This is a genomic window from Pseudomonas sp. GW821-FHT02A08, from assembly GCF_059422045.1.
The window spans coordinates 1-107,447 of record NZ_JBWKWD010000022.1 but is presented as its reverse complement, the minus strand read 5'-3'; the positions used below and the strand labels follow the sequence as shown (position 1 = coordinate 107,447).

General features: G+C 60.4%; 102 protein-coding genes. 64 read left to right on the top strand and 38 right to left on the bottom strand.

The features are described 5' to 3' along the window. The first annotated feature begins 303 nt into the window (after positions 1 to 303). The 9 genes from AC07W4_RS17025 to AC07W4_RS16985 all read left to right on the top strand — a co-directional run bounded on the left by AC07W4_RS17025 (position 304) and on the right by AC07W4_RS16985 (position 9,828). A complete protein-coding gene (locus AC07W4_RS17025) occupies positions 304 to 1,614 on the top strand; it encodes an ABC transporter substrate-binding protein (protein ID WP_495033212.1) in 1,311 nt (436 codons plus the stop codon). Between the two features lie 182 nt (positions 1,615 to 1,796). Then, complete coding sequence (locus AC07W4_RS17020; RefSeq protein ID WP_495033211.1) at positions 1,797 to 2,696, top strand: carbohydrate ABC transporter permease; 900 nt, start codon at positions 1,797 to 1,799, stop codon at positions 2,694 to 2,696. An 8-nt stretch (positions 2,697 to 2,704) separates the two neighbouring features. Continuing rightward, positions 2,705 to 3,535, top strand: coding sequence for a carbohydrate ABC transporter permease (locus tag AC07W4_RS17015; protein WP_495033210.1), 831 nt, complete (start codon positions 2,705 to 2,707; stop codon positions 3,533 to 3,535). A 34-nt stretch (positions 3,536 to 3,569) separates the two neighbouring features. Then, a complete protein-coding gene (locus tag AC07W4_RS17010; protein WP_495033209.1) occupies positions 3,570 to 4,673 on the top strand; it encodes an ABC transporter ATP-binding protein in 1,104 nt (367 codons plus the stop codon). 16 nt (positions 4,674 to 4,689) lie between these two features. Further along, positions 4,690 to 6,162, top strand: a complete 1,473-nt coding sequence (locus AC07W4_RS17005; RefSeq protein ID WP_495033208.1) for a mannitol dehydrogenase family protein — start codon at positions 4,690 to 4,692, stop codon at positions 6,160 to 6,162. A 165-nt stretch (positions 6,163 to 6,327) separates the two neighbouring features. After that, positions 6,328 to 7,833 carry a xylulokinase gene (gene xylB, locus AC07W4_RS17000; protein ID WP_495033207.1) on the top strand — a complete coding sequence of 502 codons (1,506 nt, stop codon included), beginning with the start codon at positions 6,328 to 6,330 and terminating at the stop codon, positions 7,831 to 7,833. Between the two features lie 6 nt (positions 7,834 to 7,839). Next, positions 7,840 to 8,784 carry a carbohydrate kinase family protein gene (locus AC07W4_RS16995; RefSeq protein ID WP_495033206.1) on the top strand — a complete coding sequence of 315 codons (945 nt, stop codon included), beginning with the start codon at positions 7,840 to 7,842 and terminating at the stop codon, positions 8,782 to 8,784. 290 nt (positions 8,785 to 9,074) lie between these two features. Beyond that, positions 9,075 to 9,341 (top strand): DUF2790 domain-containing protein, encoded by a 267-nt coding sequence (locus tag AC07W4_RS16990; RefSeq protein ID WP_495033205.1) that lies wholly within the window; start codon positions 9,075 to 9,077, stop codon positions 9,339 to 9,341. 91 nt (positions 9,342 to 9,432) lie between these two features. Continuing rightward, positions 9,433 to 9,828 carry a hypothetical protein gene (locus AC07W4_RS16985; RefSeq protein ID WP_495033204.1) on the top strand — a complete coding sequence of 132 codons (396 nt, stop codon included), beginning with the start codon at positions 9,433 to 9,435 and terminating at the stop codon, positions 9,826 to 9,828. Here AC07W4_RS16985 and AC07W4_RS16980 read toward each other — a convergent pair. After that, positions 9,825 to 10,091 (bottom strand): DUF1652 domain-containing protein, encoded by a 267-nt coding sequence (locus AC07W4_RS16980; protein WP_057714758.1) that lies wholly within the window; start codon positions 10,089 to 10,091, stop codon positions 9,825 to 9,827. The genes AC07W4_RS16985 and AC07W4_RS16980 overlap by 4 nt on opposite strands. Before the next feature lie 277 nt (positions 10,092 to 10,368). Here AC07W4_RS16980 and eco point away from each other — a divergent pair, with 277 nt between their 5' ends. Beyond that, positions 10,369 to 10,851 (top strand): serine protease inhibitor ecotin, encoded by a 483-nt coding sequence (eco, locus tag AC07W4_RS16975; RefSeq protein ID WP_495033203.1) that lies wholly within the window; start codon positions 10,369 to 10,371, stop codon positions 10,849 to 10,851. A gap of 51 nt (positions 10,852 to 10,902) precedes the next feature. On the opposite strand, the gene ilvA is transcribed toward eco, so the two are convergent. Beyond that, the gene (gene ilvA / locus AC07W4_RS16970) at positions 10,903 to 11,916 is read right to left on the bottom strand and encodes a threonine ammonia-lyase, biosynthetic (RefSeq protein ID WP_495033202.1); all 1,014 of its coding nucleotides are present in this window, start codon (positions 11,914 to 11,916) and stop codon (positions 10,903 to 10,905) included. A gap of 263 nt (positions 11,917 to 12,179) precedes the next feature. Here ilvA and AC07W4_RS16965 point away from each other — a divergent pair, with 263 nt between their 5' ends. Beyond that, complete coding sequence (locus AC07W4_RS16965; RefSeq protein ID WP_495033201.1) at positions 12,180 to 12,515, top strand: DUF2834 domain-containing protein; 336 nt, start codon at positions 12,180 to 12,182, stop codon at positions 12,513 to 12,515. 137 nt (positions 12,516 to 12,652) lie between these two features. Here AC07W4_RS16965 and AC07W4_RS16960 read toward each other — a convergent pair whose 3' ends face one another. From AC07W4_RS16960 to lpxO, 3 genes are all read right to left on the bottom strand, one after another. Next, positions 12,653 to 13,804, bottom strand: coding sequence for a PQQ-dependent sugar dehydrogenase (locus AC07W4_RS16960; RefSeq protein ID WP_495033200.1), 1,152 nt, complete (start codon positions 13,802 to 13,804; stop codon positions 12,653 to 12,655). Between the two features lie 67 nt (positions 13,805 to 13,871). Next, positions 13,872 to 14,219, bottom strand: coding sequence for a hypothetical protein (locus tag AC07W4_RS16955; protein ID WP_495033199.1), 348 nt, complete (start codon positions 14,217 to 14,219; stop codon positions 13,872 to 13,874). Positions 14,220 to 14,358: 139 nt separating this feature from the next. Further along, a complete protein-coding gene (gene lpxO, locus AC07W4_RS16950; RefSeq protein ID WP_495033198.1) occupies positions 14,359 to 15,258 on the bottom strand; it encodes a lipid A hydroxylase LpxO in 900 nt (299 codons plus the stop codon). Between the two features lie 488 nt (positions 15,259 to 15,746). Here lpxO and AC07W4_RS16945 point away from each other — a divergent pair, with 488 nt between their 5' ends. Together AC07W4_RS16945 and AC07W4_RS16940 are read left to right on the top strand one after the other, a co-directional pair. After that, positions 15,747 to 17,333 carry an ABC-F family ATPase gene (locus AC07W4_RS16945; RefSeq protein ID WP_060542012.1) on the top strand — a complete coding sequence of 529 codons (1,587 nt, stop codon included), beginning with the start codon at positions 15,747 to 15,749 and terminating at the stop codon, positions 17,331 to 17,333. A 284-nt stretch (positions 17,334 to 17,617) separates the two neighbouring features. Beyond that, the gene (locus AC07W4_RS16940) at positions 17,618 to 18,805 is read left to right on the top strand and encodes an MFS transporter (RefSeq protein ID WP_495033197.1); all 1,188 of its coding nucleotides are present in this window, start codon (positions 17,618 to 17,620) and stop codon (positions 18,803 to 18,805) included. A gap of 103 nt (positions 18,806 to 18,908) precedes the next feature. On the opposite strand, the gene AC07W4_RS16935 is transcribed toward AC07W4_RS16940, so the two are convergent. Next, positions 18,909 to 19,946, bottom strand: coding sequence for an alpha/beta hydrolase family protein (locus AC07W4_RS16935; RefSeq protein ID WP_495033196.1), 1,038 nt, complete (start codon positions 19,944 to 19,946; stop codon positions 18,909 to 18,911). Positions 19,947 to 20,113: 167 nt separating this feature from the next. After that, complete coding sequence (locus AC07W4_RS16930; RefSeq protein ID WP_495033195.1) at positions 20,114 to 20,725, bottom strand: FMN-dependent NADH-azoreductase; 612 nt, start codon at positions 20,723 to 20,725, stop codon at positions 20,114 to 20,116. Between the two features lie 131 nt (positions 20,726 to 20,856). On the opposite strand from AC07W4_RS16930, the gene AC07W4_RS16925 reads away from it, so the two are divergent. Both AC07W4_RS16925 and AC07W4_RS16920 read left to right on the top strand, forming a co-directional pair. Further along, complete coding sequence (locus AC07W4_RS16925) at positions 20,857 to 21,765, top strand: LysR substrate-binding domain-containing protein (RefSeq protein WP_495033194.1); 909 nt, start codon at positions 20,857 to 20,859, stop codon at positions 21,763 to 21,765. Beyond that, entirely contained in the window at positions 21,762 to 22,121 is a 360-nt protein-coding gene (locus AC07W4_RS16920) for an MmcQ/YjbR family DNA-binding protein (protein WP_495033193.1), read from the top strand. The genes AC07W4_RS16925 and AC07W4_RS16920 overlap by 4 nt, the downstream gene beginning before the upstream one ends. A gap of 12 nt (positions 22,122 to 22,133) precedes the next feature. Here the strand turns inward: AC07W4_RS16920 and AC07W4_RS16915 are convergent, their stop codons facing one another. Beyond that, complete coding sequence (locus AC07W4_RS16915; protein WP_495033192.1) at positions 22,134 to 22,562, bottom strand: DUF1294 domain-containing protein; 429 nt, start codon at positions 22,560 to 22,562, stop codon at positions 22,134 to 22,136. Continuing rightward, positions 22,559 to 23,389, bottom strand: a complete 831-nt coding sequence (locus AC07W4_RS16910; protein WP_495033191.1) for an undecaprenyl-diphosphate phosphatase — start codon at positions 23,387 to 23,389, stop codon at positions 22,559 to 22,561. The genes AC07W4_RS16915 and AC07W4_RS16910 overlap by 4 nt, the downstream gene beginning before the upstream one ends. 295 nt (positions 23,390 to 23,684) lie before the next feature. Here AC07W4_RS16910 and pnuC point away from each other — a divergent pair, with 295 nt between their 5' ends. The 8 genes from pnuC to fapF all read left to right on the top strand — a co-directional run bounded on the left by pnuC (position 23,685) and on the right by fapF (position 29,898). Beyond that, positions 23,685 to 24,248, top strand: a complete 564-nt coding sequence (gene pnuC / locus AC07W4_RS16905; RefSeq protein ID WP_495033190.1) for a nicotinamide riboside transporter PnuC — start codon at positions 23,685 to 23,687, stop codon at positions 24,246 to 24,248. Continuing rightward, positions 24,245 to 24,769: an AAA family ATPase gene (locus tag AC07W4_RS16900; RefSeq protein ID WP_495033189.1), complete on the top strand. Its 525-nt coding sequence runs from the start codon at positions 24,245 to 24,247 to the stop codon at positions 24,767 to 24,769. Before pnuC ends, AC07W4_RS16900 begins: the two co-directional genes overlap by 4 nt. Before the next feature lie 354 nt (positions 24,770 to 25,123). Then, positions 25,124 to 25,561 carry a functional amyloid chaperone FapA gene (gene fapA / locus AC07W4_RS16895; RefSeq protein ID WP_495033188.1) on the top strand — a complete coding sequence of 146 codons (438 nt, stop codon included), beginning with the start codon at positions 25,124 to 25,126 and terminating at the stop codon, positions 25,559 to 25,561. A 1-nt stretch (position 25,562) separates the two neighbouring features. Continuing rightward, a complete protein-coding gene (fapB, locus tag AC07W4_RS16890; RefSeq protein WP_495033187.1) occupies positions 25,563 to 26,141 on the top strand; it encodes a fibril amyloid subunit FapB in 579 nt (192 codons plus the stop codon). A 65-nt stretch (positions 26,142 to 26,206) separates the two neighbouring features. Next, positions 26,207 to 27,049 carry an amyloid-like fimbrin subunit FapC gene (gene fapC / locus AC07W4_RS16885; RefSeq protein WP_495033186.1) on the top strand — a complete coding sequence of 281 codons (843 nt, stop codon included), beginning with the start codon at positions 26,207 to 26,209 and terminating at the stop codon, positions 27,047 to 27,049. A gap of 62 nt (positions 27,050 to 27,111) precedes the next feature. Further along, positions 27,112 to 27,792, top strand: coding sequence for a fibril amyloid maturation endopeptidase FapD (fapD, locus tag AC07W4_RS16880; protein WP_495033185.1), 681 nt, complete (start codon positions 27,112 to 27,114; stop codon positions 27,790 to 27,792). A 26-nt stretch (positions 27,793 to 27,818) separates the two neighbouring features. Next, positions 27,819 to 28,580 (top strand): fibril amyloid subunit FapE, encoded by a 762-nt coding sequence (gene fapE / locus AC07W4_RS16875; RefSeq protein WP_495033184.1) that lies wholly within the window; start codon positions 27,819 to 27,821, stop codon positions 28,578 to 28,580. Positions 28,581 to 28,626: 46 nt separating this feature from the next. Beyond that, a complete protein-coding gene (gene fapF, locus AC07W4_RS16870) occupies positions 28,627 to 29,898 on the top strand; it encodes a fibril amyloid transporter FapF (RefSeq protein WP_495033183.1) in 1,272 nt (423 codons plus the stop codon). A 54-nt stretch (positions 29,899 to 29,952) separates the two neighbouring features. Here fapF and AC07W4_RS16865 read toward each other — a convergent pair whose 3' ends face one another. After that, positions 29,953 to 31,278, bottom strand: coding sequence for a sigma-54 dependent transcriptional regulator (locus tag AC07W4_RS16865; protein ID WP_495033182.1), 1,326 nt, complete (start codon positions 31,276 to 31,278; stop codon positions 29,953 to 29,955). A 342-nt stretch (positions 31,279 to 31,620) separates the two neighbouring features. Here AC07W4_RS16865 and AC07W4_RS16860 point away from each other — a divergent pair, with 342 nt between their 5' ends. The 3 genes from AC07W4_RS16860 (at position 31,621) to nhaB (ending at position 35,044) form a co-directional block, all read left to right on the top strand. Further along, positions 31,621 to 31,887: a hypothetical protein gene (locus AC07W4_RS16860; protein ID WP_007970062.1), complete on the top strand. Its 267-nt coding sequence runs from the start codon at positions 31,621 to 31,623 to the stop codon at positions 31,885 to 31,887. A 286-nt stretch (positions 31,888 to 32,173) separates the two neighbouring features. Beyond that, entirely contained in the window at positions 32,174 to 33,463 is a 1,290-nt protein-coding gene (locus tag AC07W4_RS16855; RefSeq protein WP_495033181.1) for an NHL repeat-containing protein, read from the top strand. Between the two features lie 78 nt (positions 33,464 to 33,541). Continuing rightward, positions 33,542 to 35,044 (top strand): sodium/proton antiporter NhaB, encoded by a 1,503-nt coding sequence (gene nhaB / locus AC07W4_RS16850; RefSeq protein WP_495033180.1) that lies wholly within the window; start codon positions 33,542 to 33,544, stop codon positions 35,042 to 35,044. Positions 35,045 to 35,143: 99 nt separating this feature from the next. On the opposite strand, the gene zwf is transcribed toward nhaB, so the two are convergent. Together zwf and gnd are read right to left on the bottom strand one after the other, a co-directional pair. Beyond that, positions 35,144 to 36,667 (bottom strand): glucose-6-phosphate dehydrogenase, encoded by a 1,524-nt coding sequence (gene zwf, locus AC07W4_RS16845; protein WP_008053733.1) that lies wholly within the window; start codon positions 36,665 to 36,667, stop codon positions 35,144 to 35,146. Further along, positions 36,664 to 37,644: a phosphogluconate dehydrogenase (NAD(+)-dependent, decarboxylating) gene (gene gnd, locus AC07W4_RS16840; protein ID WP_495033179.1), complete on the bottom strand. Its 981-nt coding sequence runs from the start codon at positions 37,642 to 37,644 to the stop codon at positions 36,664 to 36,666. The genes zwf and gnd overlap by 4 nt, the downstream gene beginning before the upstream one ends. A gap of 272 nt (positions 37,645 to 37,916) precedes the next feature. Here gnd and AC07W4_RS16835 point away from each other — a divergent pair, with 272 nt between their 5' ends. The 3 genes from AC07W4_RS16835 to AC07W4_RS16825 all read left to right on the top strand — a co-directional run bounded on the left by AC07W4_RS16835 (position 37,917) and on the right by AC07W4_RS16825 (position 40,412). Beyond that, positions 37,917 to 38,099, top strand: coding sequence for a DUF6026 family protein (locus AC07W4_RS16835; RefSeq protein ID WP_495033178.1), 183 nt, complete (start codon positions 37,917 to 37,919; stop codon positions 38,097 to 38,099). Between the two features lie 198 nt (positions 38,100 to 38,297). Further along, positions 38,298 to 40,034, top strand: coding sequence for a phosphoethanolamine transferase CptA (locus AC07W4_RS16830; RefSeq protein WP_495033177.1), 1,737 nt, complete (start codon positions 38,298 to 38,300; stop codon positions 40,032 to 40,034). A gap of 168 nt (positions 40,035 to 40,202) precedes the next feature. Continuing rightward, entirely contained in the window at positions 40,203 to 40,412 is a 210-nt protein-coding gene (locus tag AC07W4_RS16825) for a hypothetical protein (RefSeq protein ID WP_008053741.1), read from the top strand. An 81-nt stretch (positions 40,413 to 40,493) separates the two neighbouring features. Here the strand turns inward: AC07W4_RS16825 and AC07W4_RS16820 are convergent, their stop codons facing one another. From AC07W4_RS16820 to zapE, 3 genes are all read right to left on the bottom strand, one after another. Further along, positions 40,494 to 40,985, bottom strand: a complete 492-nt coding sequence (locus tag AC07W4_RS16820) for a GNAT family N-acetyltransferase (protein WP_008053742.1) — start codon at positions 40,983 to 40,985, stop codon at positions 40,494 to 40,496. A gap of 118 nt (positions 40,986 to 41,103) precedes the next feature. Further along, positions 41,104 to 41,685 carry a DinB family protein gene (locus tag AC07W4_RS16815; protein WP_008053743.1) on the bottom strand — a complete coding sequence of 194 codons (582 nt, stop codon included), beginning with the start codon at positions 41,683 to 41,685 and terminating at the stop codon, positions 41,104 to 41,106. A gap of 15 nt (positions 41,686 to 41,700) precedes the next feature. Then, on the bottom strand, positions 41,701 to 42,819 hold the full coding sequence (gene zapE / locus AC07W4_RS16810) for a cell division protein ZapE (RefSeq protein WP_495033176.1): 1,119 nt from the start codon (positions 42,817 to 42,819) through the stop codon (positions 41,701 to 41,703). Between the two features lie 159 nt (positions 42,820 to 42,978). Here zapE and AC07W4_RS16805 point away from each other — a divergent pair, with 159 nt between their 5' ends. Then, positions 42,979 to 44,031 carry an aldo/keto reductase gene (locus AC07W4_RS16805; RefSeq protein ID WP_495033175.1) on the top strand — a complete coding sequence of 351 codons (1,053 nt, stop codon included), beginning with the start codon at positions 42,979 to 42,981 and terminating at the stop codon, positions 44,029 to 44,031. 115 nt (positions 44,032 to 44,146) lie between these two features. Here AC07W4_RS16805 and speB read toward each other — a convergent pair whose 3' ends face one another. Next, entirely contained in the window at positions 44,147 to 45,106 is a 960-nt protein-coding gene (gene speB / locus AC07W4_RS16800; RefSeq protein ID WP_495033174.1) for an agmatinase, read from the bottom strand. A 20-nt stretch (positions 45,107 to 45,126) separates the two neighbouring features. Next, on the bottom strand, positions 45,127 to 46,218 hold the full coding sequence (locus tag AC07W4_RS16795) for a polyamine ABC transporter substrate-binding protein (protein ID WP_495033173.1): 1,092 nt from the start codon (positions 46,216 to 46,218) through the stop codon (positions 45,127 to 45,129). A 101-nt stretch (positions 46,219 to 46,319) separates the two neighbouring features. Here AC07W4_RS16795 and AC07W4_RS16790 point away from each other — a divergent pair, with 101 nt between their 5' ends. From AC07W4_RS16790 to AC07W4_RS16780, 3 genes are all read left to right on the top strand, one after another. After that, on the top strand, positions 46,320 to 47,213 hold the full coding sequence (locus AC07W4_RS16790; RefSeq protein WP_008053752.1) for a LysR family transcriptional regulator: 894 nt from the start codon (positions 46,320 to 46,322) through the stop codon (positions 47,211 to 47,213). 164 nt (positions 47,214 to 47,377) lie between these two features. Then, positions 47,378 to 48,484 (top strand): enoyl-CoA hydratase/isomerase family protein, encoded by a 1,107-nt coding sequence (locus tag AC07W4_RS16785; protein WP_495033172.1) that lies wholly within the window; start codon positions 47,378 to 47,380, stop codon positions 48,482 to 48,484. 3 nt (positions 48,485 to 48,487) lie between these two features. Next, the gene (locus tag AC07W4_RS16780; RefSeq protein WP_008053756.1) at positions 48,488 to 49,639 is read left to right on the top strand and encodes an acyl-CoA dehydrogenase family protein; all 1,152 of its coding nucleotides are present in this window, start codon (positions 48,488 to 48,490) and stop codon (positions 49,637 to 49,639) included. Between the two features lie 116 nt (positions 49,640 to 49,755). Here the strand turns inward: AC07W4_RS16780 and AC07W4_RS16775 are convergent, their stop codons facing one another. The 6 genes from AC07W4_RS16775 to AC07W4_RS16750 all read right to left on the bottom strand — a co-directional run bounded on the left by AC07W4_RS16775 (position 49,756) and on the right by AC07W4_RS16750 (position 56,537). Then, a complete protein-coding gene (locus AC07W4_RS16775) occupies positions 49,756 to 50,544 on the bottom strand; it encodes an enoyl-CoA hydratase (RefSeq protein ID WP_495033171.1) in 789 nt (262 codons plus the stop codon). Positions 50,545 to 50,559: 15 nt separating this feature from the next. After that, on the bottom strand, positions 50,560 to 51,687 hold the full coding sequence (locus AC07W4_RS16770) for an acyl-CoA dehydrogenase (RefSeq protein WP_495033170.1): 1,128 nt from the start codon (positions 51,685 to 51,687) through the stop codon (positions 50,560 to 50,562). 141 nt (positions 51,688 to 51,828) lie between these two features. Beyond that, on the bottom strand, positions 51,829 to 53,022 hold the full coding sequence (locus AC07W4_RS16765) for an acetyl-CoA C-acyltransferase (protein ID WP_495033169.1): 1,194 nt from the start codon (positions 53,020 to 53,022) through the stop codon (positions 51,829 to 51,831). A gap of 12 nt (positions 53,023 to 53,034) precedes the next feature. After that, the gene (locus AC07W4_RS16760; protein WP_032829944.1) at positions 53,035 to 53,796 is read right to left on the bottom strand and encodes an SDR family NAD(P)-dependent oxidoreductase; all 762 of its coding nucleotides are present in this window, start codon (positions 53,794 to 53,796) and stop codon (positions 53,035 to 53,037) included. A gap of 16 nt (positions 53,797 to 53,812) precedes the next feature. Next, positions 53,813 to 55,477 (bottom strand): AMP-binding protein, encoded by a 1,665-nt coding sequence (locus AC07W4_RS16755; RefSeq protein WP_495033168.1) that lies wholly within the window; start codon positions 55,475 to 55,477, stop codon positions 53,813 to 53,815. 136 nt (positions 55,478 to 55,613) lie between these two features. Continuing rightward, on the bottom strand, positions 55,614 to 56,537 hold the full coding sequence (locus AC07W4_RS16750) for a carbon-nitrogen hydrolase family protein (RefSeq protein WP_495033167.1): 924 nt from the start codon (positions 56,535 to 56,537) through the stop codon (positions 55,614 to 55,616). 84 nt (positions 56,538 to 56,621) lie between these two features. Here AC07W4_RS16750 and AC07W4_RS16745 point away from each other — a divergent pair, with 84 nt between their 5' ends. Beyond that, a complete protein-coding gene (locus AC07W4_RS16745; RefSeq protein WP_495033166.1) occupies positions 56,622 to 57,530 on the top strand; it encodes a LysR family transcriptional regulator in 909 nt (302 codons plus the stop codon). Between the two features lie 107 nt (positions 57,531 to 57,637). Here AC07W4_RS16745 and AC07W4_RS16740 read toward each other — a convergent pair whose 3' ends face one another. Further along, a complete protein-coding gene (locus AC07W4_RS16740) occupies positions 57,638 to 57,889 on the bottom strand; it encodes a hypothetical protein (RefSeq protein WP_007983592.1) in 252 nt (83 codons plus the stop codon). A 163-nt stretch (positions 57,890 to 58,052) separates the two neighbouring features. Here AC07W4_RS16740 and AC07W4_RS16735 point away from each other — a divergent pair, with 163 nt between their 5' ends. After that, a complete protein-coding gene (locus AC07W4_RS16735; protein ID WP_495033165.1) occupies positions 58,053 to 58,370 on the top strand; it encodes an ElaB/YgaM/YqjD family protein in 318 nt (105 codons plus the stop codon). A gap of 135 nt (positions 58,371 to 58,505) precedes the next feature. On the opposite strand, the gene AC07W4_RS16730 is transcribed toward AC07W4_RS16735, so the two are convergent. Further along, complete coding sequence (locus AC07W4_RS16730) at positions 58,506 to 59,546, bottom strand: Ldh family oxidoreductase (protein WP_495033164.1); 1,041 nt, start codon at positions 59,544 to 59,546, stop codon at positions 58,506 to 58,508. 234 nt (positions 59,547 to 59,780) lie between these two features. Here AC07W4_RS16730 and AC07W4_RS16725 point away from each other — a divergent pair, with 234 nt between their 5' ends. Beyond that, on the top strand, positions 59,781 to 64,625 hold the full coding sequence (locus tag AC07W4_RS16725; RefSeq protein WP_495033163.1) for a dermonecrotic toxin domain-containing protein: 4,845 nt from the start codon (positions 59,781 to 59,783) through the stop codon (positions 64,623 to 64,625). Positions 64,626 to 64,840: 215 nt separating this feature from the next. Beyond that, positions 64,841 to 65,842, top strand: a complete 1,002-nt coding sequence (locus tag AC07W4_RS16720) for a FecR family protein (protein WP_495033162.1) — start codon at positions 64,841 to 64,843, stop codon at positions 65,840 to 65,842. A 56-nt stretch (positions 65,843 to 65,898) separates the two neighbouring features. Here AC07W4_RS16720 and pvdQ read toward each other — a convergent pair whose 3' ends face one another. After that, the gene (gene pvdQ / locus AC07W4_RS16715) at positions 65,899 to 68,247 is read right to left on the bottom strand and encodes a bifunctional acylase PvdQ (RefSeq protein ID WP_495033161.1); all 2,349 of its coding nucleotides are present in this window, start codon (positions 68,245 to 68,247) and stop codon (positions 65,899 to 65,901) included. 247 nt (positions 68,248 to 68,494) lie between these two features. On the opposite strand from pvdQ, the gene AC07W4_RS16710 reads away from it, so the two are divergent. Beyond that, positions 68,495 to 68,866, top strand: a complete 372-nt coding sequence (locus AC07W4_RS16710) for a fe2+ zn2+ uptake regulation protein (RefSeq protein ID WP_495033160.1) — start codon at positions 68,495 to 68,497, stop codon at positions 68,864 to 68,866. An 8-nt stretch (positions 68,867 to 68,874) separates the two neighbouring features. Here the strand turns inward: AC07W4_RS16710 and AC07W4_RS16705 are convergent, their stop codons facing one another. Then, the gene (locus AC07W4_RS16705; RefSeq protein WP_413425675.1) at positions 68,875 to 69,063 is read right to left on the bottom strand and encodes a hypothetical protein; all 189 of its coding nucleotides are present in this window, start codon (positions 69,061 to 69,063) and stop codon (positions 68,875 to 68,877) included. A 156-nt stretch (positions 69,064 to 69,219) separates the two neighbouring features. On the opposite strand from AC07W4_RS16705, the gene AC07W4_RS16700 reads away from it, so the two are divergent. Further along, positions 69,220 to 69,357, top strand: a complete 138-nt coding sequence (locus AC07W4_RS16700) for a hypothetical protein (protein WP_008054152.1) — start codon at positions 69,220 to 69,222, stop codon at positions 69,355 to 69,357. Between the two features lie 7 nt (positions 69,358 to 69,364). Here AC07W4_RS16700 and AC07W4_RS16695 read toward each other — a convergent pair whose 3' ends face one another. Then, positions 69,365 to 70,291, bottom strand: coding sequence for a LysR family transcriptional regulator (locus AC07W4_RS16695; protein WP_495033159.1), 927 nt, complete (start codon positions 70,289 to 70,291; stop codon positions 69,365 to 69,367). A 117-nt stretch (positions 70,292 to 70,408) separates the two neighbouring features. Between AC07W4_RS16695 and AC07W4_RS16690 the strand changes: the two genes are divergently transcribed. The 8 genes from AC07W4_RS16690 (at position 70,409) to AC07W4_RS16655 (ending at position 76,777) form a co-directional block, all read left to right on the top strand. Then, complete coding sequence (locus AC07W4_RS16690) at positions 70,409 to 71,404, top strand: aldo/keto reductase (RefSeq protein ID WP_495033158.1); 996 nt, start codon at positions 70,409 to 70,411, stop codon at positions 71,402 to 71,404. A 213-nt stretch (positions 71,405 to 71,617) separates the two neighbouring features. Continuing rightward, positions 71,618 to 72,064, top strand: a complete 447-nt coding sequence (locus AC07W4_RS16685; RefSeq protein WP_495033157.1) for a DUF411 domain-containing protein — start codon at positions 71,618 to 71,620, stop codon at positions 72,062 to 72,064. Then, positions 72,064 to 72,498, top strand: coding sequence for a YqaA family protein (locus AC07W4_RS16680; protein WP_495033156.1), 435 nt, complete (start codon positions 72,064 to 72,066; stop codon positions 72,496 to 72,498). The genes AC07W4_RS16685 and AC07W4_RS16680 overlap by 1 nt, the downstream gene beginning before the upstream one ends. Before the next feature lie 315 nt (positions 72,499 to 72,813). Continuing rightward, positions 72,814 to 73,839 carry an alpha/beta fold hydrolase gene (locus AC07W4_RS16675; RefSeq protein ID WP_495033155.1) on the top strand — a complete coding sequence of 342 codons (1,026 nt, stop codon included), beginning with the start codon at positions 72,814 to 72,816 and terminating at the stop codon, positions 73,837 to 73,839. 13 nt (positions 73,840 to 73,852) lie between these two features. After that, complete coding sequence (locus AC07W4_RS16670) at positions 73,853 to 74,806, top strand: D-2-hydroxyacid dehydrogenase family protein (protein ID WP_495033154.1); 954 nt, start codon at positions 73,853 to 73,855, stop codon at positions 74,804 to 74,806. Between the two features lie 118 nt (positions 74,807 to 74,924). After that, complete coding sequence (locus AC07W4_RS16665) at positions 74,925 to 75,467, top strand: tetratricopeptide repeat protein (RefSeq protein WP_495033153.1); 543 nt, start codon at positions 74,925 to 74,927, stop codon at positions 75,465 to 75,467. Between the two features lie 66 nt (positions 75,468 to 75,533). Beyond that, on the top strand, positions 75,534 to 76,016 hold the full coding sequence (locus tag AC07W4_RS16660) for an RNA polymerase sigma factor (RefSeq protein ID WP_495033214.1): 483 nt from the start codon (positions 75,534 to 75,536) through the stop codon (positions 76,014 to 76,016). Next, positions 76,016 to 76,777 carry an anti-sigma factor family protein gene (locus AC07W4_RS16655; RefSeq protein ID WP_495033152.1) on the top strand — a complete coding sequence of 254 codons (762 nt, stop codon included), beginning with the start codon at positions 76,016 to 76,018 and terminating at the stop codon, positions 76,775 to 76,777. Before AC07W4_RS16660 ends, AC07W4_RS16655 begins: the two co-directional genes overlap by 1 nt. Before the next feature lie 186 nt (positions 76,778 to 76,963). Here AC07W4_RS16655 and AC07W4_RS16650 read toward each other — a convergent pair whose 3' ends face one another. Both AC07W4_RS16650 and AC07W4_RS16645 read right to left on the bottom strand, forming a co-directional pair. Next, positions 76,964 to 78,265: an ATP-binding protein gene (locus tag AC07W4_RS16650; protein ID WP_495033151.1), complete on the bottom strand. Its 1,302-nt coding sequence runs from the start codon at positions 78,263 to 78,265 to the stop codon at positions 76,964 to 76,966. 4 nt (positions 78,266 to 78,269) lie between these two features. Then, positions 78,270 to 78,971, bottom strand: a complete 702-nt coding sequence (locus tag AC07W4_RS16645; RefSeq protein ID WP_007985461.1) for a response regulator — start codon at positions 78,969 to 78,971, stop codon at positions 78,270 to 78,272. A gap of 293 nt (positions 78,972 to 79,264) precedes the next feature. Here AC07W4_RS16645 and AC07W4_RS16640 point away from each other — a divergent pair, with 293 nt between their 5' ends. The 10 genes from AC07W4_RS16640 to AC07W4_RS16595 all read left to right on the top strand — a co-directional run bounded on the left by AC07W4_RS16640 (position 79,265) and on the right by AC07W4_RS16595 (position 91,428). Then, complete coding sequence (locus tag AC07W4_RS16640) at positions 79,265 to 80,422, top strand: efflux RND transporter periplasmic adaptor subunit (protein ID WP_495033150.1); 1,158 nt, start codon at positions 79,265 to 79,267, stop codon at positions 80,420 to 80,422. A 15-nt stretch (positions 80,423 to 80,437) separates the two neighbouring features. Beyond that, positions 80,438 to 83,536 (top strand): multidrug efflux RND transporter permease subunit, encoded by a 3,099-nt coding sequence (locus AC07W4_RS16635; protein ID WP_495033149.1) that lies wholly within the window; start codon positions 80,438 to 80,440, stop codon positions 83,534 to 83,536. Between the two features lie 178 nt (positions 83,537 to 83,714). Next, positions 83,715 to 84,356 carry a DUF1345 domain-containing protein gene (locus tag AC07W4_RS16630; RefSeq protein WP_007970966.1) on the top strand — a complete coding sequence of 214 codons (642 nt, stop codon included), beginning with the start codon at positions 83,715 to 83,717 and terminating at the stop codon, positions 84,354 to 84,356. Between the two features lie 76 nt (positions 84,357 to 84,432). Then, positions 84,433 to 85,272 (top strand): AraC family transcriptional regulator, encoded by an 840-nt coding sequence (locus tag AC07W4_RS16625; protein WP_495033148.1) that lies wholly within the window; start codon positions 84,433 to 84,435, stop codon positions 85,270 to 85,272. 53 nt (positions 85,273 to 85,325) lie between these two features. After that, a complete protein-coding gene (locus AC07W4_RS16620; RefSeq protein WP_495033147.1) occupies positions 85,326 to 85,931 on the top strand; it encodes a LysE family translocator in 606 nt (201 codons plus the stop codon). Between the two features lie 140 nt (positions 85,932 to 86,071). Continuing rightward, positions 86,072 to 87,097 carry a LacI family DNA-binding transcriptional regulator gene (locus AC07W4_RS16615; RefSeq protein WP_495033146.1) on the top strand — a complete coding sequence of 342 codons (1,026 nt, stop codon included), beginning with the start codon at positions 86,072 to 86,074 and terminating at the stop codon, positions 87,095 to 87,097. Between the two features lie 170 nt (positions 87,098 to 87,267). Then, positions 87,268 to 88,050, top strand: a complete 783-nt coding sequence (locus AC07W4_RS16610) for a sugar phosphate isomerase/epimerase family protein (protein WP_495033145.1) — start codon at positions 87,268 to 87,270, stop codon at positions 88,048 to 88,050. Next, positions 88,043 to 89,068 (top strand): sugar kinase, encoded by a 1,026-nt coding sequence (locus AC07W4_RS16605; RefSeq protein WP_495033144.1) that lies wholly within the window; start codon positions 88,043 to 88,045, stop codon positions 89,066 to 89,068. Before AC07W4_RS16610 ends, AC07W4_RS16605 begins: the two co-directional genes overlap by 8 nt. A gap of 62 nt (positions 89,069 to 89,130) precedes the next feature. Next, the gene (locus AC07W4_RS16600) at positions 89,131 to 90,429 is read left to right on the top strand and encodes an MFS transporter (protein ID WP_495033143.1); all 1,299 of its coding nucleotides are present in this window, start codon (positions 89,131 to 89,133) and stop codon (positions 90,427 to 90,429) included. A gap of 21 nt (positions 90,430 to 90,450) precedes the next feature. Beyond that, positions 90,451 to 91,428: a 2-hydroxyacid dehydrogenase gene (locus tag AC07W4_RS16595; protein ID WP_495033142.1), complete on the top strand. Its 978-nt coding sequence runs from the start codon at positions 90,451 to 90,453 to the stop codon at positions 91,426 to 91,428. A gap of 94 nt (positions 91,429 to 91,522) precedes the next feature. Here the strand turns inward: AC07W4_RS16595 and AC07W4_RS16590 are convergent, their stop codons facing one another. After that, complete coding sequence (locus tag AC07W4_RS16590) at positions 91,523 to 92,665, bottom strand: glycerate kinase (RefSeq protein WP_495033141.1); 1,143 nt, start codon at positions 92,663 to 92,665, stop codon at positions 91,523 to 91,525. A gap of 268 nt (positions 92,666 to 92,933) precedes the next feature. Beyond that, a complete protein-coding gene (locus AC07W4_RS16585; protein ID WP_008051738.1) occupies positions 92,934 to 94,055 on the bottom strand; it encodes a sugar diacid recognition domain-containing protein in 1,122 nt (373 codons plus the stop codon). Positions 94,056 to 94,225: 170 nt separating this feature from the next. Here AC07W4_RS16585 and AC07W4_RS16580 point away from each other — a divergent pair, with 170 nt between their 5' ends. The 3 genes from AC07W4_RS16580 (at position 94,226) to rarD (ending at position 97,814) form a co-directional block, all read left to right on the top strand. After that, entirely contained in the window at positions 94,226 to 95,536 is a 1,311-nt protein-coding gene (locus AC07W4_RS16580) for an MFS transporter (protein WP_495033140.1), read from the top strand. 184 nt (positions 95,537 to 95,720) lie between these two features. Next, positions 95,721 to 96,734, top strand: a complete 1,014-nt coding sequence (locus tag AC07W4_RS16575) for an aldo/keto reductase (RefSeq protein WP_495033139.1) — start codon at positions 95,721 to 95,723, stop codon at positions 96,732 to 96,734. Positions 96,735 to 96,932: 198 nt separating this feature from the next. After that, positions 96,933 to 97,814 (top strand): EamA family transporter RarD, encoded by an 882-nt coding sequence (rarD, locus tag AC07W4_RS16570; protein WP_495033138.1) that lies wholly within the window; start codon positions 96,933 to 96,935, stop codon positions 97,812 to 97,814. A gap of 140 nt (positions 97,815 to 97,954) precedes the next feature. Here rarD and hppD read toward each other — a convergent pair whose 3' ends face one another. Together hppD and AC07W4_RS16560 are read right to left on the bottom strand one after the other, a co-directional pair. Continuing rightward, positions 97,955 to 99,031, bottom strand: coding sequence for a 4-hydroxyphenylpyruvate dioxygenase (gene hppD, locus AC07W4_RS16565; protein ID WP_008051744.1), 1,077 nt, complete (start codon positions 99,029 to 99,031; stop codon positions 97,955 to 97,957). Positions 99,032 to 99,282: 251 nt separating this feature from the next. Continuing rightward, on the bottom strand, positions 99,283 to 100,227 hold the full coding sequence (locus tag AC07W4_RS16560) for a DMT family transporter (protein WP_495033137.1): 945 nt from the start codon (positions 100,225 to 100,227) through the stop codon (positions 99,283 to 99,285). Between the two features lie 77 nt (positions 100,228 to 100,304). On the opposite strand from AC07W4_RS16560, the gene AC07W4_RS16555 reads away from it, so the two are divergent. From AC07W4_RS16555 to AC07W4_RS16545, 3 genes are all read left to right on the top strand, one after another. After that, positions 100,305 to 101,177 (top strand): LysR family transcriptional regulator substrate-binding protein, encoded by an 873-nt coding sequence (locus AC07W4_RS16555; RefSeq protein WP_495033136.1) that lies wholly within the window; start codon positions 100,305 to 100,307, stop codon positions 101,175 to 101,177. Positions 101,178 to 101,289: 112 nt separating this feature from the next. Next, positions 101,290 to 102,822: an EAL domain-containing protein gene (locus tag AC07W4_RS16550; RefSeq protein WP_495033135.1), complete on the top strand. Its 1,533-nt coding sequence runs from the start codon at positions 101,290 to 101,292 to the stop codon at positions 102,820 to 102,822. 234 nt (positions 102,823 to 103,056) lie between these two features. Next, the gene (locus AC07W4_RS16545) at positions 103,057 to 103,422 is read left to right on the top strand and encodes a histone-like nucleoid-structuring protein, MvaT/MvaU family (protein ID WP_008051761.1); all 366 of its coding nucleotides are present in this window, start codon (positions 103,057 to 103,059) and stop codon (positions 103,420 to 103,422) included. A 161-nt stretch (positions 103,423 to 103,583) separates the two neighbouring features. Here the strand turns inward: AC07W4_RS16545 and AC07W4_RS16540 are convergent, their stop codons facing one another. Next, positions 103,584 to 104,102, bottom strand: coding sequence for a DUF4946 domain-containing protein (locus AC07W4_RS16540; RefSeq protein WP_495033213.1), 519 nt, complete (start codon positions 104,100 to 104,102; stop codon positions 103,584 to 103,586). 144 nt (positions 104,103 to 104,246) lie between these two features. On the opposite strand from AC07W4_RS16540, the gene gloA reads away from it, so the two are divergent. Continuing rightward, the gene (gloA, locus tag AC07W4_RS16535; protein ID WP_495033134.1) at positions 104,247 to 104,768 is read left to right on the top strand and encodes a lactoylglutathione lyase; all 522 of its coding nucleotides are present in this window, start codon (positions 104,247 to 104,249) and stop codon (positions 104,766 to 104,768) included. A 176-nt stretch (positions 104,769 to 104,944) separates the two neighbouring features. On the opposite strand, the gene ahpF is transcribed toward gloA, so the two are convergent. The 3 genes from ahpF to AC07W4_RS16520 all read right to left on the bottom strand — a co-directional run. After that, entirely contained in the window at positions 104,945 to 106,507 is a 1,563-nt protein-coding gene (ahpF, locus tag AC07W4_RS16530) for an alkyl hydroperoxide reductase subunit F (RefSeq protein ID WP_495033133.1), read from the bottom strand. A gap of 127 nt (positions 106,508 to 106,634) precedes the next feature. Beyond that, positions 106,635 to 107,198: an alkyl hydroperoxide reductase subunit C gene (gene ahpC, locus AC07W4_RS16525; protein WP_007975937.1), complete on the bottom strand. Its 564-nt coding sequence runs from the start codon at positions 107,196 to 107,198 to the stop codon at positions 106,635 to 106,637. A 20-nt stretch (positions 107,199 to 107,218) separates the two neighbouring features. Next, on the bottom strand, positions 107,219 to 107,447 hold a 229-nt coding region (locus AC07W4_RS16520), incomplete at its 5' end, for a hypothetical protein (protein WP_495033132.1).

Here is a 107,447-nt window from a genome sequence, read left to right as displayed (position 1 = left end):
AGCGGTGTGTCAGGCGATATTTCTCAACCTGACACACCGCTTTCGCGAGCAAGCCCGCTCCCACAGGTACAGCGCCAAGCCCTGAAACCTGTACAGTTTCAATACTGCCCCATCGCTGAAACCCCTTCCTTGCGTCTACCCCCCTAAAGTTCAGTGCAAAAAAGTATCGATCAAAGTGCGATGGATGATTTGTCTCGCCCACCATTGAAGGATGTAATCAGTGCACATTCTTCCTGTCATCGGAAGACACAAAAACAATAACTGTCCTTCTGTATCCCGCCGGGTGCAGAAAAGGAGTGCACGATGCAACCTTCGGTAAAAGCTCTGCTTGCCCTCACCTGCATGACCCTCAGCAGCGTCAGCCTTGGCGCACAGACGCTGACCATCGCCACCGTCAACAACAGCGACATGATCCGCATGCAAAAGCTCTCGAAAAGCTTCGAGGCCGAGCATCCGCAGATCAAGCTCAATTGGGTGGTGCTCGAAGAAAACGTCCTGCGCCAGCGCCTGACCACCGACATCGCCACCCAGGGCGGGCAGTTCGACGTGCTGACCATCGGCATGTACGAAGCCGCACTCTGGGGCGCCAAGGGCTGGCTTGAGCCGATGAAGGATCTGCCGGCCAGCTATGCCCTCGACGACGTGTTCCCGTCGGTGCGCGAAGGTCTGTCGGTCAAAGGCTCGCTGTACGCCCTGCCGTTCTATGCCGAAAGCTCGATCACCTACTACCGCACCGACCTGTTCAAGGACGCCGGCCTGACCATGCCCGAGCGCCCGACCTGGGAGCAGATCGGTGAATTCGCCGCCAAACTGAACAAACCCGAGCAGGAACAGTACGGCATCTGCCTGCGGGGCAAGGCTGGCTGGGGCGAGAACATGGCGTTGATCAGCACCGTGGCCAACGCCTATGGCGCGCGCTGGTTCGATGAGAAGTGGCAGCCGGAATTCAGCGGTCCCGAATGGAAAAACGCGCTGAACTTCTATGTCGACACCATGAAGAAATCCGGCCCGCCGGGGGCGTCGAGCAACGGCTTCAACGAAAACCTGGCGTTGTTCAACAGCGGCAAATGCGCGATCTGGGTCGATGCCAGCGTCGCCGGTTCATTCGTCACCGACAAGGCCCAGAGCAAGGTCGCCGATCACGTCGGTTTCACCTATGCGCCGCACCAGATCACCGACAAGGGCTCGGCCTGGTTGTACTCCTGGGCGCTGGCCATTCCGACCAGTTCCAAAGCCAAGGACGCAGCGAAAACCTTCAGTGCCTGGGCCACGTCCAAAGAATACGGCGCACTGGTCGCGGAAAAAGACGGCATCGCCAACGTGCCGCCGGGAACCCGGGCCTCGACCTACAGCGAGGCGTACTTGAGTGCGGCGCCGTTCGCCAGGGTCACGCTGGAATCGCTCAAGGCCGCGGACCCGAGCAATCCGGGCGCCAGGCCTGTGCCGTACATCGGCATCCAGTTGGTAACCATTCCCGAGTTCCAGGGCATTGGTACCCAGGTCGGTAAATCCTTCTCGGCGGCGCTGATCGGCCAGACCACGGTCGACCAGGCGCTGGCGGCGGCCCAGCAAACCACCGAACGCGAAATGAAGCGTGCGGGTTATCCCAAGTAACCCCCGCACGTCCCTGCTCTTGCCTTGTGTGGGAGCGGGCTTGCTCGCGAAGAGGCCGGCGCATCCGCCAAATATTCGTGACTGAACCATCGCCTTCGCGAGCAAGCCCGCTCCCACATTGGATCCTCATAGGTCTGAATGAATCGGTTTAAGCCATGAATACATCAACTGCAAAAGCTCACATGGACATTGTCCAACCGCAGCGCAAAAGCCGCGTGGCCAATCCCGGCTGGTTTCTGGTCAGCCCTTCGGTGGCCTTGCTGCTGTTGTGGATGATCGTACCGCTGGGTATGACTCTCTACTTCTCGATGATCCGCTACAACCTGCTCAACCCCGGCGAAAACGAATTTGTCGGCATCGAGAACTTCACCTACTTCCTGACGGACTCGGGCTTCCTGCCCGGCGCCACCAACACCCTGTTGCTGGTGGGCAGCGTGCTGCTGATCAGTGTGGTGTTCGGTGTGCTGATCAGTGCTTTGCTTGAGGCCAGTGAGTTTTTCGGTCGCGGCATCGTGCGGGTGATGCTGATCTCGCCGTTTTTCATCATGCCCACCGTCGGCGCGCTGATCTGGAAAAACCTGATTTTCCATCCGGTGTCGGGGATTCTCGCCTACGTCTGGAAGCTGTTCGGCGCGCAACCGGTGGACTGGCTGGCGCATTACCCGCTGCTGTCGATCATCATCATTGTCTCGTGGCAATGGCTGCCCTTCGCCATCCTGATCCTGATGACCGCCATGCAGTCCCTCGACCAGGAACAGAAAGAAGCCGCGCGCCTGGACGGCGCCGGGCCCATCGCGATTTTCTGGCACCTGACCCTGCCACACCTGGCACGGCCTATTGCAGTGGTGGTGATGATCGAAACCATCTTCCTGCTCTCGGTGTTCGCCGAAATCTTCACCACCACCAACGGCGGCCCCGGCTACGCCTCGACCAACCTTGCGTACCTGATCTACAACCAGGCGCTGGTGCAGTTCGACGTCGGCATGGCCTCGGCGGGCGGCCTTATCGCCGTGGTCATCGCCAACATCGCCGCGATCATCCTGATACGGATGATCGGCAAAAACCTGACCGACAAAGCCTGAGGCCTGCCATGACTCTTCAACAATCCCGTCGCCTGCAAAGCCTGCTGCTCGGTACGTTGGCCTGGGCCATCGCGATCGTGATCTTCTTTCCGATCTTCTGGATGGTCATGACCAGTTTCAAGACCGAAATCGATGCCTTCGCCACGCCGCCGCAATTCATCTTCATGCCCACGCTGGAGAACTACCTGCACATCAACGAGCGCAGCGACTATTTCAGCTTTGCCTGGAACTCGGTGGTGATTTCCTTCAGCGCCACGGCCCTGTGCCTGTTGATCGCGGTGCCGGCAGCCTACTCCATGGCGTTCTACGAAACCCAGCGCACCAGAGGCACCCTGCTGTGGATGCTCTCGACCAAAATGCTGCCACCGGTGGGCGTGCTGATGCCGATCTACCTGCTGGCCAAGAGTTTCGGCCTGCTCGATACGCGGATCGCGCTGATCGTGATCTACACGCTGATCAACCTGCCGATCGTGGTCTGGATGATTTACACCTACTTCAAGGACATCCCCAGGGACATTCTCGAAGCCGCGCGGCTGGACGGCGCGACGCTGGCCCAGGAGATGCTCCGGGTGTTGCTGCCCATCGCCAAGGGCGGCCTGGCATCCACGGTGCTGCTGTCGCTGATCCTGTGCTGGAACGAGGCCTTTTGGTCGCTGAACCTGACCTCGTCGAAAGCCGCACCACTGACCGCATTGATCGCTTCGTACTCAAGCCCCGAAGGGCTGTTCTGGGCCAAGTTGTCGGCCGTCTCGACCCTGGCCTGTGCGCCGATCCTGATCTTCGGCTGGATCAGCCAGAAACAACTGGTGCGCGGCCTGTCGTTCGGCGCCGTGAAATAGCCCCCAAAAGAATAAGCACAAAAGGACCGCCACCATGGCCAATCTGAAAATCAAGAATCTGCAAAAAGGCTTCGAAGGCTTTTCCATCATCAAGGGTATCGACCTTGAAGTGAACGACAAGGAGTTCGTGGTCTTCGTCGGCCCGTCGGGCTGCGGCAAATCCACGCTGCTGCGCCTGATCGCCGGGCTGGAGGAAGTCAGCGGCGGCACCATCGAACTCGACGGCCGCGACATCACCGAAGTCAGCCCGGCCAAGCGCGACCTGGCGATGGTGTTCCAGACCTACGCTCTGTACCCGCACATGAGCGTGCGCAAGAACATGTCGTTCGCCCTCGACCTGGCCGGCGTGGCGAAAGCCGAAGTGGAGAAGAAAGTCAGCGAAGCGGCGCGCATCCTCGAGCTGGGGCCGATGCTGGAGCGCAAGCCCAAGCAACTGTCCGGCGGCCAGCGCCAGCGCGTGGCGATTGGCCGGGCCATCGTGCGCAACCCGAAAATATTCCTGTTCGATGAGCCGTTGTCCAACCTCGATGCCGCCCTGCGGGTGCAGATGCGCCTGGAACTGTTGCGCCTGCACAAAGAACTGCAAGCCACGATGATCTACGTGACTCACGATCAAGTCGAAGCGATGACCATGGCCGACAAGGTGGTCGTACTCAATGGCGGCAAGATCGAGCAAGTCGGCTCGCCCCTGGATCTCTATCACCAACCGGCCAACCTTTTCGTCGCCGGTTTCCTGGGCACGCCGAAAATGGGCTTCCTCAAGGGCAAGGTCACTCGCGTCGACAACCAGGGCTGTGAAGTGCAGTTGGACGCCGGAACCCGCATCAACCTGCTCTTGAGCGGCAGGCATCTGAGCGTCGGGAGTGCGGTGACACTGGGCATTCGCCCGGAACACCTGGAACTGGCCAAACCGGGCGACTGCACCCTGCAGGTCACCGCCGATGTCAGCGAACGCCTGGGCAGCGACACTTTCTGCCACGTCCGGACGGCATCCGCAGAAGCCCTGACCCTGCGCGTTCGCGGCGATCTGGCCAGCCGCTACGGTGAAACCCTGAGCCTGCATCTGGATGCGCAACACTGCCATTTATTCGATGCCGACGGCGTGGCGTTGACCCGCCCGCTGCGCGTTGCTGCCTAATTTCAGAGAGCCTGCGATGAAACTGAACAAACACAACCTCAGCCGCCTCGCCCCTGAAGTGGTCCTGCCCGCCTACACCCTGGGCGAGACCCGCCAAGGCATCGCGCATATCGGCGTCGGCGGTTTCCACCGTGCCCATCAGGCGTACTACACCGACGCCTTGATGAATACTGGCGAAGGCCTGGACTGGGCCATCTGCGGTGTCGGCCTGCGCGCCGAAGACCGCCGTGCCCGTGACGATCTAAAGGATCAGGACTACTTGTTCACCCTGTTCGAACTCGGCGATAGCGACAACACCGAAGTCCGGGTGATCGGCGCCATTCGCGACATGCTGCTGGCCGAGGACGGTGCCCAGGCATTGATCGACAAACTGGCCAGCCCCGAGATCCGCATCGTCTCGCTGACCATCACCGAAGGCGGTTACTGCATCGACGACAGCACCGGTGAGTTCATGGCGCACTCGCCGCAGATCCAGCATGACCTGGCGCACCCTGGCGCCCCGAAAACCGTGTTCGGATTCCTCTGTGCCGCTCTGGCCAGGCGCCGCGCCGCTGGCACAGCGGCCTTCACCCTGATGTCCTGCGATAACCTGCCCCACAACGGCGACGTCACCCGCAAGGCCCTGCTGGCCTTCGCCGCCTTGCACGACAGCCAATTGCGCGACTGGATCGACGCCAACGTCAGTTTCCCCAACGCCATGGTCGACCGCATCACGCCGATGACCAGCACACGGCACCGTCTGCAACTGGCGGAACAACATGGCGTGGACGATACCTGGCCGGTGGTCTGCGAACCCTTCGCGCAATGGGTGCTGGAAGATCGGTTCGTCAACGGTCGACCGGCCTGGGAAAAGGTCGGCGTGCAATTCACCGACGACGTCACGCCCTACGAAGAAATGAAGATCAAGCTGCTCAACGGCAGTCATCTGGCGTTGACGTACCTGGGTTTCCTGAAGGGTTACCGCTTCGTCCACGAGACCATGAACGACCCGCTGTTCGTGCGCTACATGCGCGCCTACATGGACCTGGACGTGACACCGCAACTGCCGGCGGTGCCGGGAATCGACCTGACCGAATACAAGAACACCCTGCTGGCGCGGTTTTCCAATCAGGCGATTGCCGATCAGCTTGAACGGGTGTGCTCGGACGGTTCGTCAAAGTTTCCGAAATTCACCGTACCGACCATCAACCGTTTGATCGCCGATGGCCGCGAAACCAAGCGCACGGCGTTGGTGGTGGCGGCGTGGGCGCTGTACCTCAAGGGTGTGGATGAGCAAGGCGAGACCTACTCGATTGCGGATCCGCGGGCGGCGTTCTGCCAGGCACTGGTGGCCGACGACGTGCTGATTACCCAGCGCTTGCTGGCGGTCGAGGAGATTTTCGGTACGGCCATTGCGCGCTCGCCGGAGTTTGTCGCGGCGTTCGAGTGGTGCTGCAACAGTTTGCGCGAGGTTGGGGTGTCGCGGACTCTGGAACGAGTTTTGGAGTAAGTCCTGCGGTGGAGCTGCTGCCGTCTTCGCGAGCAAGCCCGCTCCCACACTGAAGCGCTGTCGAACACAAATACCGTGTTCACTACAGATCTACTGTGGGAGCGGGCTTGCTCGCGAAGGCGGCCTGACAGGCGACATTTATGTTGAATGATCCAAGGATCCACTATGCCAAACCAACAACTCTTCCTCGGAATCGACTGCGGCACCCAGGGCACCAAGGCCATCATCCTTGACGCAGTGAGTGGTGAAGTGCTCGGCCAGGGAGCAGCCAGCCACAGCCTGATCAGCGGCCCCAATGGCCGCCGCGAACAGGACACCCAGCAGTGGCTGGAAGCCTTCGCCACCGCCACCCGCCGCGCAATGCTCGCGGCCAAAGTCGATGGCCAGTCGATCCTGGGCATTGGCGTGTCCGGCCAACAACACGGCCTGGTGCTGCTCGACGATCGGGGCCAGGTGCTGCGTCCGGCCAAGCTCTGGTGCGACACCGAAACCACGCCGGAGAATGACCGTCTTCTGGCACACCTGGGCGGCGAAAAGGGTTCGCTGGAGCGCCTCGGCGTGGTCATCGCGCCGGGCTACACCGTCTCCAAGCTGTTATGGACCAAAGAACAGCATCCCGAGGTGTTCTCCCGGATCGCCCGCATCTTGCTGCCCCACGATTACCTCAACCATTGGCTGACCGGCCGCAGTTGCAGCGAATACGGCGATGCCTCCGGCACCGGGTTTTTCAACGTGCGTACGCGCCAGTGGGATTTGCAATTGCTGCGTGACATCGACCCCAGCGCACGCCTGCAAGCCGCGCTGCCCGAGTTGATCGATGCACACCAGCCGGTTGGCACGATTCTGCCGGGTATCGCCGAACACCTGGGCATTAACCCGAAGGCCCTGGTCTCCAGCGGTGGCGGCGACAATATGATGGGCGCCATCGGCACGGGCAACATCCAGCCTGGTGCAATCACCATGAGCCTCGGTTCGTCGGGCACGGTGTACGCCTACGCCGATCAGCCGCACGTCGCCGCAGATGCCGCGGTCGCCAACTTCTGTTCTTCCAGTGGCGGCTGGCTGCCATTGATCTGCACCATGAACCTGACCAATGCCACCGGCCTGATTCGCGACCTGCTGGAGCTCGATATCGATCAGTTCAACGCACTGGTTGCCAAAGCGCCCATCGGTGCTGAAGGCGTGAGCATGTTGCCGTTCTTCAACGGCGAGCGGGTGCCCGCCCTGCCCCATGCCAGCGGCAGCCTGTCGGGCCTGACCATGACCAACCTGACCCGGGCCAACCTGTGCCGCGCGGTGGTCGAAGGCACGACATTCGGTTTACGTTACGGACTGGACCTGCTGCGCCACAATGGCTTACAAAGCCGCAGCATTCGGCTGATCGGCGGCGGATCAAAAAGTGCGGTCTGGCGGCAGATTGTCGCCGACACCATGGATACACCGGTGATCTGCACCGAACAAAGCGAGGCCGCGGCCTTAGGGGCGGGGATTCAGGCAGCCTGGTGCGTATCCCGGGTGAACGGGCGCGAAGACAGCCTGGCGCAATTGTGCGAGCGCTGCGTAAAACTCGACCCGGCCAGTGAAACCCTGCCGGTCGCCGACAATGTACACGCCTGCCAACAGGCGTATGAACGCTATCGACAGCAAGTCGCAACCCTGATTAAAGAGTGATCAACTATGTACCTGGTGTGTGGCGAAGCGCTGTTCGATTTTTTCAGTGAAAACGACGCAAGCGGTCTGGCTTCCAAAGTGAATTTCAAAGCCATCGCCGGTGGTTCGCCGTTCAACGTGGCGGTGGGCTTGCGCCGGTTGGGCGTGGATGCGGCACTGTTGGCCGGGTTGTCCACCGACTATCTGGGCCGGCGCCTGCTGCAAGTGTTGCAAGATGAAGGCGTGTGCCAGGACTACCTGCTGGATTTCACCGCACCGACCACCCTGGCAATGGTCGCCGTGGGGGCCAATGGCTCGCCGCAGTACAGCTTCCGTGGCGAAGGCTGCGCGGATCGACAATTGCAACCGCAACACCTGCCGGCACTCGGGCCTGAAGTGCGCGGCCTGCATATCGGCTCGTTTTCCCTGGTGGTGCAGCCGATTGCCGACACGCTATTGGCATTGGTGCGCCGGGAAAGCGGCAGGCGCCTGATCAGCCTCGATCCGAACGTGCGCCTGAACCCGGAGCCGGACATCGACCTGTGGCGTAACCGGATCGCTACGCTGGTGGAGCTGGCCGACCTGATCAAGGTCAGCGACGAGGACCTGCATCTGTTGTACCCCGGCCAGGACCCGGCGCAGGTGATCGAAGGCTGGTTGCAGCACCGCTGTCAGCTGGTATTCCTGACCCGGGGTGGCGAAGGCGCGAGTGTGTTCAGCCGGGTTCACGGTTCGTGGTCGACTCCCGCCTGTGAGGTAAAAATCGCCGACACCGTAGGCGCGGGCGATACCTTCCAGGCGGCGCTGATTACCTGGTTGACCGAACAGCAGCTGGACTCAGTGGAGGGCGTGAAGCAACTTGGCCGCGAGCAGATCGACCGCATGCTGAAGTTCGCGGTGCAGGCGGCGGCACTGACGTGCAGCAAGACCGGGCCGGATTTGCCTTATCGCAAGCAACTGGATTTGCGCTGAGTTCGAGGGCCTCATCGCGAGCAAGTTCGCCCACACAGGGTTGCGGGTCGTTCACAGCATTTGTGTCCACCCTTGTTCGCGATGACTTTCCATCAGGCGCCCGATGGTCTTAACTGATACACAGGATCGCGCATCCGCGACAGGCGGTGTCCAGCCGGGTTAACCCTCGCTTAACCGTGCGATCCAACACTTCACTGGACCGCACGCCCTCAGACTCTTCTGACGCCCAGTGCGGCAAGTTCGACAAGCGACACATCGAACTGACATTCCGTCCGCACCGGAGATCGTTGATGAACACTCGCACCCTGCTGATTACCACCGCCCTCGCCTGCACCGCGTTTGCCGGCCTGGCTCAGGCCAATGACACCACTGACTCTCAAGCCACGCCCTATCACTACGGCATGCCATTGCATGTCAGCAAAGTGATTTCACTTTCCGAGCCGGACACCCTGGAGTGCAAAGTGGTGACGGCCGAGATGAAGTACATCGATGACTCGGGGAAACCCGCAGAAATTTCCTACCGTAAACTTTCCGACGCTTGCGAGAACCAGAGCTGACTGAAAAGTCTGATTTGGCACTTGGCAGTATTCCTTTGAGGGTTGCGGCGCTATGCTCTAGCGCCTCCCTCTCTGCCCGCAAGGATTGGCCATGCAGTTGTCGTTTCGCACGTTGTCGATGTTTATCGCCGCCATATGTCTGGTGCTGAGCCTGGTCTGGGGCCTGACACCGCAATGGTTATTGTCGTTCTGGGACATCGAGTTTTCATTCGCGGTGGGATTGGTCGCGCGACGCATCGCCGTGCTGTTTGGGGCGTTGAGCGTGTTCTCTTTTCTGGTTCGCAACGCGCCCCCTTGCGCAACCCGCAATGCCCTGAGCCTCGGCTTCGTCGTCGGCAGCTGGGGATTGGCCGTGCTGGGTTTTGCCGAATGGCTCAGTGGCCATGTCGGGCCGGGGATTTTGCTGGCGGTCGGGTTTGAAGTGGCGCTGGGCCTGGCGTTCTTCCAGACCCGGCGCGTGTCCCTGGAACCCGAAACAGCAGGCTAGAGTGCTTTGCCCAACATGGAGTGCGGCTCGACCTCGACGTGATGTTGTCTGGAACGCAGTTGGGCAATCAATTCGTTTATTTCCCGGCAACCATTGAGTCCGGAGGCATCGATGCCAGTGACCAATAGATCGAGCTGATCGGTTTGCCCGTCTGCATAGACCTTGACGGTCATCGACAGATCCGGTGACAGGGTGCACTGGCAGCGCTTGGGCAGAAAACTGCTTTCGATGATATTGCGAATTTCCAAGGCAGAAAGAAACATGGCGACTCCCTCCTTTATGAAACTGCCGACGATCAATGCTTGCTCATTTGAAATCCCGGCAAGCTTCAAGGACAGCTACAGCATAAAACATACCCTGAGTTTCGCGGTGCAACTCATCGGCAACTCAAGAATTTAGGCGAATCACCTGTAAAGCCTGCCATGCAGTTCGCAATAAGCGCCCCTGGCGACCCTGCAATTTGCAACCCGGGATCCCGGGTTTGCATTCACTGCACACGACAGTGAAAATGCCGCCCTTCACTTCAAGCAAGGAGGCATCATGAATTCTTTGACCATTAACACTTGCACAGCGCTGGTTGCACTGGGGCTTGCCGGCGTAGCGCACGCCGCAAAACTGGAAGACACCGCACCCTATCCGAAGGCAGAAAGCGGGTTTACCCGCCAGGTCATCCACCTTGCGCCACAGACCCGGGAAAACGACTTCCAGGTCGAGATTCTGGCCGGTAAGACGATGACCGTCGACTGCAATAACCCGCGTCTGGGCGGCATTCTCGAAGAGAAGAACCTCGAGGGTTGGGGTTATCCGTTCTATCGCCTGGAAAAAGTCATCGGGCCGATGAGCACGCTGATGGCTTGCCCGGCCGGCACGAGCAAACAGGGTTTTGTACCGGTGGTCGGTGACGGCTTCCTGCTGCGTTACAACAGCAAACTGCCGCTGGTGCTGTACGTGCCCAAGGACATCGAAGTGCGCTACCGGATCTGGTCGGCGTCTACCAAGGTCGAGAAAGCCGTTCAGGAATAACCCGGCCATTGGGCGGACCCTCGCGACGTCCGCTGTAGACCGGTCCAGGCGTCATGCCGGGGCGCCACTCAACGCGGCGCGCTCGGCCACATGCCCCAGGCTGTCGAAATTGATATTGGCACCCGAGTCGATCGCCACCAGTGTCTGCCCCAAGGCACCGGTCTGCGCGACATATTTCTTGATCCCGGCCACCGCCAGCGCACCGGATGGTTCGGTGATCGAGCGGGTATCGTCGTAGATATTCTTGATTGCCGTGCAAAGCTCATCGTTGCTGACCGTCATGACCTCATCGACGCAAAACCGGCAGACCTCAAAACCGTAAGCGCCGACCTGTGCCACCGCCACCCCATCGGCGAAGGTGCCGACACTCGGCAACACGACCCGTTCGCCGGCATGCATCGCCGCTTGCAGACACGCGCAATGCTCCGACTCCACGCCAATGATGCGAACTTCCGGCCGCAGGTATTTGACGTAGGCGGCGATGCCCGCGATCAGCCCGCCGCCGCCCACCGGTACGAAGATCGCATCCAGCGGCCCCTGATGCTGGCGCAGGATTTCCATGGCCACCGTGCCTTGACCCGCGATCACCTCCGGGTCGTCGAAGGGCGAAACGAAGGTGCGACCGGTTTTTCCGGCCAGATCCAGCGCATAGGCCAGGGCGAACGGAAAGCTTTCGCCGTGCAACACCGCATCGGCACCGCGACTGCGCACCCCGATGACCTTCAGTTGGGGCGTCGTGCAGGGCATGACGATGGTGGCGTTGATCCCCAGTTCCCGCGCCGCCAGTGCCACACCCTGCGCATGATTGCCGGCAGACGCCGTGACCACGCCGCGAGCCTTTTGCGCCTCGCTCAGTTGCACCAGCTTGTTGTAGGCGCCGCGGATCTTGAAGGAAAAGGTTGGTTGCAGGTCTTCGCGCTTGAGCAGGATCTGGTTGCCCAAGGCTTCGGACAAGGCTGGCGCCGGTTGCAATGGCGTGCGCACGGCCAGTTCATAGACCGGCGCGGCAAGGATTTTTTTGACGTAGTGTTCAAGCAGGCTTTGCTGGTCGGTCGTAAAACTCATGGTCGTCTCCTGACAGTGTTCGGGGCCCGGGAGACAGAAAGTAAAAACCCGCCTCCAGGGCGGGTTGGGTGCTGCAGTCGTGAGCTAGCCCGCCAAATGAGGAATGGCGGTAATAATGCTTGGCTGGCAGCGCAATACAGTGGAAGTCATGACTGGAAATTAGCCGGGCGTTGATGGCAAGTCAATGGCAAGTCAATGGCAAGTTTGCGGTGGTCGCTATGCTATAGGCTACCGGTTCTATTCATTGCCCAAGGAAGGAAAACATGAAAGCCATTGCCCTGCCCCTTATCGCCTTGATCGCTTTTGCCGGCTACACGGTTTCAGTGATGCTCCAGGCCGAACAATCATTGATCGACTTCGGCATCAGCCTGATGTCACGCCCCGATACTGCGCAAGTGGTGATCGACCTTTACCTGCTGGCAACGCTTGCGGGGCTCTGGATGTACCAGGATGCGCGAAAGCGCGGGCAGTCGGTGCTTTCGGTGGTGCCTTATCTGCTGATCACCGCAGTGTTTGTTTCGATTGGGCCATTGTTGTATCTGGTGGTACGCGGGTTTCAGGATCGCAAGAGATCAGTAGCCGCGACTGGGCAGATCTGACCCGCCCCCAGTGATGGGCTTGAAATTGCAATCGCGAGCAGGCTCGCTCCTACACTGGATATGCAAGACTGGAAAAACAGATTCCCTGAAATCTGCGGCCACTGACTATCGCGGCCGCAGAACTCGCCAACGGCAGGTTATTTCAAACCCACCTTGTACAACCCGCCGCTCTCCTCATCGGTCAAAACATACAAATAGCCGTCCGGCCCCTGCCGCACATCGCGGATGCGTTTTTTCAGATCCCCGAGCAAGCGCTCTTCGTGTATCACCTTGTCGCCATCGAACTCCAGGCGGATCAGTTCCTGGCTGATCAACGCACCGATAAACACATTGCGCTGCCAGACTTTGAAACGATCGGCCTCGTAGAACGCCATGCCACTCAGGCCCGGGGATTTTTCCCAGACGTGGTTCGGGGCGACGGTGCCTTCGACGGTCTCGCCCTTGGCTTCGGGTATCGGTTGACCGGAGTAGTTGATGCCATGGGTGGCCAGCGGCCAACCGTAATTCTTGCCGCGCTCGATGATGTTGACTTCATCGCCGCCCAGAGGTCCGTGTTCGTTTTCCCACAGCGTGCCGTTCCACGGGTTGAGCGCCGCGCCTTGCGGGTTACGCTGCCCGTAGGACCAGATCTCCGGGCGCACGTTGGCCTGGCCGACAAAGGGGTTGTCCTTGGGCACCGTGCCGTCCGGGTAGATTCGCACCACCTTGCCTTGCAGCTTGTCGAGGTCCTGGGCGGTCGGACGGTCGTTGTTTTCCCCCAGGGTCACGAACAGATAGCCGTCGCGATCGAACACCAGCCGCGAGCCAAAATGGTTGCCGACCGAGAGTTTGGGTTCCTGACGCAGGATCACCTGGAAATCCTTGAGCGCCGTCATATCGTCGGAGAGCCGGCCGCGGCCCACCGCAGTGCCGGCCTTGTCTCCTTTACCGTCACCTTCGGCATAGGACAGATAGACCATCCGGTCCTGTCTGAAATCCGGCGACAGCGCCACGTCGAGCAATCCACCCTGCCCTTTGGCCCAGACCCTGGGTACGCCATTGAGCGGTGCCGACAGTTTGCCGTCGGCGGTCACCAGCCGCAGATTGCCGGGCCGTTCGGTCACCAACATGTTTTTGCTGTCCGGCAAGAATGCCAGGGCCCAGGGGTGCTCCAGCCCCGTCACGATGGGAGTGACCTCAAGGGTGCCGTCTTCGCTTTTCATCGTCTGGGACTGCGCGGCAAGCACAGGGACAGTGGCGCTGATCAATACGCTGGCACAGAGAGTTGCCAAAAGGTTTTTACGCAACATGCAGGATTCCTTTTCCGATGAAAATGAGACTTGCTGAAAAGTAGCGGCCAGACGTCATGCCTGCCACTCAACGGTTGCTGGTACCGGTGTCTCTAGGGGGGGGATTGGGAATGAATTTCGGTGGGCCGGCGGGCGCTGTCCGGTCGGGGTAGCGATTACCGATGCCTCCGTTGTCCAGCGTCGGCGGGCGCGGGACCGGCACGGTATTGGGGCCGCGTATGGCCGGGGCACTGGGTTGAGTGCCTTGCATGCTGTTGGGATTGGCCCGGCGAATCGGACTGTTGTAAGGGTTGCTGTTGGTGCTGCCAGGCAGGTTCTGGGCCAATTGCAACGCAACAGAGACATCGGCCTGGACCAAGGGGCCCAGTACGCCGCTCAAGGCCAGCGCGATGGCGCCAAACACGTATCGGTTCATGGGGTGCCTCTCTGCGTCCGCGTGGATAAGGACTTCGATACCACGCTACGCCCGAGGTTCGGATTTGTTAACCAAAAACTCCCCGGCACGATGTAACAGGCTGAATGTTCCGGCCTCATCGCCGGAGCGAACACTCCTCTCAAATCAGGATGAAGACCGCCAGCACCCCGACAAAGATCGACCACTTCTGGAGGTAGTAAAGCTTGCGGTTGCGCTTTTTCAGTTCCTTGGCGCGCAGGCGAACCTTGTAGACTTTGCTGAACAGTCGGTTGAGCCCGCCGGTCCGGTCTCCGTCCTCGTTCGGTGCACCTGCCGCCGACATGACAGCGCGGCTGAACCAGCGATTGAATGCCGCTGCCCACCGGTACTTCATCGGCCGCTCGACGTCGCAGAACAAGATAATGCGATTGTGCGGCGTGGTGTTCTCTGCGTAATGAATGTAGGTCTCATCGAATATCACCGCTTCGCCATCACGCCAATGGTAGTTCTGGCCATCGACATTGATGTAGCAACCTTCAGCGTTGGGTGTGTCCAGTCCGAGGTGATAACGGTACGAACCGGCATACGGGTCGCGGTGGCGCACCAGTCTGGAGCCCGGTGGCAACTCGGCGAACATCGCTGCCTTGATTGAGTCAATGCCCTGCACCAGTTCGGTGGTGCGCGGGCAGAGCTTCATGGCCGACGGGTGGCTATCGCCGTACCACTTCAGATAAAAGCGCTTCCAGCCAGTTTTGAAGAACGAGTTGAAACCGACATCGTCGTACTGGTTCGAACGCTTGATCTCGCCGGCGTGAAGCAAGTTCTGGCCTTCGGCACGAATTTCTTCCCAATGCGCCTGCAGCGGGCTCAGGTCGGGAAAGTCAGCCGGCTCGAGATACGGTTTGTTGGGGATTTTCGAAAACAGATAAAGAAAGCAGTTGATCGGCGCCAGAAACGTCGAGTGATCACTCAACTGGCGCCCCAGCTTGTGGCGCACTCGGCCACGCAGGTGGACATACGCAATAGAGACAACGTAGATAACGGCAATGATCAGTTTCACGGAAATCGTCACAGGTCGGAATTAATCAAACTGCGCCCTTTACCGGCATGCCGGTCCCCGGGTCTTGTGCAGTGGCTGAATACGAAACAGCGGCCCCTTGGTGCCATCGAGCCACGCCGATGGACGGCCTTCAGCTGATAGATGGCATTTTAGCTACAGTTTGTAACCAATAGTTAACCTGCAACTGTGAAAATGTGTCCGCAAAAACCACCAAAACGTCGCAGAGACCTTATCGCCCTATCGTTTAAAGAGCCAGACCAGTACAATTGCCGCCAAACTTTACGCGCCCCCAGGTTGAGAGCGGGAAAATCCCCTTTCAGCGCACGTTGACTCGGGCCAGGCGCGCCACATGCTGCTGTCCACTTAATGCCAGATGGATCTTCCACTGCCGATCGGGATGAATGTCCCGGGGTCCGGACAGTGGAAACGGGTACTGAACCGGTACTGCCGCAACCCTAGCTACTCTGAATGCTTCGCAGGAAAAACCTTTGATTTCTACAGCTAACATCACGATGCAGTTCGGCGCCAAGCCGCTCTTCGAAAACGTTTCGGTCAAATTCAACGGCGGCAACCGTTATGGCTTGATCGGTGCCAACGGTTGCGGCAAGTCGACCTTCATGAAGATTCTGGGCGATGACCTCGAGCCTTCCGGTGGCCAGGTCATGCTGGAGCCGAACGTGCGTCTGGGTAAATTGCGCCAGGACCAGTTCGCCTACGAAGAATTCACCGTGATCGACACCGTGATCATGGGTCACGAAGAGCTGTGGAAGGTCAAGGCCGAACGCGACCGCATCTACTCGCTGCCGGAAATGAGCGAAGAAGACGGCATGGCCGTGGCCGAGCTGGAAACCGAGTTCGCTGAAATGGACGGCTACACCGCCGAATCCCGCGCCGGCGAACTGCTGCTGGGCCTGGGTATTCCCCTGGAACAGCATTTCGGCCCGATGTCCGAAGTAGCTCCAGGCTGGAAACTGCGGGTGTTGCTGGCCCAGGCACTGTTCTCCGATCCGGAAGTACTGTTGCTCGACGAACCGACCAACCACCTGGACATCAACACCATTCGCTGGCTGGAAACGATTCTCAAGGCGCGTAACAGCACCATGATCATCATTTCCCACGACCGTCACTTCCTCAACAGCGTCTGCACCCACATGGCTGACCTGGACTACGGCGAGCTGCGTCTGTTCCCGGGCAACTATGACGAGTACATGACCGCGGCCACCCAGTCCCGCGAGCAGTTGCTGTCGGACAACGCCAAGAAGAAAGCCCAGATCTCCGAACTGCAGACGTTCGTCAGCCGCTTCTCGGCCAACGCCTCGAAAGCCAAGCAGGCCACCTCCCGCGCCAAGCAGATCGACAAGATCCAGCTGGCCGAAGTCAAGCCATCGAGCCGCGTGAGCCCGTTCATCCGTTTCGAACAGACCAAGAAGCTGCACCGCCAGGCCGTGACCATCGAGCAGATGTCCAAGGGCTTCGACGGCAAGACCCTGTTCAAGAACTTCAGCTTCACCGTCGAAGCCGGCGAGCGCCTGGCGATCATCGGCCCGAACGGTATCGGCAAGACCACCCTGCTGCGCACCCTGATGGGCGAGCTGACCCCGGACGCCGGTTCCGTGAAATGGACCGAAAGCGCGGAGCTGGGCTACTACGCCCAGGACCACGCCCATGACTTCGAAGACGACGTCAGCCTGTTCGACTGGATGGGCCAGTGGACTCAGGGCGAGCAGGTCATCCGTGGCACCCTGGGCCGCATGCTGTTCTCCAACGACGAGATCCTCAAGTCGGTCAAGGTCATCTCCGGTGGTGAGCAAGGTCGCATGCTGTTCGGCAAGCTGATCCTGCAAAAGCCGAACGTACTGGTGATGGACGAACCGACCAACCACCTGGACATGGAATCGATCGAAGCGCTGAACCTGGCGCTGGAAAACTACCCGGGCACGCTGATCTTCGTCAGCCACGACCGTGAGTTCGTTTCGTCCCTGGCCACCCGCATCATCGAGTTGAGCCCGAACGGCGTGACCGACTTCAGCGGCACCTACGACGACTACCTGCGCAGCCAGGGTGTGGTGTTCTAAGGGCAGCTACAAGCCTTTAGCCACTGGCTTCAAGTTAAGAGCCCTGTCCTTTGTGACGGGGCTTTTTGCATTCCGGGCCAAGGTTTCTTGTTGGTGTATAAATCATCGCGAGCAAGCTCGCTCCCACAGGGGGAATGCATTCCAAAATGTGGGAGCGAGCTTGCTCGCGATGAGGCCGTGAGAAACAGCGATAATGTCACGGCAAAAGTAGTTAGCCTGCTTCCTTTTATCACTGTCCCGCGCCATGATGCAGTTCTCCCACCGCCGCCCGCGAACGAGCCCTCATGTCTGCGCAGCAAGTGCCACCGCAAAGCTCCATGGCGATCACCCTGCAGATCGTTTCCATCGTCTTCTATACCTTTATTGCTTTCCTCTGCATCGGACTGCCGATTGCGGTGTTGCCGGGTTATGTCCACGAACAACTCGGATTCAGCGCCATCGTCGCCGGGCTGACCATCGGCTCGCAATACCTCGCCACCTTGCTCAGCCGGCCCATGGCCGGGCGGATGTCGGACAACGTCGGCACCAAGCGCGCAATCATCTATGGCTTGTCGGGGATTGTGCTCAGTGGCGTGCTGACCTGGCTGTCGACCCTGTTGCAGGGCCTTCCCTTGCTCAGTCTGCTGATCCTGATCGCCGGGCGCCTGTTGCTGGGGATCGCCCAAGGGTTGATCGGCGTCGGCACCATCAGTTGGTGCATGGGCCAGGTCGGTGCCGAGCATACCGCGCGGTCGATTTCCTGGAACGGCATCGCGTCCTATGGGGCGATTGCCATTGGTGCACCGCTGGGCGTGGTGATGGTGCAACAACTCGGCTTCGCCAGTCTGGGCATCGCCCTGTCGCTGCTGGCCCTGGCCGCGCTGTTGCTGATTCGTAACAAGCCCTCGGTACCCGTGGTGCGCGGTGAGCGCCTGCCGTTTTGGTCAGTGTTCGGACGCATTGCGCCGTTTGGTGCGAGCCTGAGCCTGGCGTCCATTGGCTACGGCACCCTGACGACCTTTATCACCCTGTATTACGTCAATCGCGGCTGGACCGGCGCGGCCTACTGCCTGACCGTGTTTGGCGTGTGTTTCATCCTGTCGCGACTGCTGTTCATTTCCACCATCAGCCGTTTTGGCGGCTTCACCTCGGCCATCGCGTGCATGTGCATTGAGACAGTTGGCCTGGTGCTGCTGTGGCTGGCACCTTCAACCGGGTATGCGCTCATTGGCGCCGGCCTGACTGGATTCGGCCTGTCCCTGGTGTATCCGGCGCTGGGTGTCGAGGCCATCAAGCAGGTACCCAACTCCAGCCGGGGCGCGGGCCTGAGTGCTTATGCAGTGTTTTTCGACCTGGCGCTGGCCATCGCCGGCCCGTTGATGGGCGCCGTGGCGTTGAACCTGGGTTATGTGTGGATTTTCTTCAGTGCGGCGTTGTTGTCGGTAACGGGCCTGGGGCTGACCCTGCTGCTCAAGCGCCGGGCGATGGCTTAATGTGGGAGCGGGCTTGCTCGCGAAGGCGGTGTGTCAGGCAATACATATGCCTACTGTCACACCGCCTTCGCGAGCAAGCCCCACCACAGAGGGTCGAGGAAACTTACTGATCGGCGGTCTGCATCCCGGCCCGGGTCGCCCTGCCCAGGGTGCGCGAGAAGAATCTTCCGGCTTCAGAGATCAGATTGCGGTGAATGTCCTGCCGATCGACGCCATCGGCATCGGTGCACAGCGCGGGCATGATCACGATCTGCTCGTCATTGCACGGCGCCATGAAGACGAAGTGCCCTGCCCCGGCCAATAACTTGAAGTCAGGCGCCGTCGGCAGTTTGCGCGCCAGCGCCGCGGCGTTCTTGTCGACAGCCACCAGTTTGTCGCCATCACCGCTGTAAAGCAGCACCGGCACATGCACATCGGCCAGGGTATGGCGGCCGAACTTCAGGCTCAACGGCGCCATCAGCATCAAGGCGTGGACGCGAGAATCGGCCACCGGTTGCAGGTCGTCGCGGTCGACAATCAATTCGCCCTGGGTGTTGCAGGCATCGCGGTCATCCGGGCGCTCCTGGCAGTAGCGGCGCAGGCGATCCAGGTCCGGGGTCGCACCGGACAGAATCAATGCAGTCTCGCCACCGGCCGAGTAACCGATGACCCCTACCTGGTCGGCATTGACGAACGGCGACAGCATGGGGTCGCCCAAGGTCGCGGTAATGGCTTCGGAAATCTGGATCGGACGGCCGTACAGGTTACTCAAAGTACCGAGTCGGCTGTGGTCTCTGGAGTTGTCACCGGGGTGAATCACCGCCACCACCACAAAGCCTTTGCGCGCCAGGGACGTGGCAAGGTCGTGCAGGGCCAATGGGGTGCCGGTGTTTCCGTGGGACAGCATCAGCATCGGGAACCGGCCGATGGCGACCTTGGTGTCCTCCCCGGCTTCGACCGTGTAACCCTCGAGCTTGCTGGTGTGCTCCCGATCACTGGAAGGATAGAAGGCGATGGCGCGCATCGGCTGCAGGTCCAGCGGGTCGAGGAAAGTCATCTCATGGAAACCGACGCTCCAGTGAGGAGGCGGTGCAGGCGCGGCGTGCACTGTATTCAGGCTGCTGAGCAGGCAAATCAGTAAAGCTGCACAAAGACGCATCATGGATGCCCCACTTTGTTACCGGACTTGAGACGTACACCCTGGATAGCATAAGTCGGGCCACAATCTGAAACGACCAGAAACAAAAAACTCCGTACCTGGTACTTGCGTAACCAGAATACAGAGTTTTTTGGGCTTTACCTGAACGGTTGCCTACTTTTACGCAAGCCTTACGCAGCGGCGAACAACTGCTCGCTGATTTGCGCGTGAGCGTCGCTCATGGCTTTGTTGCGAACGTCGTCACCGTAAGCCAGGCCTTCGGCGCGGACGATTTCGATGTCGGTGACGCCGATGAAGCCGAACAGCAGCTTCAAATATTCTTCGTGGGCAACACCGGTGGCCTGACCGGCATGCATGCCGCCGGAAGTCGAGACGATCACGACTTTCTTGCCACCGCACAGGCCTTCAGGGCCGGCCTCGGTGTAACGGAAGGTCTGGCCGGCAACCGCGATGCGGTCGATCCAGGCTTTGAGTTGAGTCGGGATGGTGAAGTTGTACATCGGTGCGGCAATCACCACGGCATCGGCAGCCAGGAATTCGGCCAGGGTCGAGGCGCTCAGTTCGGCTTCGTGCTGTTGTGCGGCGTTGCGCAGTTCAGCGGTGGTGCCTGCGGCGAACAGGGTGGTGGCGGAGAAGTGGCTGATGGCGTCGGCGGCCAGGTCGCGGTAGGTCACCACGGCGGTTGGCTCGGCGGCTTGCCAGGCCTTGACGACTTCACCGCTCAGCTGACGGGAAGCCGAGTTGTCGCCCAGGATGCTCGAATCGATATGCAGCAGTTTCATGTGGGATCTCCAAGTGAGGATCGCCCACAAGGGCGATCTGATGGGACTAATCCTACAGACAAAACCAATAGCTGATTAGATGGTAACAATGCGATAGTTCGTCCCACAGATAGAACAATCGGATTCACATCATGCAAGACCTCAATGACCTGTATTACTTCGCAAAAGTCGTGGAAGCCGGTGGGTTCGCCGCGGCCGGGCGTTTGCTGGGCATTCCCAAATCCCGATTGTCACGGCGCATCGCCGAGCTGGAAGAGCGCCTTGGCGCAAGGCTGCTGCAACGCACCACCCGACAATTGAAGCTGACTGCCGTCGGTGAGCGTTACCTCCGGCACTGCCAGGCCATGCTGCTGGAGGCGGAAATGGCCGACGAGGCCGTGGCCAGCATGTCCAGCGAGCCCCGCGGGCGCTTGCGGGTGTCTTGCCCCGTAGGGTTGGCCCATGAAATATTGCCGGGGGTGATCAGCGACTTTCTGGAACGCTTTCCGCAAGTCCAGCTGGAGGTGATGTTGCTCAACCGGCGGGTCGATCTGGTGAACGAAGGCATCGACGTGGCCCTGCGCGTACGGGAACTGGGCGACGAAGATCCGCTGCTGGTCACTCGCCGCCTGCGTCAGGCGCAGATGCTGATGGTTGCCAGTCCCGGCTTCCTCATTGGCCGTGAGATCAACCATCCCGAGGATCTGAAAAGCCTGCCGGTGCTCGGCGCCCTGGAAGCCGACCGAATGGTGCACATCCGCTTGCTGAATCAAAAAGGCAAAAGTTGTGAACTGGCGCTCGAGGCCCGGCTGGGCATCGATGACTTTATCGTGCGCAAGGCCAGCACCCTCTCCGGCCTGGGCTTTACGATGCTGCCCATGATGTATTGCGAACAGGAACTGGAAAACGGCTCGTTGGTGCAGTTGTTGCCCGACTGGTCGCTGCCCGGTGGCTGGCTGCAAGCGGTCTATCCTCATCGACGCGGGGTCATGCCGGCGGTACGCGCCTGGATTGACCATCTGGTCGAGTCATTCAATGCCTGTGGGGAACGATTGTTATGAAAGCCGGACGGATGAGCGAAGAGGATGTCGCGAAATTCTGCCTTACCCTGCCCGGAGCGCGGGAAGACTATAAATGGGGAGGCGTACGGGTATTTTCGATTGCCGGGAACAAGATGTTCGCCTTGCAGGGCCTGCGGGGTAATTCCCTGGCCTTCAAGGTCGACAAGGATCTGTTTCTGGGTCATTGCGACCGCCCGGGAATTCATCCGGCGCCTTATCTGGCGCGCGCCCAGTGGATCATCATGGAAACGCCCTACCCGCTCGGTAGCGAAGAACTACAGGGATTGCTGCAGCGTTCCCACCAGTTGGTGGTGAGCAAACTGCCTAAGCGCACTCAAGTCGGCCTGTTGCTTTAGGGCGTTTTTTTATCAGATCAAGGCGAACAGGTGTGCACCGAGGAACAGGTGATCGATCCAGAACACCTGGTGCATTAGCACGATGATCCAGAACACCAACTGGTAGGAGACTTTGCGGGTTTTGTGCCGAAACGCTTGCTGAGCCAGCAAGGCACCGGGCCAGCCTCCGGCGAGTTCCAGCGCATGCAGGACATTCTCCGGCGTCCGCCATTGCTCGGCGCGGGCCTTGCGCTTGTCGCTCCAGTACAGGAAAAACGTCACGACGCTGACGATGCCGTAGGCCGCCAAGGGAATCAACGACACCCCGTGCAGCCATGACGACACCGAACCCGACAGCGGCAATGTGCACAAGATTGCGAACACCAGCCACTTCATCCGCGGATGGCGGATCTGTCCCCCGGGCTGGCGCCCGGGGTTATTGCGCGAGCTTGAGTCACTCACGGCTTGACCGCGCTCCAGTCGACCCAGCCGAACTGCCAGGTCGCCAGGATGATCAGGCCGAACACGATGCGATACCAGGCAAACGCCGCATAGCTGTGGTTGGCGATGAACTTGAGCAGCCCGCGGACCGCGATCATCGCGAAGATGAACGCCGTAACGAAGCCGACCGCGAACACCGGGAAATCAGACGGGACAAACAGGTGACGGTATTTATAGCCCGAGTACACAGCCGCGCCGACCATGGTCGGCATCGCCAGGAAAAATGAAAACTCGGTAGCGGTCTTGCGCGACAGGCCGAACAGCAACCCGCCAATGATCGTCGAGCCCGAACGGGAAGTGCCCGGAATCATGGCCAGGCATTGGGCGAAGCCAACTTTCAGGGCATCTTTCCAGGTGATGTCATCCACCGTTTCGGCGTGGACTTCGTGCTGACGGCGCTCGGCCCACAACATGATGAACCCGCCCACGACCAGCGCCGATGCCACGGTGATCGGATTGAACAGGTATTCGTGGATCAGGTCGGCGAAGATCACACCCAACACCACGGCCGGCAAGAACGCGATCAACAGGTTCGCGGTAAACCGCCGAGCGCCCGGCTGGGTCGGCAGGCCGATGACCACGTCGAAAATCTTGCGTCGAAACTCCCATACCACCGCCAGGATGGCACCCAACTGGATAATGATGTTGAACGCCATCGCCCGCTCGCCCCCGAAACCGAGCAGGTCGGCCACGATGATCTGGTGGCCGGTACTGGAAATGGGCAGGAATTCTGTCAGCCCTTCTACAACCCCAAGAATCAATGCCTGAAAGGCAGTCCAAAAATCCATCAATCCCCCAAAAGGCTATGCGCGCCGGCATGCCCCGTCAGTATTTTTCAAAGCTTTAAATGCAATCAGCGTAGCTGATTCCCCACGCATCAAGGATCACCACAGAACCGTCAAAATCCTGTGAAAAAAACAATCCTGATCCGGGCTTATCCGTGCGGGGCCGAAATCCTATCAGACAAGTCCGATTGGCGCTGCCGCGTTATCACACGCCACTGAAGCACACCCTGCGCCACGGGATTCCCGACGCCAATCCGGTTACAATCGGCGCCCTTTTCGATTTTCCCAAGGAGCCTCCATGTCCGGGCTTGAACTGTTTGCCGCCGCCCTCGGTGTCATTGCCGTCTGGCTGACAGTCAAACAGAACCCCTGGTGCTGGCCCATCGGCCTGGTCATGGTGCTGCTCTATAGCTGGATCTTTTTTGAGGTGAAACTTTACTCGGACATGTTGCTGCAAGTCGTCTATGCCGCCTTGCAGCTTTACGGCTGGTGGCAATGGACACGGGTGGGTGAAACGACCCATGGCCGCGAAGTCAGTCGGCTCGATAGCCCCTCCATGGCGTTGAGCCTGGCCATTGGCGCACTCGGCAGCCTGTTGCTGGGGGCGGCCATGGCCCACTGGACCGACGCCGCGCAACCCTGGCTCGATGCCGCGCTGACCGGGTTCAGCCTGGTGGCGCAGGTCTGGATGGCGCAAAAACGCCTCCAGTGCTGGCCGCTGTGGATCACCCTCGATGTGATTTTCGTCGGGTTGTTCCTCTATAAAGGCCTGTACCTGACCGCCACCCTGTACGGATTGTTCACCGTGATCGCCGTGCAGGGCTGGCGCGAATGGCGCGCCGACCCGGCGTTGCGCGCATGAAAGTCCTGGTACTCACAGGCCCGGAATCCAGCGGTAAAAGCTGGCTGGCGACCGAGTTGCAACAGCGTTTCGGCGGGGTTCTGGTCGACGAGTATGTGCGCTGGTTCATCGAGCAGAATCCGCGGGACACCACCTTGGCCGACATTCCGGACATCGCCCGCGGTCAATTGGCATGGGAGGACGAAGCACGGGCGCAACAACCGTCTTTGCTCATCCTCGACACGCACCTGCTGAGCAATATTCTCTGGAGCCAAACCCTGTTTGGCGACTGCCCCGCCTGGATCGAACAAGCGCTACTGGCCCGGCATTACGACTTGCACTTGCTGCTGTCGCCGGAACATGTCGAATGGACGGATGACGGCCAGCGTTGCCAGCCCCGATTGAGTGAGCGCCAGGCATTTTTCGACCAGACACTGGCCTGGCTCGAGCGCCACGCACAACCGGTTCAAGTACTGCACGGAGATTGGGCCGAGCGCCGAATCCAGGCACTGCACGCCGTGACCCGATTGCTCGGCGCCTGACGGGCGTTTGGGGCAATTTCCCCACCATCCCCCCTGTCCCGGGGGAAAGTGTCCGGTCCTGAAACACCCTCCCTGTCTCAAACAACCTGTTTCAGCGCCCTGCACCGCTTGATCATCGGATGTGTTAAGTCATTGATACAGCATCGCTGAAACCCTTGTTCCAGAGCGATTTATCTGCATTTGCGTGCTGCCTGCGCAGTTTTTTGTCTCAGCGTTGAAACATCTTCGACAAAGGGTATCCGGCCAACATCAATAAACCGTTGAATCAACACGACATTCAAAAAACGGCACAGCTTTCGCTCTCTCCTTCACACAGCCGACCAGAGCCAGCCCACATGAGAAGGAAAGAGCGTCGTGGGGATACTCGATAAAAGAGTCTTGACGTGCCTGCTGCTGATCGCAAGCAGTGCGGGCACGTTTTTCAGTTTCGCCGTTCAAGCCGAAGGCAACGGCGTCATCGTGCTTGATCGCACCATTCACTCAACCCCTATCGGTCGCAGCGGCGGCAGAGATCCGAACCCGAACACCGTCAATGCCAACCCGTCGACCCGCGTCACCGGCGAACTCAGCGACGCCGACATTGCCGGGGTCACCACCGGAACGGCCCTTCGCCACAACTACGGTCAAAGCCCGGGTGGCATGCAAGGCCTCAACGTCGTCACCAACCCCAACGGTTTGCCCGGCATGTCCGTCGGCCACGGCGGTGGCAGCGGCAGCGCGATTTCCGGAACCATCAACCGCGCCATGAGCAGCGGCCTCGGCTCACTGGGCAGAATGGCGGGAGGCCAATGAGATGAGTCGATCCCTGCTGCTACTTGCCCTGTTCGGTTGCACCTGCGTAATGGCGGATTCGGTCGTCAGTTCGGTGAACAACGCCACCCTTCAGGATTCCGGTACTCAATACCGGGGCAACTTCAACGTCAACCAGGCGGCTGGCGACCGACAGCAGCAGGCCAACGTCCGCGCGATCGCCATTGGTACCCAGGCGGGTGCGACCACCAGCGTCCAGCAGAACATCACCACGCCCGCCAATCCGTCCATGGATGCGACGGCCACTATCGGCGGCTCCTCTTTCAGTAATGGCAACGGTGTGCTGGGCGTCAACCAGGGCGTCGGGGCGAACAACCAGATGGCCAACGCCATGCGCGTCAGCATCAGCGCTGCACCGCAAGCCATTGACGATAGCGCGCTTTCTCAACAGAACGTGGCGTTGCTGCCGAACTCAGGAGCAACTGGCACCCCAAACGGCAGTCGCCAGGTCGTGACAAGCGACCAGGCCTTCACCGGCAGCCGGGGAGTGATCCAGGTGAACCAGAGTGCCGGGGTGGGGAACCGAATGGCTAACACCCTGAGCATCCGGGTCGCAGACTGACCCCCGATACAGTGCGCTCAGGGAAGTACCAACACTTGACAGACAAATGAGCACGGAGAAACACCATGAACCCGACAACGGCTCTCAAACCTCTGGCTTTCGCTCTGGCAGCCGTGATGGCATTCGCAGCACAAGCCGGCGGTCTTGATGATCACGAGCAGGGCAATGGACAAGATAACAACCATCAGCCCAAAGGCCCGACGCTGGAACAAATCATGCAGATAACAGCAGGTGCCGGGGCCGCCGTGCTGGACTCGCAGAAAAGCAGTGGCAACAGCGTATTGAATCGGGACACCACGAACGACGCTCGAATCGATGACTCCCTGAACAACTCCAACGGCAACATGGGCGCCAACGTTGCAGCCGGTAACGGCAACCAGCAAGACAACGCCGCCGCCCTTGCCACGGCTGACGAAAGCTTCATCTTCGGCACCGCGGTCGCCGTCTCCAGCGCGACTCAGAAGAGCACCGGCAACACCGCCAGGAACAACTCCAACACTAACAACACAACGCTCAATAACGCAGGCAACAGCGGTTCCGGCAACATCGGCATCAACGTGACCACCGGCGACTTCAACCAACAGAAAAACAACCTGGCGATTGCCGTTTCGGGCGGTCGTGTAGCAGTAGCTGCGGCGGCAGCCAACCAAAGCACGTCCGGGCTGAACGTCACCAACAACGCCCAGACGACTGATTTCGTAGCCGTAGGTGTACTGGGTCTGTCTGGCGTAACCACTCAACAAGTGATGACGCCGGAGGGCTGGAAACCCCCTGTCACCAACAATTCTTCGATAACGGGCTCGATGAACAACTTCTCCGGTAACGGCGGAGCCAACGTATCGTCTGGCGTGGGCAACCAGCAAAGCAACTCGCTGTCCATCGCCGCGGGCTGCAAGTCTTGTCAGTAATCGCGATGGCAACGCAAGCTCCGGCGACGGTTTTTTTTCCACAGTCCCAAGGCGTATCGATCATGCGTAAGACTGTCCTTTTCGCCCTGCTCTGCCTGTCTGGCCTGACCCAGGCCGCACAGATGCCGGTCGCCGCCCTGCCGGGTGGTGTGCTGGTGTACAAGCACGTACAGAGTTTGCGCGAGCGAAAGTTCAGCGACATCGTCGAACAAAAAACCGATTTCAGCTGCGGCGCCGCCGCGCTGGCAACGATACTGCGCCAGGCCTATTGGCTCGATGTCGACGAGGAGCACATCATCAAAGGCATGCTGGTCACCGCAGACCAGGACCTTGTGCGTACCCAGGGTTTTTCCATGCTGGACATGAAGCGCTACATAGAGCGCATCGGCATGCGCGCCCGGGGCTACAGGATCCCGCCGCAAAGGCTCGAAGCCGTGACGATTCCGGTGGTGGTACTGATGGAAATTCGCGGCTACAAGCATTTTGTGGTGCTACAGAGGGCGGACAAGAACTGGGTCTATATCGGCGACCCGGTACTCGGACACAAACGCTACGCCCATGATGACTTTGTCAAAGGCTGGAATGGCATTATTTTCGCTATCGTCGGTCCCGGTTACGACAAAACCAATGCGTTACGCAGTCCACCGGAACCGCTGACTGCCAAGAACAAGATGGATAACTTCAACCCGGTCAAAGATGCTGAATTGATGGATTTTGGTTTCATACAGAGCGACTTCTTTTAATCGCCAACAAGATGATAGGGGGCAGGATGCTCCGGGAGCAGCAAATGAAAACCTCGTATTGGGTGGTCGCTGCCTGTCTGGCAGCGAACACTTCAGGTTTTGCTGAAGAGTTCAGGCCCATCGAAATCAAGGACCAGGAACTGGCCGAGTTGCGTGGCCGGTATGTGATGCCGGGGCGGGTCATCAGCTTCGGTGTTGTCATGAGCAGTACCTGGCGCAATGCCAGTGGTGACCTGATCGGAGCGTCCACCTCGATGCAGCTTCAAGCCGCAACGGTCAAACCCGAGTTCTATGTTTCAACCATCAAGCAATCCGGCCATGGCGGTTCGTCCAGGTCGGGCAGCGGTCACGTGTCGGGGGGCGATGCGCTGAGCACTTCCCGGGGGATAACCCAGGTCACACGGGCTGCAGGCGATGACAACAGCGCAAACAACAACATCGCCATCAACGTCAAGGAGGCCAGCACGGCCCCTGCACTGGTGCCGAGCCAGGGCCAGGCGCTGATAGCCGGTCAAACCATTACCGGCAGCAATGCCGCAGGCAGTGTCGCCGTATCCGCGACCGGCGGCGGTGTTCAGATGTCCATTACCGCCAACAACAACCAGGGCACAAGCCTGCAACAGGTCGCCCAAGGCGGGTTGCTGCAAAACACCCGGTTGCTGGGCAGCAGCAATATTGTGGACAACATGACTCAACTCAACGTGGTGCTCAACAATAATGGCCCGAGTGCGGGTGTACTGGAGTGCAACCTCAACCAACTCGCTGCATTACGGACCATGGGGTATTGAACTACGCTGAGTCTGGACCATTGGGCACAAATGGACGGTTTATTTCATGTACCGATCAGTATCACTGCGTGCAGTTGCATGCTTGAGTGCTCTACTCCCGGCAGCGATATTGCAGGCAGCACCTGACCCGGAACTGGTGGCGCTCAAACAAGAGCTTCTGGAGTTGAAACAACGATACGAAGTCCAGCAAAAGGCCCTGGCGGTGCTCGAGCAGCGAGTTCGCCAGGTCGAAGAGCAGCCCGCTTCGCCCCCACCCAAACGCCTGGCCAAGTCGCCAGCGGATCTCAAAGGCAATCCAGGGGTCGCCGCCGGGGGCAGCGGCAGTTCTTATGGACAATCGCTGGTCAGTGACTCGCAACCGGCGCAAAGCGTTTCAAACCTGTATGACGAGGCCAGCGGGTTCTTCGGTGGAGGCAAGTTCAGCGTCGAAACCGGGATCACCTACTCCCGGTACGATACCCGCCAACTGATCCTCAACGGGTTTCTCGCCCTGGACTCGATCTTCCTGGGTGCCATCAACCTGGACCGGATCAAGGCCGACACCTGGACGCTTGACCTCACCGGCCGCTACAACTACAACAATCGCTGGCAGTTCGACCTTAACGTGCCTGTGGTCTACCGTGAGTCCACGTATCAGTCCGGTGGCGGCAATAGCGGCGCCGCAAACATCACGACCGAAGAAACCGTCAAGGAAGACCCGACCATAGGTGACGTCAACTTCGGTATCGCCTACAAATTCCTCGACGAATCGGCCAACACGCCGGATGCCGTGGTGACCTTGCGCGTCAAGGCACCTACCGGCAAAGACCCGTTCGGCATCAAGCTGGTCCGGGTGGCCGACAACTCAAACCTGGCCGTGCCTGAATCCTTGCCTACCGGTAATGGCGTCTGGTCGATCACGCCGGGGATCTCGCTGGTCAAGACGTTCGATCCGGCAGTGCTGTTCGGCAGCCTGTCCTACACGCACAACCTGGAAGAATCTTTCGACGACATCAGTTCCAACCCGGCGGTCAAGACACCGGGTAAAGTACGCATTGGCGACAGCTTCCAGATTGGCGCCGGTATCGCGTTCGCCCTGAACGAAAAGATGAGCATGTCGTTCTCGGTCTCTGACCTGGTGCAACGCAAAAGCAAGCTCAAGGAAGACGGCGGGGACTGGCAATCGGTGGTTTCCAGCGATGCCAACGCCGGTTACTACAACATCGGCATGACCATTGCCGCCACCGACAACCTGACCATCGTGCCCAACCTGTCCATCGGCATGACGGACGACGCCCCGGACTTCCAGTTCAGCCTGAAACTCCCTTACTACTTCTGACCCGAACAAAAAAACCGCTGCAATGGCAACGGTTTTTTGGTTTGCGGCCGGGGTTCAGCGAATCTGGTGCTTGTGCAACAACCGGTAGAAGGTTGGTCGCGACACACCCAAGACTTTGGCGGCGACACTCAGGTTATCGCTGTGGCGATTCAAAACATCGCACAACGCCTGGCGTTCGGCCCGGGACTTGTATTCTTCGAGGGTGCCCATCGGCGCGGCGATCGCATGCTGACTGATCAACCCCAGATCACGGGCCTCGATCTGCCGCCCTTCGGCCAACACCAGCCCGCGACGGACGCGGTTGGCCAACTCGCGAACATTGCCTGGCCAGTCGTGTTTGCCCATGGCAATCAACGCGTCGTCGCTGAAACTGCGTGGGCGACGCCCGGTTTCATGGCTGTAGAAATGGGAGAAGTGGTTGGCCAGCACCGCCAGGTCGCCATGACGCTCGCGCAGCGGAACGGTCGCCACTTGCAGTACGTTCAAACGGTAATACAGGTCTTCGCGAAAGCGTTTCTTCTCGATGGCGGCTTCCAGGTCAACGTTCGTCGCCGCCAAAACCCGAACATCCACCTCAATCGGCTGACTGCCGCCGACCCGCTCGATGTGTTTTTCCTGGAGGAAGCGCAACAGGTTGGCCTGCAATTCCAGTGGCAGGTCACCGATCTCATCGAGAAACAAAGTGCCACCGTTGGCGGCTTCTATCCGTCCGATCTTGCGTTGGTGTGCGCCGGTAAATGCGCCTTTCTCATGGCCAAACAACTCTGACTGGATCAAGTGTTCAGGGATCGCCCCACAATTGATCGCGATAAAGGGTTTGCTGTGACGGTGGGACAGACGATGCAGGGTTCGTGCGACCAGTTCCTTGCCAGTGCCGCTTTCACCGCGAATCAGTACTGGAGATTCGGTCGGGGCCAGTTTGCTCAAGAGCTTTCGCAGTTCACGGACAGGTTTGCTGTCGCCCAGCAATTCGTGCTCGGGCTGGTCAACATGGACCGTACCCTGCCCGCGCAACCGCGCCATGCCAAACGCCCGACCCAGTGTTACCTGAACCCGGTGCACGTCGAACGGCAAGGTATGAAAGTCAAAAAACCATTCACAGACAAAGTCACCGACATTTTGCAGTCGCAGTACTTCCTGATTGAGTACGGCTATCCACTCGGTACCGCTGCGGCTGATCAGTTCTTTGACTGCCTCCGGGTGCTCAAGGTGCGAGGGCTGCAAGCGTAGCAAGCCTACGTCACAGGCCCGGTCAACGGCGTTCTCCAACGTGCAGCTGTCAACGTCCCAACCAATATCGCGCAATCCAGGGAGCAGGCGATAGCAATCGTCACAGGGGTCAACCACTAACAAACGTCGTAAGGCAGGCACATCGCTCATGACTGTTCCTTGGCGCCAAATTTACGAAATTTTATTAAAAACAGTCATTTGGCAGACCCGACTGTAACATTAGCAAGAATTTGACAGGGCCTTGTACTGTTTGACTATAGGGGTGCTAGAAAAGCAGTTATAAGTTTCGAATATGTTAGTCACCTAACGACTCTTTCCTTTCATCCAGCTTTCAATGTCAGGCTCATTTTTGAGTCTGTGAAATAAAGTGGAAATTTCTTTTGATTGTGTGTGACCCGAACCCCGGTTGCGGGCATCAGTACAAGTAACCCGCCGAACGGTAAGCCCAACCCTCGGCACATCACTTGATTGGGCATACAGAGAGAAGACCCTATGAACGCCCCGTTGCGTATCAACGAAGCACTTCTGATTGCCGACCGCGCATTTAAACCATTCAAGTGCGTGGCCTGGGCTCCACAAGACGGTAATGGTGAGCTCAGCCTGACCGTTATCGACCGCACCAGCACCAGCATTGGCCGCAAGCAGATTCCAAGCAGCGCCTATTCCGATCCCGCGCAACTCGAATTGCTGCTGGAACAGGCTCGCGCCGAATTGAGCGAGGAAGGTTACACGCTGCAGTCGTGGTCGATGCCGCACTAATCGTTTTGCGGATTACTCCGGGGTAATCCGCGCCCTTCTCCAGTCTTTAGTTCACAGGTTATTCTGGCCGTGGGCACTACTTGACACTGTTTAATTCAAACTTTGCATGCGCCTGATACTTTGCAGGCTCGCCATTGGTTCGAAAAGACACTGTTGTGGCACACAACGACCCTCCGTCTGTTAGTTCTTGCAGTTGTGCATATTCCCATTCAGGGGTTGAATAATCTCCTTATCAAGTCGCCACCCAAACTTCTGGAGCATGACGACTCGCAAGGAGATGCGGTGCATGTCTATCCGGTCCGCTTTTGCCTACCCCGCCACCCGGCATAACGCCGGGGCCCTTGACTCGTCGTTTGCCGCCAACGGCAAAACCCAGGTCTATTTCGCCGACAGCCTTTTCAGCCTGGCCAATGACGTTGCGATCGATGCACAAGGTCGCTTGCTGGTAGCCGCAAAAGTTGGCATGGCCGATGGCAGCCGCTTTGGCGTGGCCCGCTTACTGGCGGATGGTTGCGCAGACCTGACGTTCGGTAAACAAGGCAGTGTCATCGGGCAATTCGAACCGGGGTTCGAAGCCATGGGCACCAAGGTCCTGATCCTGTCCGACGGCAATATCCTGTTGGCCGGCCTGCAATACGAAAACGCGCACCGCACACTCCCGGCCCTGGCTTTGCTGGATCAGGACGGCGGCCTGGTGCAAGGCTTTGGCGATAATGGCCGCCGTGTCGTGCGATTGCCTGGTGGTCTGTCCCTGGGCATGCGCGATGTCTGGCTGCCTCCCGGTGTGCCCGGCGCGGAAGCCTGCGATGTGGCCGTACAGCAAGACGGCCGAATCCTGATCCTGGCCAACCATCACTTCGAACTGGCCGATCACGTCGGCATGTTGATACGACTGGATGTCGAAGGCTCGCTGGACTGCTCGTTCAATGGCCGCGGCTTCGTGATGGTCAGGCACCTTTTGATGAATACCTGGCTCAGCAGTCTGACGGTACAACGTGATGGCCGAATCCTGGTCGGTGGATCGATCAACTTTCCCGAGGAAGGCTTGCTGGCACGCTATCACCCGGACGGGCGCCTCGACGACCGTTTTGCCGTGGACGGATTCATGACCTTCAAGGCGCAAGGGCATGGCGCCCGGGTCAGCCGGGTGGTCCAGCAAAACGAAGGCGAAATCCTGTGCTTTGGCAGCAGTCGCAAGCCGATGCACTGCCTGACATTCAAATTGCACAGCAACGGTCGAGCCGACAGCCATTGCAACGGAGGACACCCCCAGCGGCGGGAAATCGGTCACAACGGATGCCAGTGGACCGCCGCGCAGTTACAGCCCGATGGCAGTGTACTGACGGCGGGCGCCACCATCGGCGGCGTCGAAGCAGACTTCATTCTCGGGCGGTGCCTGCCCAATGGCCTTCCCGATCGCCGTTTTGGCAAAGGCAGCGGCTATACCCGTACCCGCCTCGGCCCCAGCCTGGATACCGCCACCTGTGTCGCCGCGCAAGCCGATGGAAACATTGTCGTGGGAGGCTTTTCGCTGCACGGAAACTACAAGGCGGTCATCGCTCGCTTCCAGGGTTAAACACCGGCTTTTTTACTGCGCTTGATCTTCTGGCGTGCTTACGGCAAGTTGCGCGCTTCTCAAGACAAGGAGCAGCCGATGTCCGGTTCAATGGCCCAGGCGTTCGCGCACAACTTTCTCGGGCACTCGCCCCGTTGGTACAAGGCCTGCATCGTCGGCTTTCTGATTCTCAATGCCCTGGTGCTGTGGACCGCAGGTCCGGTGGCTGCCGGCTGGCTCCTGGTGCTGGAGTTCATTTTCACCCTGGCCATGGCGCTCAAATGCTATCCGCTGATGCCCGGCGGCCTGCTGCTGATTGAAGCCCTGCTGCTGAAGATGACCACACCCCAGGCGCTGTACGACGAGTTGCTGCACAACTTCCCGGTGATCCTGCTGCTGATGTTCATGGTGGCCGGTATCTACTTCATGAAGGACCTGTTGCTGTACCTGTTCTCGCGCCTGTTGCTCGGGGTCCGCTCCAAGGCCCTGCTGGCCCTGATGTTCTGCTTTCTGTCGGCCTTTCTGTCGGCGTTCCTCGACGCTTTGACCGTAACCGCCGTAATCATCAGTGCCGCCGTAGGCTTTTACTCGGTGTATCACCGCGTCGCCTCGGGCAACGATCCGCGTCAGGACAGCGAGTACAGCGACGACAAACATCTGCCCACCCTGCATCAGGGCGATCTGGAACAGTTCCGCGCCTTTCTGCGCAGCCTGCTGATGCACGGTGCCGTGGGCACCGCACTGGGCGGTGTCTGTACGCTGGTCGGTGAACCGCAGAACCTGCTGATCGGCCATGAAATGGGCTGGCACTTTTCCGAGTTCTTTACCCGGGTTGCACCGGTATCCCTGCCGGTCCTGGTTGCCGGGCTGGTAACCTGCGTCCTGCTGGAAAAGCTGCGCTGGTTCGGCTACGGCACGCTGCTGCCGGATAACGTCCGTGCGGTGCTGGCCAACTACGCCGCCGAAGACAATGCCGAGCGCACCACGCGTCAAAGTGCAGCACTGCTGGTACAAGGCTTTGCCGCATTGATTCTGATTGCCGGGCTGGCGTTCCACATCGCTGAAGTGGGTTTGATCGGTCTGATGGTCATCGTGCTGATCACCGCCTTTACCGGCATCACCGACGAACACCGCCTGGGCACCGCGTTCAAGGACGCCATGCCGTTCACCTCATTGCTGGTGGTGTTTTTCGCCGTGGTCGCGGTTATCCACGACCAACAACTGTTCGCCCCGCTGATCCACTGGGTGCTGACGCTGCCGGCGGACCAGCAACCGGGCATGCTGTTCATTGCCAATGGCCTGTTGTCCGCCATCAGCGACAATGTGTTCGTGGCGACCATTTACATCACCGAAGTCAAACGCGCTTTCATGGCGGGTGAGATGACCCGTGAGCATTTCGAAACCCTGGCCATTGCGATCAACACCGGCACCAACCTGCCAAGCGTGGCGACGCCCAACGGGCAGGCGGCGTTCCTGTTCCTGCTGACTTCGGCGATTGCACCGCTGGTGCGCCTGTCTTATGGGCGAATGGTCTGGATGGCGTTTCCGTACACCGTGGTGATGGGCTTGCTCGGGTGGTATGCGGTGAGCTACTGGCTGTAACTCCCCAACCCTGTGGGAGCGAGCTTGCTCGCGATGGCGGCGGCACATTCACATCCAAGTGCCTGACAGACCGCTATCGCGAGCAAGCTCGCTCCCACATTATCCGAGGCGGTGCCAGACGCGACCGTCACGGGTGAGCAGTTCTTCGCCGGCCTTGGGGCCGTTTTCTCCGGCGGCATAGCGCTGCACGCTGGAATCCTGTTGCCAGGCATCCAGGAACGGCTGCACGGCGCGCCAGCCATTCTCGATGTTGTCGGCGCGCTGGAACAGCGTCTGGTCGCCCGTCAGGCAATCGTAGATCAGGGTTTCGTAGCCGGTGGACGGCTGCATCTCGAAGAAGTCCTTGTAGGCGAACCCCAGCTCGATGTTGTCCATTTTCAGGGCCTGACCCGGGCGCTTGGCCAGCAGGTCGAACCACATGCCTTCGTTCGGCTGGATCTGAATGCGCAGGTAGGTCGGCTGCAGCTCATCGACCTCGGTATCACGGAACTGCGCATAGGGCGCCGGCTTGAAGCAAATCACGATCTCGGTGTCACGCACGCTCATGCGCTTGCCGGTCCGCAGGTAAAACGGCACGCCGACCCAGCGCCAGTTATCGATCATGACCTTGAGGGCCACATAGGTTTCGGTATTGCTGTCGGGGGCGACGTTGTTTTCCTCGCGATAGCCCGGCAGTGCCTTGCCGTCGATCTCACCGGCGGCGTATTGGCCGCGCACCGAGTTGACGCGGGCCTCCTCCACCGTCCAGGGCCTGATCGCGCCAACGACCTTGGCTTTCTCGCCGCGCACCGCATCGGCGCCAAACGCCGCGGGTGGCTCCATCGCCACCATCGCCAGCAACTGGAACAGGTGATTGGGCACCATGTCCCGCAACGCACCGGTGTGCTCATAGAAACTGCCACGGGTTTCCACGCCAACGGTTTCGGCGGCGGTGATCTGCACGTGGTCGATGTAGTGATTGTTCCAGAACGCTTCGAACAGGCTGTTGGAGAACCGGCTGACCAGGATGTTCTGCACGGTCTCCTTGCCCAGGTAATGGTCGATGCGATAGATCTGCTTTTCCGTCATCACTTTGAGCAGGCAAGCGTTCAAGGCTTCGGCCGTTTGCAGGTCGGAGCCGAAGGGTTTTTCGATCACCACCCTTCTGAAGGCCTCGGGGGTTTCTTCCAGCAAGCCGGCCGAGCCGAGGCGGCGCACCACTTCGCTGAAGAAACGTGGCGCGGTGGCCAGGTAGAACACCGCATTGCCGGTACCGCTGTCGGCGATTTTCGCCGCCAGCGCTTGATAAGTGCTGTCGTCCAGGAAATCGCCCTGGACGTAGCTGATGCCTTTGGCGAGCTTGGTCCACAGTGCCGGGTCAAGGGCTTGATCGCCCTTGCCGGTCCTGGTGGCCACCTCGTTGCGAATGAAGTCTTCGAGCTTTTTCGCGAAGCCTTCATCGCTGATGGCGTTGTGGTCAACGCCGATGATCCGCAGTCCATTGCCGAGTAAACCATCACGACTGAGGTTGTACAGCGCCGGCATCAGCAGGCGCTTGACCAGATCGCCGTGGGCGCCGAACAGGAACAAAGTGGTCGGCGGTGCGGGTTCAGCCTTGGATTTTCTGCGGATCGTGTGGGTCATTTTTTCGAGGTCTCCACATGGCCACCAAAGCCGAAGCGCTGGGCCGAGAGAATCTTGTCGCCAAAGGTGCCTTGCCCGCGGGAACGGTAGCGGGAGAACAGCGAGTTCGACAGCACCGGCACCGGCACGGCTTGCTCCATGGCGGCTTCGATGGTCCATTGTCCTTCACCGCTGTCGGCCACGGACCCGGAGAAACCGTCGAGTTTCGGATCGCTGGCCAGGGCGTCGGCCGTCAGGTCCAGCAACCACGAGGACACCACGCTGCCACGGCGCCACACTTCGGCGATATCGGCGACGTTCAGGTCGAAACGCTGGTCTTGCGCCAGGTTCTCGCTGTTTTTGGTCTTGAGGATGTCGAAGCCTTCTGCAAACGCCTGCATCATTCCGTATTCGATGCCGTTGTGGATCATCTTCACGAAATGCCCGGCGCCGGCCGGACCTGCATGAATGTAGCCACGCTCGGCACGATCGTCGTCGGACTTGCGGTCCTTGGTGCGCGGGATGTCGCCCATGCCCGGGGCCAGGGTTGCAAACAGCGGATCGAGGCGCTTAACGGTCTCGGCATCGCCGCCGATCATCATGCAGTAACCGCGCTCCAGGCCCCAGACGCCGCCGGATGTTCCGACGTCGATGTAGTGCAGGCCTTTTTCCGACAGGGTCTTGGCCCGGCGGATATCGTCCTTATAGAAGGTGTTGCCGCCGTCGATGATGGTGTCGCCGGTTTCGAGCAAGGTGCTCAGGGTGTCGATGGTTTCTTCGGTCGGCGCGCCGGCCGGCAGCATGACCCAGACCGCACGCGGCCTGGCCAGGCCAGCGACCAGCGCCGACAGATCGGTGACGCCAGTGGAGCCCTCTGTGGCCAAGGCTTCGACAAAGGCGGTATTGCGATCGTAAACAACGGTGGTGTGCCCGTTGAGCATCAGGCGTCGCGCAATATTGCCGCCCATGCGGCCCAGTCCAATAATCCCGAGTTGCATGTGCTGATGCTCCCTACTACAAATTAAAGTGTGTCAAAGGTTATAGCCCAACGCGACTCATGAGGTTAGTCCAGAGCGTTGGCGTGAAGTTTCCGGGCATTGTGCCCGATCCTGATGGATAACGTCGGGAATCAAACCGAAGACACAACGACCATGAAAAATAAAAAAGTTCCCTTTGGGGGCAAAAGAAATCAAAATTGGCGCCGATAGTAGGTCAGCCCCGGATTTCGAGGCGCACCTACAGTTGAGACACGCCATTTGCGAGGTGAGCAATGGGCACAGTACATACCGCACTGCCAGCACAAACTCTTTACGTCACTATCCGTCGCGATGAATTGCGCCAGTTGAAAGACGAATGCGATCAATTGAAACAGGAACTGGCGCAACTGCGGCTGTTGCTGCAAGTCAGTCAAGTGCAGCCCCTGGCTGTGGTGCAACGCGCCCCACTCGCCTGATTCCCACCTTTGAAGCGGGAGCAGCCTGCACTGCTTCCGCACCGGCTCACGCCCTGCCACCCTTGGCAACTCACAAAATTTTCACAATTGTTACACGACAATTACACGTTTAGGTCGCCTGATTCCGCGCGGCCATCGTTCGTCGTCCGCGGTATCCAAGTCCCGGCGGTGGTAGTGAATTCTCGGCTGGAGCGCTGAATGTCTTTGTGTAAACGCAGCAAAACGACTGCGGCAGGTTTCGATTGGGCCGGATTTGTCTGGCTGTTTGTATTCTTCTGGTACTTTTCCGGCATCACCCAACTACTGATCCAGCTGACTGGCACCTCCGGCTTTACCGGGTTCCGCCAGGCCTTCGTCATGAGCGCCATCTGGCTGGCGCCGATGCTGCTGTTCCCCCGGCAAACCCGTGTCATGGCCGCCGTGATCGGCGTCGTGCTGTGGGCGTGCTCCATGGCGAGCCTGGGGTACTTCTTCATTTATCAGCAGGAATTCTCCCAGAGCGTCATCTTCATCATGTTCGAATCGAACGTGGCTGAAGCCGGCGAGTACATGACCCAGTACTTTGCCTGGTGGATGGTCCCGGCGTTCCTGGCCCATACCGCTTTTTCCTGGTTCCTGTGGACACGCCTGCGCCCGGTGTACCTGTCCCGTGGCAAGGCGCTGGTCGCGACAACAGCCCTTCTGTTCGCGGTGGTCGCCTATCCGCTGATCAAGCAGACCCAGCGCACCGGCAGTTTCGCCGCCGGCTTCGAGAAGTTCGAAACCCGCATCGAACCGGCGGTGCCATGGCAGATGGCCGTGGCCTATCACCGTTACCTCGACACCCTGGCCGGAATGCAGGACATGCTGGAAAGCGCCAGCAAGATTCCACCGCTGCACAATCTCAAGGACGCCATGGCCAACGCGCCTGCGACCCTGGTGCTGGTGATCGGCGAGTCCACGAACCGTCAGCGCATGAGCCTGTACGGCTATCCCCGGGCAACCACGCCGGAACTGGACAAGCTCAAGGATCAACTGGACGTTTTCGACAACGTCATCACCCCGCGCCCCTACACCATTGAGGCGCTGCAACAGGTCCTGACCTTCGCCGACGAAGAAAACCCGGACCTGTACCTGTCGACGCCATCGCTGGTCAGCATGATGAAACAAGCGGGCTACAAGACCTTCTGGATCACCAACCAGCAGACCATGACCAAGCGCAACACCATGCTCACGACCTTCTCCCAACAGGCCGACGAGCAGGTGTACCTGAACAACAACCGCAACCAGAACGCCGCCCAGTACGATGGCGACGTGATCGAGCCGTTCAACAAGGCCCTGGCCGACGGGGCACCGCGCAAACTCATCGTCGTGCATTTGCTCGGCACGCACATGAGCTACCAGTACCGCTACCCGTCGACCTTCGACAAGTTCCAGGACCGTGTCGGCGTGCCTGCCGGTATTCGCGATGACCAGTTGCCGACGTACAACAGCTATGACAATGCCGTTCTGTACAACGATTTCGTGGTGTCCAGCCTGATCAAGGACTACGCCAGGACCGAGCCGAACGGCTTCCTGCTGTACCTGTCCGACCATGGCGAAGACGTGTTCGATTCCGTGGGCCACAGCACCCTGGGGCGCAACGAGAACAAGCCGACAGCACCGATGTACACCATTCCGTTCATGGCCTGGGCTTCGCCGAAATGGCGCGCAACCCATGACTGGAACCTCGTCGGTGATCTGTCGCGTCCTTACAGCAGCTCGCACCTGATCCACACCTGGGCTGACCTGGCCGGCCTGAGTTTCGACGAACTCGATCGCAGCAAGAGCGTGGTCAGCGACAGCTTCAAGGCCCGGCCATTGATGATCGGCAATCCCTATGAGCGTGAGCAACGGGCCTTGATCGACTTCAGTTTGATGAAGCCCAGGACGCCACCGACGGTCGTCCAGCAGTAATCCTTTCAGGGGCCGGTTCCGGCCCCTTTTTCATGTCCTCGTTGCAGCCATGCAGGTCGTTGGTGAAGTTCATTCCCATTTAACCGAATCGGCGGATAATGCCATTTCGACACTGCTTCATTGATTCATGGACGAAAGGCATCCGACATCTGTAGTGGGAGGCAAACCATGAAACGCACTGCAATGATTCTCGCCGGCCTGATGGCCTTGGGCTCAACCAGCGCTTTTGCCGAAGGCGGAGCCGAACGCATGCGCTATTACTACGAAAGCCTGCGACTGGCCCAGCAAGAAGCCCTGGGCCACCCTATCCAAAGCACTGAGCTGCGGGTTCCGGACGATCAAACCGCACAAATGACTGAAACCTACAGACCGAAATGATCCATGGTCTTTTGACTGCGACGCCAGGGTCGCACAAGACTGTCGGGCGTCCTGATGGACGCCCTTTTTTTGCCTGTTGAATCAGAGGCTCTTGGTCCAGAACAGCATCCGCCCGTGAGCCGGGTCGAACATGCCGGCGGCGAAACCGGCTTTTTCATAGGAGCCCTGGGCCACGGCATTGCCTTCCAGCACTTCCAGCGTGAGCTTGCAGCAGCCACGCTGACGGGCGATGTCCTCGACCTTTTGCAGCATCTTCTGGCTCAAGCCCAGGCCGCGAAATTTTTTCACCACCGACACATCGTGCACATTGACCAGCGGCCGGCAGGCGAAGGTCGAGAACCCTTCGAAGCAATTGACCAGCCCGGCCGGCTCGCCACCGACAAAGGCCAGCACACTGAAGGCGTGGGGACGCCGGGCAAGCTCTGCCGGGAGTTGCTCCAGTACATTGGCCGGCAACGGCTGGCCGCCCCCCATCGGGTCCTCGGCGTAGTGGTTCAACACCAGACAAATAGCCTCGGCATGCACCGGATTGGTGTAACTGGCCTGAAGCACAAGAATTTCTGCGGAGTCCATTTCCATCCTCGATCACACATGAAGTAGCCCCCAGCATGTATTTCACGCTGAAGTGCGCGCTGACCATAGCGCGAGCACCGTGCCGACGACAATCGCAACCGAGGAAATCTTTTGGCGCTCAAGCGCCCCAGATCAAGGCTTCGGTCCATCCCAGCTCGGCAAAGTCCTCGGCGCGCAAGTGCGACTCACCGGCGCAGAAAAACTCGTCGAGTTGCGGTGGCTTGACCGACGTACCGCTGAGCATGGCGTGAACCTGGCCGCGGTGATGGATCTGGTGTTCAAACAAATGGGACAGCAGGCGCAAGCGACTGTCGTATTGCGGGGTGTCCCGGGCGATGGTCACGATTTTGCCGAGGTCGGCATCGCGCATCTGCTCACAGTAGGCGATCAGCCGGCGGTCGACGCGGGCCTGTTCGCCAATGAGATCCGTCGCTACGAGACAGGGCTCGTCTTCCTTGAAAAACACCCGGCAATCGGGATGCGGGTCGTCGCCACGCAGTTCGCGCTCCAGAGCATCCACATAGAACCAGTCACAGGTGAGGATGTGGTTGAGGGTGGCGCGGATCGTCGGGAAGAAACTGACCCGGGGTGCGCTCAGTTCCTGCGGGCTCAACTGACGCCAGGCCTTGGCCAGTCGGTGATTGGCCCAGGCGTTTTGATAGGCCATGGTCAGCAAATGGTGCGACAGGGGCTGATTCATCTTCGCTGCTCCCGATCAGACTTCGGCAAACCGCTGCAGTTGCATTTCCTGCAATCGACTGAGGGTGCGGCGGAACGGGAATTCCAGATAACCCTCGGTGTAAAGCGACGCCATGGGCACTTGCGCTTCAAGGTACAGCGGCACCTTGCGGTCGTAGCACTCGTCCACCAGGGCAATGAACCGTCGCACACCGTCGTCATGCACCGACAACTGCGGCAACTCGCGATCCCCCGCGTCCACCCGCTCGACACCGTCCTCGGTGCCGCGGGCAATGCGCCCGGCGCGTTTCTGTGCGCTGAGGTTGGGCACGTCACTCAACAGAATAGCGCCGTAGGTATCGCACAGGGCGATGAAATCCATGGCCGCGAAGGGTTGCTCGCACAGCGCGGCGTAACGGGTCCAGAGCACCGTCGGGCTGGCCTTGACCACCCCGAGGGAGCGGTGGCCGACCTGGATCGGGTCGCACGATATTGACTGGCCGACGCTCAACACCTGGAACACTTCATCCAGCGCGCCGGGCCTGCCGGGCTCGGCCACCCAGTAGCGTTGCAAGCCCGCCCCCGGATGCAGGCGATGGTCTTCCCCGCCATCCACCGCAATCACCTGCATATGCTGCTTGATCGCCGCGATGGCGGGCATGAAACGGTCGCGATTGAAGCCGTCGGCGTACAACTGGTCCGGCGGCAGATTGGACGTGCAGACCACCACCACGCCCTGTTCGAACATCACCTGGAACAGGCGCCCGAGAATGATCGCGTCGCCGATGTCATTGACGAACAGCTCATCGAAACACAGCACCCGCACTTCTTCGGCCAGTTCACGGGCCAGCGCCTTGAGCGGATCGGCGGTGCCGGTCAGTTGAAACGAGCGCTGGTGCACCCAGCCCATGAAGTGGTGAAAGTGCTGGCGCCGCGCCGGTACCCGCAGGCTTTGGTAGAACTGGTCCATCAACCAGGTCTTGCCCCGCCCCACCGGCCCCCACAGGTACACGCCGGAAATGGGCGCGCGGCCTTCGTACAGCGCCTCGTGGCACTTTTGCAGAGCCCACACGGCATGTTCCTGAGCCTCGTCCTGGACAAAGCCCTTTTGTTCGATGGCATGCTGCCAGGCGCTCAAGGGGGATTCGATAGTCATGGGCGGCAGTATGCCATTGCGTATCGATAGCGCGACCAGTGATCGGCGAATTAATGCAGGAAGGGAAAGCGCCTTGACGCATTAGATTATTACCATCATATTTAATAGATGTTTATTGAAATCTATTAAATCTTGTCGCCATCCCTCTGGAGCCATCCCATGCATTACAAAGTTTTCGGTCGTAAAACCGGCTTGCGTGTTTCCGAACTGGCGCTGGGCGCCGGTAATTTCGGTACCGGCTGGGGCCATGGCGCCGAGCGTGACGAAGCCAGGCGCATGTTTGATGGCTACCTGGAAGCCGGCGGCAACTTCATCGATACCGCCAATGGTTATCAGGGCGGGCAGTCCGAAGCCATGCTCAGCGAATTCATCGCCGCTGAACGGGATCGCCTGGTCATCGCCACCAAATACACCCTCGGGACTACACCGGCGGCCGGCATTTCCCACACTGGCAACAGCCGCAAGAACATGGTGCGCGCCGTCGAAGAGAGCCTTAAACGGCTGAAGACCGAGCATATCGACCTGTTCTGGGCCCATATGAGCGACGGCGTCACGCCTATGGAAGAGATCCTGCGCGGCTTCGACGATCTGGTCAGTGCCGGCAAGATTCATTACGCCGGGCTGTCGAACTTCCCCGCGTGGCGCATCGCCCGTGCCGACCTGCTGGCCGAGGTACGTGGTTTTGCACCGATTGCCGCGATCCAGGTCGAGTACAGCCTCGCCGAACGCACCGCTGAGCGTGAACAACTTCCGATGGCCCAAGCCCTGGGCCTGGCCGCGACCTTGTGGTCGCCGCTGGGTGGCGGCTTTCTCACCGGTAAGTATCGCAACAGTGAGGGTGACAATCGCGCGAACAAGCTCGGTGTGCTGATCCACGCCGAAAAAAGCGCCCGGGAAACCGCCCTGCTCGACACTTTGATCGATGTCGCCGCAGAACTGGACGCCAGCCCGACCCACGTGGCGATTGCCTGGCTGCGGGAAAAGGCCAAGCGTTCGTCCACGGCGCTGATTCCGATCCTCGGTTCCCGGACCCGGGAGCAACTGGACGCCACGTTGGGCGCGCTGAATGTGCAATTGAGCACCGAACAACTGGCACGACTGGACGGCGTCAGTGACGTGGCCAAAGGCGTGCCGCACGAATCCATTGCCGGTTCGGTCGCGCGGTTTAGCGGTGGCCGGATCCTCGACCTGCCGATCATTCCAGTGGCCTGACACCAATCAAACCTGTGGGAGCGGGCTTGCTCGCGAAGGCGTCTGGTCAGTCGACATTATTGTTGACTGACACACCGCTTTCGCGAGCAAGCCCGCTCCCACAGGGGTTCAGCGTTTACCGATCGACCTTATGTCTGGCCGCATACAGACACAGCATCTCCATCGCCAATGTCGCCGCCGCCAGTGACGTGATCTCCGCACTGTCATAGGCCGGAGCCACTTCCACCACGTCCATGCCCACCAGATTGATTCCGCGCAGCCCGCCGAGGATCTCCAGCGCCTGCACCGTGCTCAAGCCGCCGCACACCGGTGTTCCGGTGCCAGGAGCGAATGCCGGATCGAGGCAGTCGATGTCGAAGGTCAGGTACACCGGGTTATCGCCGACCCGCGCGCGAATCGCCTCGACAATCGCTTCGCAGCCACGGCGATGCACTTGCCGTGCGTCCAGCACTTGAAAGCCCTGATGATCGTCATTGGTGGTGCGCAAGCCGATTTGCACCGAGCGCGACGGATCCACCAGCCCTTCCCTGGCCGCGTGCCAGAACATGGTGCCGTGGTCGATGCGCTTGCCCTCTTCGTCCGGCCAGGTGTCGCTATGGGCGTCGAAGTGAATCAGCGACAACGCCCCGTGCTTGCGGGCATGGGCCTTGAGCAGTGGATAGGTGATGAAGTGATCGCCGCCGAACGTCAGCATCGCAGCGCCGGCATTGAGGATGCGCTCGGCGTGAGCCTCTATGCATTCCGGTGTCGACTGCGGCGAGCCGTAATCGAAGTCGCAATCGCCGTAGTCGATGACCGCCAGGTGATCGAACGGGTCAAACGTCCACGGCCAGTGCCGTTCCCAGGCGATCCCGGCCGAGGCGGCGCGAATGCCCCGTGGCCCGAAGCGTGCGCCGGGGCGGTTGCTGGTGGCGGTGTCGAACGGTACGCCACTGACAGCCACATCAACGCCTCGCAGGTCACGACTGTAACGGCGACGCATGAAACTGGTAATGCCGGCGTAGGTACTTTCGGCGGCCGTGCCGTACAGGCTGTCACGGGTAAGGGCTTGATCGTTCTGCATCGGGACGTCCATTGAAGGCTCCTTCTCTTTTCTTATTGGCGGCTACGGAAAGTGGTCCACAGGCGGGTGCGCTGGCGCATGTCCTTGAGGCCCATGCTGCGGTCGGCGTACAGCCGCTCCCGCACGTCAGCCAGAGGGTAGATGTCCGGATCTGTGCGCACCGCTTCATCCACCAGCGGCGTGGCGGCCTGGTTGGCGGTGGCGAAGAACAAGGTGTTGGTCAGTGCCGCCACGGACTCGGGGCGCAACATGAACTCGATAAAGGCACGGGCGGCTTCGGGGTGCGGCGCGTCCTTGGGAATCGCCAGGTTGTCCTGCCATACGAGGGTGCCTTCCTTGGGAATGCGGTAGGCAATTTCATAGGGTTTGTTGGCCTTGCGTGCCTGATCGGCGGCCATGCTCGCGTCGCCGTTGTAGGTCAGCGCCAGGCACACGCTGCCATTGGCCAGGTCGCTGATCTGCCGTCCGGTGGCGACGTACAGCACATTCGGCTGTAACTGATGCAGCAACGCCTCGGCGGCTGACAGATCGTTCTTGTCCGTGCTGTAGGGATCTTTACCCAGGTAGTGCAACGCCAGTCCGATTACCTCCTGGGGCGAGTCGAGAATGGCGATGCCGCAGTCCTTCAACTTGCTCGCGTACTCGGGCTTGAACAGCATATCCAGGCTGTTGAGCGGTGCATCCGGCAAGCGTTGCTTGATCGCCTCGACGTTCATGCCCAAACCCAGGGTGCCCCAGGTGTAAGGCACGCCGTAACGGTTGCCCGGATCGACGGCGGCGAGTTTTTCCAGCAAGTCCGGATCGAGGTTGGCGTAACCCTTGAGGCCTTCGTGGGGAATCGGTTTCAACGCCCCGGCCGCAAGACCCCGGGCCAGCACGCTGGAGGATGGCACCACCACGTCATAACCGCTGCCGCCCGTGAGCAACTTGGTCTCCAGCACTTCCGAAGAATCAAAGGTGTCATAGCGCACATGAATGCCGGTTTCCTGCTCGAACCGTTGCAGGGTTTCGGGGGCGACGTAATCGGCCCAACTGTACAGATTGACCACCTTGTCTTCGGCCTGGGCCGATGCGGCCATGGCTAGAAACAGCGCGGGTAAACACAGCTTGAACATGGGAGCCATGACGAACACCTGACCGGAGGAAGTGGTTGCAGGATGCGTCGTCGGATACATTGGTGAAATATCAAGTTAATTAACCTGACTTTATGACGGAGTAATGTTTGATGCTCGGCCAACTGCATGATCTGGATCTGCAATTGTTGCGTCTGTTTGTCAGCGTGGTGGAGTGCGGCGGCTTCAGTGCCGCCCAGGGCGATTTGGGGTTGAGCCAGTCAAGCATCAGCCAGCAAATGGCCAAGCTGGAAACGCGCCTTGGCTATCGCTTGTGCAGTCGCGGCAAGGGAGGGTTCAGGGTCACGCCCAAGGGCGAACAACTGCTCAGCGCCACCCGTGGATTGTTCCAGTCCATCGAAGCCTTCCGTCATCAATCCAACGGCGTGGCCGGGCGCCTGATCGGCGAAGTGCGCCTGGGTCTGTCCGAAGCCCTGGATCAATCGGTGCTGCAACGGGTAGCCGAGGCGATCCGGCGCTTCCGTGAGCGGGACGAGTCAGTGCGCATCGAACTGATCAGCGCCATGCCCGGTGAAATGGAGCGCTTGCTGCTGCAACAACGACTGGACCTGGCCATCGGCTATTTCTCGCAAGTGCAAAGCGCGTTTGACTACCGCCAATTGTTCATTGAAACCCAGCATCTGTATTGCGCCCCCGGCCATCCGCTGTTCACCAACCCGGCCCCCAACGATCAGGATCTGCAGGCCTGCGACCGGGTCGATCACCCCTACCGTTTCCTGCGCAGTGACGAACCTTTCCAGGGCAAGTTGTGTTCGGCGCGCTCCGAACAAGTCGAAGGCACCCTCGCCTTCATCCTTTCCGGCAAGCATGTCGGTTACTTGCCCAACCACTTCGCCCGTGGTTGGGAAGACAAGGGTTTACTCAGGGCCGTGCGCCGAGACGACATGAGTTTCGATGTCGCGTTTCATCTGGCCCGGCACCGGGCACAGGTGGCCGGCGATGCGCAGAACGCCTTCGAAGAGGATCTGCTCGCGGCGTTTGCCTGATTTCGCCTTGGTCTACGCTGTAACAATATCGGACATCAACATGCAAAAATGCGCAGATAACCTGCACTTATCCGGGTTGTACAAGGCAAATTTGCACTGTTACGATCCGCCATCGCTCGCGCGCGAGCATCTCGATAAAGAACAATAAAAGCAGGGAGTTAGTGATGACTGCTCAGGTTTCATCGAAGGGGGCGCTGTCCCTGGATGCCATGCAGAACGAAGTGCTGGCCGAGGTTCGCAACCACATCGGTCATCTGACCCTCAACCGCCCCGCGGGCCTCAATGCCCTCACCCTCGACATGGTGCGCAACCTGCACCGCCAGCTCGACGCCTGGTCCCAGGATCCGCAAGTCCATGCCGTGGTCCTGCGCGGTGCAGGCGAAAAAGCCTTCTGCGCCGGCGGCGACATTCGCTCGCTGCATGACAGCTTCAAAAGCGGCGACACCCTGCACGAAGATTTCTTCGTCGAGGAATACGCCCTGGATCTTGCGATCCACCACTACCGCAAACCGGTGCTGGCCCTGATGGACGGTTTTGTCCTCGGCGGCGGCATGGGCCTGGTGCAAGGCGCGGACCTGCGGGTGGTCACCGAGAAAAGCCGCCTGGCCATGCCGGAAGTCGGTATCGGCTATTTCCCGGACGTCGGCGGCAGTTACTTCCTGCCGCGCATCCCCGGTGAACTGGGGATTTACCTCGGCGTCAGCGGCGTACAGATTCGCGCCGCCGATGCGCTGTATTGCGGCCTGGCCGACTGGTACCTCGAAAGCGACAAGCTGGGCACGCTGGACGAAAAACTCGACCAGCTCCAATGGCACGACACACCACTCAAGGATCTGCAAAGCCTGCTGGCAAAACTCGGCGTGCAGCAACTGCCTGATGCGCCACTGGCGACTTTGCGCCCGGCCATCGACCACTTCTTCGCCCAACCCGACGTGCCGAGTATTGTGGAGCAACTACGCCAGGTAACGGTCGCCGACAGCCATGAGTGGGCCGTCACCACCGCCGACCTGCTGGAAACCCGCTCGCCGCTGGCCATGGCCGTGACCCTGGAAATGCTCCGTCGCGGACGCGAGTTGCCGCTGGAACAATGTTTCGCCCTAGAGCTGCACCTGGACCGCCAGTGGTTCGAGCGCGGCGACCTGATCGAAGGCGTGCGCGCCTTGCTGATCGACAAAGACAAGACACCGCGCTGGAACCCGCCCACCCTTCAGGCGCTGGACGCCGAACACGTGGCGAGCTTCTTCAGCGAGTTTGACCAGAGCGAGAGCTGAGCCATGCACGATATCGAATTGAGCGAAGAACAAGTCATGATCCGCGACATGGCCCGGGATTTTGCCCGCGGCGAAATCGCGCCCCATGCCCAGGCTTGGGAAAAGGCCGGCTGGATCGATGACGGTCTGGTGGCGAAGATGGGCGAACTGGGCTTGCTGGGCATGGTGGTCCCCGAGGAATGGGGCGGTACCTATGTCGACTACGTGGCCTACGCCCTGGCGGTGGAAGAGATTTCCGCCGGCGACGGTGCTACCGGCGCCTTCATGAGCATCCACAACTCCGTCGGCTGCGGGCCTGTGCTGAACTACGGCAGCGAAGAGCAGAAACAGACCTGGCTGGCGGACCTTGCCAGCGGCCAGGTCATCGGCTGCTTCTGCCTGACCGAGCCCCAGGCCGGTTCCGAGGCGCACAACCTGCGCACCCGCGCCGAACTGCGCGACGGCCAGTGGGTGATCAACGGTGCCAAACAATTCGTCAGCAATGGCAAGCGAGCGAAGCTGGCGATCGTGTTTGCCGTGACCGATCCGGACTTGGGCAAACGTGGCATCTCGGCGTTCCTGGTGCCGACCGACACTGCCGGTTTTATCGTCGACCGCACCGAACACAAGATGGGCATCCGTGCTTCCGATACCTGCGCCGTCACCCTGAACAACTGCAGCATCCCCGAGGCCAATTTGCTCGGCGAACGCGGCAAGGGCCTGGCCATCGCCTTGTCCAACCTCGAAGGCGGCCGCATCGGCATCGCCGCCCAGGCGCTGGGCATCGCCCGCGCGGCATTCGAAGCGGCACTGGCCTATTCCCGTGATCGTGTGCAGTTTGGCAAAACGATCAATGAACACCAGAGCATCGCCAATTTGCTGGCCGACATGCACATGCAGTTGAACGCCGCGCGGTTGCTGATCCTGCACGCCGCGCGCCTGCGCACGGCCGGCAAGCCCTGCCTGTCGGAGGCTTCACAGGCCAAGCTGTTTGCTTCTGAAATGGCGGAAAAGGTCTGCTCGTCCGCGATTCAGATTCATGGCGGCTATGGCTACCTGGAAGACTATCCGGTGGAGAAGTACTACCGCGATGCGCGGATCACGCAGATCTACGAAGGGTCGAGCGAGATTCAGCGGATGGTGATTGCCCGTGAACTGAAGAATTACCTGGTTTGACTCGGTAAAAATCAAAAGCTTCGCGAGCAAGCCCGCTCCCACATTGGATCCCGGCGTTTATGAGATCCCTTTGTGGGAGCGGGCTTGCTCGCGAAGGCGTCAGCAAAGACGCCGCATTACTTGCCTTGGAACTCAGCCTCACGCTTGGCAATAAACGCCGCCATCCCTTCCTTCTGATCCTGTGTCGCAAACGCCGCATGGAACACCCGGCGCTCAAAGCGCACGCCTTCGGCCAGGCTCACTTCGAAGGCACGGTTGACGCTTTCCTTGACCATCATTGCAATCGGCAACGATTTTTTGGCGATCAATGCCGCGACTTTCAGCGCTTCATCCAGCAGTTCATCGCTCGGCACGATACGCGCGACAATCCCGCAACGCTCTGCTTCCACGGCATCGATCAGGCGCCCGCTCAGGCACATTTCCATGGCCTTGGCCTTGCCCACGGCACGGGTCAGGCGCTGGGTGCCGCCCATGCCCGGCAGCACGCCGAGATTGATTTCCGGCTGGCCGAATCGGGCGTTGTCGCCGGCCAGAATGAAGTCGCACATCAGCGCCAGTTCGCAGCCACCGCCCAAAGCGAAACCGTTGACCGCCGCGATGATCGGCTTGCGGCGGTTGGCCACGCGATCGCTATCGTTGAACAGATCGTCGATGTAGATCTGCGGATAGGTCAGCTCGGCCATTTCCTTGATGTCGGCACCGGCGGCGAAGGCTTTTTTCGAACCGGTCAGGACGATGCAGCCGATGTTCGAGTCAGCCTCGAAGCCATCGAGGGCCTGGTTCAGCTCACTGACGATCTGCGCGTTCAACGCATTCAGCGCTTGTGGACGGTTGAGGGTGATCAGGCCAACGCGGCCGTGGGTTTCCTGCAAAATCGTTTCGTAGTTCTGCTCTTTGTCGCTCACAGGGCGGACTCCTTCTTATAAATTGCGTGAAATGACCATGCGTTGAATATCGCTGGTGCCTTCGTAGATCTGGCAGACCCGCACATCGCGGTAGATCCGTTCCAGCGGGAAATCGTTGAGGTAACCGTAACCGCCCAGGGTTTGCAGCGCCGAGGAGCATACCTTCTCGGCCATTTCCGAGGCGAACAGTTTGGCCATCGACGCCTCGACCAGCGCCGGCTTGCCACTGTCACGAAGGGCGGCGGCGTAGTGCACCATTTGCCGCGCCACGGCGATCTGGGTGGCCATGTCCGCCAGACGGAAGGCCACGGCCTGGTGCTCGATGATCGGCTTGCCGAAGCTCTGGCGCTCACGAGCGTAATCGCGCGCCGCTTCGAACGCGGCGCGGGCCATGCCCACCGATTGCGAAGCGATGCCGACACGACCGCCTTCAAGGTTGGCCAGGGCAATCCTGTACCCTTCGCCCTCCTCGCCCAAACGGTTGGCCACCGGGACTTTCACGTCTTCGAAGAGAATCTGGCAGGTGTCGGACGCATGCTGGCCGAGCTTGTCTTCGACCCTTGCGACGGTGTAGCCCGGCGAATCGGTCGGCACGATAAACGCGCTGATGCCCCGCTTGCCGGCGTTCGGATCGGTCACCGCAAACACGATCACCACACCGGCATTCTGCCCGGACGTGATGAACTGCTTGCAACCGTTGAGCACGTAATGATCACCTTCCAGGCGGGCACGGGTTTTCAGGCCGCTGGCGTCGGAACCGGCCTGGGGTTCGGTCAGGGCGAAAGCGCCGAGCATCGCGCCGCTGGCCAGCGGTTTGAGGAAGCGCTCCTTCTGCTCATCGGTGCCGTAGTTGAGGATCGGCACACAGCCCACGGAGTTGTGCACGCTCATGATGGTCGAGCAGGCGCCATCGCCGGCGGCGATTTCTTCGAGCGCCATGGCGTAGGCCAGGTAACCGGTGTCGCAACCGCCCCACTGCTCCGGCACCAGCATGCCGAAGAAGCCCAGCCCGGCCATCTCGCCGATGGCTTCCTTGGGGAAGCGGTGCTCGCGGTCCCACTCGGCGGCGAACGGCTTCAGCCGTTCCTGGGCAAAGTCCCGGGCCATGTCGCGGATTTGTTGTTGGTCGTCATTGGGGATCATGGTGAATCCTTGAATCAATCTAAATGCGAGTCCCTGTGGGAGCGGGCTTGCTCGCGAAAGGGGTGTGTCATTCAACAAAGATGTCGACTGACACGGTCTCTTCGCGAGCAAGCCCGCTCCCACATGGGATTGGCGTCAGTTTCAGTAGAGGCATTCCACGGCCATGGCCGTCGCTTCACCGCCGCCGATACAAATCGCTGCAACGCCACGCTTCAAGCCTTTCTGGCGCAGGGCCGAGAGCAAAGTCACCAGAATCCGCGCGCCGGACGCGCCGATCGGGTGACCGAGGGCGCAAGCACCGCCGTGCACGTTGAGCTTCTCGTGGGGGATTTCCAGATGAGTCATCGCGGCCATGCCGACCACGGCGAAGGCTTCGTTGACTTCCACCAGATCGACGTCATTGAGCGACCAGCCGGTTTTTTTCATCAATTTCTTGATTGCACCGATTGGCGCCACCGGGAACAGGCCCGGGGTGTCGGCGAACGCCGCGTGACCATGGATCACCGCCAAGGGTTTCAGGCCTTGCTTCTGTGCCTGGGACTGGCGCATCAGCACCAGCGCGGCGGCACCGTCGGAGATCGAACTGGAGTTGGCCGCCGTCACGCTGCCACCCTCGCGGAACGCCGGCTTCAACGAAGCGATCTTGTCCAGCCTGGCTTTTGGTGGCTGCTCGTCATTGCTGATCACCACCTGCTCTTTGCCGACCGTCACGGTCAGCGGGACGATTTCGTCCTTGAAGCTACCGTCCTTGATCGCCTGCTGCGCGCGGGTGGTCGAGGCGATGGCGAACGCATCCTGGGCTTCACGGCTGAAGCCGTTGGTTTCGGCGCAGTCTTCGGCGAAGGTACCCATCAGGCGGCCCTTGTCGTAGGCGTCTTCGAGGCCGTCAAGGAACATCGAGTCCTGCACCCGGCCATGGCCCATGCGGTAGCCGGCGCGGGCGCGGTCCAGCAGGTAAGGCGCGTTGGACATGCTTTCCATGCCACCGGCGACCACCACGTCGGCACTGCCGGCCACCAGCATGTCGTGGGCCAGAATCGCCGCCTCCATGCCCGAACCGCACATCTTGTTCAGGGTGGTGCAGCGGGTCGATTTATCCAGCCCGGCACCCAGCGCCGCCTGACGCGCAGGGGCCTGGCCGAGGCCAGCCGGCAGTACGCAGCCAAACAGCACTTCATCGACGCTTTCACTGGCAACACCGGCACGTTCAACCGCGGCCTTGATGGCGGCAGCACCGAGTTGCGGCGCGGTCAGGCTTTTCAGTTCGCCCTGGAAGCCGCCCATCGGGGTGCGGACGGCGCTGACGATAACAATTGGATCGTTGGACATTGTCATGACAAATCCTCCTTACTTGGCGGCCATGCGCAAGGCACCGTCGAGACGGATCACCTCGCCATTGAGCATGCTGTTTTCAATGATATGCCTGACCAGCCCGGCGTACTCGGCCGGTTTGCCCAGACGTGGCGGGAACGGCACGCCGGCGGCCAGGGAATCGCGGACTTCCTGGGTCATGCCGGCCATCATCGGCGTTTCGAAAATACCCGGGGCGATGGTCATCACACGGATGCCGAAACGCGCCAGCTCACGAGCCGCCGGCAAGGTCAGGCTGACAATCGCACCCTTGGACGCCGAGTAAGCCGCCTGGCCGATCTGACCGTCGTAAGCCGCGGCAGATGCGGTGTTGATAATCACGCCACGCTCGCCATCGGCGTCCGCTTCGGTCTCGGCAATCGCCGCTGCCGCAAGGCGCAGCATGTTGAAGCTGCCGATCAGATTGACGTTGATCACCTGGCTGAAACTGGCCAGCAAGTGCGGACCGTTCTTGCCGAGAATCTTCTCGCCACGCACGATGCCGGCGCAATTGACCAGACCGTTGAGGCCACCGAAAGCCTTGACCGTCGCCTGAACGGCCGCTTCGGCCGCCGCTTCGTCGCTGATGTCCGCCACCACGCTTTGCGCGCCAAGGCGCTGGGCCTGAGCTGCAACGGCTTCAGCGTTCATGTCCACCAGCATCACTTTCGCGCCAGCGGCAACGAGCACCTCGGCAGTCGCGGCACCGAGGCCGGAAGCGCCGCCGGTGACGATAAAAATCTTGTTCTGGATCTGCATCATTGTTTCCCTGGATTCAAGCTGGAACGTTCTTCGCCGCGGCCTCTTGAGCCTTGGCGATCTCCTGGTTGCGCAAGATAAAGCGCTGCAATTTGCCGCTGGGGGTTTTCGGCAATTCGCTGACAAATTCGACTTCACGGGGGTACGAGTGCGCCGCCAGACGCTTGCGCACGTGCTGGCGCAGCTCTTCGGCCAACTCAGGGGCAGCGCGGTATTGCGGGCTGAGCACGACGAACGCCTTCACCAGCTCTGTGCGCTCCGGATCGGGCTTGCCGACCACGGCGGCCTCGACCACCGCCGGGTGTTCGATCAGCGCACTTTCCACGTCGAAGGGACCGACCCTGTAGCCGGAGGTGGTGATCACGTCATCGCTGCGACCGACGAAGCTGATGCTGCCGTCCGGGTTCCACTCCACGGTGTCGCCACTCAGATAGTAGTTGCCGACAAAGGCCTTGGTCGGCCCGCCCTCGTAGCCGGCGAACCAGCACATCGGCGATTGGCTGCGGTCGATGGCGAGGATGCCGGGCTGGCCGACACCCAGCTCTTCATAGTCGTCATCCAGCACCACGATGCGGTGGCCCGGCGAGGCGAAACCGGCGGCGCCCATATGAATCGGGTGTTCCAGGCCGTGGTGGTTGCACAGCACCATGCCCAGCTCGGTCTGACCGTAATGGTCGTGGATGACCACACCGAGGTTGTCGGCAAACCAGCGGATCACTTCCGGGTTCAGCGGCTCGCCGGCGCTGCTGACGATACGCAGCTTGCCCTTGATCGATCTGGCGAATTCATCACCACCGGCAATCAGCAAACGGTAGGCCGTCGGCGAACCGGTGAGGTTGGTGATCCCGTACTTGTTGATCACCCGGCAGGTGCTTTCGAGGGTGAACGGGCCATCGTAAAAGGTGATCGGATGACCCATGGCCATCGGCCCCGTGACACCGAAATAAATACCGTAGGCCCAACCCGGGTCGGCGACGTTCCAGAAGGCGTCTTCCGGGCGCAGATCCACCGCATCGCGGGTGTAGCCCTGGAACGCAACGATGGCCTTGAGCGGCACCGACAGCGCTTTCGACGGGCCGGTGGTGCCCGAGGTGAACATCAGCAGGAACGGGTCTTCGCCGGTCAGCAGCACCGGTTCACAGTCGGCGGAATAATTGGCCAGTTCGGCCCAGAAACTGAAATCGCCACGCACCAGGCCCTGCCCTTTGGCACCGGTGACGGTCACCGTGGTCGGACAATCGGCGACTTCGGCGAGTTTCGGCCGGTTCACGGCATCGGTCACCACAACCTTGGCGCCAGAGCTGCCCAAGCGGTGCTCGATGGCTTTGGGGCCGAACGCGGTAAACAGCGGTTGATACACCGCGCCGATGCGCCAAGTGGCGAACACGGTGATCAAGAGTTCGATATTGCGTGGCAACAGGCCGGCGACCTTGTCGCCTTTTTTCACGCCCTGGGCCAGCAGGTAGTTGGCGAAACGCGCGGCCTTGTCCTGCAAGTCGGTGAAGGTGTACGTCGCACTGGTGCCGTCGCGTCCTTCCCAGAACAGCGCGATGCGGCCCGGCAAGGCATGTCGGTCACAGCATTCGACACAGGCGTTGACGGCCGTCAGGTTGCCCGCGAGCGCGGCATCGACGGTGTGCTGATAGTTGAACTGAGAAGTAGCAGACAAGTAATCGCGCATTGCCAGAATCCCTCTGTGTTTCTTATTAGGTTGGGGGAACCGTAATCAACAGGGAAATACTCGCTCTGCGCGGGGTGTCGGGCAATGGTCAAAGTTATCAAGTTGTCTGACTGCTTTGGCCAAAGCCCGCAGGACATCAGGAGGTGAAGCGCACCCCGGGTTTGGCGCGCTCGTCCACGGTCAGCTCGAACACATCCGGCCGGGCATAGTGGCCGACCACGTCATAGTCGTAGCGGGCGCGTACCAGGTCGTCCGTGTCGATTTGCGCGGTAAGCAGCCCGGCGCTGTCGCGCAACGGCCCGGCAAGGATGTCGCCCATGGGTCCTACGATCACGCTGCCGCCGGCAATCAACGGCCGCTGCGCCGGCCAGTTGGCGATGTCCAGCCCCAAGTCCTGGGGCGATGCCTGGACCTGACAGGCGCTGACCACAAAGCAACGCCCTTCATGGGCGATGTGGCGCATGCTGACCTGCCACATTTCCCGCTCGTCCACGGTCGGCGCGCACCACACCTGCACGCCCTTGGCGTACATCGCCGTGCGCAGCAGCGGCATCATGTTTTCCCAGCACACCACCGCACCGATGCGCCCGACCTGGCTGTCGATCACCGGCAAGGTCGAGCCATCGCCCTTGCCCCAGATCAGCCGTTCGGTGCCGGTGGGCATCAGTTTGCGGTGTTTGGCCACCAGCCCCGCCTGCGGATCGAAGTACAGCGCGGTGCAGTACAAAGTGCTGCCGAAGCGCTCGATCACACCGATCACCAGATTGGCTCCAGTGCGTGCGCACAGCCCCGCCAGCGCCTCGGTTTCCGCGCCGGGTACGTCGATGGCATTGGCAAAATAGCGGGCAAAGGCTTCGCGCCCTTGTGGCAAGCGATAACCCAATTGAGTGCCAAAGCCCTCGCCTTTGGGATAACCACCCAGCAGCGCTTCCGGCATCACCACCAACCCGGCGCCGGATTCGATGATCGCGTTTTCATAGGACAGGATCTGTTCCAGGGTTTCAGCCTTGCCACCTGGCAAGGCGCCGATCTGCAGGGCCGCAACGATTGATTTGGCCATCTTGGAAACTCCATTCGCGTCAGGTGTTGCTCATTCTCCGGCGTCACGCGATCATCAATAAAGACCGATTCACTGCTGAATGATATGAGCCAAATGAATATCACCGACGTCGACCTCAACCTGCTCAAAGTCTTCGAAGCGCTGCACGAAGAGTCCAGCGCCAGCCGTGCCGCATTGCGCCTGGGCGTGACGCAATCGGCCGTCAGCGCGGCCTTGCGTCGGTTGCGCGAGCTGTATGGCGATCAGTTGTTCGTGCGCACCGGACGTGGCCTGGCCCCCTCGCTCAAGGCCAACCAGCTCAAACCGGTGGTCAGCGATGCGCTGAATAAATGCCGGCAGAGCCTGGCGATGGTCGATCCGGCTGCGCAACAGTACGAAGGCCGCTCGGTCACCGTAGGAATGTCGGATGATTTCGAAATTGCCTACGGCCGGCGGTTGATCGAAGAAATTGCCCGAAGCGCGCCGAAGCTGCGGCTGATTTTCCGCCAGACCCACAGCCAGATCGTCGCCCAGGCGCTAATGGAACGAAGCATTGACCTGGCGATTGCCGCGGGCGGGTTTGCCGAGCGGTTGCTCAGCCGTCAGGTGCTGGGGGAAGGTGGCTATCTGTGCCTGGCGGACCCGTTGAGCCTGGTGGAGGGCCAGCAGAACATCAGTCTTGAGGAGTTTGTGGCCCGCGAACACATTCTGGTGTCGTCCGGCGGTTTTATCGGCATTACCGATGAGGGATTGGCGGCGCTGGGGCTGAGTCGACGGGTGTGCGCCTCGACCACGCATTTTGCCGCGTTGCCCCATTTGCTCAAAGGCAGCCGGGCGGTGGCGACCATTCCGGCCCATGCCGCCCAAAGCATCGCAACGCTCAGCGGGCTGGCGCTGCTGCCCTGCCCCCTGGCCTTGCCGCGCTACCCGATCGAACTGGGCTGGCGGACCAGCACCCAGCTTGACCCGGTATTGTTGAAAGTGCGCGAGGCGATTGTCGCCGCTTTCTCGTAGGAGCTGCCGCAGGCTGCGATCTTTTGCTGTTTGCTGTTTGCTGTTTTCTTTTCGGCGGCGGCTGGGCAACAAGATCAAGATCAAAAGTTCGCAGCCTTCGGCAGCTCCTACTTGGCCGCCATCAGGCGATTGACTTCACTGCGCACCATGTTGGCGAATTCCGGGGGCGACATGCCGTCCAGTTCGGCGCGCACCCATTCTGCCCACTTGCCTTTGCGCTTGGCCCGTTCGCCGAACAACCGCGCGGCCTCGCCCTTGGCTTTGCCCAGGTTGTTTTGCCAGAGTTCGAACAGACGGGATTTCTCGTCTTCAAGCGCAGCGCGCTCGGCAAGGGGTTTGTCGGCCAGATTGAAGCTCATGGGAATTTCCTGCTGCGTAAAATTGGCGACATCTTACACTGTAGGACGAAAGGTCCTGCGCCGGTTTTCAGCAACATGACCTCCTCGGGCAAAATAGCTGCAACTTTTCCGACGACAGCAGACTCCATTGGTCACTGTCCACTTACCTGCAAGGAGTACTTCAATGGCCCGCAAAACCGCCGCGCAAGCCACCGAAGATCAAATCAAGGATCAAGTCTTCAGCGAACTTCAGTCGCTGATCGAAGAGTCGGAAAAACTGCTGAAAAGCAGTGCCTCGCTGGTCGGGGAAGAAGCGGAAACCCTTCACGGACAAATCGCCCTGAAACTCCAGCAGGCCAGGGATTCGGTGAGCAGCGTGCGCGACCGGACCTTGCCTGCGGTCGAGGCCACTGAAACCTATATCGGCGGGCATCCATGGCAAACCGTGGCGATTTCCGCCGGGTTTGGCCTGGTGGTGGGATTGTTGCTGGGCCGTCGCTGAGCACTGGCAAACACTGAACCTTGTGGGAGCGGGCTTGCTCGCGAAGGCGGTGTGTCAGCAACTTGGATATTGGCTGACACGACGCTTTCGCGAGCAAGCCCGCTCCCACAGGTTCTATCGCACCTGCCGAGAGGATCAGTCCCCCGCCAGCTCCCGCAGGTTCGCCAGCGTCTTGGCATCCAGCTCAATGCCATTGGCCTGTGACTTCGCGCGCTGATGATGACGCCGGTCACCCGGCAAACGCTTCAAGCCAACACCGTGCATTTGCCGCACCAGTTCCTGGCTGCGCTCGGCAAAACTTTGCCCCGCCGCTTTGGCCGGATCGATCACGATCAGCAACTGGCCAGTCCAGGGGGTCTTGGCGCCAGGGTGGTTCTTCCAGTCGAACTCGAAGGAAAAATTGCCGCCAGTCAGTGCCGCCGCGAGCAACTCGACCATCATCGACAACGCCGAGCCCTTGTGTCCGCCGAAAGGCAGCAACGCACCACCTTCGAGAATCGCCTTCGGGTCCGTGGTCGGCTGACCGAGGCTGTCCACGCCCATCCCTTCCGGCAAGCGCTTGCCTTCGCGAGCGGCAATTTGCACGTCGCCATGGGCAATGGCACTGGTGGCCAGGTCGAAGACAATCGGCCCGCCATCGGCCCGTGGCGCAGCGAAGGCAATCGGGTTGGTGCCGAACAACGGCCGGTCGGCACCGTGGGGCACCACGCAGGTCATGCTGTTGACCACGCTTAATGCCACGAGGCCTTCATCGGCGAAGGGTTCGACATCCGGCCACAAGGCCGCGAAATGGTGTGAGTTACGGATCGCCAGCACCGCGATGCCGGCACTTCGGGCCTTTTGCACCAGTAGTTCGCGTGCCGCCGCCAGGGCCGGTTGCGCAAAACCGTTGTTGGCGTCGACCCGCACAAAACCTGAAGCCACATCTTCGACCACCGGAACCGCCTGGCCATTGACCCAGCCGCTTTGCAGCGTCGAAACATAACCCGGAATGCGAAACACCCCGTGACTGTGCGCGCCGTCGCGCTCGGCACCGGCGCAGTTTGGCGCCAGCACCCGGGCAACCTCGGCCGACGTGCCGTGACGCAGAAAAATCTTCTCCAGCAAAGCGCTCAGCGCTTCGAATGACAGGTGTGACGAGACCGCAGTAGAGGCGTGATCGTGTGGCGCAGACATCTGAAGCTCCAGAATGATTATTGGAGGGAACAACAGCGTACAAAGACCCGCCGATTAACAACGCGCGGCGAGTGACCTGTCAACCTTTCGCTCAGGGTCGATGATGTATATCCGTGTCACGAATGCCCACTACCCGTGCGTTATCTATTTACCACCTGCGTCAACGCACCGGCTTTTAGTCTCGATGCTCAACCCACAGGCGCCTTTGAGTGGCACCTTGAACGAGACTCGACGATGTCTACACCTGTACCTGTACCCGTAACTCCGCTGTTTTTCCCTGAGGCGCTGACGTTGCGCGGCCTCTGGAGAGAACTGGGCAAAACCCACGGGCTGACGCTAAAGGACTTCGAATGGTTCAGCCAAATCGAACTGGCCAGCCAGGCACTGCGCGATCAGCAGAAGCCGCCCATGCTCGCGAAAAGAATCCTGCTGAAAATCCCTGGCCAGGAACCTGTAGTGCTGGCCGGCAGTTTTTTGCTGACCGCGACGCCCGATGACAATGGCCTGATTCTCTATACCCCCTACACGGGAATAAAAAAGTTCGCTGACCGTTCGGCCCTGACCCTACACCTTGTGACTCAACTCAAGGCGGCCAGCGAAGAAGACGATCTGCTGGCCTTCATGGCGTTATCTTCACGCAAGGCCGTGGCGGACGCCGCCGACATCGGGCTGGACTTTCAAACCATCGATGGTGACGTGTTCGAGGACCAGCGCAATACCCTCTCCACCCAACAGCAGATCAACAACCAGGCCCTGCTCGACGAACTCAAAGCACTGCCGTCCCTGAAGTCGCTGCTCGATGCATGGCTGGGTAAACAGCTGGCTTTGTCTTTCCCCGGTCTGGATCAGCGCCAGACCCGGGTGAATTTCTATCAGGCAACAACGCAAGAGGACGACGATGAAAGCCGTCCGACGCGGCGCTGGGTCAACTCTTTGTCCCTGAGTGACGCCGTACTCCTGCACTATCGCCATCAGTGTTGGCCGTCCGGGCAGTCCCATGAATTTTCCCATCCGAAAAAGTCCCCGGCAAACGCCGACCAGCCACACTGGGAAGCCGCGGTCACGACGCTCTCGCGCACACTGATCAGCCTGTTGGTCGGGCAGCTCGATGGTTTCTGGGCGACGGCGAGTGCCGATGGCGCATCGCGTCGCGAGTACTTCGGCCGCGCCATCGCCGCTCAGGCGCAAGTGCAACTGCTGCTCAAGCGCGAAGCCGGGATCATCACCCCGGAGCAAAGCCAGGACTTGCACGTGTTGATCTCGCCAACCAGCCGAACGAACCAGTCAATGGCGGTCGAAACCGTGCGTCTGTGGGAGTACCAGGCCAACTATGTCGAGTTGGCCGGTTCCCTGATGGTCAGCGCCAGTGATGCGTTTCTCTACACGCCCACCGAAGGCCTGCAGGTGCTCAAGGACTATCAGGACTTGTGCGATACCGTGCTGAGCAAGTTCAGCGCGGCCGGTCACGAGGATGAGCTCTATGGCCTGCTGAGCCTGGACGAACGCCAACGCTTCATCGGTTTTGATCGGCCGAATGTGAGCGGGGAAGTGATTTCCGGCGCGATCTTCAACAAGCTCTTCGACGCGATCGTCACCAAGCAACTGCAGAACATCGAATATGCCCTGCAGGTGTTCCGTCACAGTGACGGCGCCGTGGACATCCACGCCCTGTTCGACAAGGCGCTGGATATCCGCTCGATGATCGGCGAACGCTTGCTGACGCTGGATGCCGACGGACGCTGGAGCACCCGGCCAGTACTGTCCGGCGATCAGCTTCCCTCCATGGTGCTGGCCGATACGGCGGCAGCTTTCGTCAAGACCTTCAGCGACATCGAAACACTGATCAAGGCAGACTTTGCAGCACAACCGCTCGCTTCGCTGGCCTTGCAGCGGGTTTATCTGGAAAACATGAAACCCCGCCTGGCCCATGCGCTTTCCGTCGGCATACGTGGCGAAGCCAGTGTTCGCGGGCTTGGCGCGACACTGCGGGACGCGGATCGGGCCATTGTTGAAACCGTTTTCAACCCGGATCAGGCCGGCCGACAAAATCGTCGGTCACTCAAGGGTTTCCGTCCTGATGTCTACTCGTTGACCCTGGCGTGCTCCGGTCAGAGGGATGTCCTGCCCCTGGCCCATTGTTTGATCTTGACTGAGCGTGGCGGGCTCGATCCCTCGCATTCCGGGCGGACGATCCTGTGGACACCCGCCGAGGGCCTGGAAGTGTTTGACACCATCAGTCGTGCACGGCTGGAACTGAACCGCCGCCTGCTCGACCCACGACATCGCCTGGCGCTGCTGGAAAACCTCACCCCGGCCCAGCGCGTCTTTCACCAACGCTACTCACTGGGTCCGCTGCGGCTGATCGAAGGGTCTGTACTGGAGCACGTCGCGCAATCGTCCATCGAGCATTTTCTGGCTCGCTGCGAACACGTGCGCACCTTCGAACTGAACGACACGAAGCAGAAAAAAGCCCTGAAAGCCCTGACCACGACGGTCTTCAACACCAACCTGCAAAGAGCCACCTCGATTTCCCGGGCAATCAGCCGGCAGCAGGCCCTGCCCGCCTGGCTTGGCATGGCACCGCTGGAAGACCAGCGACTGCACCTTGAACTGCTGGAGCAATACCGCAACAACGTTGATGAGGACAAAGACTACTTGCACGGGATCAAACCCCTTAAATCGTACGTGCATGAAACGCTGACGTCGTTGCTCGGCAGCCGCTTCCCCGCGAAAGCGCTGGACCCCGACGACATCGAAATCACCCCCGACCTGACCCTGGCTGGCCCCGCCCGGAGCCTCACTGAGTTCGCCTTGAACCATGTCAACGTTGCGCAAGGCACAGGGTTCAACGTCAGCTCGGCAACCTCTCAAGCCTTGCCCGCGGGGTTGGACCAGGCGGCGGTCCGTCAACTGTTACTGTCACTGGGCATTGCGCAGAACTACGCCAAACAGGTCACGGACAGCTTGTCGAATCAAACGGCTGGCGTCGAAAGCCGAATGTTGCGCTTCGTCAAACAACTGCCCTGGCAACTGCTGCAACACGCCCACCAACTGAAGCTGCAGCAACGGCTGTCCGACGGAGCTTTCGATTTGCTTGGGCAGGTGCTGGACATGCCGGACGCCATCGCCCGGGCGGCCGTGCAGGGTGCGCACGCGATTGCCCGGCCACTGGAGCTGATCAAGACAACCGGTGCCGCTGCCGTCAAGGCGCTGGGTCTGTACCTGATTGGCCCCGGCAGTGGCAAGACAGGCCCGCAAATCCTCTACGCCCCTTACCACCCCGGCGGCTCACCGTTTGTCGAGTTCGACAATGAGGCGAGCGTTGTCGCGGCGCTCAACACGCCGGGGCCATTGCAGGACATGTTGATTCGTCGCCTGCCGGACCGTGAGCAAACAGTGTTTCGTAACCTGTTCGGGTCCACCGTCGGCCAGTCGAGCGAAATCACCCTCGCGTCCAGCCCCATCGACGGCAACCTGCTCACCCGCTTTTTCCATGACAACACCCAACTGCTGGCGCAGTTGCTCGCCAGCCAGTCACACGCTGCCGGTCAGTCGGACTGGGAGGCTGTCAAACACCTGTTCGGCTCGGGCATTGATCGCATTTCAGCCCTGCTGCCGGGCAAACTCGCGTATGGGCAATTTCTTTGGCAGGCCTTCAAGGACGCCCGAAATTCGGCCGAAGCCCTTCAGGACCATCACTGGGGTACGGCATTACGGAACTTTATTGCCGGTGCCGCGCAACTCGTGTCATTGGGCCGGTTATCGTTTGAAGGATGGACCGACACCGCCCAGGCAACCGGTGAAGCGGTTGCTCAACCGGTTGCCACCCCCGCGATTGCGCAACCCTGGTCGCAGGTTCGGTCGACAGCCGCGCTGCGTACGCGGCTGCAACCGTTCGAAACCACGGTCGAACTGAAAGATCTGACGAAAAGCCGCACTGACGGCACCTACCTCGAAGCGGCCAGCCAGAAGACCTTCGCCGCCATTGCCGGCAAGGTGTACGGCGTGAACAAGACCGGGGCGGTTTGGCGAATGGTCAAGGGCGCAGAAGAAGGCCCCGTGTTACGGGCAGCATCTGACAAGCAACTGCTGATCGACCCGGATACCCACACTGTCCACTTCGGCAAATCCCTTTCGAAAATGCACAATCAGTTTGCCAACGCCCTTGTTGCCAGGGATGTGCTGACCATCGAGGCCCGGGGGATGGAAGAAATCCGCGCAAAACATCCCGAAAAAGCCCGGATGATTGTGCAGGCCATCGACATGGCTCGCTATTACGCGTTCAACAGCCTCCACAATATGGTGCAGCTACGCAAATTTCTCCCGGGTACACGGCTGGATACGTTCCTTAAAGGTTTTTTTGGCGTTGGGCGGATCGACCAAGGGCTGCTCGACAAAATCAAACAGGCCATCGTTCCCATCTGCAACGCGCTGGTCGATCCCGATGAAGACTGGATGAACTCGCAACGCTTTATCGTGGGCTCAAGCCGGAACCCGAATGACAATCTCATCGCGTTTGTCCTGGACAAGGATCAACAGCGCAATGTGCACTTCACGGAACGATTCTTCGATCAGCAACTCGACTGGTACAAATCCTGTTTAACCCAGCCCTTCAACGTCGACGGCCATAGCCAGGCCGCTACGCTGATACACGAGTTCGCTCATTTGTTTTCCGGGGCCGTGGACATTGCAACCCTTGAGGCCAGGCGACCGTTCAGCGATCTGGTAGCGCCGATCACCGCCTATGGCGCCGCTATGAAACAGTCACAGCTGGACTTCCAGCGAGAAGCCTTGTCGATGGAAACGCCGCAGGAGGAACTGTTCGCACGCTGGAACAGTGCTCTGCAAACGTGGGTCAGCCTGGATTCGATTCCGGGTTCTTATCACGTCGGCAAGGCCATCCTGAAACTAACGGGCAGCAAGACCATGGATAAGGCACGGGAAGCTTTTTTAAACGTGCAGGATCCGAAGTTCCGAACCGATGTCATTTTGCACAATGCCGACTCTATCGCGTTTCTGATCTGCGAAATGGGCCGGCAACTGGACCCGGTGCCCGTCACTTCGCCCCCTGAAACCTGATCCCGACGTAACACCGCGCAGATCAGCGGATCTGCGCGGTACAGCGGCGCGTATTTTGATCTTTTTTTCACTCGTCCTATGGATACTGCTACCCGACAACAAGTGTTCCAGAGGCAAGTCGTTGAAAAAGAACTGCACATTGATAGTTAAATGCCATGGCTGATGTTCTCGCAGACTTCCCCCAAGGTTAGAATGCACGAAATCAGGATGAGCCAATGACCGAACACACGCTCTCGGAAGCCGAATACGACGCCGTCACCGATGCCGCTGCGCATTGGTGCATGCGCCTGCACGCCAGTGATTGCACCGAGCAAGAGCGCCAGGCGTTCGAGCAGTGGCGTGATGCGCACCCGCTCCATGCCTTCGAGTACGAAGCGATGCTGGAGATCTGGGAAGTCGCCGGCGACCTGCCCCATCCCGCGCCCGTCGTGCCGCTGGTTCGTACTCAACCGCAAAACCCGTGGCGACGCCTGGGTATCGCCGCGGCGATATGTGCCCTGGCACTGCCCTTGGCCGGATATGGCGGCTGGCACCTGGGCTGGGTACCGAACGCATACCAACATTTCGAAGCGACCGACAATGTTCGAACGGTCACCTTGAAAGACGGCAGCCAGGTGGAACTGAACCTGGGCAGCGAACTGACCTACAGCAACTACAAGGATCATCGGCAAGTCACGCTGAAAAAAGGCGAAGCCTTCTTCAGTGTCAGCCATGACACTCGCCACCCCTTCGTGGTCAAGGCCGCTGAAGGCCGGATTCGCGTGACCGGCACCCAATTCAACGTCTGGATGTATGAAGACCAGGTCAAGGTCAACCTGATCGAGGGTTCGGTACTGGTGAGCAGCAACGCCGACCTGCAAGGCGACGGCTTGCGCCTTGACCCGGCGATGCAGGCCAGTTATCGCCACGGCGACTTCATCCCCCGCATCAGCCAGACCTATGACAATGACAGCTCGCTGGCCTGGCGCCAGGGCAAACTGGTGCTCGACGATCTGGCGCTCAGCGATGCGCTGCCGCTGATCAACCGTTACCTGGACAAACCCTTGATGGTGGCCGACAACAGCACCGGCTCGATCCATATCGGCGGCATCTACAACATCAAGGAGATCAACGGCCTGGTGAAATCCTTGCCGCGGGTCCTGCCGGTCTACCTGACCCGCAACCAGAACGGCAATCTGGTGGTCAACGCGATTCCACAGAAGAACCCGAAAAGCTAAAAGGCCGTCACCCTTGCGAGGTGCGGCCTTCAGCGTTCATGCAAAACCCCGCTACATTAATGCGTGGCCACCTTTTCATCCTGCTGGCGAATCGTCTGCGCCTGATAGTCCGGATCGGACAGGATCTGTTGCTCGGTGAAAGGCAGCACGCTCCATTGCTTCCTGGAAAAGGCCAGCGTCTGGTCCCGTGAATACTTCGAGGCCGGGTCGCTGGACAACGAGAACGCCAGAAGCCCTTTGGCCTGCGGTCCATTTTCGTCAAAGGTCACCACTTGCAGGTAACTCGTGCCACTGACCACTTCGCGCTTGCCATCGCTGCGCGGCACGCTCTGGATGGCGTTGTAGACCCCCAGGGTCCCCGGGCCGCCGTGGATCGGTGTCTGTTGTCCGCCGCTGCTGACCACCTGGATATCACCCCAGCGACTGTCCGGCTTGAGGCCTGCCGCCTTGACCTGTTCTACCGAAGCCAGCATCGCTGCCCGTAGAGCCTTCGCCACCTGCGGGTGATCGACTGCGATTCCACGCGGGGTATGTTGCGGATCCTGCGGATCGAATGCCACACGCCATACGTCCGGCACTGCCTCCAATGTCTCCATGACATTCTGCAAATGCACAAAACCCAGACCGCTGCCGAGGTTGGCCTTGCGGTCCCAGGCCTTGAGGCTGGCGCACAGTGGCGCAAGCGTTTTGGCATCGACACCGAGATCCGCCACGCAGAATTGCAGCAGGTCCGGCATCACTTGATCCGCCTGATACACCTGATCGTCCATGACCATGCGTTGCAAGTCCGCTGCCCCGACCTTGCCGGCTTTGGTCAATGAACTCAAACGATCCAGGGCAAAGCGCGAGCGTAGCCCCAGTGGCTGGCTGTCCTGGCTGATCAACGGCGAATAGCCGGTCAATGGTTGCGTCGGATTGACCATCCATGCCGAATCATTGGCGTGCTGGACAAAATCCTTGCGCAGCAATTGCGGCAACTTGTCGGACGCATAGATACCTTGTTGTGGCGCCTGCGGATCGATGTCCCAGGCACAGGCGCTGTTGGAGCCGTCAAGAACGATCATCTGCAAGCCCGCTCGCGGATCGCTGCATTGCGCCAGCTTGTCAACGCTGACGTTGGGCACCACCGAGAGGTTCATGTACAGCGTCTGCCCCTGGTCGTCCGCCGCCAGCGTGTTGACCCACGGGATGCCCAGGATCCTGTGCACCGAGGCCTGGAAATCCTTGAGGTTTTCCGCGCGGTTCATCGCGTACCACTGCAGCAGAACGCGGTCGTTATCCAGATTGGCGTCACGCAGGCTGTAGGCGTACTGATGATCCCAATCCAGTTTTCCCGGCCATTGCACCACCGGACCGAATTTCGAACTGTAGACCCCGTGGGAAATCGCCCGGAGCTGCCCGTTCGCCTGCCTGACGTTGACGGTCACGGTCTGCTTGTCCATCGGCAATGACTGGCCGTCGAGCAGGTACCGGGTCGAATCCCTGGGGTCGAGTTGCAGGCGATACAGCGTGAAATGCCTCGACGAATCCACGGTATGGGACCAGGCCAGATGCTGATTGAATCCGATGTTGATCACCGGCAGGCCGGGCAACGCCGCGCCCATCACGTCCAGTTTGCCGGGAATGGTCAGGTGCATCTGGTAAAAACGCATGCCGCCCACCCACGGAAAATGCGGATTGGCCAGCAACATGCCGCGTCCGTTGAAGGAGCGCTCGCTGCCGACCGCGACGGCATTGCTGCCCCGGTCCAGGGCAAAACGCTGCATCCGCGTAGCCGCCACCTGGAAATCCGCCTGTGCGCTCCTCGCCCGGGCCACTGCGTTGGGTGGCGTAGCACCGGCCAGGGCTTCGGCAAACTGGCCAACGCCACCTTCGACCAACAGGCGCCGAGTCAGTTTGACCAGATCCGACGGGGTGATGTCGCGCACCCAATCGCCCTGGCACTGCGGCGGCAAACCCTGGGCGCGACGCTCGCTCAAGGCACGGTTGTACCCCGTCACATAGCCTTCGATCAGCTCACGGACCTCCGGAGTCTGGGCCTGCCAGAACCCGGCAACGGCCTGCGGGGTGTTCAGCCAGGTGAAGAACAGATCGCTGACCAAGTTCTCACGCTCCTCGACGGTGAACTGATCAGGTCCGAAATAGCGCGAACGCTCGCCGTTGACCGTAGTGATCTCGTTGGCCAGCAAGCACAGGTTGTCCTGGGCGTAGGCATAGCCGATGCCGTAGCCGAGCCCGCGCTCGTTGTCGGCGCGGATGTGCGGCACGCCGAAACCGGTTCGACGAATGTCGGCACTCGTTTGCGCGGGCGTACCGCTCGCGCTCGCGGCAAGGCTCAGCCCCAGGCTCAAACCCAGAGTCACACCCGCCAGGCTCAACCTGGTTAACTGGCTGGAAATAATCACGCTCGCTCCTGATCGAAAAAACGATGGCCACGGCTGCGCCTATCCACGCACGCCGGGCCTCCCTGTAGGGACGAAGCTCACCACAAAAATTTAGGGATTTACTGTGCAAAGAACCACGGGCTGACAGGTTGATCACGCGATGGCGACAAATTTTCTACATTCGAGCCTTCATGATTCGGGCTGCTCATACGTCTAGTCCTGTAAGAGCGCCCATTTTTCCTGATCAGGCTCTGAAAGGAGTTTTGCAATGTACAACTCGCAACTGCCAACGGACGGTAGCAACGCGCCAAAGGGTACTTCCTTGGGAGTCGGCGTATTCGAGCCGCGTACCGATCGCCACGGCAACGAGCGGATCCGGATCCTGCTCAAAAGCTTTGGCCTTCGAACCAGTCTGATCCGCCTGAAAGTCATCGATGCCTTGCTGATGGCCGCCGAAAACGACCGCAGCCTTGGCGTGCGCGGCGTGCACAGCCAATTGCTGGACCTGGATGTTCCCCTGTCATTTCTCAGCGTGCGTGAAGTACTCAAGCGCTTGTGCAGCGAAGGCGTGATTGTCCTCAACCCCGACAAAAGCTACAGCCTGCATCCCCAGGCTGCTGCCATCCTGCGCAACCGATAATCGAATGATCAGGGCTTGACCTTGCGGCGCATCACGCCATTGATGACCACCACGACCACCGCCACGCCAATGGCGATGTACTGGAACATTTTTTCGCTGATGACGCCGGTGTTCTGCAACCAGGAAAGGCCAAACATGATCCCCAGCACCACCAGGGAGATCAGAATCGAGTATTTCAAACGTTGCGACTGAGTCATTGCGGGTTCCTGAATCTGAAAATGTATCCGGTTTGTATCGACACGCATGCCAAGCGCTTACCCTGTTTCGGGGATAAGCGGCTACAAGCGGGGTCTCATGTTACAGCCGATGAAGAGTTTTAGCTTCATTGCGGCGATAACCATGAGGACTTTCAAATGTTGCGTCGAATCACACTGCTGATTCCCCTGCTTGCCATCCTGACCCTGAGCGGATGCATTGTTTTCCCCCACGGGGGCTGGCACCACGACCACTATGACAACCATGGCGGACCGGGTTACTACCAGCATCGTTAACCGCGGTTCAACGGCCTGAATCCTTGCGGTAGAAGTCATTGCCCGGCTGGGAACACAGTTCCACCAGCCAATCGACGAACACACGCACCCGCCGGGACAACTGGCGGTGCGGCGGATAAAGCGCCGTCATCGGCATGCCCGGTGGCGACACCTCCCTCAGCACTTCACACAAACGTCCCTCTTCCAGTTGCCGCGCCACGTGATAGTACGGCGTCTGCACCAGGCCATATCCGGCCTCGCACGCGGCCAGATAGCCATCGGCACTGTTGACCGCCACCTGCTTGGGCAGGTCGACCGACCGTACCTGGCCATCCACGACAAACTCCAGCCCATAGCGTTTGCCACTGTTGCTGGCGACATACTCGACCATCCGGTGCCCGCGCAAGTCATCCAGCGTTTGGGGGGCTGCGTGCCGCCGCAAGTAGTCGGGGCTGGCACAGGTCACCTGATCCATCACCACCAGCGGCCGCGCCACCAGCGAATCGTCCAGCGGCGATCCACCGCGCAAGACACAATCGACACCCTCGCGAATCAGGTCCACCGGGCGGTCATTCAGGCCGATTTCCAGTTCGATCAACGGATAGCGGGCGGTGAATTGCGGCAGTGCCGGAATCACAATCAGGCGCCCCACGCCCGCCGGCATGTCCACTCGCAATAATCCCTTGGGATTGTGGCGCGCGGCACTGAACACCGCTTCGGTCTCTTCCAGGTCTGCCAGCAAGCGCACGCAACGCGGGTAATAGGCCGCGCCGTCGAGCGTCAGGCTGATCTGCCGGGTGGTGCGTTGCAGCAGTTGCACCCCCAGGTGCGCCTCCAGTTGCTTGATCAGGATGGTGACCGAGGCCCGGGGCAATTGCAGGCTGTCGGCGGCCCTGGCAAAGCCGCCCAACTCGACGATTCGGGTAAAGACGCGCATGGCGTTGAAACGGTCCATTACTGGCTCCACCGGCTGATTATTTAGATTTAACGAATAGTGATAGTCGTTTTAGCCGGTTTATCTTGTTTCTGTCGAGGCGAACAATGGTGATTCACTTCACAGGGAGCTGATTTCATGCACACACGTCAATTGGGAAAAAACGGCCCACTGGTGTCGGCCATCGGCTTGGGTTGTATGGGCATGACCGACTTCTACACCACCGGCACCGACACCCGCGAAGCCACGGCCACCCTGCACCGCGCGCTGGAACTGGGCGTCAACCTGCTCGACACAGCCGATATGTACGGCCCGCACACCAATGAAGAACTGATCGGCAAGGCCATTGCCGGCAAGCGCGACCAGGTGTTCCTGGCCAGCAAGTTCGGGATCGTCCGCGATCCGGCCAACCCCACCGCCCGCGGCGTCAACGGTCGGCCGCAATACATTCGCCAGTCCATCGACGGCAGCTTGAAGCGCCTGGGCGTGGACACCCTCGACCTGTATTACCAACACCGAATCGACCCGCAGGTGGCCATTGAAGAAACCGTCGGCGCCATGGCTGAACTGGTCAGTGCCGGCAAGGTGCGTTATCTGGGATTGAGCGAGGCCTCGGCGGCGACCCTGGAACGGGCGCACAAGGTTCACCCGATCAGTGCGCTGCAAAGCGAGTATTCGCTATGGAGTCGCGATCAGGAGGCAAACGGGTGCCTGGCGGCCTGCCAGCGCCTGGGCGTCGCCTTTGTGCCTTATAGCCCGTTGGGCCGGGGGTTTCTGACCGGCGCGTTGAAAAGCCCGGATGATTTCGCGGCTGACGATTACCGCCGCTTCAGCCCGCGCTTCCAGGGCGAAAACTTCGCGAAAAACCTGCTGCTGGTGCAACAGGTACAAGCACTGGCGGCAGAGAAAGGCGTGACGGCGGGCCAACTGGCGCTGGCATGGGTGCTGGCCCAGGGTGATTACCTGATTCCGATTCCGGGCACCAAGCAACGCAAGTACCTGGAAGAAAACGTGGCCGCTCTGGAGGTGACGCTGGGCGCCGAAGAACTGCACGCGCTGGAAGCGATCTTTGCGGCGGATGCCACCGCTGGCCTGCGGTATCCGGAAGAAGTCATGAAACTGCTCGACCGGTAAGGTTTGCCGGCCCGTTCGATAAGCGCAACGGGCCGCCTCCCCGCCGGGTCCCATCCTGACGATTTTGTAATGTGCCCCTCATCTACCTGTCAGCATTGATCTACCATCATCGAGCGGCGGATCTTTGTAGTAATTCGAAACACTCCTTGAATACCTGACCGGAAAAAATGGTCAGAATGCGTATTTTTTTGCCCGTTAGCCGAGACGAACCCCATGCGAAACCCTCTGCGCCTGGTAGCCCTGAGCGCCTTGTTCATGTCCTCCCTGACCCAGGCCGCCGACCTCATTCCGATCGAGGTTCATCGCGACGCCAATTGTGGTTGCTGCAAAAAATGGATCACCCACCTGGAGGCCAACGGCTTCAAGGTCGAAGACCATGTCGAGGCCAACATGAGCGAGTTCAAACAACAGCACGGCGTGCCGCCACGCCTGGCGTCGTGCCACACCGCGTTGATCAACGGCAAATTCGTAGAAGGTCATGTCCCGGCCGACCAGGTCCTGGCCTTGAGCAAGCGCGACGATCTGCAGGGTGTTGCGGCCCCCGGCATGCCCATGGGTTCGCCCGGCATGGAAATGGACGGCATGAGCGATGCCTATCAGGTCATCGGCCTGAAAAAGGACGGCACTGACGTGGTGGTTGCGGACTATCCCGCCCATTGATGTCCGGCGCCTGCTTCGCGCTTTTTTTCGCGGCATTCGGTGCCGCCACGCTGCTGCCGTTGCAATCCGAAGCCGTGCTGGTCGGCCTGTTGCTCAGCGACCGCTACTGGCTCTGGGCGCTGCTGGCGGTGGCGACGTTCGGCAACGTTCTGGGCTCGTTGCTTAATTGGTGGCTGGGGCGCGGGATCGAGCGGTTCCGCGACCGTCGCTGGTTTCCGGTGAGCCCCCGACATCTGGAAAAAGCCCGGCTGCATTACCAACGCTACGGTCATTGGTCATTACTGCTCAGTTGGCTGCCGGTGATCGGCGATCCGCTGACACTGGTCGCCGGGGTCATGCGCGAGCCATTGGGGCGCTTCCTGCTGATCGTCACCCTGGCCAAAGGCGCGCGCTATGGCGTACTGGCCGTGGCGACGCTGGGCTGGATGGGTTGAACCACCGAAGGCGGTGATTGCCTAATGCCAGTCAGTTAAGCGGTGATGCGATCTGTAGCAGCTGCCGAGCCCGCGAGGCTGCGTTCGGCTGCGAAGCAGTCGTAAAATCAGTCATTGCGGTACGTCAGGCAGACCGCGTCAGCTGGACTCACGACTGCTATGCAGCCGAACGCAGCCTCGCGGGCTCGGCAGCTGCTACAAAGGGTGTCGCGGCTGAAATTGCTTAACCGACTGGCATTAGCGGCGATTGCCTGTGTTTAACGTCGCCCTAATCGACTCGATCCAGCATCGGCGGACTTTCTATGGAGTTCTCCCATGTCACGCACTTTCCCCCGCTGGTTGCCCGGCCTGTTGTTGACCGCCGCCCTGCCCGTCATCGCCCACGCCGAAGGACCGGCGTACGGCCCTGAACTGCAAGGATTCGACTATCCCTACACGCTCAAGCACTTCGCCTTCGAATCCCAGGGCCAATCCCTGCAAATGGGTTACATGGACGTCGCTGCCCACGGCAAGGCCAATGGCCGCAGCGTGGTGCTGATGCACGGCAAGAATTTCTGCGGTGCCACCTGGGACAGCTCGATCAAAGCCCTCAGCGACGCCGGTTACCGGGTCATCGCCCCGGACCAGATCGGCTTCTGCACCTCCAGCAAACCGGCGCACTACCAGTACACATTCCAGCAACTGGCGACGAACACCCAGCAATTGCTCAAGACTTTGGGCATCCAGAAAGCCACCCTGCTGGGGCACTCCACCGGCGGCATGCTCGCCACTCGCTATGCCTTGCAATACCCCGAACAGGTCGAGCAACTGGCACTGGTCAACCCCATCGGCCTGGAAGACTGGAAAGCCCTCGGTGTGCCCTATCGCACGGTTGATCAATGGTATGAACGAGAACTCAAACTCAGCGCCGACGGTATCCGCAACTATGAACGCACCACCTACTACGGTGGCCGCTGGAAACCCGAGTTCGATCGCTGGGTCGACATGCTCGCCGGCCTGAACAAAGGCCCGGGGCATACGCAAGTCGCGTGGAACTCGGCGCTGATCTACGACATGATCTTCACTCAACCGGTGTACTACGAATTCAAGGATCTGCAAGTACCGACCCTGCTGTTGATCGGGACATCCGACACCACCGCCATCGGCAGTGACATCGCCCCGCCCGAGGTCAAGGCGAAGATCGGGCACTACGACGTCCTCGGCAAACAGGTAGCCAGGCTGATTCCCCAGTCCACGCTGGTCGAGTTCCCGGGCATGGGTCACGCGCCACAGATGGAAGAACCGGCACAATTCCACCAGGCCCTGCTCGCCTGGCTGAACAAGACCAACCCCGTGCGTTGAAGAGGAAAGGCTGATGCCTGTGCAGATTGCAGTGATCGATGATTGGCAGGATGTGGCGCGGGACGTGGTGGTCTGGTCGGCGCTGGACAGCGTCGGTCAGGTGAGTTTTGTCCATGACTACCCCGCCGACAACCAGACCCTGGCTGAGCGCCTTGCCGGGTTCGAGGTGATCTGCGTGATGCGCGAGCGCACCCGCTTCGATGAAGACCTGCTGCGGCGCCTGCCGAAACTCAAGCTGCTGGTGACCGGCGGCATGCGCAATGCGGCCCTGGACCTCAAAGCCGCCGCTGCGCTGGGCATTTCGGTCAGCGGAACCGACAGCTACAAACACGCCGCGCCGGAACTGACCTGGGCGCTGATCATGGCCGCGACCCGCAACCTGGTGGCCGAGGCCAATGCCTTACGCGCCGGCCGGTGGCAACAAAGCCTGGGCGGCGACCTGCATGGCAAGACGTTGGCGATCCTCGGCCTGGGTAGTATCGGCCAGCGCGTCGCGCAATTCGGCCAGGTGTTCGGCATGCGCGTCATCGCCTGGAGCGAAAACCTCACCGCCGAACGTGCGGCGCAGGCCGGTGTGACCTGTGTCAGCAAGCAGGAACTGTTCGAACAGGCCGACGTGCTGTCGGTGCACCTGGTGCTCAGCGAACGCAGTCGGGGCCTGGTGGATGCACAAGCACTGGGCTGGATGAAGCCCACGGCGCTGTTGGTGAACACCGCTCGCGGCCCCATTGTCGATGAAGCGGCGCTGATCAAGGCGCTGCAGAAACAACGGCTGGCCGGTGCCGCCCTGGACGTCTTCGAGCAGGAGCCACTGCCCGCCCACCATCCGTTCCGGACCCTGGACAATGTGCTGGCGACGCCCCATGTCGGGTACGTGAGCCGGCAGAACTACCAGCTGTTTTTCTCGCAAATGATCGAGGACATCCAGGCCTGGGCGGCGGGTGCACCGATTCGTCTGCTGGGTTGAACGAAAATCCCACAACGAATAATTGTTCATGCTGCGGTGTTCTCATCACATCAACCTTGCACTGCGCCTGGCCGGGCGCGACCTGATCTGAAACCCATGAACCTGTGGAGCAAAGCCCATGAATAGTCGTTTTGCAGTTCTGATGACCCCGTTGTTGCTGACCGTTGCGTTGTCCGGTTCCCTCGCCCTGGCCAACGGCGGTGGCGGTGATGACGAGCCGCCCGTCAAACCCAAATGCCCGAAAGGACAGGTACTCGATACCCGATCCCAGCGGTGCGTCCGCCAGACCAGCAGCCTGGTGCCGGACGAAGACCGCACCAACTATGCCTATCAACTGGCCAAGGACGGGCGTTACGAAGAAGCCCTGGCCCTGCTCGACACGCTGAAACAGCCAAATACTGCAAAAGCATTGAACTATCGCGGCTACGCCACGCGTAAACTGGGACGTACCGACGAAGGCATCGGCTATTACCTGCAATCGGTGAAACTCGACCCGCAGTACGCGCAGGTCCGCGAATACCTCGGCGAGGCCTATGTGGTCAAAGGCCGGCTGGACCTTGCACAAGAACAGCTGCAGCAGATCGAATCCATCTGTGGCAGCACTCAATGCGAGGAGTACCAGGACCTGGCCGAAGCCATCAACGGGTCATCGAAAACCTGACAACTCGAGCGGACGGAGGTCGCCATCGCCAGCGATCAGGCAATACGAACGGAACTGAACAAGCATCTGGCGCGTTTATGGCGCTATGGCCTGCTGCTGTCCCGGCAACGGCACGTTGCCGATGACCTGGTGCAAGCCACTTGCGTGCGGGCGCTGGAACGGGCCGCGCAATACGTGCAGGGGACGCGCATGGACCATTGGCTGCTGAGCATTCTGCATTCGATCTGGCTCAACGAAGTCCGCGCCCGGCGGGTGCGCCAGGGTCAGGGCCAGGTAGACGCCGATCAGGCCTTGTCGTTCGACGGTGAATCCGTGGCCCAGACCCACGTGCTGGCGGCACAGGTCATCCGCCGAGTCGATGCCCTGCCCGAGGCCCAGCGCGAAACGGTGTTTCTGGCCTATGTCGAAGGTTTGTCCTACCGCGAAGTCGCCGAGGTGCTGCAAGTGCCCATCGGCACGGTCATGAGCCGCCTGGCCACGGCCCGGGCGAAACTGGCCGAGTATCCACCGCTGCACACGGTGCCCACCCCTAACCGAGGAGAACATTGATGAACGCGAGACCCTCGGACGAACAACTGGTGGCTTACCTCGATAACCATCTCGATGCCGAGCAGCGCTCGCGCGTCGACGCGGCCATCAGCGCCGACCCGATGCTCGGTCTGCGCCTGCAATGGCTCGATCGCAGCAGCCTGCCGTTCAAGGACGCCTACGATGAACTGGCCCGGCAGGCGCCGGTGGATCGCCTGCAAGCCATGCTCGCCACACTGCCCTCACCCGCCCGCCCCGGGCTCAGTCGACGCTGGTTCCTGGCCGCCGCGGCCGGGCTGTTGGCCGGCGGCGTGTTGGCGGACCGTTTGTTCCTCGGCTGGCAAGCGAGCCGGCAGACACACAACTGGCGCGGGCTGGTGGCTGACTACATGGCGCTCTACGTGCCGGAAACCCTGGATCACTTGCCCGGCGATGAAGCCACCCAACGGGCACAACTGCGCACCATCGATACGCGCCTGGGCCTCAACCTCGCGCCGGCCAAACTGAACCTGCCCCGTGCCGAGTTCAAGCGCGCGCAAATCCTCGAGTACGACGGTGCGCCTATCGCCCAGATCACCTACCTCGACCCGACGCACGGCCCCATGGCGCTGTGCGTCACCCGCTCCAACAGCGGCAGCCGCCATTTCGCCCGGGAACAGCGGCGTGAGCTGAACATCGTGTATTGGGCTGACATGGAGCACGCCTGGATGCTGATCGGGCATCAGCCAATGGCGGATCTGGAGGAGATGGCCAAGCTGCTGCGCACACGCTTGAGTGTCTGATTCTGTGTAGCAGCTGCCGAGCCTGCGAGGCTGCGTTCGAGGACGCAGTCCTCGCAGCCCGTTGACCTGACTCTACGACTGCTGCGCAGCCGAACGCCGCCTCGCAGGCTCGACAGCTGCTACAGATTTGAGTTGCCAGGCACGGGGTCATCGAAGCGCTGAAGTACGTGAGAGATAACCGCAGATTCAAACCAACGCCGGCAACCACAACCGAAACCGCGCCCCACCCAGCGGCGAGGCTTCCACCGTCAGCGTGCCGCCCTGGGCTTCCAACGCCCGGCGGCTGATCGCCAGTCCCAGCCCGAAGCCACCCGTGGCGCGGTCACGGCTGCGGTCGAGGCGGTAGAAGGGTTCGAAAATCCGCTCGCGCTCGTCGTCCGGAATGCCGATGCCATCATCGTCGACCCAGATCTCACAGCCGCCGGTATTAACCTGAACCCCAATCTGAATACGCTTCTCGCAGTAGCGCATGGCGTTGCGCAGCAGGTTCTGCAAGGCGCGGGCGGTCAGGCGCGGGTCCAGGCTGAAGTGTTCGAACTGGCCATGCAGCAGCACGTCGATGACGATTTCCGGGGATTCCTGTTCTTCGTCGACGCTGCCGAGAATGCTGTCAATGAACTCATCCAGCGACACCTCGACCTGCTCCGGCAGCCGCGCCGGGTTTTGCAGGCGGCTGTAGGACAGCAGCTCCAGCACCAATTCATCGAGTTCCCGAATGTGCGCCACCAGGCTCTGCAGGCGCTCGCGGCTGGCCGCCGGCAAGTCGTCGGACAGGGCCAGTGCCAGGCCGAAATCCAGGCGCGTCAGCGGCGTGCGCAATTCGTGGGACACCGCATTGAGCAAGTCCCGCTGCTGGTTGAGCAGGTTCTCGATGTCACCGGCCATGGTGTCAAACACACTGGCCAGGCTGCCGATGTTGGAACTCGGGGAGATTTGCGTGCGCTCGCCCAGGTGGCCCTTGCCAAAGCGTTCGGCGGCCCCCTTGAGACGCTCCAGGTCACGCCAGTGCGGACGCAGCCACAGCAACAGGCAGGCGAGCATGGTCGCACCGATCAGGACGTTGATGCTCCAGTACAACAGGTTGACGTCCAGCGGATCCGGTGGCACGACCATTTGCACCACGGTGCGCTCATTCAGCGGCGCGACGGCCAGCGTGCGCCAACCCCAGTCGCCCACGCGCACCACATTCTCGCCGCGTTGCAAGCGCTTCTGTTCATCCGGCGTCAGGCTGCTGTCGTCATTGCTGCTGAGCACGATGTGCAGAGGAGAGAAGTCCTTGTCCATTTCAGCGGCCAGGGTGGGCCACTGTTCGGCCGGGATCCCGTGGAACTGTTTGACGATCAGCGTTTGCAGCCCACGGGAATAATCCAGGTTGTAGGTGACAAAGCGCTCGTGGAACACCTTGACCACCAGATCCGGCACCAGGTAAATCGCGGCGCTGAACGAGACGATGGTCACCAGGTACAAACGAAAGAGGATTCTGAACATCGGCTCAGCATTCCCACTCGGAACGGCTGAACAGGTAACCCTTGCCCCACACGGTCTTGATCTTGCGCGCCTCGCCGGCGTGGTCGTCAAACTTGCGTCGCAGCTTGGAAATCGCCACGTCCACCGAGCGGTCGGTGCCGTTGAATTCGATGCCGCGCAGGCGTTGCAGGATCTGGTCGCGGCTCAACACTTCGCCGGCATGCCGGGCCAGTACCACCAGCAGGTTGTACTCGCCGCTGGACAGCTCCACCAATTGCTCGCGCCAGGTCACGGTGCGCTCGGACAAGTCGATGCACAGGTTGCCCATCAGAATGCGGTCGTTGGCGGTCTGTGGCTCGCTGAGGCTGCTGCGGCGCAGCAAGGTCCGCACCCGGGCCAGCAGCACCCGCGGCTCGCAGGGTTTGGTGACGTAGTCGTCGGCCCCCATTTCCAGGCCCAGGACCTGGTCATGGCTGTCGTCGCGGGCGGTGAGCATCAGGATCGGCAAGGTCGCCGAATCGGCGCGCAGCAGGCGACAGACCTGCAAGCCGTCGAGGCCGGGCAGCATCAGGTCGAGGATCACCAGGTCCGGCGGATTGAGCCGCGCACGTTCGCGCACATGGTCGCCGCGACCGATCACGCTGACGGAATAACCGTTGCGTTCCAGGTAGCTGGCAATCAGTTCGGCCAGGGCGGTGTCGTCTTCGACCAGGAGGATGTTGGGCATGGGGTGTTTCCAGAAAGAGCTGTGGCGTCTGATCCGGCCTCTTCGCGGGCAAGCCCGCTCCCACAGGGATTTGAGGTGAACACAAATGATATGAACACCACCGACCACTGTGGGAGCGGGCTTGCCCGCGAAAGCGATCTCTCAGGCGCAATAAAATTCAAGGACTGAAGGATATACGCCCTCACTCGTCTCTGAGTAAAACCCTTACACAATTTCACACAGCACCAACAAAGCTTCACCGCTATCCTCGCCTGCGCCCAGTAGGATGCTGGGAGTTTTTATTGGGGTATTACATGTCGAAGAATCTGCTTGCCAGGCTCAGTCTGATTGCACTGGCGTTGACACTGGCTGCGTGCGACAAGGCCTCGAACGCCGAGGAGCAGGCGCCGCTGGCCACGGTTCGCATCGAAACCATCGAAGCGCGGCCACTGACCATCAGCAGCGAATTGAGCGGGCGGATTGCCGCACCGCGCATGGCCGAAGTCCGTGCCCGCGTGGCGGGCGTGGTCTTGCAGCGCACCTTCCGTGAAGGCAGCGACGTGAAACAGGGCGATGTGTTGTTCCGCATCGACCCGGCGCCATTCAAGGCAGACCTGGACAGCGCCGAAGCGGCATTGCGCAAGGCCGAAGCCAACGCGTTCCAGGCCCGTTTGCAGGAACAGCGCTACGCCCGCTTGATCGACGACAAGGCCATCAGCGGCCAGGACTACGACAACGCCCGGGCCAACGCACGGCAGACCGCCGCCGACGTCGCCGGCAACAAGGCCGCGGTGGAGCGCGCCCGGTTGAACCTCGGTTACGCCACCGTTACCGCGCCGATTTCCGGGCGTATCGGTCGCGCACTGGTCACCGAAGGCGCGCTGGTGGGGCAGAGCGAAACCACGGCGCTGGCGCTGATTCAGCAACTGAACCCGATTCATGCCGACCTGACCCAGTCCACCCGCGAGCTCAACGAACTGCGCCGTGCCTTCCGTTCCGGTCAGCTGCAGCAGGTCGGCCAGGACCAGGCCAAGGCCACGCTGATCCAGGATGACGGCAGCCTCTACCCGCTGCCGGGCAAGATGCTGTTCAGCGACATCACCGTCGATCCGGGCACCGGCCAGATCATCCTGCGCAGTGAGTTCCCCAACCCCGACCTCGACTTGCTGCCCGGCAGTTTCGTACGCGTACGCCTGGAACAAGCGGTCAACCAGCAGGGTATCAGCGTGCCGCAACGGGCCATCCAGCGCGACAGCGCAGGTATCGCCCAGGTGCTACTGCTCGACGCCGAACAGCGGGTCGGGCAGCAACCGGTCGAACTGGGCGCCGTGCAGAACGATCGCTGGATCGTCACCGGCGGCCTGAAGGCAGGCGACCGCATCGTCATCGAGGGCCTGCAGCACGCCCGGCCCGGCGAGAAAGTGCAGATCGACGACACCCCTCTTCCCCTTGCCCAGGCGACTGGTCAGTAAGCAGGACGCTTTTTTATGCCGCAGTTCTTTATCGACCGTCCGGTGTTCGCCTGGGTGGTGGCCCTGTTCATCCTGCTGGCCGGTGCGTTGGCCATTCCGCAACTGCCAGTGGCGCAATACCCGGATGTTGCGCCGCCACAAATCGAAATCTACGCCGTGTACCCGGGCGCTTCGGCGCAGACCGTGGACGAGAGCGTGGTCAGCCTTATCGAGGAAGAGCTCAACGGCGCCGATCACCTATTGTATTTCGAATCCCAGAGCAGCCTGGGCAGCGCCACCATCAAGGCCACTTTCCAGCCGGGCACCAACCCGGAACTGGCCCAGGTGGATGTGCAGAACCGCCTGAAAGCCGTGGAGTCACGGCTGCCGCAAGCAGTCATCCAGCAAGGTTTGCAGGTGGAGAAAGTCTCCTCCGGCTTCCTGCTGCTGATCACCCTGACGTCCAGCGACGGCAAGCTCGATGACGTGGCGCTCAGCGATTACCTGGCGCGCAACGTGATGAACGAGGTCAAGCGTCTGGACGGCGTCGGCAAGGCGCAGCTGTACGGCGCCGAACGGGCGATGCGGATCTGGATCGACCCGCAGAAACTGCTCGCCTTCAACCTGACCCCGGCGGACGTCAACACCGCCATCGTCGCGCAAAACGCCCAGGTGTCGGCGGGCAGCATCGGCGATCTGCCGACCCGCACCACCCAGGAAATCACCGCGACCATTCTGGTCAAGGGCCAGCTCTCGACCCCCGAAGAGTTTGCCGACATTGTCCTCAAGGCCAATCCGGATGGCTCGACCGTGCGCATCCGCGATGTGGCGCGCGTCGAGATCGGCAGCCAGGAATACCAGTTTTCCACGCGCCTGAACGGCAAGCCGTCCACCGCCGTCGCCGTGCAATTGTCGCCCGGCGCCAACGCCCTGAACACCGCGACCCTGGTGCGGGCGAAGATGGACGAACTCAAGCGCTATTTCCCGGCGAACGTCGAGTACTCGATCCCCTACGACACCTCGCCTTTCGTCAAGGTCTCGATCACCAAGGTGGTCTACACCCTCTTTGAGGCGATGCTGCTAGTGTTCGCGGTGATGTTCCTGTTCCTGCAGAACATCCGCTACACGCTGATTCCGACCCTGGTGGTGCCGGTGGCATTGATGGGCACCTTCGCGACGATGCTGGCGCTGGGGTTTTCGATCAACGTGCTGACGATGTTCGGCATGGTGCTGGCTATCGGCATTCTGGTGGACGACGCCATCGTGGTGGTGGAAAACGTCGAGCGGATCATGGCCACTGAGGGCCTGTCGCCCAAGGAAGCCACGCGCAAGGCCATGGGGCAGATCACCGGGGCCATCATCGGCATCACCCTGGTGCTGGTCGCGGTGTTCATTCCGATGGCGTTCATGCAGGGCTCGGTCGGGGTGATTTACCAGCAGTTCTCGCTGTCGATGGCCACCTCGATCCTGTTTTCGGCCTTCCTCGCCCTGACCTTGACCCCGGCCCTGTGCGCGACGTTGCTCAAGCCGATTGCCAAAGGCGAGCACCATGAAAAGACCGGGTTCTTCGGCTGGTTCAACCGCCGCTTCGAACAACTGACCGAGCGCTATCAGGGTTGGGTTGCCTACGCGTTGAAACGCACAGGGCGCTACCTGCTGATCTACGGCGTGTTGCTGATCGGTCTGGGCTTGGCCTTCAGTCGCCTGCCCTCCTCGTTCCTGCCGGTGGAAGACCAGGGCTACACCATCACCGACATCCAGTTGCCGCCGGGTGCGAGCAAGAACCGCACCGTGCAGGTGGCTGAGCAGGTTGAAGCGCACAACGCAACCGAGCCGGGTATTCGGGACAGTGTGGTGATCCTGGGTTTCAGCTTCTCCGGCAGTGGCCAGAACGCAGCGCTCGCCTTCAGCACACTCAAAGACTGGTCCGAGCGCGGCAGCGACGACTCGGCGACTTCGATTGCCGACCGGGCCAACGTCGCCCTCAGCCAGATCAAGGATGCGGTGACCTTTGCCGTGCTGCCGCCACCCGTGGATGGCCTGGGTACGTCCAGCGGATTCGAGTTCCGCCTGCAGGATCGCGGTGGTCTCGGTCATGAGAGGTTGATGGAGGCCCGCACCGGGCTACTCGCGGCGGCGGAAAAAAGCCCGATCCTGATGAACGTGCGCGAAAGCGCCCTGGCCGAAGCGCCGCAGGTGCAACTGGTGGTCGACCGCAAGCAGGCCAACGCACTGGGGGTGTCCTTTGCCGACGTCGGCAACGTGCTGTCCACGGCCGTGGGTTCGGCCTACATCAACGACTTCCCCAACCAGGGGCGGATGCAACGCGTGGTGGTGCAGGCAGAGGGCGATCAGCGCAGCCAGGTGGAAGACCTGCTGAAGATCCACGTGCGCAACACCCACGGAAAAATGGTGCCCTTGTCGGCCTTCGTGCAGGCCAAATGGACCCAGGGGCCGGCGCAGTTGACCCGCTACAACGGCTACCCGGCGATCAGCATTTCCGGTGAACCGACCCCGGGCCACAGCACCGGCGAGGCCATGGCCGAGATCGAGCGCCTGGTGGCGCAAGGCCCGGCGGGCCTGGGCCAGGAATGGACCGGGTTGTCGTTGCAGGAGCGGTTATCCGGCAGCCAGGCACCGATCCTGCTGGGGCTGTCGCTGTTGATCGTGTTCCTGTGCCTGGCGGCGTTGTACGAGAGCTGGTCGATCCCGACCTCGGTGCTGCTGGTGGTGCCGCTGGGTGTGCTCGGCGCGGTGCTGGCCGTGACCTTGCGCGCAATGCCCAACGATGTGTTCTTCAAGGTCGGACTGATCACCATCATCGGCCTGTCGGCGAAGAACGCGATCCTGATCATCGAGTTCGCCAAGAGCCTGTACGACGAAGGCCACGACCTGATCGACGCCACCCTGCAAGCGGCACGCCTGCGGTTGCGGCCGATTGTCATGACCTCCCTGGCGTTCATCCTGGGCGTGGTGCCGCTGGCGATCGCGACCGGCGCCAGTTCGGCGAGCCAGCAGGCCATCGGCACCGGGGTGATCGGCGGGATGATCACGGCGACCCTGGCCGTGGTGTTCGTGCCGGTGTTTTTTGTGGTGGTGATGAAACTGGTGCGCAAACGCCATAAAAGCACCTGACAAAACACCGGTCCCTGTGGGAGCGGGCTTGCTCGCGAAGGCGGCGTGTCAGTCAACAGGGATGTTGAATGTGATGGCCTCTTCGCGAGCAAGCCCGCTCCCACAGGGATCTCAGTGGTTTCAAGACTGGGGGCAACTGGGCTAAGGTGATTGCATCGCCCCAACCCGTCGAGCCTCCATGCCCTACCTCACCCACACCCACCCTCGCCTGTCCGCCGCCACGACGCTCGGTATCGCGGCGGGCATCCTGGTTCCGGCCGATTCGGTCATCAGCAAAATCCTCATCGGCTGGAATGCCGGGGTCTGGACTTACCTGATCCTGATGTCCTGGCTCACCGTGCGCTCGAAAGCGACCGACGTGAAACGCATCGCCGAAATCGAAGACGAAAACGCCGGCCTGGTGCTGTTGGTGGTGTGCATCGCGGCATTGGCCAGCCTGGCGACCATCACCTTCGAACTGGCCGGCAGCAAAGACCTGGAAACCACGCGCAGACTCCTGCACTACGGCTTCACCGCGCTGACGGTGATCGGTTCGTGGCTGCTGATCGGGGTAATTTTCAGCGTGCACTACGCGCGCCTGTTTTACACCTGGGAAGGCAAAGAGCCGGCGCTGCGCTTTGCTGAAGGCCTGACGACGCCCAATTACTGGGACTTCCTGTACTTCTCGTTCACCGTCGGCGTGGCAGTGCAGACCTCGGATGTCGGCGTAGCGACCCGTGATTTGCGCAAGATCGTGCTCGCGCAGTCGTTGATCGGTTTTCTGTTCAACACAGCCATCCTTGGGTTCTCAATCAATATTGCGGCGGGCCTGTTCAACTGATGCCTGCACAAACGTTCTAGTCATCGCCCTTCCAGCAGGCGTTAAATAGCTCGGCAGTCCGCCCCGCAGGTGCAACATGAACGCTCACAACTGGATCGATCTGTCCCAGGACGCCGACACCGGCATTGAGACCCTGCGCGCGCATTTCGAAGGTCACGCCTACGACCCGCACTGGCACGACAGTTATCTGGTGGGCGTCACCGAGCAAGGGGTTCAGCAATTCAATTGCCGACGGGCGAGGCACCAGAGCACGCCGGGCAAGGTGTTTTTGCTTGAGCCCGGTGACATCCATGACGGTGACGCACCGACCGCCGACGGTTTTACCTACCGCATGCTGTACCTCGATCCGCAGTGGTTACAGCGCGAACTCAGCGCTGTGTTCGATCATGCCCCCGACCACAGCCAACTGAGTTTCGCCGCCACCCTGGCCAGCGATGCGCGCCTGGCCCAGGCCACCAGCCTGGCGTTTGAAACCCTGCATCGCGGTGAGCTGAAGATCGTCCGCCAGACCGCCCTCGACGCGTTGCTCGAGCGCCTGACCAGCCACTTGCATTGGCGCGCACGCGATGGCCAGGACCCGCGACTGCCGCGCGTGGCGCAGAAGGCCCGGGAATACCTGCATGCCAACGCCCAATACGACATCGGCCTGGATCAACTGGCCACCGTCACCGGCGTCGACCGCTTTCGCCTGACCCGCGCGTTCAAGGCTGCCTATGGTATGGCGCCCCACGCGTATCTGGTGCAATTGCGTCTGGCCACCGCGCGGCGGATGCTGGCCCGTGGCGAACAACCGGCGGCGGTGGCGATGGCGCTGGGCTTTGCCGATCAGAGCCATCTGGGGCGCTGGTTCATGCGCGCCTACGGCCTGACGCCGGCGCTGTACCGCAAGCGCTGCTCAAATCTTCCAGACAGATAAGCCCGGGGATTGTGAAGATCGACTTCACTGATCTTCACCGGAGCTTGCCCACGATGCTGTCCTCTTTCCCGACGTTATTGCCGTTCCTGTTGTTTGCCTTTGTCGCCTCCATCACCCCCGGCCCGACCAACATCCTGGTGCTGAGCAACAGCGCTCGATACGGATTGGGCGCGGCTGTACCGATCATACTCAGTGCCTGTGCCAGTGCCGCGACGCTGGTGTTGCTGGTGGGCACGGGCGTTGGCTCTTCACTGACGGGCTGGCCCGCATTGCAAAGCGTCATGCAATGGGTCGGGGTAGCGTGGCTGAGTTATCTGGCCTGGCAGATTTTCCGCGCCCCGGCCGAAGCCATCAGCATGAAAACCGAGGATCGACTGGGATGGATGGGCGCCGCCAGCCTGCAATGGATCAACCCGAAAACCTGGATGATGGCGCTGGCGGTGGTCAGCGTATTCGCCGCAGGTGGCGAGCATCGCGCCGTGCAGGTGGCGTATTTGTCGCTGGTGTTTTTTCTGGTTTCCCTGCCATGTCTCGCGGCCTGGGCATTGCTCGGTGCCGGTTCAAGCCGCTGGTTGCGCTCACCCCATGCCATGCAATGCTTCAATCGCTGCATGGGCCTGCTGTTGCTGGGTTCTGCGTGGTTAAGCGTGTTGGCCTGAGCGCCACTTGTCGCTCATTGTTCGACAATCAGCCATCCGGAGCTTGACGGCGAAATGGCTTTTGGTGTCTCCTGAAACCGGTTTCAGTGTTATCCCGCGATGCACGCGACCGTATAAATCCAATAAGAAGGTTTCAGACCGTGAATGACTTCTCCGCCGCCCAGCGCAGCCGCGTGACCATGCTCGACGTGGCCGAACACGCCAAGGTCTCCAAGGCCAGCGTTTCGCGGTTCATTGGTGATGATCGTGCCCTGCTCTCCGATGCCATTGCCCAACGCATCGAACAGGCAATCGCCGAACTCGGCTATCGCCCGAACCAGATGGCCCGAGGCCTGAAACGCGGACGCACTCGCCTGATCGGCATGCTGGTGGCAGATATCCGTAACCCTTATTCAATTGCCGTGATGCACGGGGTGGAAACCGCCTGCCGTCAACACGGCTATAGCCTGGTGGTGTGCAACACCGACCGCGACGATGAGCAAGAGCGCCAGCACCTGGCCCTGCTGCGCTCGTACAACATCGAAGGCTTGATCGTGAATACCCTCGGTCATCACCGTGACGAGTTGCACGAACTGCACCGGGAAATGCCCTTGGTGCTGATGGATCGCAAGGTGCAGCACCTTGAAAGCGATATGGTCGGGCTGAACAACCCACAGGCCATCGACATGGGCCTCAACCACCTTGAAGAACGCGGTTACCGCGATGTGTTGCTGGTGACCGAGCCGCTTGATGGCACCAGTTCGCGGATCGAGCGGGTCGCCAGCTTCAAGGCGCAAATCGAGCAACGCCCGGCACTTCGCGGCACGCACATCGAAACCGGCAGCGAACTGACCGCACAATTGAAAGCCTTCCTCGACACGCCTGCTCCCGGCCCGAAAGCGCTGTTTTGCGCGAACGGAATTGCCGCGCTAGCCAGCACCCATGCGTTGCGTGAACTCAAGTGCAACCTGTTCGATGACGTGGGCTTGATCGCCCTCGATGACCTGGATTGGTATCCGTTGGTGGGTAGCGGGATAACGGCGCTGGCCCAGCCGACCACCGAGATGGGCGCCAGCGCGTTTGAGTGTTTGCTCAAGCGGCTGCGGGGGGATGACGGGGAGGTGCGGACGCTGGATTTTTCGGCGCGGTTGATTGTTAGAGGATCGACCCTTGGAAATTCTCGGTGAATGTTCCGGCCTCTTCGCGGGCAAGCCCGCTCCCACAGTGATTTGTGTCGTTCACAAATGTTGTGTACCCCAGAGATCCTGTGGGAGCGGGCTTGCTCGCGAAGAGGCCATCAAGAACACCCACTATTTTTTTGAACAAAAATGAAACCGGTTTCAGAGGTACAAAAACAATGAACAAACCAGCCGTTTCCATCAGCCTCTCCAGCTATGGCGCCGACCTCGTGCGTCAACGCGGCCAGGGCAGCTTCATCGAGATTCTCGCCGCCGCCGGTGCCACGCGCATTGAATGGCGCGAAGAACTGCTGACCATGGAGGACCCCGCTCAACTGGCCGATGCCACTCAAGCAGAGGGCCTGGAGAGCGTGTATTCGTCGCCCATGGAGCTCTGGCTGGCCGGGCAATCCAGACCCAATCCTGAACTGATCACGGCCCTGCAGCGCGCCCGGGCGTTCGGCGCCAAATGGCTGAAGGTGTCACTGGGCTATTTCACCGACAACAGCGATCTGCCAACCCTCGCCCGAATGCTGGGCGAAAGCGCCGTGCAGTTGCTGGTGGAAAACGACCAGACCCTGCACGGCGGTCGCATTGAACCCTTCCAGCGTTTTTTCGCGGACGTCGAGCAGCACCAGTTGCCGATCAAAATGACCTTCGATATCGGCAATTGGCACTGGCAGGACCAGTCCGCCGCCAGCGCCGCGCGGTTGCTCGGTCGTCACGTCGGTTATGTGCACTGCAAGGCGGTCGCGCGCCGAGCCGACGGCAAACTGGTCGCTATCGCGCCCACCATCAGTGACCTTCAACAGTGGGAGCACCTGCTGCGGCACATGGCCCAAGGCGTAATGCGGGCCGCAGAATATCCGCTGCAAGGTGAAGACCTGGTGCAACTGACCACTGAACACGTTGCCGTCCTCGCCCACCTCGGCCAGTCGCAGCTGGAGAGTGCTCATGTCTGAGATCGATATTCTGTCCTTCGGCGAGACCATGGCGATGTTCGTCGCCGAACAGGCGGGTGATCTGGCCAGCATCGGCGCTTTCCACAAACGCATCGCCGGGGCTGACAGCAACGTCGCCATTGGCCTTTCCCGACTGGGTTTCAACGTGGCATGGCTGAGCCGTGTCGGTGCCGATTCGTTGGGCCGGTTCGTGGTCGACACCCTGGAAAAAGAAGGCCTGGATTGCCGCCACGTCGACATCGACACCGCCCACCCGACCGGTTTTCAACTCAAGTCCCGCACCGACGACGGTAGCGATCCCGCCGTCGAATACTTCCGTCGTGGTTCGGCGGCCAGTCACCTGTCACCGCACTCGATCGTGCCCCAATTGCTCAAGGCCCGACATCTGCACGCCACCGGCATTCCCCCGGCGCTGTCGGAGTCGGCGCGGCAGATGTCGTTCGAATTGATGACCCGCATGCGCGAGGCCGGGCGCAGTGTGTCCTTTGACCCGAACCTGCGCCCGAGCCTGTGGGCCAGCGAACGACAAATGATCACCGAGATCAACCGCCTCGCCGCCCTCGCCCATTGGGTGCTGCCGGGGTTGAGCGAAGGTCGCTTGCTGAGCGGTTTTGAAGACCCGGCCGACATCGCCGCCTTCTACCTCGACCAGGGCGCCGAAGCCGTGGCGATCAAGCTTGGCCCACACGGGGCTTTCTACCGCACACAGCTTGATCAAGGTTTCGTGGCTGGCGTACCGGTGCAAACGGTGGTCGATACGGTGGGTGCCGGCGATGGTTTTGCCGTCGGCATCATCAGCGCGCTGTTGGAAAACCACAGCGTTGTCGAGGCCGTGAAACGCGCCAACTGGATTGGCAGCCGGGCGGTGCAGAGCCGGGGGGATATGGAGGGGTTGCCTACCCGATCCGAGATGGATGTCGAATTTGCGGCCGTCTTCGCGAGCAAGCCCGCTCCCACAGGTTTTGCGTCTGGACTCGATCCTGTGGGAGCGGGCTTGCCCGCGATGAGGCCAGCATAGCCACTGAAGATCTAAACATCGTTACCTGCTGCGACAAAAACAACAAGCTCAGGAGCACCACCATGAAAACCGCAACGCTCGCCACCCGCCGCTGGTGGTACATCATGCCCATCGTGTTCATCACCTACAGCCTGGCGTATCTGGATCGCGCCAACTATGGGTTCGCCGCCGCGTCCGGCATGGCGGCAGACCTGATGATCACACCAGGTCTGTCGTCGATGCTCGGCGCACTGTTCTTCCTCGGCTATTTTTTCTTCCAGGTACCCGGTGCGATCTACGCGCAGAAACACAGTGTGAAGAAGCTGATTTTCGTCAGCCTGATCCTCTGGGGCAGCCTGGCGACGTTGACCGGGATTGTCTCCAATGCCTACTGGCTGATCGTTATCCGCTTCATGCTCGGCGTGGTCGAAGCGGCAGTGATGCCGGCGATGCTGATCTACCTGTGCCACTGGTTCACCCGAGCCGAACGCTCGCGGGCCAACACCTTCCTGATCCTCGGCAACCCGGTGACCATGTTGTGGATGTCGGTGGTCTCGGGCTATCTGGTGCAGCACTACAGCTGGCGCTGGATGTTCATCATCGAAGGTTTACCAGCGGTGCTGTGGGCATTCATCTGGTGGCGCCTGGCCGATGATCGTCCGTCACAAGCCAAGTGGCTCAACGATCAGGAAAAACAGGACCTGGAAAACGCACTGGCCGCCGAACAGGTCGGCATCAAGGCCGTGAAAAACTACGCCGAAGCGTTCCGCTCACCCAAAGTGATCATCCTGGCCCTGCAGTTTTTCTGCTGGAGCATCGGCGTGTACGGCTTCGTGTTGTGGCTGCCGTCGATCCTCAAGGCCGGTGCGCAGATGGACATGGTCCAGGCCGGCTGGCTGTCGGCGATGCCTTACCTGGCAGCGGTGATCGGCATGCTGCTGGTGTCCTGGGGGTCGGACAAACTGCAAAAACGTAAGCGTTTCGTCTGGCCGCCGCTGCTGATCGCCTCGATTGCCTTTTATGGTTCCTACGCTCTGGGTGCCGAACACTTCTGGTGGTCCTACACCCTGCTGGTGGTTGCCGGCGCCTGCATGTACGCGCCCTATGGACCGTTCTTCGCGATCATTCCGGAGATCCTCCCGGCCAACGTCGCCGGCGGCGCCATGGCGCTGATCAACAGCATGGGCGCCCTAGGTTCCTTTGGCGGCTCCTACCTGGTCGGGTACCTGAACAGCTCCACCGGCTCGCCCGGCGCCTCGTACCTGTTGATGAGCGGCGCGCTGATGTTCTCTGTGGTACTGACGATTTCCCTCAAGCCCGGCGCCAGCGATCGGGAGCGGCCCACGGCCACGGTAACGCGCACCGCCACGGCACATTCCTGAATTGAACTTGAGATCTCAACGATGAAAAAGCAGGTCGTCCTGTACAAGAAACTCTCGCCACTGTTGATGGCTCGCCTGCACGAGCAGACCGAAGTGACGCTGATCGAAAACCTTGGTGCCGAGGGCCTGGCCAAGCTGCGCGATGCCCTGCCCCACGCCCATGGCTTGCTGGGTGCCAGCCTGAAACTGGATGCCGAACTGCTCGATCTGGCACCCGACCTTCAAGCCATTGCCAGCGTCTCGGTGGGTGTCGATAACTACGACATCGACTACCTGTCCGAACGGCGCATCCTGCTCAGCAACACGCCGGATGTATTGACAGAAACCACCGCCGACACTGGTTTCGCGCTGATTCTGGCAACGGCCCGGCGCGTTGTGGAATTGGCAAACATGATTCGCGAAGGCAAGTGGACCCGCAACATCGGCCCCACTCATTTCGGCAGCGATGTGCACGGCAAAACCCTGGGCATCATTGGCATGGGCCGCATTGGCGAAGCCCTCGCCCAGCGCGGGCATTTCGGGTTTGGCATGCCGGTGATTTATCACAGCCAGTCACCAAAACCTGCGGTGGAACAGCGTTTCAATGCGCACTATCGAAGCCTGCCGGAGCTGTTGCAACAGGCTGATTTCGTTTGCCTGACGTTACCGCTGACCGCGCAAACCGAAGGGCTGATCGGCGCAGAACAGTTCGCCCTGATGCGTCCCGAGACCATCTTCATCAATATTTCACGGGGCAAGGTAGTGGACGAAACCGCGCTGATCCAAGCCTTGCGCGCAAACCGGATTCGCGCGGCGGGGCTGGATGTATTCGAACGCGAACCGTTGGATCAGGACTCGCCGTTGTTGCAGTTGAACAACGTGGTGGCGACACCGCACATCGGCTCGGCCACCCATGAAACACGGGAGGCCATGGCCAGATGCGCGGTGGACAACCTGTTGGCGGCGCTGGCGGGTGAACGGCCGGCCAATTTGGTGAACGCTCAAGCATGGCAGGCTTGAGGGGTTTGGCGTTTGCCTCGTAGCTATCGCGAGCAAGCTTGCTCCCACAGGGTTTCGTAAATGCTGTCGAACCAACGTGGGGGCTCGCTAGCCCTCAGCCACAGCGGATAGCCATCCGCCAGACGCGAGCGATATCGGTCGCCCGCTCACGCAGCAAGCGTGGTGCCTCGGCACAGGCCTGCTCCAGGGTCATCGGCCCGCTCGCCAGGGCAAACGCAGCGTCGATGCCATGCTCGTACAGTGCCTGATAGCCCTCGCCCAACGTCCCGGCAATGACGATGACCGGCACCCCGTGTTCCCGGGCGACCCGCGCCACACCAAAGGGCGTCTTGCCGCGCAGGGTTTGCGCATCGAAACGCCCTTCACCGGTGATCACCAGGTCGGCGCCTGCAACGGCGTCGGCCAGGCCCACGAGTTCGGCTACCACTTCAACACCGGCCTTGAATTGCGCACCGAGGAACGCTTTGGCGGCAAACCCCAGGCCACCCGCCGCGCCACTGCCCGGCTCGTCGCGCACGTCGTGGTTCAAGGCTTGCGCGCAATGGTCGGCAAAGTGCCCCAGGGCGCGGTCCAGTTGCTCGACCTGCGCGGGCGAGGCGCCTTTTTGCGGGCCGAAGATCGCCGAGGCGCCGTGGGGGCCGCACAGCGGGTTGTTGACGTCGGCGGCGATGTCGAAGCGTATCCGGGCCAGACGCGGATCGATGTCGCTCAGGTCGACGCGGGCCAACTGCGCCAGGGCGAGACCGCCGGGTGACAGCGTTTGCCCCTGTGCGTCGAGCAATTTCACGCCCAGGGCCTGCATGGCACCGGCACCGCCGTCATTGGTCGCACTGCCGCCAATCGCCAGGATCACCCGTTGTGCACCGGCCTCCAGTGCGGCGCGGATCAATTGCCCGGTGCCGAAGGTGCTGCTGATGCACGCATCCCGCTGCGCCGCCGGTACCAATTGCAAACCGCTGGCCTCGGCCATTTCGATGATCGCGGTGTGGCTCTGGGGCAACCAGCCCCAGGCGGCTTCCACCGTGGCCCCCAGCGGCCCGCGAACCAGGGTGCGGCGCTGCTGGCCTTCGCACGCGGCCAGGATCGACTCGACAGTCCCTTCCCCGCCGTCGGCCATCGGGCATTTGATCAGTTGCGCATCGGGCCAGACCTGCGCCAACCCCAATGCAATGGCATCGGCCACGCCTTGAGCGCTGAGGCTGTCCTTGAACGAGTCGGGGGCGATCACGATTTTCATGGGAATTCTCCAGTTCCAATGCCCACATGCTGCCAGCCGCCATGAACAATAACGCCGGGCCGCTGCACAAGCGGTGTTGAGGATTATTGTTCATTTCCACAAAACCTTCTCCCTGCGACCTTCACGTGTAGCAGCTGCCGAGCTTGCGAGGCTGCGTTCGGCGGCGAAGCCGTCGTGAACTCAAACGCCGCGGTATTTCAGGAAAACCGCATGCATAGGATCGACGACGGCTTCGCCGCCGAACGCAGCCTCGCAAGCTCGGCAGCTGCTACGGGGTTACGTCGGTTTGCGGGAGTAATTGCACGCCGAGGTACAACGCGAGCATGCCGTCCAATCTTAGTGGATCAACCCCGCTCAGCTCTGCAATCCGCTCCATGCGATAGCGCAGGCTGTTGCGATGGATGCCCAGTGCATCGGCACAGGCCTGGCTCTGGCCGTCGTGTTCGCACCAGCTGCGCAAGGTTGCCAGCAACTGGCCGTTGTTGTCCTTGGCAATGACCTTGCGCAGCGGATTGAGCAATTCGTCGAGGGCGTCGTCGTTGCGGTGACGCCAGAGCATCACCGGCAGCCGGTAGCGGTTGAGCGTCAGCAATCGGGAGTTCGGCAACACCTCGCGCCCGTAAGCGAGCAAGTCACCGACCCGGCGATAGCAGCGGCGTAAACCCGAAAGTCCATCGGCCTGCCCGCCCACGGCAATGCGCAGGATGTTCCAGCCCAGGCCGTCGAGCTTGTCCAGCAATCGCTCGTTCTCCACCGACTGACTGGCCGGCCGGCACCAGAGCAACGAGGTCTTGGCCGAGCTCACGCACCAACTGTCGGGGTGACGGGACATCAACCAGGCGCTCAGTGCCTCGACGGTTTGCCCCGGGGCGTGCTCCAGGCCCAGTTCGAACAGGTACGGTACCCGGGTCATCCGTGGCTTGAGGCCCAACTGCTGCGCTTCATCGACCAGTCGCGGAGCATCCCCGGCTTCGCTGAGCAACAATGCCAGCAGATCATCGCAGCGCTGGCGCCGCCATTGTTGTTCGGCCTGCTGATTGCGCTGGCCCACCAGCATTTCGGCGGTCATGCGCACCAGTTCGGCGTAGGTGCGCAGTTGCTCGGGCTCGCCGGTGATGCCCAGTACGCCGATCAGGCGCTGGTCGAGCATCAGCGGCAGGTTGATGCCCGGCTGCACGCCCTTGAGATGAATCGCCGTCTGCGCGTCGATCTCCACCACCCGGCCATTGGCCAGGACCAGTTGCGCGCCTTCATGGCGGGTGTTGACCCGCTCCGGCTCGCCACTGCCCAGAATCAAGCCCTGACTGTCCATGACGTTGACGTTGTACGGCAGGATGGCCATCGCCCGGTCGACGATGTCCTGGGCCAGGTCGTGATCGAGTTCGAACATGCAAGTGATCCTTGAAGACAGTGATGGAACGGGTTGTTCACCCGCACAGGCCTTGGTTGCAAACCCTGTGCTCAGGCACAAAGACAGCCACCCTGAGGGTGGTCGAGACTCTGTGGGCGATCAACGTTACCCTTTGCATCGCAAAAAATCATAATAAAGAGAGAGCCGCCATGACACAGAGCGCCGTAGCGTCCGACGCCATCGCTGAGGACAAAAACGCCGTCTACAAGCGCATTACCCTGCGTTTGATCCCCTTCATTTTCATCTGCTACCTGTTCAACTACCTCGACCGGGTAAACGTTGGATTTGCCAAACTGCAAATGCTCGACGCACTGAAGTTCAGCGAAACCGTGTACGGCCTCGGCGCCGGCATCTTCTTTATCGGTTACGTGCTGTGCGGCGTGCCAAGCAACCTGGCCCTGACCAGGTTCGGCCCACGGCGCTGGATTGCGCTGATGATGATCACCTGGGGCACCCTGTCGACCTGCCTGCTGTTCGTCACCACGCCGACCGGGTTCTATACCCTGCGCCTGTTCACCGGCGCGGCCGAAGCCGGGTTCTTCCCGGGCGTGGTGTTGTATCTCTCGCAGTGGTTCCCGACCTTCCGCCGTGGCCGCATCATGGCGCTGTTCATGTCGGCGATCCCGGTATCCGGCCTGCTCGGCAGTCCGTTTTCCGGCTGGATTCTCAACCACTTCGCCGCGGGCCAGGGCGGCCTCGCCGGCTGGCAGTGGATGTTCCTGCTGCAAGGCATTCCCACCGTCATCCTCGGTGCGCTGGCTTACTTCCTGCTCAGCGACAGCTACGCCAATGCCAAGTGGCTGACCCCGTTCGAGCGCTCGGTGCTTGAAGCCGACCACGCCGAAGATCTGGCGAACAAGCCGAAAACCACCACCGACTCGCTGCTGGCGGTGTTCAAGAACCCGGCGATCTGGGCTTTCGGCCTGATCTATTTCTGCATCCAGAGTGGCGTGTACGCGATCAACTTCTGGCTGCCGTCGATCATCAAGAACCTGGGCTTCAGCGATAACCTGGTGATCGGCTGGCTCAGTGCGATTCCGTACCTGCTGGCCGCGGTGTTCATGCTGATGGTCGGCCGTTCGGCGGACCTGCGCCAGGAACGTCGCTGGCATTTGGTGGTGCCGATGTTGATGGGCGCGCTGGGGCTGCTGATCGCTGTGAACTTCGCCGCCAACCCGGCCATCGCGATTCTCGGCCTGACCATCGCCACCATGGGCGCCCTCACCGGCCTGCCGATGTTCTGGCCAGTGCCGACCGCCCTGCTCAGTGCCGGCGCCGCGGCCGGCGGCCTGGCGCTGATCAACTCCATGGGCCAGATGGCCGGCTTCCTCAGCCCGTATCTGGTGGGTTGGGTCAAGGACAGCACCGGCTCGACCGATGCGGCGCTGTACCTGCTGGCGGGCGTGATTGTCTGCGGCAGCCTGCTGGCGTTGCGCATGACTCGTACGCTGCGCGCCTAAGCACCACTTCCCCCCTGTGGGAGCGGGCTTGCTCGCGAAGGCGGAGTGTCAGGCAACATCAATGTCGACTGACCCACCGCATTCGCGAGCAAGCCCGCTCCCACATTTGATTCGATTTGCGTTTGCTCCAGGGTGCTGTTCTGGTATCTGATTGAGCCTTTCCCACTGGTAAAAGGATTTGCTCATGAGCTACCGCACGCTGGGTCATTCGGGTCTGCAGGTGTCCACCCTGACCCTGGGCACCATGATGTTCGGCGAACAGACCAGCACCGAAGATTCCCTGCGAATCATCGACAAGGCTTGGGACCAGGGCATCAATTTCATCGACACCGCCGACGTTTACACCAACGGCCGTTCCGAGGAAATCGTCGGTGAGGCCATTGCCAGCCGCCGCCATGAATGGGTGCTGGCCACCAAGGTCGGCTTTGGCCCCGTGGACGGCGTCCCCAACCGCAGCGGCCTGAGCCGCAAGCATTTGTTCAACGGCATCGATGCCAGCCTGACGCGTCTGGGCACCGACTACCTCGACATCTATTACCTGCACCGCGAAGACCACAACACGCCGCTGGAGGTCACGATCTCGGCCATCGGCGACTTGATCCGCCAAGGCAAAGTCCGTTACTGGGGCCTGTCCAACTACCGTGGCTGGCGCATCGCCGAAGTGATTCGCGTGGCTGACAAGCTCGGCGTCGACCGGCCGGTGATCAGCCAGCCGCTGTACAACATCGTCAACCGCCAGGCCGAAACCGAGCAGATCACGGCGGCGCAAAACTACGGCCTTGGCGTGGTGCCCTACAGCCCGCTGGCGCGCGGTGTGCTCAGCGGCAAGTACGCGCCGGATGTGAAGCCGGACGCCAACAGCCGGGCCGGACGCCAGGACAAACGCATCCTGGAAACCGAATGGCGCATCGAGTCCCTGCGCATCGCCCAGCAGATCCAGCAATACACCGGGCAGCGCGGTGTCGGCATCGTCGAGTTCGCGATTGCCTGGGTGCTGAACAACAGCGCTGTTACCTCAGCCATTGTCGGGCCGCGTAACGAAGCGCAGTGGGACGCCTACACTAAGGCGCAGGCGGTGAAGATCACGGCCGAGGACGAGGCGTTCATCGATTCGCTGGTAACGCCGGGGCATGCGTCGACGCCGGGGTTCAATGATGTGAGCCATTTTGTGTCGGGGCGTAAACCGCTCATTAGCTGACACAACACAAGACAAAATGTGGGAGCGGGCTTGCTCGCGAATGCGGTTTTCCAGCCAACATCAATGTTGAATGTTAAGCAGTCTTCGCGAGCAAGCCCGCTCCCACAATTGGACCGTCTTGATTGATTGGTCAATATTCGGCTCGAAAACCACGTATCCTCCGCACCCCCGTTTCACCTTCAACCTCGCGAGGACAGCTTGTCTAAAGGTATCGCTCTATCGGTTACAGCCTCGGTGCTGTTTGCCGTCATGTATTACTACACATCGCTGCTCACCCCCTTGAGCGGCGTGGAAATCTTCGGTTGGCGCATGCTGCTGACCGTCCCGTGCATGACCGTGTTCATGGTGGTGTCCGGGGAATGGAAACGCGTGCTGGAAATTGTTCGGCGCGCCATGGCCAATCCGAAGCTGATGGGCGCGCTGATCGTCTCCTCTGCCCTGCTCGGCGTGCAATTGTGGCTGTTCATGTGGGCACCGCTGAACGGCTACAGCCTCGACGTGTCCCTCGGCTATTTCCTGCTGCCGCTGACCATGGTGTTGACCGGGCGGATCGCCTATGGCGAACGCCTGTCGTACCTGCAAAAAGTCGCCGTAGTGTTCGCCTGCCTGGGGGTGGTCAACGAGGTGTATCAGGTTGGTGGTTTTTCCTGGGCGACCTTGCTGGTCTGCATTGGTTATCCGACCTACTTCGTCCTGCGCAAACGGCTGGCGGCGGACAATCTCGGCGGCTTGTGGCTGGACATGGCGTTGACGCTGCCGGTGGCCTTCTGGTTCGTCCAGAGCGGCGCGCAAGGTTTCGGGGTATTTGAACAGCATCCATGGTTGTCGCTGTTGATCCCGATGCTCGGCGTGATCAGCGCGTCGGCGTTGGTGGTGTACATCATTGCCAGCCGCCTGCTGCCGTTCAGCCTGTTCGGCTTGTTGAGCTACGTCGAACCGGTGTTGCTGCTGGGGGTGGCGTTGTTGCTGGGTGAAAGCATCAAGGCCGGTGAATGGCTGACCTACATCCCGATCTGGATGGCGGTGCTGGTATTGATGTTTGAAGGGTTCAAGCATCTGGTGCGGCAACGCAGGCCTTAAGGCCACACATAACAATTGTGGGAGCGGGCTTGCTCGCGAAAGCGGTGTGTCAGTCACTATCTAAGTAGCCTGATACGACGCTTTCGCGAGCAAGTCGAATCGTCGCACCGCCGCTCCCACAGTTTTATCGGTGTAACGGTTTAGTCGGTGGAGAGAACACCACGACGAACCTGGTCACGCTCGATGGATTCGAACAGCGCCTTGAAGTTGCCTTCGCCGAAACCGTCGTCGCCCTTGCGCTGGATGAACTCGAAGAACACCGGCCCCATCAGGGTTTCCGAGAAGATCTGCAGCAGCAGACGCTTGTCGCCCGACTCGGACGAACCGTCCAGCAAAATGCCCCGCGCCTGCAGTTGGTCCACCGGCTCGCCGTGGTTCGGCAAACGGCCTTCGAGCATTTCGTAGTAAGTCTCCGGCGGCGCGGTCATGAAGCGCATGCCGATGCTTTTCAGGTGGTCCCAGGTCTTGATCAGGTCTTCGGACAGGAACGCAACGTGCTGGATGCCCTCGCCGTTGAACTGCATCAGGAACTCTTCGATCTGCCCGGCGCCCTTGGACGACTCTTCGTTCAACGGGATACGGATCATGCCATCGGGTGCGGTCATGGCCTTTGAGGTCAGGCCGGTGTATTCGCCCTTGATGTCGAAGTAGCGGATTTCGCGGAAATTGAACAGCTTCTCGTAGAAGTTGGCCCAGTAGGCCATGCGACCGCGATACACGTTGTGGGTCAGGTGATCGATGATCTTCAGGCCGGCACCGACTGGATGGCGGTCCACGCCTTCGATGAACACGAAGTCGATGTCATAGATCGAGCTGCCTTCGCCGAAACGGTCGATCAGGTACAGCGGCGCACCGCCAATGCCCTTGATTGCCGGCAGGTTCAGCTCCATTGGGCCGGTTTCGATGTGGATCGGCTGGGCGCCGAGTTCCAGGGCACGCTTGTAGGCTTTTTGCGAATCCTTGACGCGAAACGCCATGCCGCACACCGACGGACCGTGCTCGGCCGCGAAGTACGAGGCCACGCTGTGGGGTTCGTTGTTGAGGATCAGGTTGATCGCACCCTGGCGATACAGGTGCACATCCTTGGAACGGTGGGTCGCCACCTTGGTGAAGCCCATGATCTCGAAGATCGGCTCCAGGGTGTTCGGGGTCGGCGATGCGAGCTCGATGAATTCAAAGCCCATCAGGCCCATTGGGTTTTCGTATAAATCTGCCATGGTTGGCGCCTCATCATTTTTTTATCAATTAACAAAGGTTAGTTGTAAGCAATGCTGAGACCGGTGGGTGGCGCACAGGAGATGCCCCGCACACTGCGGGCGAGAAAGTCACCGTAGATCAGTTGAAACCCGAATATCTTCATTTTCGACCCAAGGCTCTTGCGGGCGAGGCTTCTGCTGCCAGAAGACGATTATTATTGTATGCGTAACCCGATTCTACACAGCGTAAATCAGTTTGTCCGCCTTCTGTATCAAATCCCCTTTTTCCATGCCCGCGCAAGGGGTTTGTTGCACAGGAAAATCCCCGCAAGGATCAGCCCGCCACCCAGGCACATGGCCAGCGTCAGCGGCTCATCCAGCAGCAGCGCGCCAAGGATCACCGCCGTCAACGGGTTCAAGGCAATGAACACCCCGGAACGGGTTGCGCCGATTTTGCGGATGCCGTCGTAGTAGCCAATGTACGCCAGCGCCGATCCCAGCACGCCGAGGTACAAAAGGCTCAACCATTGCTGCGCACCGAGTTGAGCGATTGTGCTGGTACTCACCTCACCGCGTACGATGCAGGTGATCCAGAGCATGACGGTGCCCAGCAGTATCGAATAAGTCACCGTTTGCACCGGTCCCAGGCTGTGGTTCAGCTCTTTGGAGAACAGCGAGTAGACACCCCAGCCGAGGACGCAGCCGAAAATCAGCAAGTCGCCGAGCCAGGCATCGGCACCGCCGGCCAGTAATTGCGGGTCGCGACTGACGATCACCATGCTCGCTCCCGCCATGCAGATCGCAATACCAATGACTTTGGCCCGGTTCAAACACTCCTTGAACAGCAGCCAGGAAGCGAGGCCGATCACCGCCGGATTCAGCGCGACAATCAAGGACGCCCGTGAAGCGCTGATGTAATGCAGGCCGTAAAAGAAGCACAGGTTGTAGAAAAAGATCCCGAAAAAGCCAAGCAAAAACAATTGCAGCCATTGCCGGGTGCCGGGCCGGACCAGCGGTGTCCGCGCCATGCGTATAAACAGCAGCAACGCCACGCTGGCCAGCAGAAACCGCAGGCTGGCCGCCAGTAGCGGGCTGAGGTCGCCGGCCAGATAGCGTCCGGCAACGAAGGTGCCACCCCACACCATGGTGACCGCCGCCAGTTTCAGATACACCGGCAGATCCGAGGGTTTTGACAGGCTTTGCTCACAGATCGTCATGGATTCCAGGACCGGATGTTGGAGAGATGCCGTATCATTCGACTAATACCTAGTCATCGTAAAATGAGCAAACACTCATGACCCTCACTCAACTGGAGATTTTCTCCCTGGTGGCCGAACTCCACGGTTTCACGGCAGCGGCCAATCGCCTGGGTATTTCCCAATCGGCGGTGTCCCATGCGTTGAAGTCCCTGGAACTGGAGTTGGGTGTCGAACTGTTGCGCCGACATCAATCCCGGGTCGAACTGAGCGACATTGGCCAGCAGTTGTTGCTGCGTGCCCGGGCGATGCTCGGCCTGGCCAACACCCTGCGCCAGGAAGCGGCCGATGCGCGGGGCATGAAACGCGGCACGCTGCGCATCGGCTCCTTCGGCCCGACCTCATCGATCAAATTGCTGCCGTTGATTCTGCAGCAGTTCCGCGCCGCCCATCCCGGCATCGAGGTGCATATCGACGAAGGCCCCGACCGCCAGGTACTCCAATGGCTGGAGGAACGGCGAATCGACATCGGCTTTGTGGTGTTGCCCCAGGAGCGTTTCGACACGATCTCGTTGACCGAAGACCAGATGGTCGCGCTGCTGCCCGCCGGCCACCCGCTGGAGGTTCACGACAGCCTGAGCCTGAGAGACCTGTGCGACTTCCCGTTCGTGCTGACCGAGGCCGGTTCTTCGGAGCTGGTTTCACGCCTGTTCATGGCGGCCCGACTGACGCCCAACATCCGTTATCGCTGCTCGCAGTTGATCAGCACCCTGGATGTCGTCGCTCGCGGCGACGGTGTGACGGTGGTTGCCGAAGGGTCATTGCCCAATCAAATTGACCGCCACTGGGTGAAAAAACCGCTGTCGCCGGTGGTGTTGCGCCAAGTCGGCCTGGCGGTGCTCGATCGACGCCAGGCATCACCCGCGACGCTGGCCTTTATCAAGCTTGCCGAAAGCCTCGACTTGCGTTGAGCGGCGTAACCGCCAACGGCCAACTATCATGGCCCATACCCGAACTCTTCATGAGAGGCGTTTTGCCCCTCCATCAATTGAGAGCCTTACTTCTTCGTGACAGGACTCGCGAATGCCGCTGAAAGCCAAAACCCGCAGTCGCAGAAAAAGAATTGCGGTCACCCTGTTCAGTGGATTGCTCCCGGTACTGCTGGGGGCCGCCATTCTTTACATGCAAGCAGGCCGTGCGCTCAAACAAGACACCAGACAAACCGCCGAAGAAGCGATTCGCCAGTTCGACCTGATGCTCGACAACACCGCTCAGGCCGCCCATGAATTGCTGCCGCTGGCGGGCCAAAGTTGCGCTGACGTCAAACTGGCGCTGCGCGAGCAGGTCACTCGCCGCCCCTTCGTGCGATCAACCAATCTGGTGTGGGACAACAACCTCTATTGCAGCTCTCTGTTCGGTGACTACCAGGAGACGGTCAACCCCGGTGACTACACCCAAGGCGCCTTATGGCTCATGAACGGCAATCCGGTAACGCCCAACACCGCCTTGCTGGTGTATCGCCTGAGCGAAGGAAAGCAAGGCGCGCTGACAACCCTCGATGGTTATCACTTGAGCAATATCCTGCGCCTGATAGGCCGCAAGACCTTGCTGTTGCTGCAAGTTGGCCCGGACTGGTTGTCCGCCGACGGCAAGTTTCATACCGGCGCTGTGCCGGAGTTGCCCGTTGCGCAAAGTCGTTTGACTTCCGGGCGCTATGCGTTTGCCGTGGAAGCGGGTTTCCCCAAAGGCGAAACCTGGCGATACATGAGCAGCGAATATCCGCCGTTGTTCAGCCTGCTGATTTTCTTCGGCGTGATTGCCGGGACAATTGGTCACTTCCTGCAAAAGCGCTCATCGTCCCCCACCTATGAAATGCAGCGGGCACTGGAAGCGAAAGAGTTCATTGCGTATTTTCAACCCGTGGTACATGGCGACAGCAAAAGCTGGTCCGGCGCTGAAGTGCTGATGCGCTGGCAACATCCGAAGGAAGGCCTGGTGCGTCCGGATCTGTTCATTCCGTTTGCCGAGCACTCCGGGCTGATCGTACCGATGACCCGCTCGCTGATGCGACAAACCGCCGTCCTGCTCGCACCACATTCGGCCAGCTTCAACAAGCCGTTTCACATTGGCATCAACATCACCGCCAGCCATTGCCAGGACCTGGAACTGGTCAAGGATTGCCGCGAGTTTCTCGATGCGTTCGAGCCGGGCTCGATCCATCTGGTACTGGAACTGACCGAACGTGAACTGATCGAGCCCACAGCCATTACCCTGCAACTCTTCGAGCAACTTCGCGAACTGGGCGTGAAAATCGCCATCGACGACTTCGGCACGGGCCACTCAAGCCTTGGCTACCTTCGGCAGTTCAATGTCGATTTTCTGAAAATAGACCAGAGTTTTGTCGCCATGATCGGCGTCGACACACTCTCGAGCCACCTCCTCGACAGCATCATCGAACTGGCGGCCAAACTCGATCTTGCCTTGGTGGCCGAAGGTGTCGAAACCCGCGAGCAAAGTGATTACCTGAGCGCCCATCAGGTCAACTTCCTGCAAGGTTACCTGTTCGGCAAACCCATGCCCGGCGCAGAGTTCATTAGTGCATTAAGCAACCATTAACTCGCAAATTTAATCGCCAAAACAAACGATTAGCCGCACCAATTTGAATCAAAATACTACTGACGTTACATGAAGAAAAAGACAGGATTTACTCTTGAGCAATTAACTACTACAATTTTTCATGCCTGCGCTAAATCGGCAGGTGAGCCACTATCACCGAGTCGCTTCAAGGCTCTTGGCTTATAGCTTTGTTTGCGGTTGGTATCAGCCAAACACACTATTGGAGTAAAGATATTGTCCAGACTCGCTGAATTTCGTGCAGCCGAAAAGGCCCTTCAAGAACAGCTCAAGCAGTTGGAATCCCTGAAGAACGATGCCGGGCTCAAGAAAGAAATCGAATTCGAAGAAAAGCTCCAGGGCCTGATGAAAACCTATGGCAAGAGCCTGCGCGACATCATCGCCATTCTCGATCCTAACCCGGCAAAATCCGGCCTGTTGCAGGCAGCAGCGCCTAAAACCCGCCGCGCCCGTGTGGTCAAGGTTTATCAGAACCCGCACACCGGCGAGCTGATTGAAACCAAGGGCGGAAATCACCGCGGCCTGAAAGCCTGGAAAGAACAGTACGGTGCAGCCACCGTTGATTCCTGGTTGCGCGGCTAACTCTCGTGGCAAAAAAAGCCCTGCTCATGCAGGGCTTTTTCATGGGGCATCTAAAACCCGAAGGCGGACACCGCGCAAATACCGAACTGCCAGAAACTTTGTGCTTAATCCATTTGGATATCTAAAATTTTCTTCATGCATCGAAAAAGCACTGTCGCTTACTAAAGTTTCAAGCTGTTACGAGCTGCGTCTATTTCACCCTGGCTCGCCTTATAAGCCTCGGCCTGCCCAGCATAGGAAAGAACATAGGCCTTATCGGCATCCACCGCGGCCACCAATGTTTGAGAAAGCACATGCCTGCCGTTTTGCGTGATGGTGCAGGTTGTTTCCAGCGCGGCCAATCGACTCAAGGTCGTCGAATGAATGCGCGTGCAGACACTTTGATACCCGCCCTGATAGAAGTCTTTTTGAACCGACTTGCGCATCTCCAGCAATACGCCTTCGAGGTTTACCTGGTGATCGCTTTGCACCGGACTCATGGTCAGTTCCATCACCATGAGCGGCGATCCATTCTGATCATTTTTCACCGCCCGCTGGCGACTGACGCCCGACGCCGATTCAGGCACTTCTTCGATCTGCCAGCCTTGCGGCCAGGTGACTACTGGCGCATCTGCACGAGCAACGCCAGCCAGCGAAAACACGCTTGGCAGGATGAACAGCAGGCTACGGAATCGAATCATTGCAATGGTCACTCAAGGATCAAGCCGTAAAGTCTGGGCCCAGGCCGGCTGTCAGGCAATAGCCGACTGTTTGGGTTTGGTGATGTCCGAACCCTTGCGTATCATTGCGGTCATTCGTTAGCCCACATATTTCCCGGAGGGCCCATGAGCCTGCACGAATTGAACACCTTCCCCGGCGTCACCGCCCAACCGGACGCCGCTACACAGAAATTTGTCTTCAACCACACCATGCTGCGGGTCAAGGACATCACCAGGTCCCTGGACTTCTACACGCGCGTCCTGGGTTTTACCCTGGTGGAAAAACGCGATTTCCCGGAAGCCGAGTTCAGCCTGTATTTCCTGGCGCTGGTGGACAAGAACCAGATCCCGGCCGACGCCGCCGCGCGCACCGAGTGGATGAAATCGATCCCCGGCATCCTGGAGCTGACCCACAACCACGGCACCGAGAACGATGCGGATTTCGCCTACCACAATGGCAACTCCGACCCGCGTGGTTTCGGCCACATCTGCATTTCGGTACCGGACATCGTCGCCGCCTGCGAGCGCTTTGAAGCACTTGGCTGCGACTTCCAGAAACGCCTGAGCGATGGTCGCATGAAGAGCCTGGCGTTCATCAAGGACCCGGACGCCTACTGGGTCGAGATCATTCAGCCGGCTCCGCTCTAAACCACACTGCAAATCCCCTTGTGGGAGCGGGCTTGCTCGCGAAGACGGTGTATCAGACGACATTTATGTTGACTGACACTCCGCCTTCGCGAGCAAGCCCGCTCCCACATTGGTAATGTGCAGGACACAAAAAACCCCATGATCACTCATGGGGTTTTGTGTTTTCAGCGCCAGGTTTATGCCGGAGCGGAGGTGCGGATCAAGTGATCGAAGGCACTCAGGGAAGCCTTGGCCCCCTCGCCCACTGCGATCACGATCTGCTTGTACGGCACGGTGGTCACGTCGCCAGCGGCAAACACACCCGGCACCGACGTTTCACCGCGAGCGTCGACGATGATCTCGCCACGGGGCGATAACTCGATGGTGCCCTTGAGCCAATCGGTGTTGGGCAACAGACCGATCTGCACAAAGATCCCTTCCAGTTCCACGCTGCGCAACTCGTCGCTCTGACGATCCTTGTAGCGCAGGCCGTTGACCTTCTGGCCGTCGCCGGTGACTTCAGTGGTTTGCGCACTGGTGATCACGGTGACGTTCGGCAGGCTGTGCAACTTGCGCTGCAATACCGCATCGGCTCGCAACTGCACATCGAACTCCAGCAGCGTGACATGGGACACGATACCGGCCAGGTCGATGGCCGCTTCGACGCCGGAGTTGCCGCCGCCAATCACCGCCACGCGCTTGCCCTTGAACAGCGGGCCGTCGCAGTGCGGGCAGTACGCTACGCCCTTGTTACGGTATTGCTGCTCGCCCGGCACGTTCATTTCACGCCACCGCGCACCGGTTGCCAGAATCACGGTCCTGGCCCTGAGCTTCGCGCCGCTGGCGAAGTGGACTTCGTGCAACTCACCTGCTTTGCCAGTGATCAATTTGTCTGCGCGTTGCAGGTTCATGATGTCCACGTCGTACTGCTTGACGTGCTCTTCCAGGGCCACGGCCAGTTTCGGCCCTTCGGTTTCCTGCACCGAGATAAAGTTCTCGATGGCCATGGTGTCCAGCACCTGCCCACCAAAACGTTCAGCCGCGACACCGGTGCGAATACCTTTACGGGCCGCATAGATGGCCGCCGAAGCACCGGCCGGACCACCGCCGACCACCAGTACATCAAAGGCATCCTTGGCGCTGATTTTCTCGGCCTGGCGTTCGATGCCGCTGGTGTCGATCTTCGCGAGGATTTCTTCCAGGCCCATGCGCCCCTGGCCGAAGTTCACACCGTTGAGGTAGATGCTTGGGACCGCCATGATCTGGCGCTCATCGACCTCAGTCTGGAACAGCGCGCCGTCGATGGCGACGTGGCGAATGTTCGGGTTCAGTACCGCCATCAGGTTCAACGCCTGGACCACGTCCGGGCAGTTCTGGCAGGACAGCGAGAAGTAAGTCTCGAAGGTGAACTCGCCTTTGAGCGAGCGGATCTGTTCGATCACTTCAGCACTGGCTTTCGACGGGTGACCGCCAACTTGCAGCAAGGCCAGCACCAAGGACGTGAATTCGTGGCCCATCGGGATGCCGGCGAATCGCAGGCTGATATCGGCTCCCGGGCGATTGATCGAGAACGACGGTTTGCGCGCATCATCGCCGTTGTCGAGCAAGGTAATCCGGCTGGAAAGACTGGCAACGTCTTTCAACAGTTCGAGCATTTCCCGGGATTTCGCACCGTCGTCGAGGGAAGCAACGATCTCGATCGGCTGGGTGACCCGTTCCAGGTACGATTTCAACTGGGCTTTAAGATTGGTATCCAACATACGGGCGATTTCCTTGAATTCTTGAGACAAAAAAACGCCCGAGCGAATCTCGCCCGGGCGTTTTTATTGGGCGGTGCAGCTTGCTTAGAAGGTGCGCAAGTGCGCCCTGATGAAGCGCGTCACAGACTTAGATCTTGCCGACCAGGTCCAGGGACGGCGCCAGAGTAGCCTCGCCTTCTTTCCACTTGGCCGGGCAAACCTGGCCTGGGTGAGCAGCGACGTACTGGGCAGCCTTGATCTTGCGCAGCAGCTCGGAAGCGTCACGGCCTACACCGCCGTCGTTGAGTTCAACGATCTTGATCTGGCCTTCAGGGTTGATCACGAAGGTGCCACGGTCAGCCAGGCCTGCTTCTTCGATCAGCACGTCGAAGTTGCGGGAGATGGCGTGGGTCGGGTCGCCAATCATGGTGTACTGGATCTTGCCGATGGCTGGCGAAGTGTTGTGCCAGGCAGCGTGGGCGAAATGGGTGTCGGTGGAAACGCTGTAGATCTCGACGCCCAGCTTCTGGAAGGCGTCGTAGTTGTCAGCCAGGTCTTCCAGCTCGGTCGGGCAAACGAAGGTGAAGTCGGCCGGGTAGAAGAACACCACAGACCACTTGCCTTTCAGATCAGCGTCCGAGACTTTTACGAAGTCGCCATTTTTGAATGCGTCAGCTTTGAACGGTTTAACTTGGCTGTTGATGATAGGCATCGTTGACTCTCCGTCAGGGGTTAAGAAGTTGATGGAGAGAACTTTACCCACTCGACGAACGGTTGGCTCATTGGCAAACCTGATGCTGCTGATTGGCTTTCGCTATTAGCCAGCGGTATTAATAGAAGAAAACGATATCCAGGATTTTGTGTAGCAGCTGGCGAAGCCTGCGTTCGGCCGCGCAGCGATCGTGAAATCAGAACTCGCGGTGTGTCAGGCAGGCCATGCAAGCCGGGTTGACGACCGCTG

Excerpts from the sequence above, each read along its gene's own strand:
- AC07W4_RS17025 (WP_495033212.1), top strand. The coding sequence starts at position 304 with ATGCAACCTTCGGTAAAAGCTCTGCTTGCCCTCACCTGCATGACCCTC.
- AC07W4_RS17020 (WP_495033211.1), top strand. The coding sequence starts at position 1,797 with ATGGACATTGTCCAACCGCAGCGCAAAAGCCGCGTGGCCAATCCCGGC.
- AC07W4_RS17015 (WP_495033210.1), top strand. The coding sequence starts at position 2,705 with ATGACTCTTCAACAATCCCGTCGCCTGCAAAGCCTGCTGCTCGGTACG.
- AC07W4_RS17010 (WP_495033209.1), top strand. The coding sequence starts at position 3,570 with ATGGCCAATCTGAAAATCAAGAATCTGCAAAAAGGCTTCGAAGGCTTT.
- AC07W4_RS17005 (WP_495033208.1), top strand. The coding sequence starts at position 4,690 with ATGAAACTGAACAAACACAACCTCAGCCGCCTCGCCCCTGAAGTGGTC.
- xylB (WP_495033207.1), top strand. The coding sequence starts at position 6,328 with ATGCCAAACCAACAACTCTTCCTCGGAATCGACTGCGGCACCCAGGGC.
- AC07W4_RS16995 (WP_495033206.1), top strand. The coding sequence starts at position 7,840 with ATGTACCTGGTGTGTGGCGAAGCGCTGTTCGATTTTTTCAGTGAAAAC.
- AC07W4_RS16990 (WP_495033205.1), top strand. The coding sequence starts at position 9,075 with ATGAACACTCGCACCCTGCTGATTACCACCGCCCTCGCCTGCACCGCG.
- AC07W4_RS16985 (WP_495033204.1), top strand. The coding sequence starts at position 9,433 with ATGCAGTTGTCGTTTCGCACGTTGTCGATGTTTATCGCCGCCATATGT.
- AC07W4_RS16980 (WP_057714758.1), bottom strand. The coding sequence starts at position 10,091 with ATGTTTCTTTCTGCCTTGGAAATTCGCAATATCATCGAAAGCAGTTTT.
- eco (WP_495033203.1), top strand. The coding sequence starts at position 10,369 with ATGAATTCTTTGACCATTAACACTTGCACAGCGCTGGTTGCACTGGGG.
- ilvA (WP_495033202.1), bottom strand. The coding sequence starts at position 11,916 with ATGAGTTTTACGACCGACCAGCAAAGCCTGCTTGAACACTACGTCAAA.
- AC07W4_RS16965 (WP_495033201.1), top strand. The coding sequence starts at position 12,180 with ATGAAAGCCATTGCCCTGCCCCTTATCGCCTTGATCGCTTTTGCCGGC.
- AC07W4_RS16960 (WP_495033200.1), bottom strand. The coding sequence starts at position 13,804 with ATGTTGCGTAAAAACCTTTTGGCAACTCTCTGTGCCAGCGTATTGATC.
- AC07W4_RS16955 (WP_495033199.1), bottom strand. The coding sequence starts at position 14,219 with ATGAACCGATACGTGTTTGGCGCCATCGCGCTGGCCTTGAGCGGCGTA.
- AC07W4_RS16940 (WP_495033197.1), top strand. The coding sequence starts at position 17,618 with ATGTCTGCGCAGCAAGTGCCACCGCAAAGCTCCATGGCGATCACCCTG.
- AC07W4_RS16935 (WP_495033196.1), bottom strand. The coding sequence starts at position 19,946 with ATGATGCGTCTTTGTGCAGCTTTACTGATTTGCCTGCTCAGCAGCCTG.
- AC07W4_RS16930 (WP_495033195.1), bottom strand. The coding sequence starts at position 20,725 with ATGAAACTGCTGCATATCGATTCGAGCATCCTGGGCGACAACTCGGCT.
- AC07W4_RS16925 (WP_495033194.1), top strand. The coding sequence starts at position 20,857 with ATGCAAGACCTCAATGACCTGTATTACTTCGCAAAAGTCGTGGAAGCC.
- AC07W4_RS16920 (WP_495033193.1), top strand. The coding sequence starts at position 21,762 with ATGAAAGCCGGACGGATGAGCGAAGAGGATGTCGCGAAATTCTGCCTT.
- AC07W4_RS16910 (WP_495033191.1), bottom strand. The coding sequence starts at position 23,389 with ATGGATTTTTGGACTGCCTTTCAGGCATTGATTCTTGGGGTTGTAGAA.
- pnuC (WP_495033190.1), top strand. The coding sequence starts at position 23,685 with ATGTCCGGGCTTGAACTGTTTGCCGCCGCCCTCGGTGTCATTGCCGTC.
- AC07W4_RS16900 (WP_495033189.1), top strand. The coding sequence starts at position 24,245 with ATGAAAGTCCTGGTACTCACAGGCCCGGAATCCAGCGGTAAAAGCTGG.
- fapB (WP_495033187.1), top strand. The coding sequence starts at position 25,563 with ATGAGTCGATCCCTGCTGCTACTTGCCCTGTTCGGTTGCACCTGCGTA.
- fapC (WP_495033186.1), top strand. The coding sequence starts at position 26,207 with ATGAACCCGACAACGGCTCTCAAACCTCTGGCTTTCGCTCTGGCAGCC.
- fapD (WP_495033185.1), top strand. The coding sequence starts at position 27,112 with ATGCGTAAGACTGTCCTTTTCGCCCTGCTCTGCCTGTCTGGCCTGACC.
- fapE (WP_495033184.1), top strand. The coding sequence starts at position 27,819 with ATGCTCCGGGAGCAGCAAATGAAAACCTCGTATTGGGTGGTCGCTGCC.
- fapF (WP_495033183.1), top strand. The coding sequence starts at position 28,627 with ATGTACCGATCAGTATCACTGCGTGCAGTTGCATGCTTGAGTGCTCTA.
- AC07W4_RS16865 (WP_495033182.1), bottom strand. The coding sequence starts at position 31,278 with ATGAGCGATGTGCCTGCCTTACGACGTTTGTTAGTGGTTGACCCCTGT.
- AC07W4_RS16860 (WP_007970062.1), top strand. The coding sequence starts at position 31,621 with ATGAACGCCCCGTTGCGTATCAACGAAGCACTTCTGATTGCCGACCGC.
- AC07W4_RS16855 (WP_495033181.1), top strand. The coding sequence starts at position 32,174 with ATGTCTATCCGGTCCGCTTTTGCCTACCCCGCCACCCGGCATAACGCC.
- nhaB (WP_495033180.1), top strand. The coding sequence starts at position 33,542 with ATGTCCGGTTCAATGGCCCAGGCGTTCGCGCACAACTTTCTCGGGCAC.
- zwf (WP_008053733.1), bottom strand. The coding sequence starts at position 36,667 with ATGACCCACACGATCCGCAGAAAATCCAAGGCTGAACCCGCACCGCCG.
- gnd (WP_495033179.1), bottom strand. The coding sequence starts at position 37,644 with ATGCAACTCGGGATTATTGGACTGGGCCGCATGGGCGGCAATATTGCG.
- AC07W4_RS16835 (WP_495033178.1), top strand. The coding sequence starts at position 37,917 with ATGGGCACAGTACATACCGCACTGCCAGCACAAACTCTTTACGTCACT.
- AC07W4_RS16830 (WP_495033177.1), top strand. The coding sequence starts at position 38,298 with ATGTCTTTGTGTAAACGCAGCAAAACGACTGCGGCAGGTTTCGATTGG.
- AC07W4_RS16825 (WP_008053741.1), top strand. The coding sequence starts at position 40,203 with ATGAAACGCACTGCAATGATTCTCGCCGGCCTGATGGCCTTGGGCTCA.
- AC07W4_RS16820 (WP_008053742.1), bottom strand. The coding sequence starts at position 40,985 with ATGGACTCCGCAGAAATTCTTGTGCTTCAGGCCAGTTACACCAATCCG.
- AC07W4_RS16815 (WP_008053743.1), bottom strand. The coding sequence starts at position 41,685 with ATGAATCAGCCCCTGTCGCACCATTTGCTGACCATGGCCTATCAAAAC.
- zapE (WP_495033176.1), bottom strand. The coding sequence starts at position 42,819 with ATGACTATCGAATCCCCCTTGAGCGCCTGGCAGCATGCCATCGAACAA.
- AC07W4_RS16805 (WP_495033175.1), top strand. The coding sequence starts at position 42,979 with ATGCATTACAAAGTTTTCGGTCGTAAAACCGGCTTGCGTGTTTCCGAA.
- speB (WP_495033174.1), bottom strand. The coding sequence starts at position 45,106 with ATGGACGTCCCGATGCAGAACGATCAAGCCCTTACCCGTGACAGCCTG.
- AC07W4_RS16795 (WP_495033173.1), bottom strand. The coding sequence starts at position 46,218 with ATGGCTCCCATGTTCAAGCTGTGTTTACCCGCGCTGTTTCTAGCCATG.
- AC07W4_RS16790 (WP_008053752.1), top strand. The coding sequence starts at position 46,320 with ATGCTCGGCCAACTGCATGATCTGGATCTGCAATTGTTGCGTCTGTTT.
- AC07W4_RS16785 (WP_495033172.1), top strand. The coding sequence starts at position 47,378 with ATGACTGCTCAGGTTTCATCGAAGGGGGCGCTGTCCCTGGATGCCATG.
- AC07W4_RS16780 (WP_008053756.1), top strand. The coding sequence starts at position 48,488 with ATGCACGATATCGAATTGAGCGAAGAACAAGTCATGATCCGCGACATG.
- AC07W4_RS16770 (WP_495033170.1), bottom strand. The coding sequence starts at position 51,687 with ATGATCCCCAATGACGACCAACAACAAATCCGCGACATGGCCCGGGAC.
- AC07W4_RS16765 (WP_495033169.1), bottom strand. The coding sequence starts at position 53,022 with ATGACAATGTCCAACGATCCAATTGTTATCGTCAGCGCCGTCCGCACC.
- AC07W4_RS16760 (WP_032829944.1), bottom strand. The coding sequence starts at position 53,796 with ATGCAGATCCAGAACAAGATTTTTATCGTCACCGGCGGCGCTTCCGGC.
- AC07W4_RS16755 (WP_495033168.1), bottom strand. The coding sequence starts at position 55,477 with ATGCGCGATTACTTGTCTGCTACTTCTCAGTTCAACTATCAGCACACC.
- AC07W4_RS16750 (WP_495033167.1), bottom strand. The coding sequence starts at position 56,537 with ATGGCCAAATCAATCGTTGCGGCCCTGCAGATCGGCGCCTTGCCAGGT.
- AC07W4_RS16745 (WP_495033166.1), top strand. The coding sequence starts at position 56,622 with ATGAGCCAAATGAATATCACCGACGTCGACCTCAACCTGCTCAAAGTC.
- AC07W4_RS16740 (WP_007983592.1), bottom strand. The coding sequence starts at position 57,889 with ATGAGCTTCAATCTGGCCGACAAACCCCTTGCCGAGCGCGCTGCGCTT.
- AC07W4_RS16735 (WP_495033165.1), top strand. The coding sequence starts at position 58,053 with ATGGCCCGCAAAACCGCCGCGCAAGCCACCGAAGATCAAATCAAGGAT.
- AC07W4_RS16730 (WP_495033164.1), bottom strand. The coding sequence starts at position 59,546 with ATGTCTGCGCCACACGATCACGCCTCTACTGCGGTCTCGTCACACCTG.
- AC07W4_RS16725 (WP_495033163.1), top strand. The coding sequence starts at position 59,781 with ATGTCTACACCTGTACCTGTACCCGTAACTCCGCTGTTTTTCCCTGAG.
- AC07W4_RS16720 (WP_495033162.1), top strand. The coding sequence starts at position 64,841 with ATGACCGAACACACGCTCTCGGAAGCCGAATACGACGCCGTCACCGAT.
- AC07W4_RS16710 (WP_495033160.1), top strand. The coding sequence starts at position 68,495 with ATGTACAACTCGCAACTGCCAACGGACGGTAGCAACGCGCCAAAGGGT.
- AC07W4_RS16705 (WP_413425675.1), bottom strand. The coding sequence starts at position 69,063 with ATGACTCAGTCGCAACGTTTGAAATACTCGATTCTGATCTCCCTGGTG.
- AC07W4_RS16700 (WP_008054152.1), top strand. The coding sequence starts at position 69,220 with ATGTTGCGTCGAATCACACTGCTGATTCCCCTGCTTGCCATCCTGACC.
- AC07W4_RS16695 (WP_495033159.1), bottom strand. The coding sequence starts at position 70,291 with ATGGACCGTTTCAACGCCATGCGCGTCTTTACCCGAATCGTCGAGTTG.
- AC07W4_RS16690 (WP_495033158.1), top strand. The coding sequence starts at position 70,409 with ATGCACACACGTCAATTGGGAAAAAACGGCCCACTGGTGTCGGCCATC.
- AC07W4_RS16685 (WP_495033157.1), top strand. The coding sequence starts at position 71,618 with ATGCGAAACCCTCTGCGCCTGGTAGCCCTGAGCGCCTTGTTCATGTCC.
- AC07W4_RS16680 (WP_495033156.1), top strand. The coding sequence starts at position 72,064 with ATGTCCGGCGCCTGCTTCGCGCTTTTTTTCGCGGCATTCGGTGCCGCC.
- AC07W4_RS16675 (WP_495033155.1), top strand. The coding sequence starts at position 72,814 with ATGTCACGCACTTTCCCCCGCTGGTTGCCCGGCCTGTTGTTGACCGCC.
- AC07W4_RS16670 (WP_495033154.1), top strand. The coding sequence starts at position 73,853 with ATGCCTGTGCAGATTGCAGTGATCGATGATTGGCAGGATGTGGCGCGG.
- AC07W4_RS16665 (WP_495033153.1), top strand. The coding sequence starts at position 74,925 with ATGAATAGTCGTTTTGCAGTTCTGATGACCCCGTTGTTGCTGACCGTT.
- AC07W4_RS16655 (WP_495033152.1), top strand. The coding sequence starts at position 76,016 with ATGAACGCGAGACCCTCGGACGAACAACTGGTGGCTTACCTCGATAAC.
- AC07W4_RS16650 (WP_495033151.1), bottom strand. The coding sequence starts at position 78,265 with ATGTTCAGAATCCTCTTTCGTTTGTACCTGGTGACCATCGTCTCGTTC.
- AC07W4_RS16645 (WP_007985461.1), bottom strand. The coding sequence starts at position 78,971 with ATGCCCAACATCCTCCTGGTCGAAGACGACACCGCCCTGGCCGAACTG.
- AC07W4_RS16640 (WP_495033150.1), top strand. The coding sequence starts at position 79,265 with ATGTCGAAGAATCTGCTTGCCAGGCTCAGTCTGATTGCACTGGCGTTG.
- AC07W4_RS16635 (WP_495033149.1), top strand. The coding sequence starts at position 80,438 with ATGCCGCAGTTCTTTATCGACCGTCCGGTGTTCGCCTGGGTGGTGGCC.
- AC07W4_RS16630 (WP_007970966.1), top strand. The coding sequence starts at position 83,715 with ATGCCCTACCTCACCCACACCCACCCTCGCCTGTCCGCCGCCACGACG.
- AC07W4_RS16625 (WP_495033148.1), top strand. The coding sequence starts at position 84,433 with ATGAACGCTCACAACTGGATCGATCTGTCCCAGGACGCCGACACCGGC.
- AC07W4_RS16620 (WP_495033147.1), top strand. The coding sequence starts at position 85,326 with ATGCTGTCCTCTTTCCCGACGTTATTGCCGTTCCTGTTGTTTGCCTTT.
- AC07W4_RS16610 (WP_495033145.1), top strand. The coding sequence starts at position 87,268 with ATGAACAAACCAGCCGTTTCCATCAGCCTCTCCAGCTATGGCGCCGAC.
- AC07W4_RS16605 (WP_495033144.1), top strand. The coding sequence starts at position 88,043 with ATGTCTGAGATCGATATTCTGTCCTTCGGCGAGACCATGGCGATGTTC.
- AC07W4_RS16600 (WP_495033143.1), top strand. The coding sequence starts at position 89,131 with ATGAAAACCGCAACGCTCGCCACCCGCCGCTGGTGGTACATCATGCCC.
- AC07W4_RS16595 (WP_495033142.1), top strand. The coding sequence starts at position 90,451 with ATGAAAAAGCAGGTCGTCCTGTACAAGAAACTCTCGCCACTGTTGATG.
- AC07W4_RS16590 (WP_495033141.1), bottom strand. The coding sequence starts at position 92,665 with ATGAAAATCGTGATCGCCCCCGACTCGTTCAAGGACAGCCTCAGCGCT.
- AC07W4_RS16585 (WP_008051738.1), bottom strand. The coding sequence starts at position 94,055 with ATGTTCGAACTCGATCACGACCTGGCCCAGGACATCGTCGACCGGGCG.
- AC07W4_RS16580 (WP_495033140.1), top strand. The coding sequence starts at position 94,226 with ATGACACAGAGCGCCGTAGCGTCCGACGCCATCGCTGAGGACAAAAAC.
- AC07W4_RS16575 (WP_495033139.1), top strand. The coding sequence starts at position 95,721 with ATGAGCTACCGCACGCTGGGTCATTCGGGTCTGCAGGTGTCCACCCTG.
- hppD (WP_008051744.1), bottom strand. The coding sequence starts at position 99,031 with ATGGCAGATTTATACGAAAACCCAATGGGCCTGATGGGCTTTGAATTC.
- AC07W4_RS16560 (WP_495033137.1), bottom strand. The coding sequence starts at position 100,227 with ATGACGATCTGTGAGCAAAGCCTGTCAAAACCCTCGGATCTGCCGGTG.
- AC07W4_RS16555 (WP_495033136.1), top strand. The coding sequence starts at position 100,305 with ATGACCCTCACTCAACTGGAGATTTTCTCCCTGGTGGCCGAACTCCAC.
- AC07W4_RS16550 (WP_495033135.1), top strand. The coding sequence starts at position 101,290 with ATGCCGCTGAAAGCCAAAACCCGCAGTCGCAGAAAAAGAATTGCGGTC.
- AC07W4_RS16540 (WP_495033213.1), bottom strand. The coding sequence starts at position 104,102 with ATGATTCGATTCCGTAGCCTGCTGTTCATCCTGCCAAGCGTGTTTTCG.
- gloA (WP_495033134.1), top strand. The coding sequence starts at position 104,247 with ATGAGCCTGCACGAATTGAACACCTTCCCCGGCGTCACCGCCCAACCG.
- ahpF (WP_495033133.1), bottom strand. The coding sequence starts at position 106,507 with ATGTTGGATACCAATCTTAAAGCCCAGTTGAAATCGTACCTGGAACGG.
- ahpC (WP_007975937.1), bottom strand. The coding sequence starts at position 107,198 with ATGCCTATCATCAACAGCCAAGTTAAACCGTTCAAAGCTGACGCATTC.